The organism is Variovorax sp. W2I14, assembly GCF_050435205.1.
In the GTDB taxonomy this organism is placed as follows: domain Bacteria; phylum Pseudomonadota; class Gammaproteobacteria; order Burkholderiales; family Burkholderiaceae_C; genus Variovorax; species Variovorax paradoxus_C.
Genome location: NZ_JBNDJX010000001.1, coordinates 7,197,843 through 7,311,193, shown reverse-complemented (window position 1 = coordinate 7,311,193; position 113,351 = coordinate 7,197,843). Strand labels below are relative to the sequence as shown.

Here is a 113,351-nt window from a genome sequence, read left to right as displayed (position 1 = left end):
CCATTTCTGGCTGCCGCGCGCCATGGCCGCGCCCACGCCGGTGTCGGCCTACCTGCACTCGGCCACGATGGTGAAGCTGGGCGTGTTCCTCATGGCGCGCCTGTGGCCCGTGCTCTCGGGCACCGAACAGTGGTTCTGGCTGGTGGGCGGCGCGGGCGCGATCACGCTGCTGCTGGGCGGCTTCATCGCGATGTTCCAGCGCGACCTGAAGGCGCTCCTGGCCTACTCGACCATCTCGCACCTCGGGCTCATCACGCTGCTGCTGGGCCTCAACAGCCCGCTGGCGGCCGTGGCGGCGGTGTTCCACGTCATGAACCACGCGACCTTCAAGGCCTCGCTCTTCATGGCCGCCGGCATCATCGACCACGAGACCGGCACGCGCGACATCCGCAAGCTCAGCGGCCTGATGCGGCTCATGCCCATCACCGGCACGCTGGCCATCATCGCCAGCGCCTCGATGGCCGGCGTGCCGCTGCTCAACGGCTTTCTCTCGAAGGAAATGTTCTTCGCCGAGACGGTGTTCATCCAGTCCACGCCCTGGGTCGATTTCAGTCTGCCGGTCATCGCGACCATCGCTGGCATCTTCAGCGTGGCGTACTCGGCGCGCTTCGTGTTCGATGTGTTCTTCGGCCCGCCCTGCGGCGACGAAGTGCCCAAGCATCCGCACGAGCCGCCGCACTGGATGCGCGTGCCGGTCGAACTGCTGGTGCTGATCTGCCTCGTGGTGGGCGTCGCGCCGGCGTGGTCCGTCGGGCCGATGCTGGCGGCGGCCGCCACCCCGGTCGTCGGCGGCACGCTGCCTGAGTACAGCCTGGCCGTGTGGCACGGCTTCAACCTGCCGCTCGTGATGAGCTTCGTGGCCCTCGCGGGCGGCGCGGCGCTCTACCTGCTGCAGCGCCGCCGCCGTGCGGGCGGCGGCCTCGAACACACGCCGCTTTTGCACCGCTTCGACGGCCAGGTCATCTTCGAGCACCTGCTCGCGCTCCTGAGCGAAGCCGGCCGGCGCAGCCGCCGCGTCCTGGGCACGCGCCGCATGCAGACGCAGCTCCTGCTGCTGGTGGTCGTCGCAATCGCCGGCGCCTTCGCCGCGCTGATGCAGACACCCGCGGGCACCGGCACGCGCGAGCTGCTGCCGTTCTCGCCGATGTTCGCCATGACGTGGCTGATCGGCGGCGTCTGCGCGATCGCCGCGGCCTGGCAGGCCAAGTTCCACCGGCTCGCCGCGCTGATGCTGGCCGCGGGTGCGGGCCTGGTCTCGTGCGTGACCTACATCTGGTTCTCGGCGCCCGACCTCGCACTCACGCAGCTGGTGGTCGAGGCAGTGACCACAGTGCTGATTCTCCTGGGCCTGCGCTGGCTGCCGATGCGCAGCAAGGACGTCATTCAACCCGCGCGCGCCCGCCTTCGCCCCTGGGGCCGGCGCGGGCGCGACCTGCTGGTGGCCATCGTGGCCGGCGGCGGCATGGCGGCGCTGGCCTGGGCCATGATGACGCGCACCTTCCCGCAGAGCATCTCGCCCTTCTTCCTGGAACGCGCGCTCACCGAGGGCGGCGGCACCAACGTGGTCAACGTGATGCTGGTCGACTTCCGCGGCTTCGACACCTTCGGCGAGATAACGGTGCTCGGCGTGGTCGCGCTCACCGTGTATGCGCTGCTCAGGCGCTTCCGCCCGGCCATCGAGTCGATGGCGCTGCCGCCGCAGCAGCGCGCGCAGTCGGACGACGGCAGCAGCGATCTCTTGAACCCGCGCCGCGCCAAGGACACCGCCGTGGGCTACCTGATGGTGCCGGCCGTGCTGGTGCGCCTGTTGCTGCCGCTGTCGGTGCTGGTGTCGGTCTATTTCTTCATGCGCGGCCACAACGCGCCGGGCGGCGGCTTCGTCGCGGGGCTGGTGATGTCGGTGGCACTGGTGCTGCAGTTCATCGTCTCGGGCACCGAATGGGTCGAGGAGCACCTGCGCATCTACCCGCGCCGCTGGATCGCCATCGGCCTCCTGTTCGCGCTCGCCACCGGCAGCGGTGCGGTGTTCTTCGGCTATCCCTTCCTCACCACGCACACCGCGCATCTGCACCTGCCGGTGCTGGGGGACATCCACGTGCCCAGCGCCCTCTTCTTCGACATCGGCGTGTTCGCGCTGGTGCTCGGCGCCACCATGCTGATCCTCACCGCGCTGGCCCACCAGTCCATCCGCAGCCACCGCTGGGCCGACGAACAGGCCGAGAAGGAAGCGCAGGCCGAATCCGAGGCTGTGGAGGGAGCGCACTGATGGAAATCGTGCTCGCCATCGCCATCGGCGTGCTGACCGGCTCGGGCGTCTACCTGCTGCTGCGTCCGCGCACCTTCCAGGTGATCATGGGGCTCACGCTCATCTCGTACGCGGTCAACCTCTTCATCTTCAGCATGGGCCGGCTCAAGGTCGACAGCGAGCCGGTGCTGATACCCGGCTTCGCGGCCACGCTCGCCAACACCGCCGACCCGATGCCGCAGGCGCTGGTGCTCACCGCCATCGTCATCGGCTTCGCGATGACCGCGCTGTTCCTCGTGGTGCTGCTGGCTTCGCGCGGGCTGACGGGCACCGACCATGTGGACGGCGAAGAGCGCCAGGAACAGGAAGAGGCGCGCGAATGAGCGAACTCTTCCGCCTGCTCGACCAGCTGCTCGAATTCAGCATGCCGCACCTGGTGGCGGTGCCGATCCTGGTGCCGATGCTCACCGCCGCGCTGATGCTGCTGCTGGGCGAGAACCGGCGTCGCGCCAAGTCGTTCCTGAGCGTGGTCTCGGGCCTGGTGGGCCTTCTGGCCGCACTCGCGCTGCTGCGCTGGGTGAACGCGGCCGACACCGGCGGCGGGGCGGGCTCCATCGGCGTCTACCTGCCGGGCAACTGGCGCGCGCCCTTCGGCATCGTGCTGGTGGCCGACCGGCTCTCGACCATGATGGTGGCGCTCACCGGCGTGGTCGCCTTCGCCGCCTCCATTTACTCCACCTCGCGCTGGGACCGTGCGGGCGTGCACTTCCATCCGCTGCTGCAGCTGCAGCTCATGGGCCTGAACGGCGCCTTCCTCACGGGCGACCTGTTCAACCTTTTCGTGTTCTTCGAGGTGATGCTGGCCGCCTCCTACGGGCTGCTGCTGCACGGCTCGGGGCGGCTGCGGGTGCAGGCCGGGCTGCAGTACATCGCGATCAACCTGGCGGCTTCGTCGCTGTTCCTCATCGGCGCGTCGATGCTCTATGGCGCCACCGGCACGCTGAACATGGCCGACTTGGGGCTGCGCATCGCCCAGATCGCGCCGGCCGACCGCGGCCTGGTGCACGCGGCCGCGGCCATTCTCTTCACCGCCTTCTTCGCCAAGGCCGGCGCGTGGCCACTCAACTTCTGGCTGGTGCCGGCCTACAGCGCGGCGGTGTCGCCGGTGGGTGCGGTGTTCGCGCTGCTCACCAAGCTGGGCGTCTACACCGTGCTGCGCCTCTGGACCGTGCTCTTCGCGCCCGACACCGGCGACTCGGCGGCGTTCGGCCAGGTGGTGCTGATCGGCGCGGGCATCGCCACGCTCTTCGTCGCCGCCATCGGCATCGTCGGCACGCAACGCCTGTCGAACCTCGCGGGCTTCAGCGTGCTGATCTCGGCCGGCACGCTGCTCGCGGCGGTGGGCCTCGGCCAACCGGCGGTGTGGGCCGGCGCGCTGTTCTACCTCTTGAGCTCGACGCTCGCGGTGAGCGCCTTCTTCCTGCTCACCGACATGATCGAGCGCTGGCGCAACGCCGGCATGAGCGTGGCGCCGCACGAGGCCGCGGGCAACGCGCCGTTCCTTGCGGAAGACCTGCGCGCGCTCGACGACGTGAACCTCGACGACGACGCGCAGGCGCTCTACGGCCGCGCCATCCCGGCCGGCGTCGCCTTCCTCGGCCTGAGCTTCATGATCTGCACGCTGCTGCTCACCGGGCTGCCGCCGCTGTCGGGCTTTGTCGGCAAGTTCGCGATGCTCTCGGGGCTCATGGGCGGCAGCGCGGCGATCACCGTCGCGGGCTGGACCTTCCTCGTGCTGCTGATCGCCTCGGGCTTCCTCGCGCTGATCGCGCTCACGCGCACCGGCATCCGCCACTTCTGGACCCAGCCGCACGGGAACCTGCCCTCGTTGCCCGCCGTCGAGGTGCTGCCCGTGGCCGGCCTGATCGCCGCGTGCATCGCGCTCACCGTGTGGGCCGAGCCGGTCATGCGCCATGCGATGGCCACCGCCGAGGGCCTGCGCACGGCCGGCGCCTACCGCGCGGCGGTGATGAGCGCGCGGCAGGTGCCGAATCCGCCGAAGGCCGACGCGAAGGGCGCCACGCCATGAAACGCCTGATTCCTTCGCCGCCGCTGTCGTTCGCGCTCTTCATCGTCTGGCTGCTGCTCAACCAGTCGGTCGAGGCCAGCACGCTGGTGTCCGGCGTGCTGCTGGCCATCGCGGTGCCGCTGCTGACCAAGGGCCTCCGGCCCGCCACGGTGCGCATGCGCCGCCCCGGCGTGGCGCTGAAGCTCTGGCTGGTCGTACTCTACGACATGTCGCACTCGGTGTTCGCGGTGACGCGCGCGCTGCTCAGCCGGCGCAGCGAACAGATCCAGTCGAAGTTCGTCCTCATTCCGCTGGACATGCGCGACCCCAACGGTCTCGCGGTGCTCGCGATGATCATGTGCCTCACGCCCGGCACCGCCTGGGGCGAGGTCGCCTTCGACCGCAGCGTGCTGCTGATCCACGTGTTCGACCTGGAGGACGAAGCCGCCTTCATCGCGCAGATCAAGACCCGCTACGAACGCCCGCTGATGGAGATCTTCGAATCATGACGCCCATCCTCTTCTGGTCGCTCAAGTTCGCGCTGTTCCTGCTCGCGGTGGCGATGCTCTGCGCCCTCACCCGCCTCCTGATCGGCCCCTCCGCGCAAGACCGCGTGATGGCGCTGGACTGCCTCTACATCAACGGCATGCTGATGATGCTGGTGCTGGGCATCGTCTACGCGAGCGACGTGTACTTCGGGGCCGCCATGCTGATCGCGCTGTTCGGCTTCGTGGGCTCGACGGTGATGGCCAAGTTCCTGCTGCGCGGGGAGGTGATCGAATGACCGATCCAGTGCTGGGCCCGCTGCCGCTCTGGGCCGAAATCGTCACCGCGGTGTTCGTGGTGCTGGGCGCCGCATTCGCCGCCATCGGCTCCTTCGGCCTGGTGCGGCTGCCGACCTTCTTTCGCCGCATCCATGCGCCCACGCTGGGCGCCACCGGCGGCGTGTGGTCGATGACGGTCGCCACCATCGTCTACTTCTCGGTGCAGAGCCACGGCATCTTCCTGCACGCGGTGCTGATCGTGCTGTTCGTGGCGCTCACCACGCCGGTCACCACCATCTTCCTGATGCGCGCGGCGCTCTTCCGCGAGCGGCAAAAGAGCGGCGACGTGCCTCCTTCTGCGCAGTCGGACCAGGCGCCGATCCCCAAGCGGATGGCCGAGGAAGAGTAGAAGAAGGAAGGGCTGGCCGGCCTGCGGCCAACGCCGTCTCAAGCGGCCAAGCGTTCCTTGGCGCGTGCCACTTCCATCTCTCGCGGCAGCGGCACCGTGTTCTTCACCGCAAGGATCTCGGCCATCACGCTCACCGCGATCTCCGGCGGCGTCTTGCTGCCGATGTAGATGCCGATCGGGCCGCGCAGGCGCGCGAGCGACTTGTCGGTCTGGTCGAAGTGCTCGATCATGCGGTCGCGCCGCGCCTCGGCATTGCGTCGCGAGCCGATGGCGCCCACGTAGAACGCATCGCTCTGCAAGGCCTCGAGCAGCGCAAGGTCGTCGAGCTTCGGATCGTGCGTGAGCGCGACCACGCAGCTGCGGCGGTCTGGCCTGAAGGCCAGCACCGCGTCGTCGGGCATCTCGGTCGTGATCGTCACGCCCGGCAGCGACCACGCGGTGCGGTACTCGGCACGCGGGTCGCACAACGTGACCGCGAAGCCGCTGAACTTGGCCATCGTCGCGAGGTACTCGGCGAGCTGGCCGGCGCCGATGAGCAGCATGCGGTACTCGGGGCCGAAGGTGTTGGTGAGCTCGGTGTCGTCGACCTTGAGCTCGTCGGGTGCGGTGGCTTCGGTGAGCTTCACCGCGCCGGTCGCGAGCGTCACGGTGCGCTGCATGAGCCGGCCTTTTTCGAGTTGGGCCACGAGCGTGTCGAGCGCGGCGGCATCGGGGTCGTATTCGAGCAGCAGCTCCAGCGTGCCGCCGCAGGGCAGGCCGAAGCGGTGCGCCTCGTCGGCGGTGATGCCGTACTTCACCAGTGCGGGCGGCGTGCCCAAGGGCACGCTCTCGCCGTTGCCGTGCGCGCGGCTGTAGCGCGCGATCAGGTCGTCCTCGATGCAGCCGCCCGAGACCGAACCGACCACCGCGCCATCGTCCGCCAGCGCCATGATCGAGCCGACCGGCCGGGGCGACGAGCCCCAGGTGCGCACCACCGTGGTCAGCAGCGCGCGCTTGCCGGCCTGCCGCCAGTCGCGCAGCGTGCGAAGCACCATGACGTCGAGGTTTTCCATGGGCGCGTTCGTCTTCAGTTCGTCGTATCGCCTGGCGCGGCGGGAGCGTCCTTGTCGTCCTTCTTGCCGAGCCCCATCTTCTTCATGAGGCCGGACATCACGCCCGCCTTCTCGGCGGGCGCGTCGGCCGTGTCCGTGGCGACGGCAGGCGGCGGGCCGTAGCGGCTTTGCATTTCGGCCTCGAAGCGCTTGAAGAAATCGTCGGCGGTCGACTTGGCGGCGCCGTCGATCAGGCGCTGGCCCAGTTGGGCGATCTTGCCGCCGACCTGCGCCTGCACGGTGTAGTCGAGTTCGCAGCCGGCAGGCGCCAGGGCGGCCTCGGCGGGAACGCCGTCAGCGGGGGCGGCATCTGCGGCGACAGGCGCCTCGGCTGCACTGGCCACCGGCTTGAGCGTCACGCTAGAAGAACCCTTCGCAAACCCCGCCACGCCGCCCTGCCCTTCGAAGGTGAGCTTGTAGCCATCGGGCGCCACGATGTCCGACAGCACCACCTTGCCGCTGAACTTGGCCGACACGGGACCGATCTTCAGTGCGAGCCCCACGCTGTACTGGTTGTCGCCGGTGAGCTCGAACTTGTCGCAGCCGGGAATGCACTTCTTGAGCGTCTCCGGGTCGTTGAGCGCTTCCCAGGCCTGTTGTTGCGTGACGCCGAGGCGGCGGTTTCCGAGCATTTCCATGGTGGGTCTTCCTTGTTTTATTTGAGGGTCTAGCGACCGGACCGCATCAGCGCGGCAAGGCTGGCGGCGAGTTGTTCGAGGGCACTGAGATTGTGAACCGCGAGCATCGCGTCCGCGTGGCGGTGCAGCACGGTGGCCCCACGCGCCAGAGGGGCGTAGCCCTCGAAGCGCAGCAGCGGGTTGAGCCACAGCAGCCGGCGCGAATGGCGCTTGAGCCACAGCAATTCATTCTCCAGCACGGCGGGCTCGCCGGTGTCCAGACCGTCGCTGATCACCAGCACGAGCGTGCGGCGGCCGGTGAGGCGACGCGCATGCGCACGCCGGAGCTCGGCCAGCGAACTGCCCAGCCGCGTGCCGCCCGCGAAATCGTCGATGGCGAGGCTGGCCGCGCCAAGCATCGCATCGGTATCGGCGAGTCGGAACGCAGGCGTCAGGTCGGTCAACCGGGTGCCGAAGGCGAACACGTCGCGCCGCCCGGCCCTTCGCGTGGAAGCATGCAGAAACGCGAGCAGCAGGCGCGCGTAGCGCTCCATCGAGCCCGACACATCGACCAGCACCAGCAGCGGCAGGGGTTGCTCGCGCCGAGACAGTCGCGGCAGGCGCAGGATCTCGCCGCCGGTGCGCGCGGCCTCGTGCAGCACGCCGGGCCAGTGCATTCGCGCATGCTGCCGGCCGGCATCGCCCGCCGCGCGCAAACGCCGCGAAGGCAACGAGGGAATCGGCAGCGTCACGTCGCGCGCGAGCCGTTCGACCAAACGGTATTCGGAGGCGCCGAGCGCGTTGAAGTCCGCATGCTGCAGACGCTGGCGGTCGCTCGATGTCATGGCGGCATCGAACTCGATTTCCTTGTCGGGCTTGGCGGCCACGGCCGGCTTCGCGGGATCGCGCGGCGCCGTCAGCGCTTCGCGCACGCGCGGCCGGCGTTTGGAGGGTTCGGCCTTTCCCTCGGCGCTCGGCAGCATCTGGGCAAGCAGCTTGTTCGCCAACTCGGGATCGCGGAACCAGGCATCGAAGAGCTCGCGGAACACCATGCGGTCCTGCTCGCGGCTGACCATCACGGCTTCCATCGCGGCGCTCAGATCGAGCTTGTCTTCCACGCCGACCAAAGTAACCGCTTCGGCGGCGAGCGCGATGCGCATCGCATCGGTGCGCACGCCTGCGCGGCGCAACGCGCGGCCGAAGGCGGTGATGTTGCCGGCGAGCTTGCCGCTGCGGACGTCGCCGAGTTGCTGGATGCCGGCCATGCGCAACGGCCTCGGTCTGCGGCCGCGCTCAGCGCGCGACCGGCTCCTCGGGTTGCAGCAGATCGGACGCCAGCTCGCGCGTGAGCGCCGCCACGTCGTCGCGCTGCTTGAACAGGATGCCGGCGGTGTCGACCACCACCTCGGGATCGAGCTCGACGGTATCGAGCGCAATCAGCGCCCTCGCCCATTCGACGCTCTCGGCGATGCCGGGCGCGCGCTGGAAGGCGTTGATGAACGGCGCATCGCGCAACCGTGCGACGAAAGCGGCGACCTGCGCCGAAAGCTTCTCGCCGGCCTCGGGCACCTGGGCCCGCACGATCGCCAGTTCGCGCTCGCGCTCGGGGTAGTCAAGCCAGTGATAGAGACAGCGCCGCTTCACCGCATCGTTGAGCTCGCGCGTGCGGTTGCTCGTGAGGATGGTGACCGGCGGCACCACCGCGCGCACCGTGCCGAGTTCGGGAATGCTCACCTGGTATTCGCCCAGGTACTCGAGCAGGAAGGCCTCGAACGGCTCGTCGGCGCGGTCCACTTCGTCGATCAGCAGCACGGCACCGGGCGCCGGCGTCTGCAACGCCTGCAGCAGCGGGCGGCGGATCAGGTAGTGCGGCTGGTAGACCTCGGCTTCCACGTCACGCGCCGCACCGGTGGCCTCGGCCGCACGCATGTGCAGCAGCTGCGCCGCGTAGTTCCATTCGTAGAGCGCCTCGCGCTGCTCCAGCCCGTCGTAGCACTGCAGACGCAGCAGCTCGCGGCTCAATGCCTTCGACAGCGCCTTGGCCAGCTCGGTCTTGCCGACGCCGGGCTCGCCCTCGAGCAGCAGCGGACGCTGCAGCTTGAGCGCGAGGAACACGGCGGTCGCCAGGCGGCGGTCGGCGAAATAGCCGGCCTGCATCAAGCCTTCGGAGAGGGAGTCGATGGTCGGGAAGATCATGGCAAAGGGTAGCGGAAGACGCGAGCGCGTCGCGCCTTCCGGTGATCGGCTTGCTGCTTCAGCCGAGCGCCTTGGTGACGGCGCGTTGCGTGAGCACGCTGATCAGGTTCGCGCGATAAGCAGCCGAAGCGTGCAGGTCGCTGTTGAGACCGCTCGCATCGATCTTCACGGCCGCAGCGGCTGCCGCGGTGAAGCTCTTGTTGAGCGCATCCTCGAGCCCCGCATGGCGGAACACGCCGTTGCCCGCGCCGGTGATGGCCACGCGCACGCCGCTGTCGTACTGCGCGAGAAAGATGCCGACGAGCGGGAAGTGCGAGGCCTTCTGGCGCAGCTTCTCGTACACGGCGCGCTTCGGGACAGGGAAGCGGATTGCGGTGATCAGCTCGTCTTCTTCCAGCGCCGTGGTGAACAGGCCCTGGAAGAAATCGTCCGCCGCGATCTCGCGCTTCGAGGTGATGACCGTGGCGCCGGAGCCCAGCACCGCGCTCGGATAGCACGCCGCCGGGTCGTTGTTGGCCACCGAGCCGCCGATGGTGCCCATCGCGCGAACCTGCCGGTCGCCGATGCGCGAGGCCAGGTCGGCCAGCGCCGGGTAGGCGGCTTTCACGTCGGCGTTGTTCGCCACGTCGAGGTGACGCGACATCGCACCGATGGTGATGGTGCCGCCATCTTTCTTGATGCCGGTGAGTTCCTTGATGCCGCCCAGATCCACCAGCTGCTCGGGCGCGGAGAGCCTGAGCTTCATGGAGGCAAGGAGCGTCTGGCCGCCGGCGAGCGGCTTGGCGCCCGCGGCAATGAGTTTGGCCGCATCGGCCACGGTGGCTGGCCGTTCGAGTGTGAAGGCGTACATGGGGTGTGATTCCTTCTGTGTTGTTGTTCAGGGAGCGGGACGGCCTTGGGTGCTGGCGGCGAGCGAGGGCGCTTGCGCGTCCTGCGGCGTGCCGCCCTTCTGCATGGCTTCCCAGACGCGGCTGGAAGATGCAGGCATGTCGAAATCCTTGACGCCGAGCGGCGCCAGCGCATCGAGCACCGCGTTGATCACGGCCGGCGGCGAGCCGATGGCCCCCGCCTCGCCGCAGCCCTTGGTGCCCAGCGGGTTGTGCGTGCACGGGGTGCACACGGTGTCGAGCTTGAACTGCGGAAAGTCGCCGGCGCGCGGCATGGCGTAGTCCATGAAGCTGCCGGTGAGGAGCTGGCCGGTTTCGTTGTCGTAGACGCAGTTTTCCAGCAGCGCCTGGCCGATGCCCTGCACCAGCCCGCCGTGCACCTGGCCCTCCACGATCATCGGATTGATGATGGTGCCGAAGTCATCCACCGCGGTGAAGCGGTCGACCTTCACTTCGCCGGTCTGCTTGTCGATCTCGACCTCGCAGATGTAGGTGCCGCCCGGGAAGGTGAAGTTGGTCGGGTCGTAGAAGGCGGTTTCGTTCAGGCCGGGTTCGAGCTTGTCGAGTGGGTAGTTGTGCGGCACGTAGGCCGTGAGCGCCACCTGCCCGAAGGGGATCTTCTTGTCGGTGCCCTTGACGGTGAATTCGCCGTTGGCGAACTCGATGTCGGCATCGCTCGCCTCCATCAGGTGCGCGGCGATCTTCTTGGCCTTGGTCTCGATCTTGTCGAGCGCCTTCATGATGGCCGCGCCGCCCACCGAGATGGAGCGCGAACCGTAGGTGCCCATGCCGAAGGGCACGCGGCCGGTGTCGCCGTGCACCACGTCGACGTTCTCGACCGGAATGCCCAGCCGCGCCGCAACGACCTGCGCGAAGGTGGTCTCGTGGCCCTGGCCGTGGCTGTGCGAGCCGGTGAACACCGTCACGCTGCCGGTCGGATGCACGCGGATCTCGCCGCATTCGAACAAGCCGGCCCGCGCACCGAGCGCGCCTGCGATGTTCGACGGTGCGATGCCGCAGGCCTCGATGTAGCTGGAGTAGCCGATGCCGCGCAGCTTGCCCTTGGCCTCGGTCGCCGACTTGCGCTGTGCATAGCCTTCGACGTCTGCCAGCACCCGTGCCTTGTCCATGCACGCATGGAAGTCGCCGGTGTCGTACTGCAGCGCCACCGGCGTCTGGTACGGGAAGCTGGTGATGAAGTTGCGCTTGCGGATCTCGTCCTGGCCCAGGTTCATTTCCCAGGCGCAGCGCGACACCAGTCGCTCCAGCAGGTAGGTGGCCTCGGGCCGCCCCGCGCCGCGGTAGGCATCGACCGGCGCGGTGTTGGTGAACCACGCATCGACCTCGACGTAGATCTGCGGCGTCGTGTACTGGCCCGCGAGCAGCGTCGCGTAGAGGATGGTCGGTACCGCGGTCGAGAAGGTCGAGAGGTACGCGCCGAGGTTGGCGTCGGTGTGCACGCGCATGGCCAGGAACTTGCCGTCCTTGTCCATCGCCATCTCGGCGTGGCTCACATGGTCGCGGCCGTGCGCATCGGACAGGAAGCACTCCGAACGCTCCGCCGTCCACTTGATGTTGCGGTTGAGCTGCTTGGCCGCCCAGGTGAGGCACACGTCTTCGGCGTACAGGAAGATCTTGGAGCCGAAGCCACCGCCCACATCGGGCGCGATCACGCGCACCTTGTGCTCTGGCAGGCCCAGCACGAAGGCCGTCATCAGGAGGCGTTCGACGTGCGGATTCTGGTTCGACACATAGAGCGTGTAGTCGTCGGTGCCGCGGCTGTAGCTGCCGATGGCCACGCGCGGCTCGATCGGATTCGGAATGAGCCGGTTGTTGACGAGGTCGAGCTTGGTGATGTGCGCGGCGGTGGTGAACACGTTGTCGACCGCCGCCTTGTCGCCGAGCACCCACTTGTAGCACTGGTTGTCGGGCGCTTCGTCGTGCAGCGTGGTGCTGCCGGTCTTCTTCGCTGCGTCGGCCACGCTCACCAGCGCGGGCAGCACCTCGTAATCGACCACCACGGCTTCGGCCGCGTTCTTGGCCTGTTCGACCGTCTCGGCCACCACCATGGCCACATGGTCGCCCACGTAGCGCACCTTCTTGATCGCGAGGATCGGGTGCATCGGCTCCTTCATCGGGGTGCCGTCGGGGTTGTTGATGAGCCAGCCGCAGGGCAGCCCGCCCATCTTTCCCTCGATGTCCTTGCCGCTGAAGATGCCGACCACGCCGGGCATCTTCGAGGCCTCGGCGATGTCGATCGACTTGATGACCGCGTGGGCGTGCGGCGAGCGCACGAAGACCGCATGGCTCTGGTTGGCCAGCGTGATGTCGTCGGTGTAGTTGCCTGCGCCGGTCAGGAAGCGATAGTCTTCCTTGCGCCGCAGGGCCTCACCGATATGGGGCAGGTTCGAGAAGTCGGAAGCACCCATGATGTTGCTCCCTTCACGCCGTGGCGGTGGTCTTGACCGGAGTGCCCGAGGCCATCGCCTCGCCACCCATCTTCACGGCCTTCACGATGTTCTGGTAGCCCGTGCAGCGGCACAGGTTGCCGTCGAGCAACTCGCGAATTTCCGATTCGCTCGACTTGGGGTGGTGGGTGCACAGGTCGATGGCGCTCATGACCATGCCGGGGGTGCAGAAACCGCACTGCAGGCCATGGCATTCCTTGAAGGCCGCCTGCATGGGGTGCATGGTGCCGTCGGCTTCGGCGATGCCCTCGATGGTGGTGATGTCGGCGCCGGCCGCCTGGGCGACCAGCACGTTGCAAGACTTGATGGCCCGGCCGTTGACGTGGACCGTGCAGGCGCCGCACTGGGCGGTGTCGCAGCCGACGTGGGTTCCGGTGAGGTGAAGGTGCTCGCGGATCGCGTGCACAAGGAAGGTGTTTGGCGGTGCGTCGACCGTGACTGCGCGGCCGTTGACCTTGAAAGCTACCTGCATGTGGCTGTCTCCGTGAAAGGTGATGGCTGGTTCAGCGAAAGGCATCTTGGATGCCCACCTTTCGCACTATCCTAGGCAAAACCCTCGTCACTTGCGCAGTGCCCGCGAAATTCTCAAAATGAAACAGCTTGCCTCCCGGTGAGCCAGGAAAAGCGGGGCCACCCCCGCGAACCCACACGATGAATACCACGATCGTTTCGCCTCCCCCCGAGCGCTCCCTGGCCATTGCCCAAGCCCGGCGCGAGCTGCTCCACGGCGATGCGCCGCACGCCCGGAGCACGGTGCGCATCGATCCCTGGATCACCCGTTCATGGCAGCGCTGCATCGAGGCCGGACGCCGCCCGCAGCACCGGGTGAGCTTCGATCCGGTGAGCCGGTCGGCCAGCCGCGAAGCGACCGAGCGCAACCGGGCGCTGGTCACGGCAGCCCGTCCGGTGATCGAACGCCTCTCCCGCGCCATTGCCGACACCCGCTATTTCGCGATCCTGACCGACGCCGACGGCATCGTGATCGACGTGGGCGCGCTGCCCGACGGCACCGACACCGCCAGCCGCTATGCGCGGGACATCGGCCGGATCGGGGTCGATCTTTCGGAATGCGCGATCGGCACTTCGGCCATCAGCACCGCGCTGGCCGAGCAGGAATCGGTGTGGCTGCACCGCGGCGAGCACTTTTTCGACGACACCAGCGTCTACAGCTGCGCCGGCGCACCGCTCTTCGGGCCCCGGGGCGACTGCATCGGCATGCTCGACCTGAGCGGGGTCCAGACGGTGGAGCGGCCCGAACTGCGGCACCTGGCCACCCTCTCGGCGCGCAGCATCGAGAACATGCTGGTCATGCAGGACCCGTGCGAGCTGCTGCTGCACCTGGCCTGGCCCGGCCATCCGGGCAACGAAGCCACCGAGGGCCTGGTCTGCATCGACGCCAGCGGCAACGTCACCGGCGCCAATGCCGCCGCGCGGCAGATGCTGCACCAGCCCCTGGCACGCGGCCAGCACGCCCTGCATTTCAACGACCTGTTCGCGCTCCCGCTGCACATGATGTTCGATGCCGCCCGGCGCGGCGACGCGGCGCTCGAGGTGCCGCTGTGGTCGGGCCTGCGGGTGCAGGTGCGGCCCCAGCGCGGCGGCAGCGGCGCGGGCGGGACGGTGCCCGATGCGCGGCCAAGGCTGCGCGATGTGGAAACCGCATTGATCCGCAAGGCAGTGGCCGATGCGCGCGGCAATGTGGCGGAGGCTGCGCGCGCGCTGGGCATCAGCCGCGCGACGGTGTATCGCAAGCTCTGGCGCGGCCGGCCGGCCGGCGCGCCGGACTGAACGCCCGGCGTCCGGCTTTCGCTCAGGCCCCGACCGGCACCTTATCGAGAAAACCGGTCACCGACCGCAGCTTCCCCGCATCGATCTGCGCGAAGTCGGTGCCCTGAATCAAGTCTTCAGCCCCGCTCGGGCCGAGCGTCCACGAGAAGCGCAGGTTGTCGCCGTGCGCCTCGGCCTTGCCCAGCAGGTTGAAGCGAAAGCCCGGGTAGCGCTGATGCACCGCGCCGACCAGCGCGCTGATCTGCTCGCGGCCGCTGGCCTGGGCAATGGGGTCGACGTAGTGCGCATCGGCGGTCCAGCCGGCCTCGATCAGCGCGGCGCGGCGTCCAGCGTCGGCTTCGTTCCAGACGGCGATGTAGCGTTGGGCAATCGTGGTGGCGTCGTGTGCGGCGGTGTTCATGATGACCATTCCTTTTCGAGGGTTCGTTCGACCCGCAACATCGCGGGGTGAATGAATGGTCGCGTCGCACGCGTCAGGCGTCGATGACGTGGGAGGTCATGGAATGCGGCTGCCGTAGCGGATGCTCGCGAGCGCGCCGTCGCGGAACAGCAGCATCGTCTCGAACTGTCCCGAGCCGGGGCGATAGGTCCACTCCTCGGCCTGGTCGCAGCGGTTGTTGTTGACGATCACGGTCTGGCCGCCGGGCGAGGCCGACGACGGCGGATTCACGATCACCTCGGGCTTGTTGCCGTCGGGCCTGGCGCAGAAGTTTTCCTTGAACACCGGCTCGCCGCACTTCTGCAGGATGGTGAACTTGGAGTCGCCCCTCTGCGCGAAGTCGCGGTTGCAGTTCAGGGTCTGCGCCTCAGCCGGCACGACGGACGCGAGGGCCAGCCATGCGGCGGGAATCAGGAGGGATCGCTTCACATGAATTTCCTTTTTTCAGGGAAGCGATGGTAGTGAGATTTCCCCTTTGAAATCGCCCTAAATCGCGTCGAGCGGAAAGACCGGCCGACGTACCTTGCTGAACGGGAACAGGCTGTAATCCGAACTGGTGACACCGGGACTGTCGCACTCCACCAGCGCCGCGGAGAGCGGCTCGAACACCGGCCGGCAGTACATGCGCGACTTGAGAAGAAGAAAGCGTTCATTGCGCGGATCGAGCCCCGCGCATTCGAAAACGCCGATGTCCCACGGCTCCTGCGTGCGCTCGGTCACCACGATGCGCGCCGCGCCTATGTCGAACAGCACCGTGCGGCCCATGCTGCTGCGCTGGCCGGTGTAGGTCGGGCCGCTGATCACGTACTCGCCATTGCCGATGGTGCGCACGGTGCCGGTCAATCGCACGGGCGTCTTCTGAAGGCCGATGCCTTCGAGCGACACCTTGTTGCCGAGCGCGACCGTCACCTCGGCGCCCTCGCCCGCCGCGATCAGCTCCGCCACCGCCTCGGGGTCGCACAGCGGCCCGACGCCGATGCCATGCAGCCCTTGCGCGAGCGCTTCCTGCAGCACGTCCATCGTGTCGCAGCTTCCGCCCGACATGCAGTTGTCGCCGTGGTCGAGCAGCAGCACGGGGCGCGTGGCGCTCTCTGCGATCAGCTTGGCGCGCGCGACCGATTCGGCCAGCGGCTCGCTGCGGTAGATGAAGGCTTCGCGCTCTGCCCACATCTGCGCGGCGATGCGGTCGGCCGTGGCCTGTGCGCGTTCGGGCGACGTGGCATCGACCACCACCACGCTCATGCAGGGCGCCTCGATGTCCGACAGCGAGAAGCCCGCGAAGATCGAGACCGCGAGCGATTCCGAATTCTCGGCTTCCCGCGCCGCTTCGATGGCCCGCTGCATCGCGCCGGTGAACGAGGCGCTGCGCAGCGTGTGCGCCATCAGCGGCAGCGGATGCCAGCGCAGCGCGGGCTTGCTGCGGCCTTCGAGCAGGTCGAACAGCAGGCGCCCCGCATGCTCGCCGGTCTCGTACATGTCGATGTGCGGGTAGGTCTTGAAGCCGACGATCACGTCCGCATTGCCGACCATCGCGGGCGTCACGTTGGCATGCAGGTCGAGCGCCACGCCGATGGGCACGCCCGGCGCCGCGGCGCGCAGCCGCACCAGCAGGTCGCCCTCGCCATCGACGCTGTTCTCGGCCACCATCGCGCCGTGCAGGTCGAGCAGGATGGCATCGCAGCCCGGCGCCGCATCGACGATGCATTGCGTGAGCGTGGTGTAGGCGCCGGCGTCGACCGGCCCGCTCGGATTGGCCGAGGCCGACACCGGCGTGACCAGCGTCGCACCCGCCCGCTCGGCCAGTTCGATGAAGGCCGACATCGCGGTGCGCATGCCCTTGTTGTCCCTGTAGGCCGCGTCGCCGAAGGTCGGACCGTCGGGCCCGAACGCCGCGAGCGGCGTGGGCACCGGCGAGAAGGTGTTGGTCTCGTGGTTGAGACGTGCGATGAGGACTTTCATTGGGCAAACTTTCCGGCGCTTCCCAGCATCGTGATGTCGCCGAAGCTGGAGCCGTTGCGGTTGTCGGGACGGAATGCGACCTGGAAGCCATTCAGGTTCATGGCCGGCGAGTTCTCGATGGTGCGGCGCAGTGACTCGGTGGAGATCGGCCCTTTCACGCGCTGCAGCGATTCCGCAAAGGCCTTGGCCGTGACGTAGCCCTCCAGCCCCAGGTAGGAGCCCTCGCCTTCGCTGCCCGCGGCCTTTCGTGCGCGCTGGTATTCGTCGACGATGGGAAAGCGCGTTTTCCAGAACGGCGGCATCACCTGCGACAGCACGATGCCGCGGCTCTTGTCGCCCAGTTCCTTGTACAGAAGGAACGAGCTCGCCACCGAGTTCGTGTAGATCTGCGGATGGATGGGCGCGGCGACCAGCGAGCGGATGATGTTGATGGCCGGCGTGCCGGCCGCGATGACGTACACCGCCTGCGCCCCGCTCGCAATCACCTGCTGCGCGATGGCGGGATGGTCTTTTTCCTTCGGATCGAAGCGCAGCGACAGCAGCGCCGGCTGCTTGCTTTTCTCGAGCGCGGCCAATGCATCCTTCTCGATGCCCTTGCCGTACGCATCGTCGCTGGAGACGATCGCGATGCGGGTCAGGCCCACGGTCGTCAGGTGGTTCATCACGCGTGCGACCTCGTCGGCATACGACTCCCGCACGTGGTAGATCGGCACCTTCGGCCCGCGCAGCACGGCAGCACCGGTCAGCCCGCCGAAGATGAAGCTGTCGTACTTCGCCGCCACCGGCACCATGGCCGCACCGATGCCGGTGCCCATGGTTCCGAACAGGCAGACCACGCGATCGGTAGCGAGCAGCTTCTCGGCGTTGGCTGCCGCCTTCTCGGGGATGTAGGCGTCGTCGTAGGTGATCATCTTGACGGGCCGCCCGCCGATGCCGCCCGCCTTGTTCAACTGGTCGAAGAACAGCGTCTGGCCTTCCATGAACGCGAGGCTGTTCGGCGTGAACGGGCCGGTGAGCACCGCGGACTGGCCGACCAGGATCGGCTCTCCGGCCGCCAGGGCGGCCGTCGATGCCGCGACCATGCCCATCGCCATGAAACAGTGAAGGCCGATGCGGCGAAGCGCCGCCTTCATGCGACGACTCCGGCGCTCTGCAGCATCGCTTGCAGCAGCACGTTGCAGCCGGCTTCGAGGTGAGCAGGCTCGGCGTCTTCGATCTCGTTGTGGCTGATGCCATCGAGGCAGGGCACGAAGATCATCGCCGTGGGGCACACGCGGGCGAGGTACACGGCGTCGTGGCCAGCGCCGCTGATCACGTTCATCCAGCTGAGGCCCTGTGCCTCCGCGGCGTCGCGCACGGCAGACACGAGCTTGGGCGTGAAAGGCTGAGGCGGGAAGTACACGACCTGCGCAACCGTCGCCTCGACCTTGCCGGCGGCGGCGAGGCGCTGCACGGCTTCCTTCAGCGCCGCGTCCATGGCCGACAGCACCACGTCGTCCGCCGCGCGCAGGTCCACGCTGAGCTTGACGCGCCCCGGAATCACGTTGCGCGAATTCGGGTAGTTGTCGATCCAGCCGACCGTGCCGCGCGCATGCGGTGCGTGCGCGAGTGCGATGCGGTTCACCTCGATCACGAGTTCGGCGGCGACCAGCAGCGCATCCTTGCGCAGCTCCATCGGCGTGGGGCCGGCGTGCGCCTCCATGCCCTGCACCACCACGTCGTACCAGCGCTGGCCGAGCGCGCCCTCGACCACGCCGATCACGCGCGCGTTGGCTTCGAGCACCGGGCCTTGTTCGATGTGCGCCTCGAAATACGCGCCCACGGGCGATGCCGACGCCGAGGCGGGCACCGTGCCCGCGTAGCCGATCGCATCGAGTGCCTCCGCCACACTCACGCCTTCGGTGTCGCGCTGCGCGAGCGCGTGTTCCAGCGTGAAAGCATCGACGAACACGCCCGAGCCCATCATCACCGGAACAAAGCGAGAGCCTTCTTCATTGGTCCACACCGCCACTTCGAGCGGTGCTTCGGTGACGACCTTCGCATCGTTGAGCGCGCGGATCACTTCCAGCCCCGCGAGCACGCCGTAGTTGCCGTCGAACTTGCCGCCGGTCGGTTGTGTGTCGATGTGGCTGCCGGTGGTGACGGGCGGCAGTGCGTTGTTGCGGCCGGCACGGCGCGCAAAGATGTTGCCGATGGCGTCCACGCGCACTTCGCAACCCGCCTCGCGCGCCCAGCGCGTGAAGAGGTCGCGGCCTTGGCGGTCGAGGTCGGTCAGCGCGAGGCGGCACACGCCGCCCTTCTCGGTGGCACCGACCTGGGCGAGTTGCATCAGCGAGTCCCAGAGGCGCTGGCCGTCGATGCGGAGGGCGCGCACATCGGGTGCGGAAGAAAGTTCAGTGGTGGTGTTCATGGCTTTGCGAAAAAAATCTGAGGGGCGAAACGCTCATGCGAATTTGTGATTGGTCAGCAAGACAAGAGCCGTTCGGGCTGAGCCTGTCGAAGCCTTGCGCGGCGCTTCGACAAGCTCAGCGTGAACGGATAGCCGGCAAACGCGACTGCCCATCACGCAAGGCCGACGCCGAGGTAGCGGTCTTTCACGTCGTGGTCGGCCATGAAGGCGGCGTTGCCGGCTTCATGAACGATCACGCCCTGCTCCACGATGTAGTGGCGGTCCGCGAGCTGCACGCACACCTCCAGGTTCTGCTCGACCAGCAGGATGGCGACGCCCGCGGCCTTGATGGTTTTCAGCTGCGCGACGATTTCCTCCACGATCACCGGCGCGAGGCCTTCGACGGGCTCGTCCAGGATCAGGAGGCGCGGGTGGTTCATCAGCGCGCGGCCGATGGCCAGCATCTGCTGCTCGCCGCCCGAGAGCTGCCCGCCGCCGTTGCGGCGACGCTCCTTCAGGCGCGGGAAGATGCGGTAGATGTCGTCCAGCTGCCAGGGCGAATCGCGCCGCTGGCCGAGCAGCAGGTTCTCCTCGACCGTGAGCAGCTTGAAGATGCCGCGGTGCTCGGGCACGAGGCACACGCCGCGCGTGGCGATGCGATGCGGCGGCAGTCCGGCGATGTCCGCGCCCTGGAAGCGCACGCGGCCCTTCGTCGGCGTGACCGCACCGGCAATGCTCTTGAGCGTGGTCGACTTGCCCGCGCCGTTGCGGCCCAGCAGCGTGACGAGTTCAGCTTCGCCCACCGTCATCGACACGCCCTGCAGCACGTGGCTCTTGCCGTAGTGCGCGTGCAGGCCTTCGACTTCGAGGATGTTGGCGGCGCTCATGCCTTGCCCCCGGTGATCATGTTGCCGAGGTAGGCCGAGCGCACGCGCGCATCGGAACGGATGTCGCCCGGCAGCCCTTCGGCCAGCACGCGGCCCAGTTGCATCACGGTCACGGTGTCGGAGATGTCCATCACGATGTTCATGTTGTGTTCGATCAGCACCACCGTGTGCGCATCGCGCAGGCTGCGGATGAGGTGCTTCATCTCGTCGAGGTCGTCGATGCCCATGCCCGAGGTCGGTTCGTCGAGAAAGATCGCCTTGGGCTTCGCAGCAAGCGCCATGCCCACTTCGAGCCGGCGCTGCTGGCCGTGCGAGAGCACGCTCGCGGGCGTGTCGGCCAGCCGTTCGAGGCCGACGCGCGCGAGCACTTCGGCCACCGTCTCGGTGCAGGCGCGGTCGCCGACCGGCGCACGCCAGCAGTTCATGGCCTGGCGCGGTGCGATGCCCTGCGCCGCGACGCGCAGGTTCTCGCGCACCGAGAGGCTGGGGAACAGGCTCGTGACCTGGAACGAGCGCGCCATGCCGCGCTGCACGCGCTTGTGGTCGGGCTCGTGCGTCACGTCGTGGCCGTCGAACAGGATGCGCCCGCCCGTGGTGGTGCCGGTGCCGGTGAGCATGTGGAACAGCGTGGTCTTGCCCGCGCCGTTCGGGCCGATCACCGAGTGCACCGTGTTCGGCTTGATCTTCAGGTCCACGCCGCCGAGCGCGGCGAACTTGCCGTAGTGCTTGGTGACGCCGATGGCTTCGATGAGAACGGGTTGCGTCATGCTTTTTCTCCCTGCGCTTCAGTGGCGGCCGGGGCGGAAGGCGTCTTGCGGAACACGCGCCGCCACACGCTCTCGCCCAGGCCCCAGAGGCCGCGCTGCATGCCGATGCTCACGCCGATCAGCAAGAGCCCCAGCAGCAGCAGCCATCGCGGCCACAGCGTGGAGAGCCAGTCGGCCAGCAGCACATAGAAGGCCGAGCCCAGCACCGAGGCAAAGAGGTTGCCGGTGCCGCCGATCACAGTGATGACCAGGATCATCTCGCTCGTGTGGTACTCGGCGTTCGACAGCGGCGCGATGCCGGTCATCATCGCGTGCAGCCCGCCCGCGAGGCCCGTGACGGCGCCCGAGATCACGAAGGCCAGCAGCTTGAAGCGCTTGAGGTTGTAGCCCACCGCGGCGGCGCGGTCCTCGTTGTCGCGGATCGCGAGCAGCGTGCGGCCGAAGATCGAATCGGTCACGCGCAGCAGCAGTGCGAACGCGATGAGGAACATCACCGCGACGAAGGCGTAGTACTTCCAGGGCGTGTCCATGAACGCGGGGCGCGGCACGTCGAGCAGGCCGTTGTCGCCGCCCGTGAGGCCCGAAGCCGTGTACGCCACGAAATAGAACATCTGCGCAAAGGCCAGCGTGAGCATCACGAAGTAGGTGCCGCGCTGGCGGATGGCGACCCAGCCGACCACCGCCGCACCCAGCGCGCCCATGGCGATGGCGGCGAGCAGCGCGAGCGGCATCGGCAATTGCAGCCGCGTGAGCAGGATCGCAATGGTGTAGCTGCCGAGGCCGAAGAAGATGCCCTGCCCGAACGACAAGAGCCCCGTGTAGCCCAGCAGCAGGTTGCAGCCCAATGCGGCAAGCGCATAGATCAGCACCTCGCTCGCGAGCGAACCCGAGCGCATGAACAGCGGCAGCGCGAGCGTGACGATCAGCGCCAGCAGGAAAGTGATTTTTCTTGGCATACGTTGTTCACCCTCTGCGGCCGAGCAGGCCATGCGGGCGCAGCAGCAGCACTGCCCCCATCGCGATGTAGATCATCAGGCTCGCCCCCGGCGGCCAGATGGTGCTCATGAGGCTCTGCACGATGCCGATCAGCACGCCGCCGACGAGCGCGCCGCCGAAGCTGCCGAGCCCGCCGATCACCACCACCACGAAGGCGACGCCGAGCGCCTCGACGCCCATGAAAGGTTCGGCGCCGCGGATCGGCGCGGCCAGCACGCCGGCGAGCGCCGCCGTGGCCGCACCCAGTGCGAACACCAGGCTGAACACGCGGAACACGTTGATGCCGAGCAGCGAAACCATCTCGGTCGATTCACTGCCCGCGCGCACCGCACTGCCCAGGCGCGTGCCTTCGAGCACCCACCACAGGAGCACCGCGAGCACGGCGGTGAAGCCGATCACGAAGAGCCGGTACTTGGGATAGACGAAGTCGCCCCACATCACCACGCCCTGCAGCAGGTCGGGCGTCGCCACGCTGTTGCCGAGTGGCCCCCAGAACACGATGACGATCTCCTGCACCGCGAGCGCCAGGCCCACGGTCACGAGGATGTGGAACTCGTGCGGCTTGGCGTACACCCGGCGCAGCAGCAGCTTTTCAGCGAGCCAGCCGAGCGCGCCGACGAACAGCGGCACCAGCACCAGCGCGGCCCAGAAGTTGAGGCCCCACTGCATCACCTGGAAGCACAGGTAGGCGCCCAGCAGATAGAAGGCGCCGTGCGCGAAATTCACGAATCGCAGCAGGCCGAACACGATGGACAAGCCAACGGCCAGCAGGAAATACAGCATGCCGATGCCGATTCCGTTGATGGTCTGGAGGAGATAGACGGTCATGGAGATTCAGTGAATTGCGCGCATTCCGCACACCGTTCGCCCTGAGCCTGTCGAAGGGCTGGGCGCAGCGTGAAAGGCTTCGACAAGCTCAGCCCGAACGGCTGGTGGGCGTTGCGCTGACAGCGAAGGACGCACTTGAACTCAGGCCAGCTTGCAGCCGGTCTTGTCGATGGGAAGGAACGACTTGCCGGAGCTCACCACGTCCACGTAGTCGGCCGCATCCTTCATCTTCGACTTCGCCTTGCCCTTGAGCAGGTAGTAGTCCTTGATGACCTGGTGATCGGCCTTGCGGATTTCCTCGGTGCCCGTGAGGCCGTCGTACTTCATGCCTTCGAGCGCGGCGATCACGGCCTTCTGGTCGACCGTGCCGGCTTTCACGATGCCGTCGATCAGGATCTTGGTGCAGATGTACGAGCCCGCGAGGCTGTAGTTGGGCACGATCTTGAGCTTGTCGGCGGTGCGCTTGACCAGGTCCTTGTTGAGCGTGGTGTCGGCCGTGTGCCAGTACTGCGCGCCGAAGTAGACGCCGTCGCACAGGTCCGCACCGAGTTCATCGAACTGCTCGAGGCCCGAAGCCCAGGCCATGAGGATCGTCATGTTCTTGTGCATGCCGAAACTCACCGCCTGGCGCAGCGCGGCCGACGATTGCGCGCCGAAGTTCAGCAGCAGCAGCACATCGGGCTTGGCGGCCATCGCGTTGGTGAGGTAGCCGCTGAACTCCTTCTCGTTGAGCGAGTGGTAGCTGTTGCCCACGTGCTCGATGCCCTTCTCCTGGAAGATGTTCTTGGCCGCGCTCAAGAGGCCGTCGCCGAACACGTACTGCGGCGTGATGGTGTACCAGCGCTTGGCCTTCGGCATCGAGGCGATCAGCGGGCGCACCGTCTGCTCGATGGCGCCGAAGGTCGGCACCGACCAGCGGAACGTGGCGGGGTTGCAGTCCTTGCCGGTGATTTCGTCGGCACCCGCGGTGGTGATGAAGAGGCCGCCGGCCTTCTCGGCCTCCTTGCCCATGGCGAGCGCTTCGGACGACAGGATGCCGCCCGCGAAGAACTTGGCGCCCTGCTGCTGCGAGGCTTCCTGCACCTTGCGCACGGCGGTGGCGGGCTTGCCCTCGGTGTCGAGCACCGTGTAGGCCAGCGGGCGCTTCAGGACGCTGCCGTACTGTTCGATCGCCAGCTTCATGCCCAGGTCGGCGAACTTGCCGTTGGCCGCGAAGGCGCCCGACATCGGGACCGGGCAGCCAAAGCGGATGGCTTCCGCCGATTGCGCGAAGACCGAGCGGCTCGCCAGGAGCGAAGCCGGGGCGGCCGACAGGGCGGCCAGCTGAAGAAGGTGTCTGCGTTGCATGGAAGTTTCTCCGGTCGTGGTGTGAAGTAAGTGAAACGGGTGCCTGCGAATGCCGGCGAATTTAAGCGGATAAATAGGATTAATATGTTGGTAAAAACCCGCTAGCAATCACCGTGCCAAAATCCGGCGCACGTTCCACGGTCCAATACCTGCATACAGGCTGCCATCTACTTTTTCCACCGCTCTGACCGCATGAATTCGTCTCCATCCGATCGTGAAATGAACCCCAGGGCGCCGTTGCTGGCGCATGGAGCGTTTCAATGAAAGTGGGAGAGAACCGCCCGAAGCGGCAAAAGCTCTCGGACGTCATCGTCGAAGACGTCAAGCGATGGATCGTTGCCGAGCGCAAGCAGCCCGGCGACCGCCTGCCGAACGAGAAGGAACTGATCGAGCTCTTCGGCTATTCGAAGAGCACGGTGCGCGAGGCATTGAAGGCGCTGGAAGTGCGCGGCCTTATCTCGATCCGCACCGGCCCGGGCGGTGGGGCGTACCTGCAGCAGGTGTCGGTCGATCACGCGTCCGAGCCGCTGCGCAACTTCCTGCACTTCCATCACCTGGACGGGCATCACATCTACCAGTTGCGCAAGGTCCTCGAGCCCGAACTGGCCGTGAGCGTGGTCGGCCGGCTCACGCCCGAGCAGTTCGAACGGCTCGAAGACAACGTGCGCCTCTGCACCATCGAGCCGACCAACGAAGACGACCTGCGCATGCAGCGGGAGGCCGAACTGGCGTTCCACACCATGCTGGCCGAGGCCTGCCCCAACCCGGTGCTGTCCTTCATGTGCCGCTTCCTCAACGACCTGCTGCGCGACCTCGTGGTCTACAAGAAGGCGCTGGACCATCACCACTTCGGCGAAGCCAACGTCGATTACCACACGCAGTTGCTCGCGGCCTATCGCAAGGAGGATGCGGAGGAAGTGCGTCGGCTGATGGCCGAGCACATGGTCGATGCGGAGGTGCACATGCACGAGATGGAGGCGCACATCGGGGCCAAGCACTTGCTGCTGCCGAGCGGGCAGCGGTGACCGGCTGAGTCGAGGGGGCCGGTGGCCTTGTCCGCTCTCCCCTCGGAGAGAGGGTTAGGGTGAGGGCCGCCGGCCTTCGCGTCCGCGTGCCCGTTGCCATCGCCGATACCCTCACCCCAGCCCTCTCCCGCTAGCGGGAGAGGGAGCAAGTCCATCGTCCCTTACCTGTGCGCCTTCTCCAGGCACGCCTGAAACGCCAGTACCGCCCGTGACGGCTTCGGCGACCGCCGCAAGAGGCTCACGAACCGGCACGCATAGTTGAAGCGCGCCGGCAGCACCGCCTTCATGAGCCCGCGCTGCTCGAACACCTGCGCGTAGTGATCGGGCAAAAAACCCAGGAATCGCCCCGAAAGAATCAGCGTCGCGATCGCCTCCTGGTCGAACCCCGTCGCCTTGCGCGACAGCCTCGCGCGGTGGCTCAGTTCCATGTTCGGCGAGTGGTAGCCGAGCCCCGCAAAGTGATGCTCGCCCAGCTTCGACCATGTGAGCTTCGCGTGCGGGCTGTCGAACAGCGGATGGCCCTTGCCGCAATACAGCAGCATCGTCTCGTCGAACAGGTCCGCATACACGAGGCTCTTGGAGCTGCGGTGCGCCGGGATGATGCCGATCTGAAAATTGCCCTCCAGCACGCCCTGCTCGATCGCGTTGATCGAGCCCACGTGCACCGCGAGGTTCACTTCCGGCGCGATCTCGGTGAAGCGCGCGATGGCCTCGCCGATGCGCGCCTTCGGGTTGGTCGCGGTCTTGTCGAAGAGCGCCACCTCCAACTGCCCGCCCATGCGGTTGTGGATGTCGTCGATGCTGCCGCGGAAGGCGTCGACCGAGGCCAGCAGCCGCAGTGTCTCGTCGTACACCCGCTGACCCTCGGCCGTGAGCGCGAAGCCCGCCCGCCCGCGCCGGCAGAGCACGAGGCCGAGGCGCGTCTCCAGGTCCTTCACATGCCGGCTCACGGTGGAGGTTCCGATGTTCAGCTCCAGCTCGGCCGCCGCCATGCCGCCGCAATCGACCACGCTCTTGAACACCTTGAGCAAGCGCAGGTCCATGTCGCTGAGCTGCCCCAGAACCGCACGGTTTCGGGCGCTGGGGGCACTGTTTTGGGAGGCTTGTGGAGCCTTGGCCTTTACTTGCATGGATCGTCAAGTGAACATTGATATTGCGCCATTCTCCACACCGAAGGCTCTGCCAACAATCGGGCACATCCCATCACCCCCGGAGCCCGCCTGCGTGCGGGAAGCGCCATGACTCTCGCAACGCCCGCCATCGAACCGACGCCCACTGCGCGCACCGACGCCGCCTGGCTCGAAGCGCACTGGATGCCCTACACCGGTAACCGCAACTTCAAGGCCGATCCGCGGATCATCGTGGAGGCCAAGGGCGCCTACTTCACCGACAACGACGGCCGCAAGATCTTCGACGGCCTCTCGGGCCTGTGGTGCTCGGGCCTCGGCCACGGCCGCCCCGAGATCACCGAGGCGGTGAGCCGCCAGATCGCCAAGCTCGACTACTCGCCCGCCTTCCAGTTCGGCCATCCGCTCTCGTTCGAGCTGGCCAACAAGATCAAGGAACTCACGCCCGCGGGCCTGGACTACGTGTTCTTCACCGGCTCGGGCTCCGAGGCCGCAGACACCTCGCTGAAGATGGCGCGTGCCTACTGGCGGACCAAGGGCCAGGCGAGCAAGACGCGCCTGATCGGCCGCGAGAAGGGCTACCACGGCGTCAACTACGGCGGCATCTCGGTCGGCGGCATCGCGGCCAACCGCAAGCTCTTCGGCCAGGGCGTCGAGGCCGACCACCTGCCGCACACGCAGCTCGCATCGAATGCCTTCACGCGCGGCATGGCCGAGAACGGTGCCGAGCTGGCCGATCGCCTGCTCGACCTGATCGCGCTGCACGACGCGTCGAACATCGCGGCCGTCATCGTCGAGCCCTTCGCGGGCTCGGCCGGCGTGGTGATTCCGCCCAAGGGCTACCTGAAACGCCTGCGCGACATCTGCACCGCGAACAACATCCTGCTGATCTTCGACGAGGTCATCACCGGTTTCGGCCGCTGCGGCGCGCTCACCGGCGCGGAAGCCTTCGGCGTGACGCCCGACATCATGAACATCGCCAAGCAGGTGACCAACGGCGCGCAGCCGATGGGTGCGGTGGTCGCGAGCAAGGAGATCTACGACACCTTCATGGCGGCAGGCGGCGCCGACTACATGCTCGAATTCCCGCACGGCTACACCTACGGCGCGCACCCGGTGGCCTGCGCCGCGGGCATTGCCGCGCTCGACGTGCTGCAGAAGGAAGACATGATCGGCCGCGTGCAGACGCTGGCCCCGCACTTCGAGAACGCGGTGCACAGCCTCAAGGGCAGCAAGCACATCACGGACATCCGCAACTACGGCCTCGCCGCCGGCCTCACGATCGCCGCGCTGCCGGGCGAACCCGCCCGCCGCCCGTACGAGATCGCGATGAACTGCTGGAAGAAAGGCTTCTACGTTCGCTACGGCGGCGACACGATCCAGCTCGCGCCGCCGTTCATTTCGGAGAAGGCCGAGATCGACCGCATGGTCAATGCCCTGGCAGACGCGCTCGCCGAAACCAACTGATCAACCTCCACCCCTTAGCCCTGAGTCCTTTCCTCCCGTTCGCCCTGAGTCCGTTCCCCTCGTTCGCCTGAGCCCTTGCCCCCCCCCGTTCGCCCTGAGCTTGTCGAAGGGCTGTTCGACACGGGCGCAAGGCTTCGACAAGCTCAGCCCGAACGGGTGGTGTTCCAGCCCGAACGGGTGGTGAGTAATTCCATCCCTATCAAGACCCTGACCATGCAACACGACAAGAACGTCACCGCCACCATCGGCCATTTCATCGACGGCAAGCGCGTCGATGGCGGCACCCGCGTGCAGCCGGTGTTCGACCCGGCCACCGGGTTCTCGGACAAGAGCGTCGCGCTCGCCGACAAGCTCACGGTCGAGCAGGCCATCGCCTCGGCGCAGGCGGCCTTCCCGGCCTGGCGCAACACGCCGCCCCTGAAGCGCGCCCGCGTGATGAGCAAGCTCAAGACCCTGCTCGAAGCCAACGCCGACCGCATCGCCGCGCTGATCACCGCCGAGCACGGCAAGGTGCTGTCGGACGCGCACGGCGAGCTGCAGCGCGGCATCGAGAACGTCGAGTACGCGAGCTACGCGCCCGAACTCCTCAAGGGCGAGCACAGCAAGAACGTCGGCCCCGCCATCGACTCGTGGAGCGAGTTCCAGGCGATGGGCGTCACGGCCGGCATCACGCCGTTCAACTTCCCGGTGATGGTTCCGCTGTGGATGTGGCCGATGGCCGTGGCCTGCGGCAACACCTTCGTGCTGAAGCCTTCGGAGCGCACGCCCTCCTCCACGCTGCTGGTGGCCGAGCTCGCGCTCGAAGCAGGCCTGCCGCCCGGCGTGCTGAACGTGGTGAACGGCGACAAGGAAGCCGTCGACACGCTGCTGACCGATCCGCGCGTGAAGGCCGTGAGCTTCGTCGGCTCCACCGCCATCGCCGAATACATCTACACCACCGGCTGCGCGCACGGCAAGCGCGTGCAGGCGCTGGGCGGTGCGAAGAACTTCGCGGTCGTGATGCCCGACGCCGACATCGGCAACGCGGTGAGCGCGCTCATGGGTGCGGCCTATGGCTCGTGCGGCGAGCGCTGCATGGCGATTCCGCTGGTCGTCACTGTCGGCGACGACACCGGCGATGCCGTGGTCGCGAGCCTGAAGGCCGAGATCGCCAAGATGAAGGTCGGCCCCGGCAACGACAACGGCAACGACATGGGTCCGCTGGTCACCAAGCCGCACTTCGAGAAGGTCAAGGCCTTTGTCGATGCGGGCGTGGAAGCAGGCGCCAAGCTCGTGGTCGACGGCCGCGGCGTGAAGGTCGAAGGCCACGACGGCGGCTACTACCTCGGCCCCTGCCTCTTCGACGGCGTGAAGCCCGGCATGACGATCTACCAGGAAGAAATCTTCGGCCCGGTGCTCGGCGTGGTGCGCGTGAAGACGCTCGCCGAAGCCATGGCAATGATCGATGCACACGAATACGGCAACGGCACCTGCCTCTTCACGCGCGACGGCGAGGCCGCGCGCTGGTTCAGCGACAACATCCAGGTCGGCATGGTCGGCATCAACGTGCCGCTGCCGGTGCCCGTGGCGTATCACTCGTTCGGCGGCTGGAAGCGCTCCCTCTTCGGCGACCTGCATGCCTACGGCCCGGACGCCGTGCGTTTCTATACGAAGCGCAAGACCATCACGCAGCGCTGGCCCTCGGCCGGCGTGCGTGAAGGCGCGGTGTTCGCGTTTCCGTCGAGCCGCTGATGCGGCAGTCCCCGCGTGCCTGCCCAGGATGAGCGGGCATGCGGGTTCGTTCACACCTTCTCAAGCCTTGTCGGCTTTGCCCGCCGCGCTCGCGAACCTGCTGAGCATCCGGTCGACCAGCCAGGGCGCCCGGCTTCGGTCCTCGGCCTCTTCCTTGCGCCGGATCGCGTTGCGCACCACGATCGAACCCACATAGCGAATGGGCTCTGGAGGGAACTGGCCCAGGGGCCCTTGCGTGAGCGGGCTGCGCGTCCACGCGTTGTCCTGGTCGAGGACCAGCGACGAAAGGATCTGCCCGCCCATGTAGGTCGGCCCGACGCCGTTCCCTGAATAGCCGAAGCCGTAGTAGATGTGCGGCGCGCCATCGAGCTTGCCGAAGAATGGAAAGCCGGTCACCGAGCGGTCCGACGGGCCGTTCCAGCTCGCGGTGATCGGCGTCTCGCGCAGTGCGGGAAAGAATGAATGCAGAGCCTGCGTGAGCTCGGCTTCGTAAGGCGAGCGCTCGTCGAACACCTTGGCCATGCGGCCGCCCCATGCGAAGGTGTTGCCGCCCTTGCCCAGCATGATGCGGCCGTCGACCGTGCTGCGGTAGTAATAGACGAAGGTGCGCGAGTCGAGCACCGACACGCCATCGGCGAGGCCGATCTGCCGCAGCAACTCGGGGCACCGCTCGGTGATGATCATGTCGCTCGACACGATGGCGATGGTCCGCTCGAACTGCGGGAACTTGCTCGCCATCCATGCGTTCATCGCGAGCACCAGCTTCTTCGCGCGCACGCTGCCGGTGGGTGTGCGAACGACCACCGGATGGTCGGTGCTGAAGTCGAGCATCGGCGTGCGCTCGTGAATGCGGATGCCCATGGCCATCGCCACGCGCCGCAGCCCGCGCACCAGCTTGCCCGGATGCACGGTAGCGGCAATGGGCGAATACACGCCCGCCAGGTTGCGCGCGGAGCCTGAACGTTGCGCGACCTCTTCGGGCGGCAGCGTGCGGTAGGAATGAATACCGCGCGCCTCCAGCGCCCGCATCATCGGATCGAGCGTGCCGATCTGCGCCTGCGAGGTCGCGGTGTAGAGCGTGCCGTCCTTTCGCAATTCGGCATCGATGCCGTGCGCGGCGCAGAAGTCGGCGATGTGCTGCACTGCGGCCTCCGACGCTTTCACCAGCCGCACCGCTTCGTCTTCGCCGAACAGCCGCCGCAGCGTCAGGAACTTGGCCGACCAGGTGAGCAGGCAACCGCCGTTGCGGCCGCTCGCGCCGGCGCCGCAGAGGTCGCTTTCGATGATGACGATGTCCAGCGCAGGCGCCTGCAGCTTGGCCTGGATGGCGGTCCAGAGGCCGGTGAAGCCGCCACCGACGATGCAGACATCGGCGCTCTGTTCGCCTTGCAATGCAGGGGCCAGGTCGCCGTCGTTGAAGAGCGCCTGTTCGATCCAGAAGGGGCGCATCCGTGTGCCTTAAACAGTACGAGCCTGCCGGTGCTCGGCGGCGCTGATTTCGAGATGGCGCACGAAGTGCGCAAGATCGGGCATGTCGGCATCGGCCAGCTTGGCCGTGTCGTCCCATTGCCGCAGGCGCACCGCGTCCATCGCATAAGGCAGCGCCTCGAAGGCTTTCGCCTGCGCCTCATCAAAGACGCCGCCCTGCAGTTGCAGGCTTCGCTTCGAGTCGGGCGACAGCGCCTCCAGATAGCCTGGCACGCGCGCGCACAGGAAGCGCTTGGCATCCACGTGCAACCTGATCGGCTCCAGCGTCGCCGGCCCGAACAGCGCGCGCAGGAACGGCAGGCAGCGGTACTGGTGCAGGTCGTCGAGCCCCTGCTGCGTCGGCGTGCCGCCGAAGTCGTGCAGCAGATGGCCCAGGTCGTGCAGCAGCGAGGCCGCGATCAGCGCGCTGCCCGCGCCCTCCTGCTCGGCCAGGTGCGCCGACTGCAGGGCGTGCTCCAGTTGCGTGACGGGCTCGCCGTCGTACTGCGCATGGCCCTTCGTCTCGAAGAGGCCGACGATGTCGTCAAGGCTCAGGCTCATGATCTTGCGATTACCAGGGCAGCGAATAGGTCTTGGTGTTGGTGAAGCTCTTCATCGCCTCGAGCACGCCTTCCTTGTAGCCCAGGCCCGAGTCCTTGATGCCGCCGAAGGGCGTGAGCTCCAGCCGGTAGCCCGGCACTTCGCGCACGTTGACGCTGCCCACGTTCAGCTCGCGGATGAAGCGCGTGATGTAGTCGAGGCGATTGGTGCAGACCGCCGACGAGAGGCCGTAGGCCGTGCCGTTGGAAATACGGATCGCCTCGTCGATGTTCTTGAAGCGGATCACCGGCGACACGGGCCCGAAGGTCTCGTGCTTGGCGACGGTCATCTCCGGGTCCACGTGATCGAGCACCGTCGGCGAATAGAGCGCGCCGCGGCGCTCGTTGCCGTAGCGCAGCTTGGCACCCGCGGCAATCGCTTCGTTGACCACGGCCTCGAACTGCTTGGCCGCGGCTTCGTCGATGACGGTGCCCATGTCGGTGTCGGGGTCCATCGGGTCGCCGTACTTCAGCGCACGGGTCTTGGCGACCAGCAGCTCGACGAACTGATCGGCCACCGACTCGTGCACCAGCATTCGCTTGACTGCCGTGCAGCGCTGGCCCGAGTTCTTGTACGAGCCGTTGGCCGCGAGCGTGGCGGCTTCTTCCACGTCGGCGTCTTCCATCACGATGATCGGGTCGTTGCCGCCCAGCTCCAGGATCTGGCGCTTGTAGACGGCCTTGCCCGCGATGTACTTGCCGATGGGCACGCCGCCGGTGAAGGTGACGAGATCGACGTCGGCATTCGTGAGCAGCTCGTCGGCGATCTCCTTCGGGTCGCCGGTGAGCACCGACAGCATCTGCGGCGGCAGGCCCGCTTCGTACAGGATGTCGGCCAGCAGGAACGCCGTGAGCGGCGTCTTCTCGCTGGGCTTCAGCACGATGCGGTTGTTGGTGGCAATGGCCGGCGCCACCTTGTGAATCACCTGGTTCAGCGGATGATTGAACGGCGTGATGGCGGTGATGGCACCCAGCAGCGGCTCGCGCATCGTATAGACCTTGCGGCTCTTGCCGTGGTGCGTGAGGTCGCACGAGAACACCTGGCCGTCGTCCACCAGTGCCTGGTTGGCGGCGAACAGCAGCACGTCGGAGGCGCGGCCCACTTCGTACAACGAGTCCTTGCGGCACAGGCCCGATTCCATCGTGATCACGCGCGACATTTCATCGAGCCGCGAGGCGATGATCTCGCCCGCGCGCATCAGGATCTTGTAGCGCTCGTAGCGGGTGAGCGTGGGCTTGTAGTCGCGGGCGATGCGCAGGGCGTTGCGCACATCGTCCAGCGTGGCCTTGGGCACGGTGGCGATCACTTCGCCGGTGTAGGGATAGGTGACCTCGATCGTGCGGTCGCGGTGGACGCGTTCACCGGCGATGCGCAGGGCTTCGCGGTGGATGGTGCCTGGCTTCAGGATGGCTTGGCTCATGGTGTGCTCCGGGGACGTCTCTGTTCGGGTTACTGGGCGTGGTTCAGCGCAATGTCGAGCGCATCGAAGTTGCGCAGGCGCCGACTCGCAGCGATGCCCGTCACAGGGCGATTGCAGATGAGCGGCACGCGCTGCTCCGACACGCCGCCGTGCGAGCGCAGCGGCACTTCGAGCGCCGACAGGTCGTGGCGGCTCGCCGCGGTGCCGATGACGGTGTTGCGCTCGCTCACCACCACGATGTCGCCGATGCGGTCGGGCGGCAGCTCGAAGCGCTGCGCGGCGTCCTTGCGCGAGAGCACGAGTTCCATGCCCGGCACGCGCTGGATGCGGTCGATCCAGCCCGCCACGCGCGCCTCGTCGGGTGCGTACACGGTCGCGAACGAACCGAGGGCGCCGTGGTGCACCACGTACGGGTCGGTGATCGGCAGGATCACGCGGGCGACGCCGGCGCCGTACCACTCGTCCAGCACGTCCTGCAGATAGATGACGTTGGGCGAGCCGTCGGTGCCGTGCTTGTCGTTCATGCCGTGGTCGGCGGTGACCACGATGGTGGCGCCCAGCGCATCGAGCTGCGCGAGGTAGCCGTCCATCATGGCGTAGAAGGCATTGGCGGCGGGGCTGCCCGGCGCGGCCTTGTGCTGCACGTAGTCGGTGGTCGAGAGGTACATCAAGTCGGGGCGGCGCGATTCCATCAGCTTCACGCCCGCCGCGAACACGAACTCCGACAGCTCCGCGCTGTAGACCGAGGGCACCGGCATGCCGACCATGCCGAGCACGTTGTCGATGCCGTTTTCTTCCATCGTCACCTGGTCCGACTTTTCCGACGAGAAGCAGATGCCCTTCATCTTGTGGCCCAAGAGCTTGCGCAGCTTGTCCTTGGCCGTGACCACGGCGACCTTGGCGCCCGCATCGGCGAACGCGGCCAGCACGGTGCCGGCGCGCAGGTACTTGGGGTCGTTCATCATCACTTCCTGGCCTAGCTCGCGGTCGAAGAAGTAGTTGCCGCAGATGCCATGCACCGCCGGCGGCACGCCGGTCACGATCGACAGGTTGTTCGGGTTGGTGAACGAGGGCACCACGCAGTCGCCCAGCAGGTTGGCGCCCGACTTGATCATTCGATCGAAGTACGGCGCGACGCCGGCCGCGATGGCCGCATCGAGGTAGGCCGGCTCGCTGCCGTCCACGCACACGACCACAACGGGGCGTGCCATCCAGCGATAGCTTCGGGCATTGACTTCGAGTGTCTCCGGTGTCATTTCAGACTTCCTTCTGGGGTGGGTTGTTCGATGCCGAGGTCGCGCCGGAATCGGCGCGGCCGAAGGCCTTGTGCATGCGCGAGCGGCTGCCCGCGACGTGTTCGCGCAGCGCGCGCCCCGCCGTCTCGGGGTTGCCGCTGGCAATGGCCTCGACGATGTGGCTGTGCTCGTCGGCCGAGACCCGAAGGCCCCCGCCGCTGTCGAGCGCGCGCATTCTGAAAAGGTGCAGCTCCTTCACGAGGCGCTTGTAGGTCTCGGTGAGCTTCTTGCTGCCCGCGGTGTCCAGCAGGATCTCGTGGAACTGCAGGTTGAGCTGCGCGTATTGCTCCACGTCCTGTGCCTGGGCGGCAGAGCGCATAGCTTCCACCATGGCGCGCAGCCGCTCGATCGCGTCGGGCGCGATGGCCAGCGCCACGCGGCGGCCGATGATTTCTTCCAGCGCCTCACGCAGTTCGTAGATCTCGTCGGCTTCTTCGAAAGCGATTTCGCGCACGAAGACGCCGCGGTTCTTTTCGTTGCGCACGAGGCCGGCTTCCTCGAGGGCGCGCAGCGCCTCGCGGATCGGGCCGCGGCTGGTGTTGAAGCGCTGCGAGAGCTCGCTCTCGTTGATGCGGCTGCCCACGGGGAGCTCGCCGGTCATGATCAAACGCTCGATTTCCTCCTGCATCAGCATCGGCAGCGAGCTGGATTGGAGGAACGCGAGGGCGGCGGAGTGATTGCTGGTGACCATGGGGCGTATTTTCCCGAAGGATTGAAAACTGTCAACAATTTTTTATTGACAGTCATCAATCGTCAATCTACATTGCGTTCACCGGACGGCGCTCGCCCTCTTGCGCCAAGCCAGCCCTTCACCCTCTCAGTGACAGCCAGCCCTTCAGGAGAAACAGATGACGATGAAACAAAGCACGCGCCGTCTCACGGCCGCCCTGTGTGTTGCGGCGCTCGGCCTCATGGCCGGCGCGGCGTGGGCGCAGAAGACCCCGCTCCTGGTCTACACGGCGCTCGAGACCGACGCCATGAAGCTCTACAAGGACGCATTCGAAAAGGCCAACCCCGACATCGAAGTGAAGTGGGTGCGCGACTCCACCGGCATCGTCACCGCCAAGCTGCTCGCTGAAAAAGCCAATCCGCAGGCCGACGTGGTGGCCGGCCTGGCTGCCAGCAGCCTTGCGCTGCTGCAGCAGGAAGGCATGCTGCTTCCGTACGAACCCAAGGGCTTCAAGGACCTGAACCCCGCGTATTCCGATACCGCGCGCCCACCGGCCTGGGTCGGCATGGACGTATGGGCCGCGACCATCTGCTTCAACCGCGTCGAAGCGCAGAAGCTGGGCCTGCCCAAGCCCGAGAGCTGGAAGGACCTGGCCAAGCCGGTCTACAAGGGCACCATCTCGATGCCGCATCCGGCCTCCAGCGGCACTGGCTATCTCGACGTGTCGTCCTGGCTGCAGAACATGGGCGACGCGGAGGGCTGGAAGTACATGGACGCGCTGCACCAGAACATCGCCCAATACGTGCACTCGGGCTCCAAGCCCTGCAAACAGGCAGGCGCTGGCGAGTTCCCGATCGGCATCTCCTTCGAGTTCCGCGCGCACCAGGTCAAGAAGTCGGGCGCGCCGGTCGACCTGATCTTTCCGAAGGAGGGCCTCGGCTGGGACATCGAGGCCACCAGCCTCATGAAGACCAGCACGAAGCTGGAGCAAGGCAAGCGCTTCGCCGACTGGATGGCCAGCAAGGAAGCCAACCAGATCAGCGCGCGCTGGTGGGCCGTCGTCGCCTATCCGGGGGTGGTGTCGAAGCTCGAAGGCATTCCCGACAACTACGAAAAGCTGCTCGCCAAGAACGACATCAACTGGGCAGCGAAGAACCGTGAGCGCATCCTTGCGGAGTGGAGCAAACGTTACGAGGGCAAGGCCGAACCGAAATAAAGCTCGCCCCCAGGCTGCGCGCACTTCGTGTCGCTTCTCCAACCCCCTACCGGGGGCGACACCTGCGGCCCGGCGAAGCCGGTTCCGCGGTGTCCCACGAAGCAACCCGATACGTCAACGGCCTTTTTCAAATCCGCGACGCCGAGCCCTGTGGCGCGCCAACGACGAGTGCGAAAAATGGACATGACCGACACCCGATTCATCACCAGCCCCGTGTCCGCAGCCGCCCCCGCAGCGCTGGAGATCATTGGCGTTCGCAAGGACTTCGAGACCTTCAGCGCACTGCGCGACGTGCACCTGCGCGTGAACCCCGGCGAGATGCTGTGCTTTCTCGGCCCCTCGGGATGCGGCAAGACCACGCTGCTGCGCATCATCGCGGGCCTGGAGACGCAGACCGCCGGCCAGATCCTGCAGAACGGCACGGACGTCTCGTGGCTCTCGCCGGACAAGCGCGACTACGGCATCGTGTTCCAGTCGTATGCGCTCTTTCCCAACCTCTCGATTGCCGAGAACATCGGCTATGGCCTCGTCAACAGCCGCGCCAAGCGCGGCGAGATCAAGGCGCGTGTCGAAGAGTTGCTGAAGCTCGTCGGCCTGCCGACCTCCGGCAATAAATACCCAAGCCAACTCTCCGGCGGCCAGCAGCAGCGCGTGGCCCTCGCCCGCGCGCTTGCCACGCGCCCCGGCCTGCTGCTGCTCGACGAGCCACTGTCAGCGCTCGATGCGCTGGAGCGCATCCGCCTGCGCGGTGAAATCCGCCGGCTGCAAAAGCAGGTCGGCATCACCACCATCATGGTCACGCACGACCAGGAAGAAGCGCTCTCGATGGCCGACCGCATCGTGGTCATGAACCACGGCGTGATCGAGCAGGTCGGCACACCGATGGAGGTGTACGAACAGCCGGCCACGCCCTTCGTGGCGGACTTCGTGGGCAAGGTCAACGTGCTGCGCTCGGTGGCGCTGGGCAACCACCGCTTCCAGGTCGGCGACATGGAGCTCGAATGCGATGCCTGCGAGGGCGCCTTCGAACCCGGCGAGGCTGTCAACCTGTACCTCCGGCCGGAAGACCGCGCGGTCGAGCATTTGCGCGACGACACGCCCAACCGGTTGCGGGCCAAAGTGACGAAGGTCGAATTCCTCGGCGGCCTCTGCATCGCCGAGGTGACGGCCGATGCGCTGCATGGGCAGGTGCTGGGCCTGCACTTCTCGCTCAACCAGCTGCACGATCTGGACATCCGCGAAGGCAACACCATCGACATCGCGCTGCGCGCCAACCGCATCCGCGCTTTCTCGGCCGCACGCACGCCCAAGCCATGAACACGCTGGCCCACCCTTCCGCCGTGAAGGCTTCGTCGTTCGCCGCGCGGCCCACGATGCGCTGGAGCCGCGACGAAATCATCGCGCGCGCCATCCTGTTCGTGGTGATGGCGATGCTGTTCGTGTTTCTCATCGCGCCGCTCGCGACCATCCTCGCCCACGCGGTGCAGGACAAGGACGGCCGCTTCGTCGGCCTCGCCCACTTCATCACCTACTTCCAGACGCCCAGCCTGCTGCGCGCGGCCTGGAACTCGGTGTGGGTCTCGGCGGCTGTGGTGATGATCTCGGTGCCCATCGCCTTCGTCTTCGCCTACGCGCTCACGCGCAGCCGCATGCCGGCACCGCTGAAGGCGGTGTTCCGCCTCATCGCGCTGATTCCGCTGCTCGCGCCCTCGCTGCTGTCGGCGATCTCGTTCGTGCAGTGGTTCGGCAACCAGGGCGCGCTCAAGTTCCTCCTGGGCGGCATGTCGATCTACGGCGCGCCGGGGATCATCCTGGCCGAGGTCTACAACACCTTTCCGCATGCGCTGATGATCCTGGTCACCGCGCTGTCGCTCGCCGACGGCCGCTTGTACGAGGCGGCCACCGCGCTGCGCACGCGGCCGTTCCGCCAGTTCATGACGATCACGCTGCCCTCCTGCAAGTACGGCCTCATCAGCGCGGCCACGGTGGTCTTCACCTACGTGGTGAGCGACTTCGGCGCGCCCAAGGTGATCGGTGGCAACTTCAACGTGCTGTCGGTGGACGTGTTCAAGCAGGTGGTGGGGCAGCACAACTTCTCCATCGGCGCAGTGGTGGGCATGTTGCTGCTGCTGCCCTCGATCGTCTCGTTCGTCATCGACTACGTGGTGCGGCGCAAGCTGAAGGCGCAGCTCACCGCGCGCTCGGTGCCCTACAGCCCCAAGCGCCGCAAGGTGGCCGATGCAGTGCTCACGCTCTTCTGCACGGTGGTGTGCGGCCTCTTGCTGGCCACCATCGGCATGGCGATCTACACCTCGCTGATTTCGCTCTGGCCTTACGACCTGTCGTTCACGCTCAAGCACTACCACTTCGTGCTGGTCGAGAGCGACATGGCCGCGGCCTACGGCAACAGCCTGCTGGTGGCCATGGTCACCGCCGTGGCCGGCTCGCTCATCGTCTTCATCGGCGCCTACCTGATCGAGAAGACACGCAACCTGGGTCTGATGCGCAAGGGCATGCACCTGATGGCGGTGCTGTCGATGGCGGTGCCGGGCCTGGTGCTGGGCCTCGGCTACGTGATGTTCTTCAACCATCCGGCCAACCCGCTGAACTTTCTGTACCAGACGATGGCGATCCTCATCATCTCGATGGTGGTGCACTACTACACCTCGAGCCACCTCACGGCGGTGACGGCGCTCAAGCAGATCGACAACGAGTTCGAAGCCGTCTCGGCCTCGCTCAAGGTGCCGTTCTTCAAGACCTTCCTGCGGGTGACGGTGCCGGTGTGCCTGCCGGCCATCCTCGATATCGGGCGCTACTTCTTCGTGGTGTCGATGGCCAGCCTCTCGTGCGCCATCTTTCTCTACACGCCAGAGACCATCCTCGCCTCGGTCGCGATCATGCATCTGGACGACGCCGGCGACATCGGCCCGGCCTCGGCGCTCGCGAGCCTGATCGTGGTCACCTCGACGCTCGTGTGCATCGCCTATTCGCTGCTCACGCGCGTGCTGCTCGCGCGCACGCAGGCCTGGCGCAACCTCGCCCGCGGCTGAACACACAACGCCTCTCTCTCATTTCCTTTCCCCGCCTGGAGACACCATGAGTCAAGCCCCCCACCCTGCCTACCCGATCCTGCTCACCCCCGGCCCCCTGACCACCTCGGACCGCACGCGCCAGGCGATGCTGCGCGACTGGGGATCATGGGACGCCGACTTCAACCAGATCACCGCGCGCATCCGCAAGGAAGTGCTCAACATCGTGCACGGCACGGGCACGCACGAATGCGTTCCGCTACAGGGCAGCGGCACCTTCTCGGTGGAAGCGGCCATCGGCACCATCGTGCCGCGCAACGGGCATGTGCTGGTGCCGAGCAATGGCGCGTACTGCCAGCGCCTGGCGAAGATCTGCAAGGTGCTCGGCCGCAAGCTCGCCACCATCGACTACACCGAGGAAAAGCAGGTCTCGCCGGCCGACGTCGATCGCGCGCTCGCGGCCGACCCCAGCATCACCCACGTGGCCGTGGTGCATTGCGAAACCGGCGCCGGCGTGCTCAACCCGCTGCACGAGATCGCGCTGGTCGTTGCCAAGCACGGACGCGGCCTGATCATCGATGCGATGAGTTCCTTCGGCGCACTCGAGATCGATGCGCGCAAGACGCCTTTCGATGCGGTGGTCGCTGCATCGGGCAAGTGCCTCGAAGGCGTGCCGGGCATGGGCTTCGTCGTCATCAAGCGCAGCACGCTGGAGAAGTGCGAAGGCAACTGCCACTCGCTGAGCATGGACCTGTACGACCAGTGGGTGTACATGGAGAAGACCACGCAATGGCGCTTCACGCCGCCCACGCACGTGGTGGCCGCGCTGGACACCGCCATTGCGCAATACATCGAAGAAGGCGGCCTCGCCGCGCGCGGCGCGCGCTATGCACGCAACTGCAAGGGGCTTATCGACGGGCTGGCGGCACTCGGTTTCCGCAGCTTCCTGGACCCTGCGATCCAGGCGCCGATCATCATCACCTTCCACGCGCCCGACGATGCCAACTACGACTTCAAGACCTTCTACCAAGAGGTCAAGAAGCGCGGCTACATCCTCTACCCCGGCAAGCTGACGCAGGTGGAAACCTTCCGCGTCGGCTGCATGGGGCACTTCGGCGAGGCCGGCATTCCGGGCGCGGTGGCGGCGATTGCGGACACGCTCAAGGCGATGAACATTCGCCAGGTCACCGCGCCTGCGACGGCATGACCGAAACAACACCACGCCGCTACATCCTCACGCTGACCTGCCCGGACCGCACAGGCATCGTGGCGGCGGTGGGCAGCTTCATCGCCAGTCATGGCGGCCTGATCTCGCAGGCGGCCCAGCACGGCGATGCGCTGCACAACCGCTTCTACATGCGCGTGGAGATCCAGGCCGACACGCTGCCGTTCTACCTCGATGAGTTCCGCGACCGCTTCGCCCCGCTCGCAAAGCAGTTCGAGATGGAATGGGGCATCTCCGACAGCTCGGTGAAGAAGCGCATGGTGGTGCTGGTGAGCAAGCTGGACCACTGCCTGAACGACCTCCTGCACCGCTGGCGCAACAAGGACCTGCATTGCGAGATCCCGTGCGTGATCTCCAACCACAACGAGCTGCGCTCCTTCGTCGAGTGGCACGGCATTCCCTACTTCCACGTGCCGGTGACGCCCGAGACCAAGGAGCAGGCCTACGCCGAGGTGGAGCGGCTGTTCCGCGAATTCAGCGGCGACTTCATGGTGCTCGCGCGCTACATGCAGGTGCTGTCGGACGCGATGACCGAGCGCCTGCGCAACCGCATCATCAACATCCACCACAGCTTCCTTCCGGCCTTCGTCGGCGGCAAGCCGTACCACCAGGCCTTCGAGCGCGGCGTGAAGATGACCGGCGCCACCAGCCACTACGTGACCGCCGAGCTGGACGCCGGTCCGATCATCGAGCAGGGCGTGATCAACATCGATCACGGCAACTCGATCGAGGAAATGGTGCGCCTGGGCAAGGACATCGAGAAGAGTGTGTTGTCGCGCAGCGTGCGCCACCACCTGGAAGACCGGATCCTGGTCCACCGCAACAAGACGGTGGTCTTCAAGTAACCCTCACCTGACGAATCCCCTACACACCATGGCGACACCACTTCCCTCTCATGCGCAGGTCGTCATCGCGGGTGGCGGCATCGCCGGCTGCAGCGCGGCCTACCACCTCACCAAGCTCGGCTGCACCGACGTGATCGTGCTCGAGCAGGGGCAGCTCACCTGCGGCACGACCTGGCATGCCGCAGGGCTGGTCGGCCAGCTGCGCGCCAACCGCAGCATGACCCGGATGAGCCGCTACGGCATCGACCTGTACGCCTCGCTCGAAGCCGAGACGGGCCTGGCCACCGGCTGGAAGCAGTGCGGCAGCATCACGGTGGCGCGAACGCCCGAGCGCATGACGCTGCTCCAGCGCACCATTGCCACCGCGCGCAGCTTCGGCATCGAGGCGGAGTTCATCACGCCCGCCGAAGCGAAGGAACTGTGGCCGCTGATGCGCATCGACGATCTCGTGGGCGCCGTCTGGCTGCCCGGCGACGGCAAGGCCAATCCGACCGACCTCACGCAGTCGCTGGCCAAAGGCGCGCGCAACCGCGGCGCGAAGGTCTTCGAGGGCGTGCGGATCACCGGCACGATCATCGAGCACGGCCGCATCGTCGGCGTCGAGACCGACCGGGGCACGGTGCGCTGCGAGACCTTTCTCAACTGCGCGGGCCAGTGGGCGCGCGATCTGGGAAAGATGTCGGGCGTCAACATCCCGCTGCATTCGGCCGAGCATTTCTACCTGGTCACCAAGGAGATCGAAGGCGTGCACCGCGACCTGCCGGTGCTGCGCGACCCCGACGGCTACATCTACTACAAGGAAGAAGTCGGCGGCCTCGTGATGGGGGGCTTCGAGCCGGTGGCCAAGCCCTGGGGCATGGACGGCATTCCGCCGAAGTTCGAGTTCCAGCTGCTGCCGGACGACATGGACCAGTTCCAGATCCTGCTGGACGAAGCCGTGCACCGCACGCCCGCGCTGGAGACCACCGAGATCAAGCTCTTCCTCAACGGCCCCGAGAGCTTCACGCCGGACGGCAATTTCATCCTCGGCGAAGCGCCCGAAGTGCAGGGCTATTTCGTGGCCGCCGGCTTCAACTCTGCCGGCATCGCCAACGCGGGCGGCGCGGGCAAGCTCATCGCCGAATGGATCGTCGGCGGCGCCGCGCCGGCCGACCTGCTCGATGTCGACATCCGCCGCTTCGCGCCCTTCAACAGAAACAAGCGCTGGCTGAAGGACCGCACGGTGGAAGCACTCGGCCTGCACTACGCCATGCGCTGGCCGCGCCACGAGTTGGAGTCGGGCCGGCCGCTGCGCCGCTCGCCGCTGTACGACAAGCTCAAGGCCAAGGGCGCCGCCTTCGGCAGCAAGCTCGGCTGGGAACGTGCGAGCTGGTTCGCGCTGCCGGGCCAGAAGCCGGAAGCGCGCTACGGCTTCGGCCGCCCCGACTGGCTCGATGCCTGCATCGCCGAACAGATGGCCGTGCGGCAGGACGTCGTCGTCTTCGACCAGACCTCGTTCGGCAAGCTGATGGTGCAAGGGCGAGACGCCGAGCTGCTGCTGCAGCGCCTTTGCGCCAACAACGCGGCCGTGCGGCCCGGCCGCATGGTTTACACCGCGCTGCTCAACGAGCGCGGCGGCTTCGAGAGCGATCTCACGGTCATGCGGCTGGAAGCCGACTGCTTCCTCATCATCACCGGCTCCGCGCAACCTTATCGCGACATGGGCCACATCAAGCGTCACCTGCAACCCAACGAGCATGTGACGGTGACGGACGTGACCTCGGGCTACTGCACGCTCACCGTGACCGGCCCGAAGGCGCAGCAGCTGCTGTCGCGCGTGACGCCGCAGGACCTCGGCAAGGAAGCGTTTCCGCAATCGGCCGTGATCGAGATCGACGTCGGCCATGCGCGCGCACTCGCGGCCAAGGTCTCGTACGTCGGCGGCCCCGGATGGGAGCTGTACATCCCCACCGAGATGGCGGTGCATGTGTACGACACGCTGTTCGAAGCGGGCTCAGACCTCGGCCTTCGCGATGGCGGCTACTACACGATCGATGCCCTGCGCATCGAAGCCGGGCGCCGCGCCTTCGGCCTCGAACTGGGGCCGGACGAAAACCCGTTCGAGGCGGGGCTGGAGTTCGCGGTGCAGCTGGACAAGCCGGCCGCGTTCATCGGCCAGGCCGCGCTCGCGAAGATCGCGCCGGAGCGGCTTTCCAAGCGGCTCCTGATGTTCACGCTCGACGACGAACAGGCCTTCGCATGGGGCGGCGAGCCGATCCTTCGCAACGGCAAGGCCGTGGGCGAGTTGACCTCCACGGCCTGGAGCGCCGTGCTCGGGCGGATGGTGGTAATGGGCTATGTGCGCAGCGCCGAGCCGCTGACGCGGGACGAGGCGATGCAGGGTTCCTACGAAATCGACATCGCCGGTCATCGCTTCGCCGCCACGGCACAATCGCGGCCGCCTTACCCCTCGCTCGTGAAGGCCGCGCTCGAACAGCGCCGCCCATAGCGGGACGAGAACACGGACGGCTGGAGACAAGGTATCTCTTCGGGGTACACATGGCCGCACAGAACTTCCTGCATCTCTGGGACAGCAGCTTTCTCTACGTCACGCCGGCCATCGAGTCGGACCTGACGGCCCGCTCGTCGGTCACGCTGCTCGCCTCGGTCAGCGGGCATCCGTTCAGGCTGGAAGCCGCCGACGGTACGCGCGCGCTCTGCACGGCCGCGGTGGTTGCGGCGGGCGCGCAGCGGCGGCTGTATGTCGATGGCTGCGGGCTGCTCTCGCTCAACTTCGATCCGGGCTCCGGCGCCTACCGCACGCTGTCGCAATGGATCGGCGACCGGGGCATCGTGCCGGTCGATGCGCAATGCTTCGGCCGGCTGCGCGACAGCTTCGAGGCGGCGCAGTGCGGGGCGCTGGCCGAGCATCACTTGCAATCGCTCGGCATGCGGATGGTCGAGGCCATCACCGAGCGCCCCGGGCGCTGCGAGCTCTCGGGCGGACTCGATCCGCGCATCGACAGCGTGATGCGCGTCGCGCGATCACATGCGGGTCCGCTGTTGCTGCAGGACCTGTCCGAGGTGGCGTGCCTGTCGCCCGACCGCCTGACGCACCTGTTCCGCGAGCAGGCGGGCGTGTCGATCAAGAACTACCTGCTGTGGGCCAAGGTGCGCCGTTCGGTGCAGCAGTTCGCCAGCGGCCGTCCGCTGGCCGACATCGCGCTGGACGGCGGCTTCGCCAGCGCGGCCCACATGAGCCGCACCTTCCAGTGCTCCTTCGGCCTGCCGCCGTCGTTCCTTTCGCGCCAGGTGCGCGTGACGGCGGACGACCAGGCCGAGCGCGTCTGGGGCCTGTGAACACGGCGCGGCCGGGGCGGGCCGGGTCGATCGCATCGTCTCGTTTTCACCTAGAACCTTAGCGGCTGCATGAAAGTGGGCGCCGCTGTCCCTGTCTACGCTTCCCGGGTGACGGAAACGAAGAAGACAAGAGACAAGAGAGGTTCACCGTGCGCTCCCGCTTATCCACATCCGCCCGGCTCGGCCTCGGTGCCGCGGCCGTTCTGACGGCGCTCGGCGCCTGGCTTTTTCCAGGCGACACCGACAGCCACGCCGCCGCAACCAGCACGTCGGCCGACGCGGCAGCAGCGGCCGCTTCGCAGGCACCCACGAGCCGGGAAGGCGTCGTGCTCGCCCGGCGCGCCGCGGGCTACATCGCCTTCGCGCCCGGCGCGTCGCCCTATCTCACTTCGGCCGGTGCACGCGAACGCGGCCTCGACGTCGTGAAGCTGCGGCGCGACCTGGCCGGCACCGGCAAGGACGTGACCACGGAGGTGGACCGCATCGTCGCGCTCGCACGGTTCAGGGACCGCATGGACACCTTCGCCCGGGTGCTGCCGACGCTGAGCGACGAGGAACGGCGCGACGAGTCCTACGCGATCCTGGACCAGTTGCCCCAGCACGTCGCCAATGGCGAGATCCTGCCGGTGGAGGCCATCGCCTCCACCCGTGCGCTGATCCAGATCGGAGAGCCGGACCCCGAGATCCGGGACGCGCTCACGAAGCGACTGACCGAGTCGCTGCAATCGCACGCCCGGCAGATGCTGGGGCCGGAGCCCACCTCCGAGCCCCGCTACCAGAGCTACACGCAGGCCAGGAACCAGATGGCCAGCGAAGTGCAGGCCATCGTGCAAGACCCCGAAGAGCGGCAGCGCGTGATGGCGCAAAGAGAGTTCGAGATCAGAAGCCGCCACTACTGAAATCCTTCATCGCAAAAAAATCAGGAGCCACACAACATGAACCCGACAAGAGTTTTCTGGAGAGTCGCGGCCGCACTGGCCTTGTCGCTCTCGATGGGCGCGGCCGGCAGTGCGCCGTCTTCCCAGGAAGGCAGCGCGCAAGGCTCCCAGGCCGTATCTCCACAAAGAAGCCGAGCCGATGCACAGGCCTTCATCGACGAAGCCACGCGCAAGTACAACGCGGGCCTCACCAACAGTTCCAGGCCCGGGCAGACCATCGTTCCCGCCGCGGGACCCAACTGGGCAGCCGACCTGGACACCTGGGTCGAATACACCTTCCCCGCGAGCTCGGGCGCCTCGTGCATGAACGGCACGCCCTATCGCATGTACTACAAGGTCTCCTCCGATGCCGGCATGCGCGACAAGGTGCTGGTCGACTTCGAAGGCGGCGGCGCCTGCTGGGACTTCCAGTCGTGCCGCCCCGATGCCGAAACGGGCGCGGCCAACCCCGACGGGCTGCCCTCCGGCTACATCCAGGGCGACGGCATCGTCTCCAAGACCGCGCTGCTGCTCACCTCGCCGGTGCTGGAGGGCAACACCTTCCTCGTCGAGGCGGCCGCACGCCTTCTGTTCGGGCGAGGCTCGGGCAAGCTGGACGACGGCTGGTGGGGGCGCCTCTGGCAGACGACCACGGCACCCGAAACGCAGAAGTGGACCAAGGTGGTGTTCCCGTATTGCACGGGCGATGTTTCCGCCGGCGCCAGCTTCAGGTCGTTCAACGATCCGGCCGCGCCGGACGATGCGACGAAGACCAAGTACGTCAACTTCAACGGCCTCAACAACGTGCGCGCGGCCATGAAGTTTCTGCAGGACAACAAGTTCACCCAGAGCCTTTCGGACAGGGGCTACCTGCAGCAACTGCTGGTCTACGGCGGCAGCGCGGGCGGCTACTCGGCGCAGTTCAACTATCCGATGATCCGGCAGGCGCTCGCGGGAGAGAAGACGCGCGTCGCGCTGCTCAACGACTCGGGTCCGCTGCTGACGGCACCGGTCTACGGCTCCGGTGAAATCATCTCGCCAGCCGACCTGGAAAAGACGCCCGCCGCCAAGTTCTGGCAACTGGCTTCCCACACCTGGGGCTTCTTCCAGCAGCCGCTGGCCGCCGACCTGCGCGTGCCCGGCCACCCCGAATACGCCGAGCAGGCCAGCGGCGTGATCGCGCGGTGGGAGAAGACGACGGGCAAGAAGGTCAACATCACCAAGGCCGCCGGCGGCGACACCGGCAGCTTCAGCACGGTGCTGTCCAACCGCTACCCCAACGACCGTTTCGGCCTCACGAGCTTCCAGCAGGACCAGGTGATCTCGCGCTTCTTCTTCATCGGGGCGCAGAACGCCGAGGTCGCGGGCCTGGAAGGCTCGGCGCTGCGCGATGCCAAGCTCAAGCTCTTTCAGAAGGAGATGGACCTGGTGCGCGGCAACCTCGGCCCACTGCCCAACTTCGGCTACTACATGCCGTGGTCGCGGTACCTGGTGATCGGCAGCCACGTCACGACGGCGCTGACCTTCGCGGGCACCGAGACCTCGCGCGCCGCGAACATGCGGGACGACGGCGGGCGCATCCAGCCGGCGTTCGATGGCGACGTGGGGCACTTCCTGAACAACCTGCTGAGCACCAACAGCCTGGAGGCGGAGCCCGTGCTGAAGGAAGTCGGCCCCGAGAAAGCCGAGCCGCTGAACCTGGCGGGCGTGGCGGGCTGGCTGCTGTCGCTGTTCAACGTCTTCGGTTGATCGGCGCGAGGCCGGGCGCGCGAAGCGGCGTCAAAGACTGCAGGTGCGAAAGCCGAAGAAGCCGTCGTCGCGCTCCGGCAGCGCAAAGCTCCGGCGGCGCGGCGAACGAAGCCGCGCACGCGTGGCGAACGATGCGCCCCGCAGCACGCGCGCACGGCCGAACGCGGCCACCGGATCGAACTCGCCGCCCGCGCTCCACGGGTCGGCCCGGAAGCCGGGCCATGGCTGCAGCGTGCCCGCGGTCCACTCGTGCACATCGGCCCAGCGAAAGCCGCGCCGCGCGGCCGTGTGCGCCGCAATCTCCCATTCGACCTCGGTCGCGATGCGGCGCCCCGCCCAGCGCGCCCAGGCGTCGGCTTCCCACCAGCTCAGGTGCACCGCGCTGTGGTGCCCCGCCGCGCGCACGGTCACGCCGAAGCGGTGCTGCAGCACCGAGCCGCCGGTGCCGTTGCGCGCCACGCCGATCTGCTCGACATGGCGCGGCCCGCGGCGCCCCTCGACCTGTGCGGCCAGCCAACGCCAGCCTTCGGGGTGCCACAGCTCCTCGCGGTCGTAGCCGCCGTCGTCGACGAATTCGATGTACTGGTTCCAGGTGACGGGCTGCGCATCGATCTCGAACTCGGGCACGTCGATGCGGTGCACCGCGCGTTCCTGCGCAAAGGCGAAGCCGCTCTCGGGCAGGCCCAGTTCCCAGCGCGTGGCGGGCACCAGGAGCGGCTCGCGCGTGACGGCGATCGGCACCTGCTCGATGCCCAGCGGCAGCCCGAGCGTCTGTGCCATCACCACGAACTGCTCGCCGCGCAGGTCTTCGTGGAACAGCGCGAGGCGGTAGAAGTACAGGCCCGCATCGGTCTCGGCCGCGTGCTCGAGCAGCTCGAGCGTGCTCTCCAGGGTTTCGAGCAGGTAGGCCTTGGTCTGGCCGAGGTAAGGCAGGTCGGCCGACCAGCGGCGGCCGGGCGAACTGTGCGCCGGGTTCCACCAGTCGTCGGCACTCGGTTCGATGGCCGCGAGGCGCGTGGGCCGCACCGGGCAGTCGATGCCGAAGGCGCGCTGCGTGTTGCGGCCGATCCACCATTCGGCGAACCAGCCGATATGCCCGGCCAGCCAGACCGGAGGCACCACGCCCTCTTCTTCGGGCACGGGCGGCACGGCGAGGGCTTCGGAGCCCAGCGCCTCTTCGTACAGGGTGAGCAGGTGGAGCGTGTGGTTGCGCGCGTCGATCAGGGCCAGCGAGAGCAGGTCGCGGCCAGCGCTGCGAATCTCGGGAGCGTCGATCGACCACGATGCCGCCCCGGCGGCAGACGGGGTGTGTCGCGGTGTCTGGGCCATGGCGCCATTATGAACAGCCGACGACCCTGGGTACGCCCTCAAAGAACTTTCCGGCTACACCGATAGAATTCGCACCGCCTCACGCACCCGACCCGCTGGCACACAAGGCCAGCGCGTCGGGTGCCGTCGTATCTGGAGGCTCCCAATACAAAAATGGAGATGTAATGCAAGGCTTGCTCAAGCTGTCCCGGGCCATCGATTGGCTCAATGCCCAGGTGGGCAAATATGCGATATGGCTGATCCTGGCCGCTACCGCGATCAGTGCCATCAACGCCATCGTGCGCAAGGTGTTCAATACCAGCTCCAACGCTTTCCTCGAAGTGCAGTGGTACCTGTTTGCCTGGTCGTTTCTCATAGCCGCCGGCTACACGCTGCTGCACCGGGAACACGTGCGCATCGACGTGGTCAACAGCCGCCTGAGCAAACGCAAGCAGGTGTGGATCGACATCATCGGTTTCACCTGCTTCCTGACGCCGCTGTGCATTACGGTGCTCTATCTGTCGACGCCGGTGGTCTTGCAGATGTACAACTCGGGCGAAATGTCGGGCAACTCAGGCGGCCTGATCCGCTGGCCCGTGTGGGCTGCGCTTCCGGTGGGCTTTGGCTTGCTGCTGCTGCAAGGCTGGTCGGAGCTCATCAAGCGCATTGCGTTCCTGCGCGGCGAAGGCCCGGACCCCATGGGCCGCCTGACCGACAAGACAGCCGAAGCCGAACTGATCGAGGCCTTGCGCCTTCAGGCCGAGATGGACGCCGCCAAGGCCGCCGCCGCGACGGGCAACGCCCCGAAGCCGCAACACTGAACGGCCGACGAGACATAAAACCATGGAATTCATCGTTGCCAATTTCGCCCCGATCATGTTCGCGGGCCTGATCTGTTTTCTGCTGCTGGGTTTTCCCGTTGCGTTCAGCCTCGGGGCCTGTGGCCTCTTCTTCGGTTTCGTCGGCATCGAGCTCGGCGTGTTCCAGTCGTCGGTGATGGCGTGGCTGCCGCAGCGGCTGATCGGGATCATGGCCAACGACACGCTCTTGGCCGTGCCCTTCTTCACGCTCATGGGGCTCATCCTCGAGCGAAGCGGCATGGCCGAGGACCTGCTCGACACGGTCGGCCAAGTCTTCGGCCCGATGCGCGGCGGCCTCGCGCTGGCGGTGATCTTCGTCGGCGCGCTGTTGGCGGCGACCACCGGCGTGGTGGCGGCATCGGTCATCTCGATGGGCCTGATCTCGCTGCCGATCATGCTGCGCTACGGCTACGACCGGCGCCTGTCCAGCGGCGTCATCGCCGCCTCGGGCACGCTCGCGCAGATCATCCCGCCCTCGCTGGTGCTGATCATCATGGCCGACCAGCTCGGCAAGAGCGTCGGCGACATGTACAAGGGCGCCTTCCTGCCCGGTTTCATGCTGATGGGCCTGTACGTGCTGTACGTCGTATTTCTCGCGATCTTCAAGCCCACGCACGTACCCGCGCTGCCGCCCGAGGCACGCACCTTCCGCGAACCCAACGGCGGCGGCGGCTATGCCTCGCTGGTGGGCATCACCGCGCTGTCGGCGGTAGTGGCCGTGATCCTCGCGCGCAACATGGAAGCGGTGCACACCTGGTTCCAGGGCCATGAAGTGACCTCGGTGGCGACCGACGAAAAGGTCGTGGTCGCCATGTGCGGCGGCGTGTTCGTGGCGCTGGTGATCGCACTGATCAACAAGGGCCTGAAGCTCAATCTCCTGTCGCGCCTTGCCGAGCGGGTCACCTTCGTGCTGATTCCGCCGCTGCTGCTGATCTTCCTGGTGCTGGGCACCATCTTCCTGGGCGTGGCCACCCCGACCGAAGGCGGTGCAATGGGTGCCATGGGCGCGCTCATCATGGCCTGGGTCCGCCGTCGCATGAGCTTCTCGCTGCTCAAGCAGGCGCTGGGCTCGACCACGCGGCTCTCCAGCTTCGTGATGTTCATCCTGATCGGCGCCACGGTGTTCAGCCTGGTGTTCCAGGCCGCGGACGGCCCGATCTGGGTGGAGCATCTGCTGACGTCGCTGCCCGGCGGACCGGTGGGCTTTTTGATCGCGGTGAACGTGCTGGTCTTCTTCCTGGCGTTCTTCCTCGATTACTTCGAGCTGTCGTTCATCGTGGTGCCGCTCCTGGCACCGGTGGCGCACAAGATGGGCATCGACCTCATCTGGTTCGGCGTGCTGCTGGCGGTGAACATGCAGACCTCGTTCATGCACCCGCCCTTCGGCTTCGCGCTGTTCTTCCTGCGCTCGGTCGCGCCCGAGAAGCAGTACGTGGACCGCGTGACGCAGAAGGTCATGGAGCCGGTCACGACGATGCAGATCTACAAGGGCGCGATCCCGTTCGTGCTGATCCAGCTCACCATGGTGGGCATCCTGATCGCGTTCCCGCAGATCGTGACGGGCAGCCTCGACAAGGAGGTGAAGGTCAACATGGAGGACATCGGTGCGCAGATGCGCGACAGCCTGAAGTCCGACGAAGGCGCAACGCCGACCGACCCCTATGGCGGCCCCGAAGAGGCCGCGCCGGGCACCGAGCCGAAGACCGAGCCGGGCGCGCCGGGTGCCGCTGCGCCAGCAGCGCCGGAACCGTCGGTGGAAAGCACCGAGAGCGATCCGATGAAGGCCATGCAGGACGCCCTCAAGGCGCAGAACCCCAAGCCCTGAGCGACAAACACCGCCTCCTCCCCGGGAGGCGCACCATGAAAAAAAGGCCGGCCCGCGCAAGCGGACCGGCCTTTTTGCTGCACGCCGCCGGCAAGCCGGCGGCGGTGCATCGCATCAGATCTTGACCGAGTTCATGTACTGGTTGAACGGGTACTCCGAGAAGCGGTTCCACAGGATCTGGTCGCGCTGGAAGGCGCGCATGTCCTGGTGAATCTTCTTGAAGTCGGCCGACTTGGCTTCGTGCTCGGCGAACACTTCCATCGAGGCCTTGAAGCCTGCGTCCATCACGGCCTTGGGGAACGGCTTGAGCTGCGTCTTGGCGGCCACGAGGCGCTTGATCGCGAGCGGGTTGAAGGCGTCGTACTTGGCGATCATGTCGCGCGCGGCAACCTTGGTGGCCGCATCCAGGATGGCCTTGTTCTCGTCCGACAGCTTGGCGTAAGCCTTGTTGTTGATGAAGAACTCCAGGTCGGCACCGCCTTCCCACCAGCCGGGGTAGTAATAGTACGGGGCGACCTTGTTGAAGCCCAGCTTCTCGTCGTCGTAGGGGCCGACGAACTCGGCGGCGTCCAGCGTGCCCTTTTCGAGCGCCTGGTAGATATCGCCCGCGGGCATGTTCTGCGACACCACGCCCAGCTTGGCCATCGCCTCGCCGAACACACCGCCGCCCATGCGCATCTTCAGGCCCTTCAGATCCTCGACGGTCTTGATTTCCTTGCGGTACCAGCCGCCCATCTGCGTGCCGGTGTTGCCGGCGCTGGCGGTGCGGAAGTTGTACTGCGCGAAGAAGGCGTCCAGGAGCTTGCGGCCGTTGCCGTACTCTTTCCACGAATCGGTCTGGCGTGCTGTGAGGCCGAAGGGCACGGCGCAGCTGAACGCGAAGATCGGGTCCTTGCCGGTGAAGTAGTAGGCGGCGGTTTGCGCCATTTCGAGCGTGTCGCCCTGCAGCGCGTCGACCACGCCGAATGCGGGCATCAGCTCACCGGCGGGATGGACCGAGATTTCGAACTTGCCGCCCGACAGTGCCTTGACTGTTTTCGAGAGCATTTCGGCACTGCCGAAAATGGTGTCGAGCGAACGGGGAAAGCTGGACGCGAGACGCCAGCGAATCGCAGATTGCGCGTGAACGGCCGGCGCAATGCCGGCGGCCAAAACGCCGGCGATGCCCGCGTTTTTGATGAGGGAACGACGATCCATTGAATGCACTCCGAGTTCTTGGGAAAAACGAAACGCGGCTTGTGACCGCGTTGGGGACTTTTGTATAAGTCTTCTTGATTGTAAAAACCGGCTTACAGGCGTCCGGCGGGGGTTTACCCTGCGACGGTGCCGAAGCGTTGCACGATCGAGGCCGCAATGCCCGTTGCATCGAGCCCGATCGATGCGAGCAGCTTGGCCGGATCGCCATGTTCGATGAAGCGGTCGGGCAGGCCCAGTTGCAGCACCGGTTTCTGTACGTTGGCAGCCTGCAACGCCTCGAGCACCGCACTGCCCGCGCCGCCCATCGTGGCGCCCTCTTCGAGCGTGACGATGGCATCGTGCGTGCCCGCCACCTGCAGCAGCAGTTCGACGTCGAGCGGCTTGGCCCAGCGCATGTTGACCACCGTGGCATCGAGCGATTCGGCCGCGGTGAGCGCCGGATACAGCAGCGAGCCGAACGCGAGGATCGCGATGCGCTTGCCCTCGCGGCGCACTTCGCCCTTGCCGAGCGGCAGCGCGTCGAGCGTGAGGTGCGGCGCAATGCCGGCACCCGCGCCGCGCGGATAGCGCACCGCCACCGGGTGGTTCTGCTCGTAGGCGCTCGTGAGCAACTGGCGCAACTCGCGTTCGTCCGCGGGGCAGGCGATGCTCATGTTGGGAATGCAGCGCAGGAACGGAATGTCGTAGGCGCCCGCGTGCGTCGCACCATCGGCACCGACAAGGCCCGCGCGGTCGAGCGCGAACACCACAGGCAGGTTCTGGATAGCGACGTCGTGGATCAGCTGGTCGTACGCGCGCTGCAGGAAGGTCGAGTAGATCGCGACCACCGGCTTCAGGCCTTCGCAGGCGAGACCGGCCGCGAAGGTGACCGCGTGCTGCTCGGCGATGCCGACGTCGTAGTAACGATCGGGAAAGCGCTGCTCGAACTCCACAAGCCCCGAGCCTTCGCGCATCGCGGGCGTGATGCCCACGAGCCGGCCGTCGTGCGCGGCCGTGTCGCACAGCCACTGGCCGAACACCTGCGTGAAGGTCTGCTTGGCCACCGCGGTCGATTTGACGAGGCCCACTTGCGGATCGAACTTGCCGGGCCCGTGGTAGGCCACCGGATCGGCCTCGGCCAGCTTGTAACCCTGCCCTTTCTTCGTGACCACATGCAGGAACTGCGGGCCGCTCAGGTGCTTCAGGTTCTCGAGCGTGGGCACCAGCGAATCGAGGTCGTGGCCGTCGATCGGGCCGACGTAGTTGAAGCCGAACTGCTCGAACAGCGTGGCCGGCACCACCATGCCCTTGGCATGCTGCTCGAAGCGCTTGGCGAGTTCGAACAGCGGCGGTGCGGCGCGCAGAACGCTCTTGCCGACGTTCTTGGCGGCGGCGTAGAAATTGCCGCTCATCAGCTGCGCGAGGTAGCGGTTGAGTGCGCCCACGGGCGGGCTGATCGACATGTCGTTGTCGTTCAGGATCACCAGCAGCTTGCAGTCGCACACGCCCGCGTTGTTGAGCGCCTCGAAGGCCATGCCGGCCGTCAATGCGCCGTCGCCGATGATCGCCACGGTGTAGCGGTCTTCGCCCTTCTGCTTGGCCGCCATCGCCATGCCGAGCGCGGCCGAGATGCTGGTGGACGAGTGCGCGGTGCCGAAGGTGTCGTACTCGCTCTCGCTCCGCTGCGGAAAGCCAGAGATGCCGCCGATTTGCCTCAGCGTGGGCATGCGCTCGCGCCGGCCGGTGAGGATCTTGTGCGGATAGGTCTGGTGGCCCACGTCCCACACGAGCCGGTCGTGCGGCGTGTTGAACACGTGGTGCAGCGCGACCGTGAGCTCGACCGTGCCGAGGTTGGAACTCAGGTGGCCGCCGGTGCGCGAGACGTTGTCGAGCACGCAGGCGCGCACCTCGTCGGACAGCTGCCGCAGCTGTGCGCGGTCGTACTGGCGGATCGGCGAAGGGTCGTGGAGAGTGGGAAGCAACGGAGCCATGTGGGATTTGTTCTTTTCTCAGCGGTCGCGGTCGACCACCATGTGTGCGAGAGCGCGCAGCGCGGCGGTGTCGGCCAGGCCGCTGTTGGCCAGGGCGGCGAGCGCATCGGCCAGCAGTTGGCGGGCCTGCGTACGCGCGCCGTCGAGGCCGAGCAGCGACACGTAGGTGGGCTTGTCGGCGGCGGCGTCCTTGCCGGCCGTCTTGCCCAGGGTTTGGGAATCGGCGGTGACGTCGAGGATGTCGTCCACCACCTGGAATGCGAGGCCGATGGCTGCGCCGTAGTCGCGCAGCGCCGCCAGCGCAGCGGCACTCACGTTGCCGCATGCAGCGCCCATCTCGACGCTGCCCTGCAGCAACGCGCCGGTCTTCAGGCGATGCATTTCGCGTAGCTGGGTTTCGTTGAGTGCGATGCCGACGCTGGCGAGATCGATCGCCTGCCCGCCCGCCATGCCCTGGCTGCCGGCGGCGCGCGCGAGCAGGCGGCACAGCGTGGCCTGCGTGGCCGCGGGAATCTCGTCGCCCTCGGGCGTCAGCAGTTCGAAGGCCAGGGCCTGCAGCGCGTCGCCCGCGAGCAGCGCATCGGCTTCGCCGAACTTCACATGCACCGTGGGCTTGCCACGGCGCAGCACGTCGTTGTCCATGCAGGGCAGGTCGTCGTGCACCAGCGAATAGGCGTGGATCAGCTCGGCGGCGCAGGCCGCACGCAGCGCCGCGGCTTCATTGCCGCCGACCGCCTCGCTGGCCGCGAGCACCAGGAGCGGCCGCAGCCGCTTGCCGCCGTCGAGCACCGCGTAGCGCATCGCATCGCCCAGCAGTACTGGCGCCTCGACGCCGACCCAGCGCGACAGCGCCGCCTCGACACGGGCCAGGTGCGGTTCGCTCCAGCCGGCGAGCCGGGCGGCGGTCCAGTCGGTCATGGTGGCCGCGCTCATTCGGCCGTCCAGACCTTGAGGCTGCCCGCGTCGAGCACCTTGATCTGGTCTTCGACCGCCTGCAGCTTGTCGCGGCAGAAAGCGAGCAATGCGGCGCCGCGCTGGTAGCTGCCCAGGAGCTGGTCGAGCGGCAACTGGCCCGATTCGAGTTCTGCAACCAGTTGTTCCAGTTCCTGAAGCCCGGCTTCGTAACTGACGGGCAACGGCCCCGTATCGGGCGTGGCCGCCGGGCTGGAAGAGGAAGGAGAAGGCACCTTGGGCATGCAACGGAACGTGGGTGAAACGGGGCATTTTAGGACGGGGGGCAAAACGGGGCCCCCCGGGTACAATGCGAACTCTTCTTGTTGGCAAACCAACACACTTCTCGGGCCGTCGCACCTTCTGACGGCGCCTTCCGTTATTTCCTTTTTTTCTCCCTGTGGGGAGCTTGGTCAGGTCCTCCATGTCTGATTTAAGTCTTCAACTGCAGCAGGCCGCGAGCCAACTTCCAGTTTCCGCGTATTTCGACGAGGCCCTGTACGCCCGCGAAATGCAAAACCTTTTCTCGCGAGGGCCCCGCTATGTCGGCCATCGCCTCGCCGTGCCCGAAATGGGCAACTTCCACACCCTGCCGCAGGAACACCAGGGCCGCGCGCTGGTCCACACGCCCAAGGGCGTGGAGCTGATCTCCAACGTGTGCCGCCACCGCCAGGCGCTGATCCTGCAGGGCCGCGGCCAGTTGGACAACCAGGCCGGCGGCAACATCGTCTGCCCGCTGCACCGCTGGACCTACGCCGCGAGCGATGCGCGCACCACCGGCACGCTGATCGGCGCCCCGCATTTCGACCAGGACCCGTGCCTCAACCTGCACAACTATCCCCTCACCGAGTGGAACGGCCTCCTGTTCGAGAAGAATTCGGACGGCACCGGCCGCGACGTGGCCGCCGACATGCGCGGCCTGGGCCCGCAGGCCGACCTCGACTTCTCGGGCTACGCGCTCGACCGCGTCGAACTGCACGAGTGCAACTACAACTGGAAGACCTTCATCGAGGTCTACCTCGAGGACTACCACGTCGGCCCGTTTCATCCGGGCCTCGGCAGCTTCGTCACCTGCGACGACCTGCGCTGGGAGTTCAATCACAACTATTCGGTGCAGACCGTCGGCGTGGCCAACCGCCTCGGCCGCGCGGGCAGCCCGGTCTACCAGAAGTGGCAGGAGCAGCTGCTCAAGTACCGCGACGGCAAGCCGCCGAAGTACGGCGCGATCTGGCTCACCTACTACCCGCACGTGATGGTCGAGTGGTATCCGCATGTGCTCACCGTCTCGACGCTGCACCCTGTAAGCCCGACCAAGACGCTCAACATGGTCGAGTTCTTCTACCCCGAGGAAATCGTCGCCTTCGAGCGCGAGTTCGTCGAGGCCCAGCAGGCCGCCTACATGGAAACCTGCGTGGAAGACGACGAGATTGCCGAGCGCATGGACGCCGGCCGCCGCGCGCTGATGCTGCGCGGCGACAACGAGACCGGCCCGTACCAGAGCCCGATGGAAGACGGCATGCAGCAGTTCCACGAGTGGTACAAGGCCGCGATGCAGAAGAGCACCTGAGTCGATGACTGCCGCATCGACGGGTGTTCTGGGAACACCGCGGAACCGGCTTTGCCGGGCCGCTGGTGTTGCCCCCTGTGAGGGGGTTGGAGAAGCGACACGAAGTGCGCGAAGCCTGGGGGAGAGTCAATAGTGCAAGCGCTCTGGATGGTGCTCGGCGCCTTTTTGTTCGCGACGATGAGCGTCGTGGTGAAGGTCGCTTCGCAATGGTTCAACAGCGGCGAGATGGTGCTGGGCCGCGGCCTCATCGGCATCGTTTTCCTCTGGCTCCTGTCGCGCAAGATGCGCGTGTCGCTCGCCACCAAATACCCCGGCATGCACGCCTGGCGCAGCACGATCGGCGTGATCTCGCTGGGCGCGTGGTTCTACGCCATCGCGCACATGCCGCTGGCCACCGCCGTCACGCTCAACTACATGAGCAGCGTGTGGGTCGCGGCCTTCCTGATTGGCGGCGCGCTGCTCGCGTGGGTGCCGGTGCCCGGGCGCGACGGCCGCGTGGCCAAGCCGCCGCTGCAGGGCGCGCTCGCGATGACGGTGCTCGCGGGCTTCATCGGCGTGGTGCTCATGCTCAAGCCCACGGTCAGCGGCAACGAAGGCTTCGCGGGCATGCTGGGCCTCTTGTCGGGCCTGACAGCCGCCTTCGCCTACATGCAGGTGGTGGCGCTCTCGCGCATCGGCGAGCCCGAACTGCGCACGGTGTTCTATTTCGCGGTCGGCTCGGCCGTGGCCGGCGCCTTCGCCACAGCGGCCACGGGTTTTTCGGGCGGCAGCTCGTGGACCTGGGAACACGCGTTGTGGCTTCTGCCCATCGGCCTGCTCGCCGCCCTCGGGCAGCTCTGCATGACCCGTGCCTACGCCACGGCCAAGACGGAAGCCGGCACCCTCGTGGTGGCCAACCTGCAGTACTCGGGCATCATCTTCGCGGCGTTCTATGGCGTGGTGGTGTTCGATGACCGCATCGATGCCGCCGGCTGGGGCGGCATGGCGCTCATCATCGCGAGCGGCATCGCGGCCACGGTGCTGCGCCAACGGGCGGTGCCCAAGGCGCCGGCCGAAGAACACTGAAGACAACCTCTCCGAAGGAGACCACGACCATGTACACCACCCTCGTCAGCGTCGAACAACTCCAGCAACTGCAGGCCAGCGACGCACCGCTCATGGTGTTCGACTGCAGCTTCGACCTCATGAAGCCCGAGGCCGGCCCGCAGCTCTACGCCGCGGCCCATATTCCGGGCGCGCAGTACGCCAACCTCGATACCGACCTCAGCGCCAAGCACGGCCTGCCCGGCGCGCACGGCGACGTGGTCGTCGCGCAGGAAGACGGCGTGCCCGCCTCGGGCGGGCGCCATCCGCTGCCCAGCCGCGAAAAGTTCGCGGCGTGGCTTTCCAGCGTCGGCTTCTCCAACGACATGCAGGCCGTGGTGTACGACCGCAACGGCGCCAACTACTGCGGGCGCCTGTGGTGGATGCTCAAGTGGATGGGCCACAACGCGGTGGCCGTGCTCGACGGCGGCCTGCAGGCCTGGCAGGCCGCGGGGGGCGAAGTCACCGACCGCGAGGAGCCCGCGCGCTTCCAGTCGAATTTCGTACAGGGCGAGCCGTTGGCGAAGCTTGTGACTACCGACACCGTGTTGCGTCGGCTCGGCCAAGCTGACCAGCAGCTGATCGACGCACGGGCCGGTGCACGATATCGCGGCGAGGTGGAACCTCTGGACCCGATTGCCGGTCACATCCCCGGGGCCCTCAACCGGCCCTTCGCCGAGAACCTCGGCCCCGACGGCAAGTTCAAGCCGGCATCGCAATTGCGTGCCGAGTTCGAAGCGCTGCTCGCGGGACGCGATGCGGCGACAGTCGTCCACCAATGCGGCAGCGGCGTGAGTGCGGTGCCCAACCTGCTTGCGATGCAGATCGCCGGGCTCGGGACGACCGCGCTCTATGCCGGCAGCTGGAGCGAATGGAGCAACACGCCGGGGCTGCCGACCCGGCAAGGCGCAGAACCATGAAACACCACATCCGACTCCGACGCATCTCCGGTCTCGCACTCCCCTCCTTATTCGCCGCAGCCCTGTTCGCTGCGGCCCCGTTCGTTTCCGCGCAAGCCCAGCAGCAGCACGCCCATGTGCACGGCCAGATGAAGCTGGACGTGGCCATCGACGGCCCCACGGTGGTGATCGACATGGAATCGCCGCTCGACAACATCGTCGGCTTCGAACGCGCTCCGAAGACCGATGCCGAGAAAGCCACCGTCGAAGCCGCCGTCGCCCAGTTGCGCGCGGCCGACAAGCTTTTCACCATCGACCCCGCCGCCAACTGCAAGCTCGGCCCGGTCGATCTGCGCTCCGGCGCGCTGGGCCTCGGCAACCCCGATCCGAACGAGCCTCCGGGCCATGCCGACCTGGACGCCACCTTCTCCTTCAACTGCACCAACGCGGCCGCCGCGAAGTTCATCGACCTGAACCTGTTCAGCGTGTTCAAGGGCCTGCGCCAGATCGATTCGCAGATCGCTTCGGCACAAGGCCAGTTCAAGCGCCAGCTCAAGCGCCCCGCGGGTGCGCAGGCGGCCCAGCCCGCTCGCCTGAGCTGGGGCAAGTAGCACTGTGAGCACCGCTTCGCAGGCCGACTCGACGCCCCTGCGCGTCGTGCTCGCGGCCGAATCGCTGCGCTTTACATGGCCCGGCGTGAAGGCGCCCTGCATCGACATCGAGGCCTTCCGCATCACGGCCGGCGAATCGGTGTTTTTGCACGGCCCGAGCGGCTGCGGCAAGAGCACGCTGCTGTCGCTGCTGGCCGGCGTGCTGGTGGCCGACGAAGGCCGCGTGAGTTTGCTGGGCCACGACTGGTCGCAGCTCTCCAGCGCCGCGCGCGACCGCTGCCGCGTGGCCCATGTCGGCTACATCTTCCAGCAGTTCAACCTGCTGCCCTACCTGAGCGTGCTCGACAACGTCCTGCTGCCCTGCCGCTTTTCGGCGCGGCGCGAAGCGCAGGCCGCGCGCCGCGGCAGTTCGCACGGTTCACGCGAAGAGGCGGAGCACCTGCTCGACCAGATGGGCCTGGACAGCAACCTCTGGAAGCGCCAGGCGCTTCAGCTCTCGGTGGGCCAGCAGCAGCGCGTGGCCGCGGCGCGTGCGCTCATCGGCCAACCCGAAGTGGTGATTGCCGACGAGCCGACTTCCGCGCTCGACGAAGACCGGCGCGAGGCTTTTCTCGACGTGCTGCTGACCGCCTGTGTCGAGAACCACAGCGCCCTCGTCTTCGTGAGCCATGACCAGCGCATTGCACAGCGCTTCGCGCGGCATGTGCTGCTGCCCGAGATCAATCGCGCGGCTTCGACGGCGATGGCGGTGGACGCATGAAGGCGCTCTTCTCCATCGCATGGCGCAGCGCCTGGAACCGGCGCTTCACGCTCGCGCTCACCGTGTTCTCGATCGCGCTCTCGACCTTCCTGCTGCTCGGCGTCGAGCGCATCCGCACCGAGCTGCGCGAGAACTTCGCCTCGTCCGTCTCGGGCACCGATCTCATCGTCGGCGCGCGCACGGGCTCCACGCAGCTGCTGCTGTACTCGGTGTTCCGCATCGGCGCGGCCACCAACAACATCTCGTGGAAGAGCGTGCAGGCGCTGGCCGCGCACCAGGGCGTCGACTGGGTCGTGCCGCTGTCGCTGGGCGATTCGCACCGCGGCTTCGCGGTGCTGGCGACGTCGCCCGAGTACTTCGCGCGCTTTCGCTATGGCGACAAGCAATTGCTGAAGCTGCGCGAGGGCAAGCCCTTCAGCGAACTCTTCGATGCGGTGGTCGGTGCCGAAGTGGCCGACAAGCTCGGCTACCACGTGGGCCAGAAGATCACGCTCGCGCACGGCAGCGGCGAACTCAACGTGGCCGAGCACGCCGACAAGCCCTTCACCGTGGTCGGCGTGCTCGCACGCACCGGCACGCCGGTGGACCGCACGGTGCACATCGGCCTCGAAGCGATGGAGGCCATCCACCTCGAATGGGTGGGCGGCGCGCCGATGCCCGGCGTGAAGATTCCTGCCGAGCAGGTGCGCAAGTTCGACCTCACGCCCAAGAACGTGACGGCAGCGCTCGTGGGCCTGAAGAACCGCGCCGCGGTGTTCGGCGTGCAGCGCTGGATTTCGACCTACAACGGCGAACCGCTGATGGCCATCCTCCCCGGCGTCGCGCTCGATGAACTGTGGAGCGTGATCGGCATCGGCGAGAACGCGCTCTTGCTGATGTCGGCGTTGGTCGCGCTGGTGAGCCTCGCGGGCTTGGTCTCGGTGGTGATGGCGGGCCTGAACGAACGGCGGCGCGAGCTGGCCGTGCTGCGCGCCGTGGGCGCCGGGCTGCGCCATGTGCTGGCGCTGCTCGCGCTCGAAGGCGCCATGGTCACCGTGCTCGGCGTGGCCTTCGGCGTGGTGATGGCGGTGCTCGGCATCGCCCTGTTGTCGCCGTGGCTGCAGTCGCAGTTCGGGCTGACACTGAGCCTCTCGGAACCTACACTCAACGAGTGGCTGCTGATGGCGAGCCTGCTGGTCGCAGGCTGGCTGGCAAGCCTGCTCCCTGGCATTCGCGCCTACCGACTCTCACTGGCGGACGGCCTCTCACCGAGGATTTGAACCATGCGCATCGCAAAGAAGACTTCCACGATCACGGCTTTCAATCGGCTTTCATTGCTGCTGGCCGGCGCCGGCCTCGCAGCGATGGCATGGGCCGCCGAGCCCGCGCCCAAGGACACCACCGCATCGAACCCGCTCGGCGGCAAGGCCGCTGCACCCGCCGTTGCCAAGGGCACGCCGGGCCAGCCGCGGCAGATCACCTGGGAAGAACTGGTGCCCAAGGACTGGGACCCGGCCAAGGAGTTCAAGGGCATGGACCTGAGTGCGCTCGACGACGGCGACCCGCGCGCCAACGAGCTGCTCATGAAGATGCAGGAGGTGTCGAACAACGCACCGACCAACCCCGCGATGAACGGCACCGAAATCAAGATTCCCGGCTTCATCGTGCCGCTCGAAGAGGCCAAGGGCGAGGTCACGGAGTTCCTGCTCGTGCCCTACTTCGGCGCCTGCATCCACACGCCGCCGCCGCCGGCCAACCAGATCCTGCACGTCATTCCGCAGAAGGGCGCCAAGTTCCGCGCGATGGACACCGTGTGGGTCACCGGCAAGCTGCAGACCCAGCGCAACGATTCGATGATGGGCGTGAGCGGCTACCACGTGAGCGCGAGCAGCGTCACCAAGTACTCGGGCAGCGCCAAGTAAGACAAACGCCCGCGCGACCCTGAGGCCGCCCCCTGTGGGCGATGCCCCACAGAGGCAGCAGCGCGCGGACGACACAGACGGTTGCATCACCGGCGCACAGTCGGTCATCGCAGACCGTCAGGGACCGTTGAGAGAGTCAGGCGTGACGTCGGCGCCTTGATGGAACTCAGATGAACATCCAACGTCCCCCCCTCCCTCGCCTGCTCGCGGTCTCGCTGTGCGTCGGCGCCCTCGTCCTCGCAGGTTGCGACAAGTCCGCACCACCGACGGCATCGAACGCACCGGCCAACGCAGCAGACCCCGCCATCTCGATGCCCGCGCCGTCGGTGCCGCAAGCACCCGCTGCGCCGGTGCCTGCCGCCTACACGCCGCCATCGGCCGAGCAGCTCTACCAGCTGGTTGCACCCATCGCGCTCTATCCCGACAAGCTCGTCGCGCAGATCCTCGCGGGCGCCACCTACCCCGAGCAGATCACCGCCGCGCACGACTGGCTCGGGCAGAACCAGTCGCTCAAGGCCGGCCCGCTCGCCGATGCGGCCAACCAGCAGCCTTGGGACCCGAGCGTGAAATCGCTCACCGCCTTCAGGCCCGTGCTCGACCAGCTCGCCGGCAACATCACCTGGACTGAATCGCTCGGCAAGGCTTATTACAACGACCCGGCCGACGTGATGAACGCGATCCAGGTCATGCGGCAGCGCGCATCGAAAGCGGGCCGCCTGAAGAACAACGACAAGCTGCGGGTGGCAAGCGCCCAGGCGCCGCGCGACTACGTGCCGGCACCGGACATGCAGGCCGCGTACGGCGGACCCGCCGTGATCGAGGCGCCGCAGCAACTGATCACCATCGAACCCGTGCAGCCCGACGTCGTGTACGTGCCGCGCTACGACCCGCAGGTGATCTACGGCGAGCCCTTGCCCGTGTATCCCGGCTATGCGTACGCGCCGCCGCCGCCCGTGGAGGTTGTGCCGGGCTACAGCCGCGGCCAGGTTGCCGCGGCCGGCGCGCTGGCGTTCGGCACCGGCGTGATCGTGGGCGCTGCACTGGAACGCCACGGCTGGGGCTGGAACTCATGGAACGTGAACTGGGGCGCACCGCGCGATCGCAGATACGACCGCGATCGCGACCGTGACCGCGTGGTGCAGCCGGCCTTCGCACGGCCTGCGGTGGTCTACAACAACAGCACCTACATCTCGCGCTCGACCACGGTGGTGAACAACAACGTGCGCAACGTCTACAACAACAACGATCGCAGCGACCGCAACGGCGGATCACGCGGCATGCCGCCCGGCGCGCCGCCGCCCAACTTTGCGCAGCAGCAGCAACAACAAGCGCAGTTCGCGCAGATGCAGCAACAGCAGCAACAACAACAGGCACGTCAGCAGCAGGCCGCGGCGCAACAGCAGCAGGTGCAGCAACAGCAAGCACAGCAACGCGCGCAGCAGCAGGCTCAACAGCAACAAGCGCAGCAGTTGCAGGCTCAGCAAGCACAGCAGCAACAGCAGGCGCGACAGGCACAGCAGGCCCAGCTTCAGCAACGCGCGCAACAGCAGCAGCAGGACCAGGCGCGCCGCCAGCAAGCGCAGCAGGCGCAACAACAGGCACAGCAGCAAGCGCGCGCCGCCAACCAGCAGCAGCAGCAGCAGCAGCAGCAGGCCCGGCTCCAACAGCAACAACAGCAGGAGCAGTTGCGGCGCCAGCAAATGGAGCAACAACAGCAGGCACGCACCGCGAGCCAGCAGGCCCAGCAACAGCAGCAGCGCGCGTTGCAGGACCGGCAGCGCCAGCAGCAGCAACAACAGCAATCCCAACAGGCGCAGCAAGCCCAGCAGGATCAGTCACGGCGCCAGCAGATGCAGGCGCAGCAGCAAGCGCAGGCTCAAGCCCGCGCGGCCCAGCAGCAACAGGCTCAACAACAGCAGATTCAGCGGCAGCAGGCGCAGCAACAACAGCAACGCCAGCAGCAAGCCCAGAACGAGGCCCGTCAGCAGCAGGAGCAGATGCGCCGCCAGCAACAGCAGCAGCAACAACAGCAAGCCCAGGCCGCTCGCGCGCAACAGCAACAGGCGATGCAGCAGCGCCAGCAACAGATGCAGCAACAGCAACAGCAGCAGCAAGCCCGCCAAGCGCAACAGGCCCAGATGCGCCAGCAACAACAGCAGCAACAGGCCCAGCAGCACGCCGCTGCGGCAGCCGCCGCGGCCGCGGCTCGCCGACCGCCACCGAATCGCCCCGGCGAGCCCCCGAAGCAGCAGCCCTGAGGCCGGCCTTCCCGTCGCCTCTTGCTACTGCTTGCCGATCTCGGTCAGCAGACGCGTGACGAGGTAGATGCGCGGCACGATCGAATCGACCTCGATGTACTCGTCGCGCGCGTGGTAGCCAAAGCCCGCGAGGCCGAAGCTCTCGACCACCGTCGCCTTGCCCGAACGGCCGGCAAAGCCCGCGTCGGTGCCGCCACCGGTCATCGGCGTAAGCGCGAGGTCGCGGTCGATTTCCTTGTAGATCGCCTGCGCCTTCTCGGCCAATGCGCGGCCCTTCGCGCCCGCCACGAACGCCGGACGGCCGACCTCGACCCTCACCGTGGTCTCGGTGTCGGGAATCAGCTTGCCGCTCGCGATCTTCGCCTGCAGCACTTCGTTGAGTTTCTTCTCCGCACCCGGCTGCGTGATGCGGATGTCGCCCAGCGCCTGCGCCTTCTCGGTGATCTGGTTGATCGGGCCGGTGGCGCGCGCCACGGTCCAGTTGAGCGTCACGCCCGGGATGTCTTTTGCGAGGTCCTTGGTCTGCAGCATCTGGTACGAGAGCTCGTACAGCGCGTTGCGGCCCAGCTCGGGCGCGGCGCCCGCATGCGCCGCGCGGCCCTTCACTTCCATCGTCGCCTGCGCGATGCCGGCCGCGCCGAGCAGCAGCGACTCGCCCTTGGCGACCGACTTGGCGGCCGTCGGCTCGAACGACAGCACCGTGTCGTGCAGGTCGGCCGTGGTGGCGATGAGTTCGCCCGAACCCACCGAGCCCACTTCTTCATCGGGATTCACCAGCACGGTGAGCGTGTCGTAGTCGCGCCAGCCCGCATCGGCCAGGATCTTCAGCGAGCCCAGCATCACCGCGATGCCGCCCTTGTCGTCGGCGATGCCCGGGCCGTAGATGCGGTTGCCGTCCACCTTGTAGGGCTGGCTGCCGAGGATGCCCGCCGCATACACCGTGTCCATGTGGCCCTGCAGCATGATCTTGCGCTTGCCCGTGCCCTTGAGCGTGCCGATGACGATGTCGGCGCCCGCGCCGGCCTCGGCTTTGCGGCGCTCGGTCTTGAAGCCCGCGGCCTTCAGGCGGCCCTCGATCACGTCGGCCATCTTGAGCAGGCCATCGACGTTGAGGCTGCCCGATTCGATCTGCACCATCTCCTTCAGGTTGTCGATGACGGCGGGCTGCGCCTTCTCGGCGGCGGCGAGCAGCTTGGCATCGGGCGCGGCCTGCACGGCGATGGCGGCCAGTGCGAGACCGGAGGCCAGCGCGATGGAACGCAGGGCGAAGAAGGACGAAGAGCGCATGGACATGAGGGTTCCCGTTTTGCTGAAGTGAATGGCGGGCGACAGCATAGCGGCGGCATGGGAGAAGGCTGCGCAAATCGGCGACAGCGCGGCGACTTGACGGGCGGCGCCGGCGTGCCAACGCGACGCGCTGCACCGGCTGCTCGCCGCATCGCTCGGGCTGCTTCACGGCCGCATCGAAGGCGAATGCGATGCGCTGATGACCTAGCTGGTGCGCTGCCCCGCCCCTGCCTCTCAGCGAGGGTTTCGGAACTGCCGTCGACATTGCTCGCTCCTTGCGTGCGTCAGAATCCGGCGAGGAGCAGGCGCTCCGCGACAGCGCCCTCTTCACCTCGGCACACCGAAGCAGCATGCGTTTCGGACCCTGATACACAGGAAGGAAGAATGACGATGCCCAAGCATTCGATTTTCACGATGGCCTTTGCGAAGGTCTATCCGATGTACGTTCAAAAGGCGGAACGCAAGGGCCGCACGAAGGAAGAAGTCGACCAGATCATTTGCTGGCTGACGGGCTATGACGAAGCGGGACTGCGCCGGCAGATCGAACGGCAAAACGATTTCCAGACTTTCTTTGCCGAGGCGCCGGCCCTTCACCCGAACAGCTCGCTCATCAAGGGCGTCGTCTGCGGCGTTCGCGTGGAAGACGTCGACGATCCGCTCATGCAGAAGATCCGCTACCTGGACAAGCTGATCGACGAGCTCGCCAAAGGAAAGGCGATGGAAAAAATTCTGCGGGTGCAGTTGTGAAGATCCGAACCGGAAGCAGACGCTCTTAAAGTCGGGAACCGTTGTGCGCCAGGTCAGCGACAGCTTCGGATTTTTCGTCGCGGTGCTGTTCGTCGAAATCTTGCCTCGCTTCTCGGAAGCGATCCGCGTTCTCCACGATCCAGGTCCACAGCGGGACCATGCGAACGAGCAGCTCCATGCCCGTGTCGGACAGCTCGTACTCGACTCTGGGGGGCACCTCTTCAAAATCATGACGGAGCACTAAGCCGTCACGCTCGAGCTGTCGCAAGGTGCGCGTCAACATGCGTTGAGTGACCCCGTGCATGCGCCTTCCGATCTCTGCGTGGCGCAGTCTTCCATACACGCCGAGCGTGTGGACGACACCGAGTGACCAACGGCTTCCGGCATGTGCAAGCACCTCTCGCCGCACTCCGTCATCGTCGTCTCTCAGGCCGTCACACACGGTCTGCGAATACTGAAGTATTTCGTCTCGATTCAATTCTTTAGCTCGCGGTATCACGCGTGTGCCTTCTTTCATACATGCCCATGCATCGATAGACTGCCGCGACGCATTCTCCAGTGGGCTACACCATGAACCAAACGGATCCTAACGCTACATCTCAGAAAATTCTCGTGCTCGGTGCCGGTGAACTCGGCCTGCCTGTACTGCGCAATCTCGCGCGCCGGGCGAAAGATCTGGATGGCGCAAAGATCAGCGTGTTGCTGCGCGCAAGTGCGGTCGAGTCCAGTGAAGCAGGCAAGCGACAGGACATCGCGGAGATCCGAGATCTGGGGATCGAGATCGTCTTGGGCGATCTTGTGAAAAGCGCCATCGATGAGCTCGCCGTGATGTTCGCGCGATACGACACGGTGATCGGTTGCGCGGGCTATGCAGCCGGGATCGACACGCCAATGAAGTTGGTGCGGGCCGCATTGCAGGCGCGAATCCCGAGGTACTTTCCATGGCAGTTCGGGGTCGATTTCGACGTCATCGGCCGGGGCAGTCCGCAGGACATCTTCGACGCACAGCTGGACGTGCGCGAACTGCTGCGCAGCCAACGGCAGACGGAGTGGGTCATCATCTCGACCGGCATGTTCATGAGCTATCTTTTCGAGCCGGACTTCGGTGTCGTCGACCTGCAAAATGACGCAGTCCACGCCCTCGGCAGCCTCGACACCGCCGTGACGCTGACGACGCCCGATGACATTGGCGCGTTGACTGCCGCGATCGTGTTCGCCAAGCCCCGCATCCGCAACGAGATCGTTTATCTCGCCGGCGACACCGTGACTTACGGGGAGGTCGCCGACAAGCTGCAAGCGGCCCTTGGCCGCCCCTTCACCCGGTCGGAGTGGAGCGAGCAATATTTGCTGGATGAGCTGGCGCGCGATCCGCACAACATGATGCGCAAGTACCGTGCGGTTTTTGCTCAAGGTCGGGGTGTTGCATGGGAAAAGAGCGGGACGTTCAATCAACGCCGCGCCATTGCGGTTACCGACGTGGCGTCATGGATCGACGCGAACCTTCTTTCGGGCCGCAGCGAGTGATCGTGGGTCCGCCACTCTGAGCAAGCCGCATCGACGACAGCTTCCTCGCTGGCATCGCGGCGCTGGGCCTTGGCTTGCTCCCTTGGTCGCCGCGTGCAGGGGTCGCAACCAGCCGGGTTTCGACCGACGGGTCAACAGCGAGAAGACGCGCGACCCCGCGGCTTGGGCCTGGCAACGGGCGTCGCTCGTTCGGCCAATGCCGCGCCGGCCTCATGGTCCGCCATGTTGCGGATCACGTCCATGAATGCCAGCACGGCCGTGCCGGGGGGCTCGCCCTGCAGCGTGATCAGGCCGAAGTCGGGCATGCGGTTGGGGAGCTCGGCCGCGATGCGCGTCAGCAGCCCGCGCCGTACATATTTGTCCACCAGCGCGGCGGGCTGCAGCGACAGCATGGTCGTGCTCTGCATCAGCTCTAGCGCGAACAGAAACGACGGCGTCTCGACGATGCCCGAGGTGAGCGACAGGCCTGTGCTGCGGAAGATGTCATCCGACACCTTGCGCAGCGCCGTGGAGGCCGGATACAGAATCCACGGCCAACTCGACAGTTCCCTCAGTCCAGGAGTGTTCGGTCCACGCAGCGGATGGTGCACGCCTGCGGTGATCTGCAACCTTTCACCGGTCAGGTTTTCGTAATGGAACTGGTCGCGCTGAGACTCGTCGGTGAAGCGGCCGATCATCACGTCGATCTTGCGCTCGGCGAGCCACACGATCAGCTGATCGCTGCTCTGTTCCAGCACCTTCACCACCAGCAGCGGCCGCAGGCGCTGCAGCTCGGCCACGGCGGCAATCAGCAGATGCGCCGCCGCACCCGAGATGGCGCCGATCGACAGATGGCCGTGCCCTCCCTGTTTCAGATTGCTGAACTCGTCCACGAACTTGCGATGGCCGTCAAGTGCCGAATGCGCGTAACGCAAGGTGAAGAGTCCCAGCTCATTCGGTTGCATGTCGCGCGGCAGGCGATCGAACAGGCGCGCTTCCAGCATCTCCTCGATGTCCATCAACACCTTGGTGGCCGCCGGCTGCGTGATGTACATCTGCTCGGCAGTCAGGCGCAAATTGCGCGTCTTGCCCAGGATGTCGAGGAACTGCAGGTGCCGGAAACGCAGACGCGAGACTTGCGCCAGCATCAGGGGTTTGTCAGAGGTCTTGCCTGAACTCATCAGCATTTGGAATGGATGCTAGCGAAAAAGTAAGTGGACCGGCAGGGGGCCGTCACCTAGCCTTCGCGCCCTGAAGTGCCGCCGCATCGCTGAACGCACGCCTGCTGCAGGGCGCGCGGCTGTGACAGCCGCGCGCCTCACGGGATCGCGCCATGGATCGCCGCCGCACTCGCCGTGATGGGGGTGCTGGTGTTCGGCGATGTCCATCGAGGTCCCGAACGCCGTCCCGCCCGGGAGTGATTCCTTTCAACCCAAGGAGACAAGCATGCATCTGACCATCGAACGTCGATCCGCGAGAGGGCGCACAGGCGCCTGCCGCAGAGCCAGCCAACGAGAACTCTCCGGTCGTCGGAATCATTAGGAGGATCGGGACCATGTTCAGCAGACTCGACTTCAAGCGTCTTTTGATTGCGCTGCCCACCGGACTTGTGATCGCGAACGCCGCCCTGGCAGCTGAGCGGCCTGCGAATCCTGCCGATTGGCCGGCGCTGAAGGATGTGTACAAGAACTACTTCCTGATCGGCAGCACCAATCTCGACGCGCGCAACTTCGGCTCCGACGTGGTGCCGGGTGAAAACTCGGTCGCCGCCATGACCCTGAAACACTTCAATGCGGTGACGCCCAGCAACGCGATGAAGCCCGATTTCTGGAACGGGGGGATGAGCAATCCAAGCCCCAATTTCCTTACCAACCTGACCTCGGGCATCAACGCGGACATCAGCGCGGCCAACGCGCGCGGCGTCAAGGTCACCGGGCACGTGCTGCTCTGGCACAACCAGTCGGCCCAATGGCCCGCCCCCAACGTCCTGACTCCGAGTGGCGGATGGGAAACGCCGTGGGACTACGCAACGGCGAAGACGGGCCTGGAGTATTACGTTCGGACCGTGGCCGGCCACTTCGATCGGGAACCCTTCAAGGCCTACGCCTGGGACGTCGTCAACGAAGCGTTCAAGGACAACCCCGACAACCCCGCCGACTGGAGGAACGCCCTGCGAACCGGTTACAGCCCCGAGGAGCGGCCGGCCCGATGGGCCCAAGCCTATGCCAAGGGCGGGAAAAGCTGGGACTACATGTACGACGCTTTCTATTACGCGCGCCAGAACACGACGGCCATCCTGAACTACAACGACTTCAACGACAACGAGCGCGCCTCGAAGGCGACGGCGATCGCCGCGATGGTCAAGGAATTCAATGAACGGTACGCGGCCGAATCGGCCGCAGGCAAAGGGCGGGTACTTCTGGACGCCAAGGGGAAGCCCAGGCCGCTGATCGACGTCATCGGCACGCAGGGGCACTGGGACATGAGGCTCAACCTGGACGCCTTCGAGAGGACCCTCAAGACCTATCTCGAAACCGGGGCGAACGTCGATCTGACCGAGCTGGATCTCGCGCCGGCCCTGGGCCTGGACAAAGGCCTGCGGATCCAGAATGGCCCTGAGATGGATGCCCTGTTCATGGAACAGGGCGTCCAGTACGCGAAACTTTTCAGCCTGCTCAAGGAGTACGCCGCCGGCCCGGGAGGTCGGCACCCTGAGTACAAGGGAGGCGTGCACCGGGTCACCTGGTGGGGAATGACGGACCCGGGCTATCACACCAATGGGTATCCGTGGTCTGGAGTCGGCCGACCGAAGGAGGCGTACTGGGCCACGACGAACCCGGAGCAGTACCTCATCGATGCGGGCTTGCCGCCGAACGGCGTCACCGCGACTTTCAGCTATGGCGGCGAATCCTTCAAAGCCCGGACCTGGGGCGGCAAGAACGCTCAGGCAATGCTCGACATCAACGTGCCGGTCGACACGAAGAACGTCGTTTTCACCGCTGCCAACGTTTCCCTGCCCTCGGGGTTTGCCGTTGAGAACATGAAGTTCAACCCGCCCGACTGCGCTGTGGTTCCCGGCAAACCCTGCCATGTCACGGTGACCGCGAGGGGGCCCGCACCGGCCACTGCGTCTGCGGAGAACACGGCAACCTTCGTCCTGTCCTTTGGAAAGATGACCGTCGGGTGGATGGATGCCGCCAACGCCTTGGCGGCACCCTTGTCCTATGCGGAAGTTCGCTTCAGCGACGGCGTGACCCCCTTCAAGCAATACAAGACCTCCTATGGGAGCGACGGCATGGCGAGAGCGTCCGGCGTCACGGAAACGAAGGCGGTGCCGAAACATGGTCGCGACACGCTCATCCTGTCATCGCAGGACCCGGTCGCCAACCCCTTCGGACTGCGGTTGCACAAGCATGCGGCAACGGAAAAAGCCTGGCGGCTCGTCACGAGAATTGAACCCGGAAGGACCTACATGGTCGTGTCCGGCGAGTCGGAATTCAACGGACAGACGCAGGCCGCCGCGTTGACCAACCGAAGCAAGCCCGCGACGACGGCCTCGCCGGAATCGCTGTCGCGCACGCCCGTCATCGTCCGGGGCGACATCCTGGTGCCATTGGCCAATTTGAATGGGCCCGCGAGCGAGCCCGCCCTGGCGCAGGACAACCTCAAGTTCGTCTTCGAAGAAGCGAAGAGTCCTGCCGCAGGGCCTTACGCCGCTCAGGAAGGGCACACGATGCAGAGCTTCATCCATGGCACCAATGCCTACCCGCATGTCATGTTCAGAGGCAATGGCGCGAATGGCACTGTCGTGGCGGGTCGGCATTCGCTGATCACGCGGCAGACGAACGGCCAGGAGGGTTCGCAGATCGCGGAGAGAGCGCTGGACCAGGCGGTCTGGTTCAACACGCCCATCGACCCGAAGACCGGCGAGATGAAGATGTTCCTGTACACCGAGAGGGACGGTGTCAAACAACACTATGTTCTGAAGGAAGTGGGCGATGGCGAGACGCCGAACAGGGACGCCGGGAACGCCATCAGCCAGCGGCAGGCGTCCGTTGGCGGGTTCGTCGCCATGCAGGCGGAGAGTCCCAAGGAGGGGACGAGTGTCAAGCTCTACGCCTACGACATCGAGCCCTACGCGTCGAACAATGAGCCGCCGACGACGACACCGCCGACGACCGAGCCCCCTGCGCCGGTGATGCCGATCGCCTTCCCATTCAGCAGACGCGGCGGATCGCTTGATGTGGGCGACCTCGCCCTGGCGCTGGCCGGCCTCGCGGCGCTTGCGCTCGCCCGACGCCGCCGGTCCTGAAGTGGTGAAGCCGGCGCCGAGGTCAGGCCTCGGCGCCGTCTCGGGCCCGCCGCAAGCGCGGCCACGCACCCTGCCAGAGGCAGAGCGCCAGTGCGCACAGCGCGCCGTACAGGTGCGCCTCGACCATCACCTCGCCGCCGATCAGCGCACGCTGCGCATCCGAAGGCGGATGGAACATCTGCCAGCCGATGCGTGCGATGACGGCCACAAGGACGATCCAGGCCACGCGATCGCCGCGCCAGGCGCGTGGCGCCAGCACCCAGATGAACAGCCCGTAGAGCACGCCCGAGAGGCCCGCGTAGTTCGTGGCCTCGGGCGATGCAGCCACCAGCAAAATCCCCACGCCGATGGCCAGCACGACGATCGCGGTGGCCCAGGCACACCAGTTGCGGGTGCCTGCCGCGAGCGCGGCGCACAGCGCCAGCCCGCCGGCGTTCATCAGGCAGTGCGCCCAGCCCAGATGCACCGCATGCGCCGAAAGCAGGCGCCAGTACTGTCCACCGAGCACGGCCGCGCGTTCGTAGCGCAGCGCTTCGTACACCGGCTCACCGCCCGCCTGCAAGGCCAGCACGAGGCAGGCGAGTGCGACGGGAACGAGCCAATTGGCGAAGGACCGCAGTGGAAGAGGTTGCACGGGGCGCGGCCCATTCAGGGATTCGGGCAATTAGCCGTGAGGCAGGATGAAGGTACTCGGCGAATGCCTTGTTGTGGCGGAATTGTGCCGTTGGCTTGCTCCGGCTGCCAGCGACTGCAACGCTGCAAAGCAGCCGCCCGGTGATCCTCTCCACGACTTGCCCGCCATGCGCGGAAGGCGAGAAGCTCATCCACCGAGTCTGCCCGATCACACCGTCTGCCAAAACCTGGAGCTACGAGCGTTCTCGACCCATGCTGGTACGAAATTGCTCCGCGCTATCCGGCGACCTGGGCACACCGACGGAGGGGCGGTTCTGGCCGAACTCCGACCTGGCCGCACGTGAACGTTCGAGTCCTGACTTTTTACTTCTTCGCCAGGAAGGCTGCCACCAGCGCGTTTGCGTGCCCATGGCCGATTTGATGCTCCGTCTTGAGCCGGTTCACGAGTTCCATGTGTTTGAGAGGGCCTGCATCCTGAAGAACATTCATCCAGTGGGCAATTGGCTTCGCGTAGGTCTTTTCGATCGAAGGAAAGTACGAGGCAGGGCCTTTGACTTTGGTCGTTTCTGTCATTGACATCCCGTTGGTGAGGGGGCTGGTGGGGCAAGGCGAGCAACGGCATTGAAGAATGGCAGGCCAGGCGTTCGACGTCGAATGCTACTTCCGCTCCTGACCGACCGTAGCCTGTCGCACTTTCATCATGAATGGGTCCGAAGCGACTATACATTTCGCTCCGAGGCGGTCACTCGGGAATCTATAGATGCTATAGATGCGGGCTCAACCAGACCCATGCCGCTACGCCCATCGCCAGCCACACGGCTACGACTAGGAGCGCGCCGGCCCGGCTGCTTGGCTTCGAGCCCTTCGTTTGCATCCACTCTTCTGCTTGACTGCGACATTCCGCAAGGACTTCAGGCGGCAGCAGCCTGATGGTCAACCAGATGAGGGCGGGAAGCAGCATCACATCATCGACGTAACCCAGCACAGGAATGAAGTCTGGAATCAGGTCGATGGGGCTTAGCGCATAGGCCACCACGAATACGCCCAACGCTTTCGCATACCAAGGCGTTCGGGGATTTTTACCCGCAAACCAGAGCGCCACGCCGTCGCGTTTGATTCGCCTGGCCCAACTCTTCAAGTTATCACTGATGCTCATCAATGCAGAACGCGAACTTGAACTCTGCCAAGGAACCGTCCATCGGCCGAGCAGCCGAAGCGAGTTCAAATTCATCAGCCTGGTCGCCTTGGATCTGCGCCGCCAATCGCGGCGCGGGGCACTTGAATATCGGCATCACAGCTCCGTGTAACGGCTTGAGGTCATCGTGCGTCTACGCCATCGCGGCAGTGTAGCGACCAGGCCGCTCCTGGCGAACAGCGGCTCTGCGATAGCGATATCAGCCCTTGACGTCCGAGTCCCCCCTCTCCATCAACACATCGACCTCACATTACAGGCAACAAAGCCCCCGTCATCAATCGCAGGTTCTGCACCGCCGCACCTGCGGCCCCTTTGCCCAGGTTGTCCAGAACCGCGCTCAAGACGATCTGCCCCGTGCGTTCATTCCACGCGACACCCAGGCTCATGTCGTTCGATCCGTTGTGCACTTGCGGATCGAGTTCCGTCATCGGTGCGGCAGAAGACATCGGCATCACACGCACATGCGCCGCATCGCGATACCGCTCCATGAGGCACTCATGGATGCGCGCGCCAGACACGCCGGCAGCAAGCATCCGCGCGTGCAGTCCGATGGTGAGCACGATGCCCTGCCGATAACTGCCATAGGCCGGCACGAAGATGGGCCGCTCCGTCAAGCCGGCATACGTCTCGATCTCCGGCACGTGCTTGTGCTCGAGTGCAAGGCCGTAGACCTTCAGTGAATGCGCCCCCGCACCCACGCCAGCTTCGTACGCTTCCACCCCCGCCCTGCCCTGGCCCGAATAGCCCGAGACGGCGTGAATGACCAGCGGATAGTCGGCGGGCAACAGCCCCGCATCCGTCAGCGGCCGCAGCAAGGCAACCGCGGCTGTCGGATAGCAGCCCGGATTCGTGACCCGCAGTGCAGACGCGATGCGCTCGCCCTGTTGCGCATCGAGCTCCGGCAGGCCGTAGACCCAGCCGGGGCTGGTGCGGTGCGCCGAGCTGGCGTCAATGACGCGCACCGAAGGGTTCTCGATCATCGACACCGCATCGCGCGCCGCGGCATCGGGCAGGCAGAGGATGGCGATGTCGCTCTCGTTGAGGGCGGCCCGGCGGGCGGCCGCGTCCTTGCGCAGGTTGGCCGGCAATGTGCGGATGCGAAATTCCCCGCCGCGCAGGCGGTTCTGCAGGTCGAGGCCGGTGGTGCCTTGATCGCCGTCGATGAAGATGTTGAAGTCCATGGAGCGCGATGGTAGGGACGCGGCTTCGATGGCTCCAGCTAAATATCTTCAATGCAGGATTAAGAAAAGTTAAATTAGCGCGATGCGAGAACTCAGCCTTGACCACCTGCGCACCCTCGTCGCCATCGCCGACCTCGGCTCACTGGCAAATGCCGCGCGCGCCCTTCATCTGGCGGCGCCCACCGTCACCGTTCAGATCGCGGAACTGGAGTCGCGCCTGGGTGGCCAGTTGCTCGTTCGCGGGAGAGGGCCCGCGCAAGCGACCGCCCTGGGCGAGCGGTTCATCGCACGTGCCCGCAGGCTGCTCGCGGACGCCGACGACGCAGTGGAAGACGTTCGACGCCAGCTCGCCGGTCAAACAGGCCGCGTGCGCGTAGGTGCCTCGACGGGCACCATTGCGCACCTGCTGCCGCCCGCGCTCAAGCGTCTCGCCCAGCACCATCCCGGCATCGACGTGAACGTGCAGGTACTGACCTCCAACGACAGCATGGCCCGGCTCGCCGCGGGCAGCCTGGACCTGGCGGTCGTGGCGCTGCCGCAGGCGCCTGTGCGCGGCGTTCATGTCACGCCGCTGCGGCGCGAGTCCGTCGTCGCCTTCTTGCCGGCAGACTGGAAGGCGCCCAGGCGGCTCACGCCGCAGTGGCTGGCCGAGCGGCCGCTGATCATGAACGACGCCTCCACACGTCTCTATCGGCTGACCGCGGAATGGTTTTCCGCGGCTGGCGTGCATTGCCGCCCGCGCATCGAGCTCAACTACAACGATGCGATCAGGACACTGGTCGCGGCCGGCTACGGGGCCGCCCTGCTGCCGGAGGAATCGCACGGCGACGACAAAGAGCCCGCGCGCGACCCTCGCATTGCCATTCGTCCACTCAGCCCGGCGCTTTGGCGACAGCTGGGCCTTGCGGTCAGTGATCGAGGTGCGAGCGGGCCGACGCGTTTCGTGCTGGAGGCGTTGCAGCCTGAGAAGCACGCTTCGGCTGCTTGAGTCGGCGATGCACTGCGCGAGAAAAATGCGGCGTGGAAGAAACTCGTCTCGCTAGTCGCTGCGGCCGAGCCGCAAGGAAGGCAGCAGGCACAGTGCCGCGCAGGTCGCGCCTGCACCGACGAGAAAAGCCGCCGTGATGCCGAACCACTGGATCGCAAAACCGACCACAGGCCCGGTCACGCCCATCGCGATATCTGCGAAGGCGATGAAGTTGCCCACCGCACGGCCGCGCTGTTCAGGCGGAACGGATCGGGTCGCGAGCACCCCCATCGCGGGGAACACGAGGGAGAAGCCGAGCCCCGTCAGCGTCGCGCCCAGCACGGCCATGCCCGGTGCGGGAGCGCACCAGATGAGCAGTTGGCCGATGGCCTCGAAGATCAAAGAGCCCACTGCAACCCGCGTCGCGCCGAAGCGGTCCGGCAGGCCCGAGCCGACCAGGCGCACAAGCACGTAGGCGGCGCCGAAACCGAGCAGCGCCGTGCCGGCTCGCGGCCAGCCATGTGCGGCGTAGTCGAGCGTCAGGAAGGCCGCCATCGCGGCATAGGGAACAGTCGCCAGTGCGAGCACGAGGCCGGGTCGCCAGATGAGGCCGAGCACGCGATGGAACGGCACGCGCTGCCCGCCGGCGCCGGGCACAGCCGGAAGGCGCAGGGCGATGACCCAGGCGAGCATCGGGGTCAGCAATGCCGCGGCGCCGACGCCTACGAAGCCGAATGCCGACTGCACGGCCAACCCCAGCGGCGCACCAAGCCCGAGCGCGGCGTAGATGGCGATGCCTGTCCAGGACATGACCTTGCCGGTGCGAGGCGCACCCACGCGCGCGATGCCCCAGCTCATCAAGCCGGTGAGGAAAAGGCTTTCACCCAGGCCCGCCACCAGCCGGCCTAGAAGCAGCACGGCGAGTTTCGCAGCGGGGTCGATGGGCAGCACGCTCGACAGGCCGTAGGCCAGGCCCGAGCAGGCAGTGAGCGGAAGCCCGAGAAGCACAGCAGCGCGGGGGCCGCGCTGGTCGCAGAGCGTGCCCGCCCGATGGCGGGTCAAGAGCGTGGCCAGCGACTGAACGCCGATGGCCCAGCCCACGGTGGCGGCACCGAACCCGAGCTGGTCGCGCACCTCGAGGGCGAGGGCCGCCAGAGGAGCGCTGATTGCGAGGAATCCGAGGAAGACCGCGAGCACCACGGGAGCAAGCCCCGTCAATGCAGAAAGGGTCCCGATTGGGCGAACGGATGCAGGGGAAAAAATTGATGTCATGTCATGCCAAGGCGCGTCTTTATGGATCGAGATATTCCCTACTGGGATCCTCTCGACAAAGGACGCGTTGGATGACGGTAACGCTTACGACAGTGCCGCGAAGGCGCTGCGGCGGCGACTATAACTTCGTCGCTTCGACGCGGTCAATCCCCTTTTGCAGCACCGGTCGTCCGCTCCGCGGATGTTCTCAGTCCACGTTCGACGACGGTTACTCGTGCCCCAAGCGCTTCGAAGCGATGAACCAGGTAGTCCTTCGCCGCATCGCTGACGTTGTCGACCAGCAGCGGCAAAGGCAGTTGATGCTTGAGCTTCAGCAGGCTTGCGCCGGCCAGGTGCTTGTAGTCCGAATGGGTCTTGAGCGCGGTCAGCACCTGCAGGGGCTGAGGGCCCAGGTCCGCGAGATGCACCGTGTAGAAAAGGATCTTCGACGGAACATCGTCCGAGGGAACTGGCGCATCGATCTCGATGCGCTCCATCAGCATTCGAAGATTCGGGAACAGCGGCTGCGGCGACCAGCTGCCGCTCCCGTGATAGTCCCAGAGCACCGGTACTTCGGGCTGGCTGATGTCGCCGATCAACGGATCGCCATTCGCGTTTTGCAGGACCACCCAGTGCGGCTGCCATTCGCCGGTCTGCACGGCGTCGCGCCATACCAGATGCTCCGGCGTGCTCGCCTCCTGATCCAGGATGAAACGGTAGCCCTCCATCTCCGCCAGGAGGCCGGGCACATCGACGGCGCCCGCGCCGGTGAGCTCGCCACGCCAACCCTCGCGCCAATCCGCCTCGTCCAGCACGAGCGACTGGGTCCCCATGCGGCGGCACCAGGCGAACCAATCCTGCATCGGTGGAGGCAACGGCGGCAGAGCGAACTGGGCCGCCAACGAGGTCTGGACGACGGCCCGGCTGGGCCAGTTTTCACGGGTCAGTGCCATTGGATGTTCGAGCAATTCTTCAGTTTGCTTCCGCTGTCTGTGCGCCGCGTCAGCCCTTGCCGCCGCGCCCCGCCTTCTTCGCCACCGCCTTGCGCGCCGGCTTCAGCACAGGCGCCTCGCGCGCCGACTTCATGTGCCCGCTCTCCCCCGAGGTCACGCCGACGATCTTCGCGAGCTGCCGGCTCACGCTCACGTACGCATGGCCGATGCTGCTGTCGTAGTACAGCGAATCGCCGCGCGCCAGGTGGACGACTTCACCCGTGTCGAAGTGCACCTCGATCTCGCCCGACAGCACATAGGCGAACTCTTCGCCCGGATGCCGCGCGAAATCTTCAGGGCCATTGACGCTGCGCGCATGCACCGTGCCGACGACGGGGCTCATCTGCTTGCCGGCCGCCGTGGTGCCGAGGAACTCGTAGGCGAACGAGAGTCCGCGGTAGACCACGCCCTTGCCCGCGCGCGTGACCACCGGCCCGTCGAACTGCGCGGGCTTGACGCCAGCACCCGCGAACATCGCGTTCATGTCCATCTCGAGCGCGCGGCCCAGCGCGGCGAAGTTCTCGTAGCCTAGCGCGAGCTGGCCGCGCTCGGCGCGCGAGATGGTGGTGATCGACACGCCCGAGCGCTCGGCCAGCTGCGCCAGCGTCCAGCCGAAGCGCTTGCGCGCGGTGCGCAGGCGGTGGCCGAAAGTGGTGCGGTCCAGCGTGGGCGCCTCGTCCTTTGGCTTCGTCCCCGGCTTGGTCCCTGTGTGTGGATTCACGCTTGGCTTTCTCTTTGTGGTGCATGGCGATTCTGCCAGCGGGTCCGCACGCCATCCATGCCAACCCGGATGACTCGGGCGCGGAAGTTGCGTATACGCAAATTGCATTGACGCAAATTTCACCGATGAGGTGCACCATGGTTTCCCCTTGGTGCGCCGCAAATAATTTGCGTATCCGCAAATTTCTTTCTACACTTTTCGGCAATGACCTCAACGACAACAGCGCCCATGGTGGCCGACTACCTCGTGATCGGCGGCGGCATCGCCGGGGCTTCGGTGGCCCACTGGCTCGCCCCGCATGCCCGCGTGATCCTGCTCGAACGCGAAGCCCAGCCGGGCTACCACTCCACCGGCCGCTCGGCCGCACTCTTCATGGAAAGCTACGGCACGCCGCAGGTGCGCGCCCTCACCATGGCCAGCCGCGCCTTTCTCCAACACCCGCCCGAAGGCTTCTCCGAGCACCCGCTGCTCACGCCACGCGGCGCGCTGATGGTCGGCGGCACGGCACAGTTCGCGGAGCTCGACGCCCACTGGGATGTGCTGCGCGCGATGGACACCGGCGCCAGCCGCCTGAGCAGCGAAGAAGCCCTCGCGATGGTGCCCGCCCTCCGGCCCGACCAGGTGGCCGGCGCGGTGTTCGAACCCGATGCGGCCGACATGGACGTGCACGCCATCCACCAGGGCTACCTGCGCGGCATGCGCAAGGCCGGCGGCAAGCTGGTGTGCGATGCGGACGTGACGGCCATCGAACGCATCGGCGATGTGTGGCGCGTAACGGCGGGCGGCAACGTCTACGAAGCGCAGGTGGTGCTCAACGCCGCGGGCGCATGGGTCGACACCGTCGCCAAGCTCGCGGGCGTGCAGCCCATCGGCATCGAGCCGCGGCGGCGCTCGGCCTTCATCTTCGCGCCGCCCGAGGGCCAGAGCGTCGCGCACTGGCCCATGGTCTTCAATGCCGACGAGGGCTGGTACATCAAGCCCGACGCCGGCATGCTGCTCGGCTCGCCGGCCAACGCCGACCCGGTCGATCCGCAGGACGTGCAGCCCGAAGAGCTCGACATCGCTATCGCGATCCATCGCATCGAAGAGGCGACCACCCTCGCCATTCGCCGCCCCACACGCACCTGGGCGGGCCTGCGCTCCTTCGTGGCCGATGGCGACCTCGTCGGCGGCTTCGACCCCGATGCGCCCGGCTTCTTCTGGGTCGCGGCGCAGGGCGGCTACGGCATTCAGACGTCGGCGGCGATGGGCGAAGCCTGCGCGGCGCTGGCACGCGGGCTGCCGCTGCCCGAGCGCATCGCGGGCTTCGGGCTCACGGCCGAGATGCTCGGGCCGCAGCGGCTGCGCACTGTCGCCACCGCCTGACAAGAACACCCACAACAACCACAGAGACCATCCCCATGCGTGTCTTCAGCGCCTCCCTCGCCACCGAAACCAACACCTTCGGCCCGATGCCCACCGGCCTCGCCTCGTTCAAGGACCGCGGCCACTTCCCCGCCGGCAAGCACCCCGGTGCGATGACGCTGTTCTCGGGTCCGCTGTGGGCCGCACGCATGCGCGGCGCGGACAAGGGCTGGCAGCTCTTCGAAGGCATGGTGGCCGGCGCGCAACCCAGCGGCACGACCACGCGCCACGCGTATGAAACGCTGCGCGACGAATTGCTCGACGACCTGCGCGCGGTGCTCCCGGTGGACATGGTGCTGCTCGGCCTGCACGGCGCGATGGTGGCCGACGGCTACGACGACTGCGAAGGCGACCTGCTGGCGCGCGTGCGGGAGATCGTCGGACCGAAGGTGGTGATCGGTGCCGAGCTCGACCCGCACAACCATCTCACGCCCGAGATGATCGCCAACTCCGATGTGATGATCTCGTTCAAGGAGTACCCGCACACCGACGTGCTGGAGCGCGGGCTCGAGTTGGTGGACATCTGCGCCGCGATGGTCGAAGGCAAGGTGAAGCCGGTGGCCGCGGTGGTCGACTGCGACATGATCGTCACGGTCCACACCTCGCGGGAACCTGCCCTCGGCTTCGTCAAGCGCATGCAATCGCTCGAAGGCAAGGACGGGGTGCTGTCGGTCTCGCTCACGCACGGCTTCTCGTGGGGCGACGTGCCGGAGATGGGCACCAAGGTGCTGGTCTACACCGATGGCGACCAGGCCAAGGCCGACGCGCTCGCGCGCCAGCTTGCGGATGAGGTGATCGCGATGCGCGACGGCCTCACCGTGAATTACCCGAGCATCGATGCCTCGCTCGACCAGGCGCTGGCCTTCGACGGCGGCCCCGTGGTGCTGTCCGATGGCGCCGACAACCCCGGCGGCGGCGCGGCGAGCGATTCCACCTTCATCCTGCGCCGCATGGTCGAGCGCGGCATCACCAACGCGGCGCTCGGCCCGATGTGGGACCCGATCGCGGTGCGCATCGCCTTCGATGCGGGCGTGGGCGCGAAGCTGGCGATGCGCATCGGCGGCAAGATCAGCCCGCTCTCGGGCGATCCGCTGGACCTCGAATGCACCGTGAAGGCGCTCAAGCACGACCTGGTGATGACGGGCCTTGCCGGCACGCCCACTTTCATGGGCGACAGCGCGCTCATCGAAGCCAACGGCATCGAGATCGTGCTGATCACGCTGCGCAACCAGGCGATGGGCACCGACCTGTTCACGCAACTGGGCTGCGACCTGGCCGCGAAAAAAATCATCGTCGTGAAGTCGTCGCAGCACTTCTACGCGTCGTACTCGAAGGTCGCGAAGCACGTGATCTACGCGGGCGCACCGGGCGCCGTGACGTTGGATCTCAACACCCTGCCCTACAAGAAAGCGCGCCTGCCCAAGTGGCCTATCGGCGTCGCGGCCTGATTTCTTTTCTCTTCCTTCTTTCGCCCCACCGGAGTACCGACGATGAAACGACGAACGCTTGCCGCCTCTGCCGCCTTTGTTGCCCTGGCGCTTTCCGCCGCGTGCCTCCCGGCGCTCGCCCAGACGCCTGCGCCCAAGACGCTCAAGGTGGTGGCGCATGCGGACCTGAAGATCCTCGACCCGACCTTCACCACCGCCTACATCTCGCGCAACTTCGGCTACATGGTCTACGACACCCTGTTCGCGCAGGACTCGACCGGCAAGCCGCAGCCGCAGATGGTCGAGAAGTACACGGCCTCGAAAGACGGCAAGCAGTGGAGCTTCACGCTGCGCCCGGGCCTGAAGTTCTCCGACGGCAGCGCCGTCACCTCGGCCGACGCGGTCGCCTCTCTGCAGCGCTGGGCCGCGCGCGACAGCCTGGGCCGTGCGATGACCGCGAGCGGCGCGGAGTGGAAGCAGGTCGATGCGCGCAACTTCACGCTCACCCTCACCGAGCCCTTCGGCATGGTGCTCGATGCGCTGGCCAAGCCCTCGGGCTTTCCGCCGGTGGTGCTGCCGGAGCGCCTGGCCAAGATGCCGGCCACCGCGCCGCTCACCGAAGTGCTGGGCTCGGGGCCCTTCATCTTCAAGCGCGACGAATGGGTGCCGGGCAACAAGGCGGTGTTCGTCCGCAATCCCAATTACGTGGCGCGCAGCGAACCGCCGAACGGCCTCGCGGGCAGCAAGAAGAGCAACTTCGAGCGGGTCGAGTGGCTGTACTTGCCCGACTCGAACAGCGCCATCGCGGCCCTGAAGCGCGGCGAGGTCGACCTGGTCGAGCAGCTGCAGCCCGACTACATCGCACCACTGCGCACCGACTCGAGCGTGAAGATCGGCTCGGGTGGCGCCTACCAGGGCTTTCTGGTGATGAACCAGCTGCATCCGCCCTTCAACAATCCGAAGGTGCGCCAGGCCTTGCTGCAGGCAGTGAACCAGGAGCGCTTCGTCGCGGCCATGGGCTATCCGCTCGACATGCGCATGGCCTACTGCCCCACTTTCTTCATCTGCGGCAGCCCGAACGAAACCTCGGCCGGCGCCGAGCCCTACCGCAAGGCCGACGTCGCCAAGGCCAAGAAGATGCTGGCCGACGCGGGCTACAAGGGCGAGAAGGTGGTGCTGCTGGTGCCCAGCGACGTGCCCTACCTCAACGCCGAGGCGCTGATGGCCGCGCAGACCATGAAGAGCATCGGCATCAACGTCGATGCGCAAAACCTGGACTGGGCCTCCATCGGCGCACGCCGCGCCAAGCGCGATGCGCCCGAGGCCGGCGGCTGGAACATGTACGTGACGGTGGCCGGCGAGTTCGACGCCAACTCGCCCATCAGCAACGCCTACCTGGGCGCGGCCTGCGGCAACACGCTGCCCGGCTGGCCCTGCGACAAGCAACTGGACGAACTGCGCACCGCCTGGCTGAAAGAGACCGTGCCCGCCAAGCGCAAGGAACTGCTCGACGCCTTCCAGGCCCGCGCCTACGAGGCCGTGCCGTACATCAACGCGGGCCAGTATTCGGCCGCCTTCGCCGCGCGCGCCAACCTCAAGGGGCTGGACAAGCTCTGGGCCGGCATGCCGATGTTCTGGGCGCTCGACCGCTGACGACTACGCACGACGCGCACTGCCATGGGCTACATCGTTCGACGCTTTCTCTCGACGCTTCCCGTCATGGCGGTGGTGGCCGTGGTGGTGTTCCTGCTGATCCACCTGTCGCCGGGCGACCCGGCCGCGCTCATCGCGGGCGACCTCGCGAGCGTGGAAGACATCGAGAAGCTGCGGGCCGCGCTCGGGCTGAACCTGCCGCTGTGGCAGCAGTTCGCAGTGTGGCTCGGCAAGCTCTTCACCGGCGACCTGGGCACCTCGATCTTCACGCAGGTGCCGGTGTCGCAGCTGCTCGGCCAGCGGCTGGAGCCGACGGTGTCGATCGCGGCGCTCACCATGCTCATCACGCTGGTGGTCGCGGTGCCGCTGGGCACGCTCGCGGCCTACCGCGCGGGAAGCTGGGTCGACCGGCTGGTGATGGTGTTCGCGGTGCTCGCGTTCTCGGTGCCGGTGTTTCTCGTGGGCTATCTGCTGATCTACGCGTTCGCGATCCAGCTGCCGTGGTTTCCGGTGCAGGGCTATGTGCGTTTTGCCGAAGGGCCGGGCGAATGGCTGCGCTCGCTGGTGCTGCCGTGCGTGAACCTCGCGCTGGTGTACATCGCGCTCGTGACCCGCATGACGCGCGCCACGGTGCTCGAGGTGCTGCATGAGGACTACATTCGCACGGCGCGCGCCAAGGGCCTGGGCGTGCTGCCGGTGCTGGGGCATGCGCTGCGCAATGCGGCCATTCCCATCGCCACGACCATCGGCGTCGGCATCGCATTGCTGATCGGCGGCGTGGTGGTCACCGAGACGGTGTTCGCCATTCCGGGCGTGGGGCGCCTCGTGATCGATTCGGTGCAGCGCCATGATTACCCGGTGATCCAGAGCGTGCTGCTGCTGTCGGCGGGTGTGTACGTGCTGATCAACCTGCTGATCGACTTGAGCTACCGGCTCTTCGATCCGCGCATCCAGTACTGAGCCCCGACCATGTCCATCGCCTCTCCCTTGATGAAGCACGAACCCGGTCAAGCTGATAGAGCCGTTCACGCTGAGCTTGTCGAAGCGCCGCGCAAGGCTTCGACAAGCTCAGCCCGAACGGATCCCGCACAGGCCGACGAAGCGCCCTTCGTCCCGCCGCGCTGGCGCTGGGTGCGCAAGCACCCGACGCTGATCATCGGCGCGCTGCTGCTGATCGCGGTGGCCGCGCTCTCCATCGCCGCGCCGTGGATCGCCACGCACGACCCGCAGGACATCGACCCGCTCGCGCGCATGCAGCCACCGGGTGCCGAGCACTGGTTCGGCACCGACGCGCTGGGCCGCGACGTGTTCAGCCGCGCGGTGTGGGGCGGGCAGGTGTCGATGATCGTCGGCGCCTCTGTCGCGGTGCTGGCGACGGTGTTCGGCGTGCTGATCGGCCTGTTCGCGGGCTTCGTGCGCTGGGCCGACGGGCCGGTGATGCGGGTGATGGACGGGCTCATGGCCATCCCCGGCATCCTGCTCGCGATCGCGCTCATGGCGGTGACGCGCGCGAGCCTCACGACGGTGATCGTCGCCATCACCGTGCCCGAGATTCCGCGCGTGGTGCGACTGGTGCGCTCGCTGGCGCTCACCTTGCGCGAGCAGTTGTACGTGGAGGCCGCGCATGCGGTGGGCACGCGGCTGCCGGTGATCCTCTTTCGCCACGTGCTGCCCAACATGGTGGCGCCGCTGATCGTGCAGTCGACCTTCGTCGCGGCCGCCGCGGTGCTGACCGAAGCCGCCCTCTCCTTCCTCGGGGTGGGCGTGCCCGCCCAGACACCGAGCTGGGGCAACATGATGGCCGAGGGCCGCAACTTCGTGGCGGTGGCGTTCCACATCATCCTCTACCCGGGGCTGCTGCTGGCGGCGACGGTGCTGGCGATCAACCTCTTGGGCGACGGCTTGCGCGATGCGCTCGATCCGCGTCTTGCGCGGCAACTGTGAGCACGCCATGAAGACACCCATGTCCCACGTGGCACTCGCCCCCGGCGAGCCCCTGCTCGAAGTCGACAACCTGCGCACGCACTTCCACACGTTGAACGGCGTGGTGCGCTCCGTCGACGGCGTTTCGTACACCGTGCGCGCGGGCCGCACGCTCGGCGTGGTCGGCGAATCGGGCTGCGGCAAGAGCGTGACCGCGCTCTCGATCCTGCGGCTCGTGCCCACGCCGCCCGGCCGCCACATGGGCGCCGTGCGCCTGCGCGGCACCGACCTCATGCAGTTGAGCGAACGCGAGATGCGGCAGATCCGCGGCAACCGCATCTCGATGATCTTCCAGGAGCCGATGACCTCGCTGAACCCGGTGCTCACCGTCGGACGGCAGATCGCCGAGACGGTGCAGTTGCACCAGAAGGCCAGCCGCGCCGAGGCGCTGCAGCGCGCGGTCGAGATGCTGCGTGTGGTGCAGATCCCCGAGCCCGAGCGGCGCGTGAACGAGTACCCGCACCAGCTTTCGGGCGGCATGCGGCAGCGCGTGATGATCGCGCTGGCGCTGGCCTGCAACCCCGAGGTGCTGATCGCGGACGAGCCGACCACGGCCCTCGACGTAACGATCCAGGCACAGATTCTCGACCTCATCCGCCGGCTGCAGAAGGAACTGGGCATGGGCGTGGTGATGATCACGCACGACCTGGGCGTGGTGGCCGAGAGCTGCGACCGCGTGGTGGTGATGTACGCGGGCAAGAAGGTCGAGGAAGCCGATGTGATCGATCTCTTCGACCGGCCGCTGCACCCTTACACGCGCGCGCTGATGGCCTCGATGCCCGCGATGAACACAGCGAGCGCGCGGCTCACGGAGATTCCAGGCCTGGTGCCGGCCGCGCATGAACTGGGGCGCGGCTGTGCGTTTGCTGCGCGCTGCAGCCATGCGCGCGAGCGCTGCCGCGTCGAGACGCCGCAGCTCACGCAGCAAGGTGGCGACCATGTGGTGGCCTGCTTTGCCGTCGAAGAACAATGGGCCGATGCAGAGGTGACCGCATGACGACGACCGCAGCCCCGCTGCTCCAGGTGCGCAACCTGCGCAAGCACTACATCTCGCCCAAGCGCTGGCTCCGGCCCGCGAAGCCGGCGATCCAGGCGGTCGATGGGGTTTCGTTCTCCGTTGCGCGCGGCGAAACGCTGTCGCTGGTCGGCGAGTCGGGCTGCGGCAAGACGACGACCGCGAAATCGGTGATGCGGCTGGTCGAACCGACCTCGGGTTCGGTGGCGCTCGACGGCGAGGAGCTGCTGACGCTCTCGCCCAACGAGATGCGGCTGCGCCGCCGACAACTGCAGATCATTTTTCAGGACCCGTATGCCTCGCTGAACCCGCGCCTGACGGCCGGCGACATCGTGGCCGAGCCGCTGCGCAACTTCGGCATGGGCGCAGCGGCGGAGCGGCGCGAGCGCGTGCAGTGGCTGTTCTCGCGCGTGGGCTTGCGGCCTGAAGCCGCGAAGAAATTTCCGCATGAGTTCTCGGGCGGACAACGGCAGCGGCTGGGCATCGCGCGCGCACTGGCGCTGAACCCGAAGCTCATCGTCTGCGACGAGCCGGTCTCCGCGCTCGACGTTTCGGTGCAGGCGCAGGTGGTCAATCTGCTGATGGATCTGCAGGCGGAGTTCGGCATCGCATACCTCTTCGTCGCGCACGACCTCGCGGTGGTGCGGCACATCAGCCACCGCGTGGCCGTGATGTACCTCGGGCACATCGTGGAGATCGCGGACCGCGACACGCTGTTCTCCGCGCCGCTGCATCCATACACCGAGATCCTGCTGTCGGCCGTGCCTGTGCCGAATCCGCGCACGCCCGCGCGCCGCATGCTGCTGCAGGGCGATCCGCCGAGCCCCGCGAACCCGCCTTCGGGCTGCCGCTTTCACACGCGCTGCCCGATGGCGCAGGCCGTGTGCAAGGAGAAGGTGCCGGCGCTGACCGAACGCCCTTCGTCTTCCAACGGTGGCGCCAGCACGCACCTGGTCGCCTGCCATTTCCGCTGAAGAAAGAGCCTCACCGATGACCGACAAGACACCCCATTACGACCTGCTGATCCGCGGCGGCACAGTCATCGACGGCACCAAGGCGCCGCGCTTCGACGCCGACGTCGGCATCGTCGACGGCCGCATCGCCGCCATCGGCAAGCTCGCGGGGCACACGGCGGGCCGGACCCTCGACGCCACGGGCCGCATCGTCGCGCCGGGCTTCATCGACTCGCACACGCACGACGACCAGGCCGTGCTCTCGCAGGCACAGATGCCCTTCAAGGTGTCGCAGGGCGTGACCACGGTGGTGGCGGGCAACTGCGGCATCAGCGCCGCGCCGCTGCGCGTGGACATGGACCTGCCGATGCCGCTGAGCCTGCTCGACACGCCGGCCGAGGGCCGCTTCACCACCTTCGCCGCGTACCTCGATGCGCTGCGCGCCACGCCGTCATCGGTGAACGTGGCCGCGATGGTGGGCCACTCGACATTGCGCGCGGTGGTGATGTCCGATCTCGACCGCCCCGCGAACGACACAGAGATCGCCGCGATGCAGGCGCTGGTCGAAGAAGCGATGCAGGCAGGCGCCATCGGCCTCTCGACCGGCACCTTCTACCCGCCAGCCGTGAAGGCGACCACCGAGGAAATCATCGAGGTCGGCCGTCCGCTCACGTCGCGCAAGGCGCTCTATGTGACGCACATGCGCGACGAGAGCGACCGCGTGATGGAGTCGCTCGAAGAGACTTTCCACATCGGCCGCGCGCTCGACATTCCGGTGGTGGTGTCGCACCACAAGGTACAGAACGCGCAGAACTTCGGCAAGACGAAAGTGACGCTGCCCTTCATCAAGGAAGCGATGCAGCACCAGTGCATCGGCCTCGACTGCTACCCGTACACCGCAGGCTCCACCATGATCCGCACCGACCGCGGAATGATGGACGGCCGCGTGCTCATTGCCTCGAGCGTGCCGCACCCTGAATGCGCGGGCCGCGACCTGAAGGACATCGCGGCGGAATGGGGCGTGTCTGGCGAAGAGGCCGCTCAACGCCTGCAACCGGGCAGCGCGATCTATTTCATGATGGACGAAGACGATGTGCAGCGCATCCTCGCCTTCGACGACACCATGATCGGCTCGGATGGCATTCCGCTCGGCGAGAAGCCGCATCCGCGCCTCTGGGGTACCTTCCCGCGCGTGCTCGGGCACTACAGCCGCGATGTCGGGCTGTTCCCGCTGGAGACTGCGGTGTGGAAGATGACCGGGCTCACAGCGCGCAACTTCGGTCTGCATGAGCGCGGAACGCTCAAGCCGGGCCACCATGCCGACGTGGTGATCTTCAACGCGGCCACGGTGCGCGACACCGCGAACTACGAAACACCGACGCAGCCGGCCGAAGGCATCGATGCGGTGATCGTGAATGGCGCGGTGACCTGGCAGCACGGCGTGCACAGCGGTGCACGCAATGGGCAGGTGATCGTGCGGCGCGAGGCGGCCTGACGAGGATCAGTCCGGCGCGTTCATCACCCGGTCGAACTCTTCGTCAGCCGGCACGTTGTCGGCATCAAGTTCGCTGGCATCGGTGAGATCGATACCGGTTTCTTCCGAGAGGTCATCCGTGATGTCGCTGTCGGTTTCCTCGAAATCGTCGGCTGGCGTGTTGTCGTCATCGTCCTCGGATGGCGAGGCGGAACGCGCGGTGGCGTCGACGTGATTCATGTTCGGCTCCTCGGCAGATGAATGCTGTACGGCCCCCTATGGTGCGCCTGTTTGGGCCGTTGCGGTTCATTCGGGCGGCAGCGTCGGTGTCGGAAAGTTTCCCGCCCTGCCCGCTGCCCCTGCAAGCCGCGCCGTCAGTCCTTGTGAACGTGCCCGTGCTCCCCGTGTCCCGGGTCATCGTGGCCATGGTCATGCCCGTGCTCGCCGTGCGCGAGCCGACTCACCAGCGTGACCAGCACAATGCCCGCCACCAGCCACAGCACCTGCGCCGCGGTCTGGCGGGCGGGCAAGCGTTTTTGCAGCTGGGGAATCAGGTCGGCCAGCGCTACATAAACAAAGCTGCTGCCGGCCAGCACCAGGAAGTACGGCAGCCAGCCGTGCAATTGGTCGACCAGCCACCAGCCGGCAATGCCGCCGAGCATGGTCATGGTGCCCGCAAGCGACACCTTGACGAGTGCCGCGCGCTGGTTGGCCGAGCTCTGGCGCAGCACGACGAGGTCGCCGATGTGGTGCGGCACCTCGTGCGCGAGCACGGCGATGGCGGCCACGAGACCGAGGCGCATGTCGGCGATGAACGCCGAGGCGATCAGGATGCCGTCGCCGAAGCAGTGCACGCTGTCGCCGGTGAGCACGGCCCAGCTGCCGCCGCCCTTGGGGGTGTGGTTGTGTACATGGCCGTGATGGTCGTGTGCGTGATCGTGACCGTGGTCATGGCCCTTGTGCGCATCCGGCGTCTCCCCATGGTGATGCTCATGCCCGTGATGCCACAGCTCGGCCTTGTCGAGCAGGAAGAAGAACACGAGGCCGAACAGGAGCACCGCGAAGAGCAGCGCCGGTTCAATGCGGCTTTCGAAGGCCTCGGGCAACAGGTGCATGAAGGCGGTGGCGAGCAGCGCGCCGGCCGCCAGGCTCAAAAGATGCTGCGGGTTCACGCCACCCGAGCCGCTGCGTACGCCCACGCGCAGCAGCAAGGCTGCCAGCCAGACGCTTCCGATGCCGGCGACCAGGGTCGCGGCGATGATGACTATCAAATTCATAGCTGCTTGCGCAAGAGGAGCGGTCGGCAGGACCGCATACCGTTCATAAAAAGGAAAAGGCCGTCACACAGGACGGCCTTCGGCGGAGAGTGGCTACAAGGCGCCGTCTTCAGGCGACGCCATTGGCTTTGAACCAGGCTGTGGCGCGTTGCCAGCCGTCGTCCGCCGCGCTCTTTACATAGCTGGGGCGGTAGTCGGCATGGAACGCGTGGCCTGCTTCGGGATACACGACGAAGCTGGATGCCTTGGCCGCCGGAGTCCCATTGGCCAGAGCAGCTTTCATCTTATCAACCGTGTCAAGAGGGATGCCCTGGTCTTTTCCGCCGTAGAGGCCGAGCACCGGCGCCTGCAGGCTGGCGGCGATGTCGATGGGGTGCTTGGGCGTCAAATCGCTCGCCTGGCCGACCAGCCGGCCGTACCACGCCACGCCCGCCTTGACCTTGCCGGTGGCCGCATACAGCCACACGATGCGCCCGCCCCAGCAGAAGCCGGTGATGCCGGCCTTGCTGGTGTCGCCGCCGTTGGCCTTGGCATAGGCGAGCGCGCCGTCGAGGTCGGCGATGACCTGCGCGTCGGGCACCTTGCTGACGATGTCGGCCTGCAGCTTCGGGATGTCGGTATAGCCGCGCGGATCGCCCTGGCGCGCATAGAGCTCGGGCGCGATGGCCAGGTAGCCCAGCTTGGCGAAGCGGCGGCAGGTGTCGGCGATGTATTCGTGCACGCCGAAGATTTCCTGGATCACCAGGACGACCGGCAGGCCGGTCTTGCCGGCCGGGGCGGCGGCATAGGCCGGCACCTCGAAGCCGTTGACGGTGTACTTGATCGGGCCGGCCGTGAGGCCTTCGGCCGAGGTGCTGATGGCGGTCTGCGCCATCACCGGCATCACGGCGGCTGCGTAGCCGACACCGATGGCGGCCTTCAGTGCGGTGCGGCGCGTGGCGCCCTGCTCGGTGCTGTCGCCGGGGCGAAGCGAATCGAAGTCGGAACGGCTGTCGTCGAGTTGGGACATTGGACGGGCTCCAGTTGATCGTCGGACAAGGGGCGCTGCGCGAAAAAACGCACGCCGCAATGTAGGCGAAATCGACCGGGCGCCTCTATGCCCGGGAATTCAGTGGGGTTGGCCCTGCGGGCCGTAGGCCCGCAGGGCCAGCGCGGCCGCCAGCACCTCTGCCGGATCGACAAGGCTCAGCCCGGCCACTGCGGCCGAACCCTGCAGGCCCAGCGGCACCTCGGTGCAGCCCATGATGATGCTGACGGGCCCGTGCCGCTCGGCCAGCCGCAGCGCGACTTCGGAGAAGCACTGCTCGGCCAGCGGCATGTTGCCGGCTTTCACGCCGTCAAAGATGCCGCGCATGATGGTCTGGCGCTCCTCGGCCAGCGGCACGTGGCAGCCGAGGCCGGCTTCCGCCAGTGCCTGTTCGTAGAGACGCACGCGGTAGGTGCCCTCGGTGGCCATCAGCGCCACCTCGGTCGCGCCCTGTGCGGCCAGTTGCTGCGCGGTCTCGCGCGCCATGTGCAGCAGCTCGACCTGCGGAAAGCGCTCCTGCAGGTTGCCGTGCCAGGCATGCGCGGTGTTGCAGGCGATGGCCACGGCCCGGCTGCCGAGCGCGGCCAGCCGGCCCAGCGCCTGCAGCATCGGTTCGAGCGGCTGGTGCGCGCCGCTCGCGTCCGAAGCCAGCGCGCCGGTGCGGTCGGGCACCGGCACCTGCGCGAGCCAGTGTTCGGGAAAGGACTGGTCGCGCACCGGCTCGCCGCGTGCGCGCATCTGCTGCGCACAGGCCTGCACGAAGAGCCGGACGAAGTCGGCGCCCGCCGCAGGGCCCATGCCCCCGAGGATGCCGACGACCTGCGTTGCTGCAACCATGTCTTTTCTCTTGATGCGACCGGATCAGGTCGCGGGTTTGTCGCTGAAGGCTTTCAGGTTTTCCTTCAGCTGATCGCTCATCGGCAGGTTCAGCGGCACGTTCTTCGGCGGAATCGGCTGCATGAACCATTTCGTGTAGAGCTTCTCGAACTCGCCGCTCTTCATCATGCCGATGAAGGTGTCGTCCACCAGCTTCTTGAAGGCCGGGTCGTCCTTGGGCAGCATGCAGGCGTAGGGCTCGACCTGCAGCGACTCGCCCACCACTTCGTAGTCGGCCGGGTTCTTGGAGTTGGCGATCAGGCCAAACAGCAGGATGTCGTCCATCGCGAAGGCGACGGCGCGGTCGCTCTCGACCAGGAGGAACGCATCGGCGTGGTCCTTGCCGAGCACGATGTCCATTCCGAGGTTCTTCTCGGTGTTGTACTTGCGCATGACCAGCGCGTTGGTCGTGCCGGTGGTGCTGGCCACGGTCTTCTTGGCGAGGTCGGCGTAGTCCTTGATCTTCGAAGACTTCTTCGTCAGCAGGCGCGTGCCCGTGTAGAAGTGATTGACCGCGAAGGCCACGTCCTTGCCGCGCGCGGAGTTGTTGGTGGTCGAGCCGCACTCCAGGTCGACCGTGCCGTTGGTGATCAGCGGAATGCGGTTCTGCGAAGTGACCGCCATCAGCGAGACCTGCAGGTTGGGCTTGTTCAGCTTCTTCTTCACCGCTTCGACCACGGCGTTGGAGAGCTCCACCGAGAACCCGATCGGCTTGTTGGGGCCGTCCAGGTAGCTGAAGGGCACCGACGATTCGCGGTAGGCGAGCGTGATCTTGCCGGACTCGGCGATCTTGGCGAGCGTGTCGGCGGCTTGCGCGCCGGTGGCGGTGAAGAGCACCGCGGCAGCCATGGATGCCATCAAGACGGAGAGTTTCATTCGAGCCTTCATTCGGTTGGATTGAACAGAAGCGCAGTGTAAGAAGGAGTGACACATCGCGACAATTCCAAATAACCCCGGGGTCATGCCCAAAGGTTATGGGCGGGGGTTCTTTTGGCATTTCCGGGCCGCGCGGGGCGCCCCTAAAGTCGCAGGCAATCTCTTCTTTGTCTTCACTCCCCGGAAAGTTTTTTCATGCATGTGTGTGTGCTCGGTGCCGGCATCGTGGGCCTGGCCACCGCCTGGCAGCTCGAACGCCGGGGCCACCAGGTCACGGTGATCGACCGCGCAGCGCCCGGTGCCGGCGCGAGCGGCGGCAATGGCGCGCAGCTGAGCTATTCGTATGTGCAGCCGCTGGCCGATCCGTCGATCTGGAAGCAGTTGCCCAAGCTGCTGCTCTCGCCCACCTCCCCGCTCAAGCTGCGGCCGCAGCTCGATCCGCTGCAATGGCGCTGGGGCATGGAATTTCTCGCGGCCTGCAATGCAGAGACCTCGCGCGACACCACGGCCAAGCTGCTGGCGCTGGCCGCATCCAGCCGCGCCGAGTTCGAGGCGATGCAGGCCGAAATCGCACCCGACTGCGACTTCTCGGCCACCGGCAAGCTGGTGCTGTACGCGAGTTCGGCGTCGCTCGAAGGCGCGCGTGCGCAGCTCGAACTGCAGCGCACCATGGGCAGCGAGCAGCGCATCGTCACGCCCGACGAGTGCATCGCCATCGAGCCCGCGCTCGCAAGCTACCGCGGCCAGATGTCCGGCGCGGTCTACACGCCGAGCGAGTGCGCGGCCGATTGCCTGAAGGTGTGCGCGGAACTGATGCGCGTGCTCAGTGCGCGCGGCGTGCGCTTTCTGCTCGGCACCGACGTGCATGGCTTCGCACGCAACGGTCATCGGATCGCGGCAGTGAACACCAGCCAGGACGACATCGAGGCCGACGCCTTCGTGATGGCGCTGGGGTCGGCCTCGCACAAGCTCGGCCGGGCGCTCGGCGCCTACCTGCCGGTGTATCCGCTCAAGGGCTACAGCATCACGGTGGAGGTCGATCCTTCGCCCGGCGCGGCGCCGACCGTGAACGTGACCGACAGCGCCCGCAAGGTGGTGTTCGCGCGCATCGGCTCGCGCCTGCGCGTGGCGGGCATGGCCGAGCTGGTGGGACACAACGCGAGCATTCCGGCAACGCGCATCGAGACGCTGGCGGCCGCCACGCGCGCCCTCTTTCCGCATGCGAGCCGGCTCGAGGAACTGCATCCGTGGACCGGCATGCGGCCCGCCACGCCGAAGGGCCTTCCGATCATTGGGCGACTGGAGAGCGCACCGTCGAACATGCTCTTCAACACCGGCCATGGCGCACTGGGTTTCACGCTGGCCTTCGGCTCCGCACTGAAGATCGGCCAGGCCCTGCAGGCCTGAGCGCGGCCGCCCGCGACCTCAGCTGGTGGAAACCAGCTTGAGCCCGATCACGCCGGCCAGGATGAGCGCGATGCACAGCAGCCGCATCGGCGCAGCCGAGTCGCCCAGCACCACCATGCCCACGATCGCGGTGCCGGCCGCGCCGATGCCGGTCCACACCGCGTAGCCCGTGCCCATCGGCAGCGTGCGCATCGAGAGCGCCAGGAGCACCACGCTCGACAGGCCGGCGCCCACGGTGAACAGCGCGGGCACCAGCCGTGTGAAGCCTTCAGATGACTTCATCGCGAAGGCGAAGACGATTTCCAGAAGCCCGGCGATGCCGAGCAGTGTCCAGGCCATGGCGCTTCAGGCCGCAGCCGCCGCAGCAACCGTGGCGGCGGGCGTCGAGCGGAAGGTGACACCGAAGCGGTTGAAGGCGTTCATCAGGCTGATCGCGTAGGTGAGATCGGCCAGCTCCTTGTCGCCGAATTCGGCGGTGGCGGCTTCGTAGTCGGCGTCGGGAACGCCGGTCTCGGCGACGCGCGTCACGGTTTCCGCCCAGGCGAGCGCGGCGCGCTCACGGGCACTGAACACCGCGCCCGCGTCGTGCCACACCGGCACCAGCACCAGCTTGTCGACCGCGAGGCCGGACTTCAGCAGGTCGCGCGAATGCATGTCGATGCAGTAGGCGCAGCCGTTGATCTGCGACACCCGCAGATAGACGAGATCGACCAGTTGCTTGGGCAGGCCGCTTTTCTGGACGGCGACATACACCCCGCCGAAGGCCTTGTAGACGTCGGGCGAAACCTTGGCGTAGTCCATGCGATTGCTCATGAGGAGTCCTTGTGTGTTTGCTGATTGAGAAGGACTCTATGGTCGAATATCTTGGTCCAGTTAAGAAGAGCCAAGAATGGCATCCGGTTCTAGACCATGATTCCCCGCATCACATCAAGGCCAGGATGCGCTTTCCCAGCTTCTCGGCCGTCGCCCGGGAATCGATGTTCGTGAAGTTGACGAGCAATGCCGAGGCGCCCTTGCCGATCTGCTGCCATTCCGACAGCGCCTCCGCGAAGAGGCCGTCTTCCCGCATGCGCAGCATGAGCTTGCGGTCCGACTGGCGGCCCGTCAGCCGCAGGATCAAGTGCATGCCGCCGGGCAGCGCGTCGATCTTCACGTGCTTTCCCAGTACCTTCTCCAGTCCCACCTTGGTGGCCTCGCGGCGCTCGGCGTAGAGCTTGCGCATGCGCTGGATGTGGCGCGCGAAGTGGCCCTCCTTGATGAAGGCCGTGACGATGGACTGCGTGAGTTCGGGGCTGCCACCCGCAAAGGTCTGGATGATCTGCTCGAAGCGCTCGACCTGCGCCTGCGGCACCACGATATACGCCAGCCGGAGGCTCGGAAAGAGCACCTTGCTGAAGGTGCCCGCATAGAGCACTCGCCCGTCGCGGTCCAGGCTCTTGAGCGCAGGCAGCGGGCGGCTTGCGTAGCGGTACTCGCCGTCGTAGTCGTCCTCGACGATCCAGGCATTGTTCCGCCCCGCCCAGTCCAGCAGTGCGAGGCGCCGCTGCAGGGACAGGGATACGCCCAGCGGACTCTGGTGCGCCGGCGTGACCACGGCCATGCGCGCACGCGGCGCCGACCGGACGCCTTCGGCAACGACCATGCCGTCCGCATCGACCGGCACCGGAACGGTCGCGATGTGCATCTGCGCGAGCAATTCGCGCGTGGGCGGATAGCCGGGGTCTTCGAGCCAGACGCGGTCGCCCGCCTTGAGCAGCGCAAGGCCGATCAGCTCGATGGAGTGGCGGTATCCCGAGGTCACGAACACCTGCGACGCCGCGCAGTGGATGCCGCGCGACACCTGCAGGTAGGCAGCGATTTCCGCGCGCAGCGCGGGCTGGCCGTAGACGGAAGGATGCGTCATGTCCGACGGCTGCATGGCCCGCGCGCACCGCGCACCGAGGCGTGCCCATATCTTTCGGGGAAATTCATCCAGCGCGGGCAGACCCATCTGAAACGGAAGGATCGAATACGGACGAAAGCCGATCGAGGAAGTCCCGTTGTCGATCACGGGCGACGGCATGGCCACCGGCGTTCGCGGCTTGAGGCCCGGCGTGACGATGGTGCCCGCCTGGCCGCGGGCCTGGATGTAACCCTCGGCGGTCAGCAGGGAATAGGCCGTGTCAATGGTGCCCCTGGCCAGGCCCAGCTCCTTGGTCAGTGCGCGCGCCGAGGGAATCCGGTCGCCCGGCTTGAGCAGGCCGCCGGCGATGGCGCTGCGGAACCGCTCGTAGATCTGCCGGTAGTAAGGCTCGGCCGCGCTGGGGTCCAGGGGCGAGAGGTTGCTGGTCTTCCCGGCGGTCATGAAGGGTCTTCTTTCTCAGCCCGTTCGGATGAACGCGCCGTGGTGGTGACGGCAAATTATGGTTCAGTGCCAATCTTGATTCATGGCTCTATGACATAGGCCATGCGCTTCCTAGACTTCCGCTTTCACAAGAATCTGAAGTGGTCACTATGAAGATCCTGCACATCGTCTGCAGCCCCCGCGGGGAAGCCTCCGAGAGCTACCGGCTCTCCCGAAAAATCGTCGCGCGCCTGATGGGTCGCGAGCCGACTGCAACGGTGAAGAACCGGGTGATCGGGGGCAACGCCCTGTCCCACATCGACGCAAACTACGCGCTCGGCCAGCACTCGGCCACGGCGGAGATCACGCAAGGCGGCTCCGTGGCCCGGTCCGACGAACTGATCCGGGAACTGGAAGATTCGGATGCCGTGGTCATCGGCACGCCGATGCACAACCTGGGCGTGCCCTCGGCGTTGAAGGCGTGGATCGATCACGTCGTGCGGGCGCGCCGCACCTTCGACACGGGACCGGGCGGCAAGGCGGGTTTGCTCCGGGACCGGCCGGTATTCATCGCCATCGCTTCGGGTGGCAGTTTTTCCGGAGAGTACGCGCGGCAGCCGGATTTTTTGACGCCGTACCTGACGGTCACCCTGGCCCAGATCGGCTTGAAGGACCTGCATTTCTTCTCGGTGCAGGGAACGGGCCTGGGGCCACAGATTCTTGAGAAATCGAGGACGGGCGCCGACGAAGCTCTGCAGGCGTATTTCCCGCTGCGAGGCTAGAGCGTTTCCTGGATCGCCTGCTGCATGCAGCGCGTGATGCCGCGCACCGCTACCGAATCGGGCCGGCCGGTGAAACGCAGCGCGCGCACAGGCACCGGGATGTGCGGCTCGAGCGTGAGCACATCGACCTTTTCGCGGTCCGCCGAGCGCGCGGTGCAGCCGTCGACCAGCGCCACGCCGAGGCCGTGGTGCGCCATGGCCAGCGCCGCGTGGTAGGTCTGCACCGTCACCACCGCCTGCTGGAAGCCGACGCCGGCCTGCCGGCAGGCTTGGCTGAGACTCGTGCCGACGGGGTCGCGGCTGTCCAGGCCGATCACCGGCCGGTCGACCAGGTCGTGGAGCGCCACCGAGCCGTTGCGCACCAGCGCGCGCGGGAGCATGCCCTTGGGCGCGATGCAGACCATGCGGCTGTCGGCCAGCGTCTCCTGCGTGAGCGATGGGTGCACCACGGGGCTGAAGGCGAAGCCCACGTCGGCCTCCTGCAGCAGCAGCGCCGACATGATCTGCGGCGAATGCAATGACTCGACGGTGATCGCATAGCCCGGATGCTTTTCGCGGAACGCCTTGAGCGCGCGCGGCAATATCTCGTAGCTCAGCGCCAGCACGCTCAGGATGCGCAGCTCGCCCGTGTCGCTGCCGGCCTTGAGGTTGGAGGCCAGCCGCTGCACTTCGTCGAGCTGCGCGAACAGGCGCTCGATGTGCGGGTACAGGGTGAGCGCCTCGGTGGTCGGCGAGAGCCGGCCCTTGGCGCGCTGGAACAGCGGAAAGCCCAGCTGCAGCTCGGCGTGCTGCAAGGTGCGGCTCACCGCGGGCTGCGTGATGTTGATGAGCCGCGCCGCCGCGCTCACGCTGCCCGTGAGCATGATCGCGTTGAAGACCTCGATGTGACGCAGCCGCATGAAGGCTTGAGCGAATCAGTTGCCGCCGGTCTTGCCGCGCGAAATGTCCATCACCATCCGAGTGGCGAGATACAGGCGCGGCTCGATGGAATCGATCAGCACATATTCAGCATCGGCCGAGTGCGCGCCGAAGCCCTGCAGGCCGAAGCGCTCGACAACCGGTGCCTTGGTCTTGAGCGAGGCGAAGGCGGCATCGGTGCCTCCGCCGGCTGCCTTGTCGTCCGCGCCCAGCGGGCGGCCGAGTTCGTCCTTGTAGATGGCCTGCGCATGCTTGGCGAACGCGATCGAGGCGGGCGTGGCCTCCAGCGGCGGACGGCGGCGTTCGAACTTGAGCTCCACCTTGGCCTCGGGAATCAACTGCTTCTTCACGCGCTCGTTGACCTGTTGCTCGATGCGGTCGTAGTCGGCGACCTTGAGCACGCGCACGTCGGCGCCCGCGGTGGCGGCGGCCGGAATCACGTTGCGGTTGCTGCCCGATTTCGAGATGGTCCAGTTCATCTTCAGGCCCGTGGCCGGGTCGGAGAGGTCGCGCATCTGCAGGATCTGGTGCGAGAGTTCGTAGAGCGCGTTCACGCCCAGTTCGGGCGCGGAGCCCGCATGCGAAGCCTTGCCGGTGACGTTCAGCGTGACCGAGGCGATGCCCGCGGTCGCGAGCGAGAGCTTGTCGTCCTTGATGGAGGCGCCTTCGAAGGACATCACCGCATCGTGCTCGCCGCCGAGGCGCGTGAGGAGCGCGCGCGAGCCGGGCGAGCTGATTTCCTCGTCGCCGTTGATCAGCACGGTGAGCGTGCCGTACTCCTTGAACTTCAGCGCCTGCAGCATGGCCACCGTGTGCGTGATGACGGCCACGCCCTGCTTGTCGTCGGAGATGCCCAGGCCATAGGCCTTGTCGCCATCGATGCGGAACTGCTGCTTGTTGAGCATGCCCACTGTGTAGACCGTGTCCATGTGCGCGATGAGCATGATCTTCTTCGTGCCCGTGCCCTTGAAGGTGGCGCGCACGACGCGGCCGATTTTCTCGGGCGTGTCTTCCATGCGGTAGGCCTCGGCGCTCGGATCGATCAGCTCGACCTCGCCGCCCAGTGCCTTGAACTTCGCGGCGATGAGGTCCGAGATTTTTTCCAGGCCTTCGAGGTCGCGGCTGCCCGACTCGATGGAGACCAGTTCCTTGAGCGTGTCGAGCAGCGCGGGCTTTTCTTTCGCGGCGAGCGAAGCGATGCGGGCATCGGGAGCGGCGAAGGCGGTGCCGAGGAAGGCGGCGCAGACGGCGGCGAGCAGGAATTTGCGGGGCTGGATTTTCATGGGTGCGGTTCTTCTTTGGGTCAGTGGGCTTTGTCCCAGTTGGGACCGATGCCTATCTCGGCCAGCAGCGGCACCTTGAGCGCCGCCACGCCGGCCATCAAGCGCGGGATTTCGGTGCGCACCCATTCGACTTCGGCCTCGGGCACTTCGAACACCAGTTCGTCGTGCACTTGCATGATCATCTTGGTGGCGCGCTTCTCTTCGTCAAGCACGTTCTGTACCTTGACCATGCTCAGCTTGATGAGGTCGGCGGCCGTGCCCTGCATCGGCGCGTTGATGGCCGCGCGCTCGGCGCCGCCGCGGCGCGGGCCGTTGGGCGAATTGATCTCGGGCAGGTACAGGCGCCGGCCGAACACGGTCTCGACGTAGCCCTGTTCCTTGGCGAGCGCCTTGGTTTCGTCCATGTACGCCTTCACGCCCGGGTAGCGCGCGAAGTAGCGCTCGATGTAGGAGGCCGCGGCCTTGGTCTCGATGCCCAGGTTCTTCGCGAGGCCGAAGCTGCTCATGCCGTAGATGAGCCCGAAGTTGATGACCTTCGCATAGCGGCGCTGCTCGCTCGACACCTGGTCGGGCGTGGAGCCGAACACTTCGGCGGCGGTCGCGCGGTGCACGTCGATGCCTTCGGTGAAGGCGCGCAGCAGCGACTCGTCGCCGCTGATGTGAGCCATGATGCGCAGCTCGATCTGCGAGTAGTCAGCGCTGGCGATCACGCTGCCCGCCGGTGCCACGAAAGCCTCGCGCACGCGGCGGCCTTCGGGCGTGCGGATCGGGATGTTCTGCAGGTTCGGGTCGTTGCTGCTCAGGCGCCCCGTCACTGCGACGGCTTGCGCGTAGTGCGTGTGCACGCGGCCGGTGCGCGGGTTGGCGAGCTGGCCGAGCTTGTCGGTGTAGGTGCCCTTGAGCTTGGAGAGGCCGCGGTGCTCCAGGATCTTGGCGGGGAGCGGGTAGTCCTCGGCCAGTTTCTCCAGCACTTCCTCATCGGTGCTGGGCGCGCCGCTCGGTGTTTTCTTGACCACCGGCAGGCCCAGCTTGGTGAAGAAGATTTCGCCGATCTGCTTGGGCGAACCAAGGTTGAAGGGCTGGCCCGCGATCTCGTAGGCCTCCTGCTCCAGCGCCATGATGCGCGTACCCAGTTCGTGGCTCTGCGCGGCGAGCGTGGCGCTGTCGATCATCACGCCGTTGCGCTCGACGCGGTAGAGCGCCTCGCTCGAATCCATCTCGAGCTGGTAGACGAAGCGCAGCTTCTCGTTGGCTTCGAGCTGGGGCCACAGCGTGCGGTGCACGTCCAGGGTCTGGTCGCTGTCTTCGCACGAGTATTCGGCGGCCTTGGCGATGTCGACCTGGCTGAAGGAAATCTGGTGCGCGCCCTTGCCGCACAGGTCTTCGTAGGAGATGCCGCTGCGGCCCAGGTGGCGCTCGGCCAGGGACGCGAGGCCGTGCGGCTTGTGCACTTCGAGCACGTAGCTCTGCAGCATGGTGTCGTGCGCGTAGCCCTCGACCTCGATGCCGTGGTTGGCGAACACATGGCGGTCGTACTTGATGTGCTGGCCGAGTTTTTTCTTCTCGGGGTTCTCGAGCCAGGGCTTGAGCTTGGCGAGCACCTCGTCGATGGGCAACTGCGCAGGCGCGTCGGGGTAGTTGTGCGTGAGCGGGATGTAGGCCGCTTCGCCCGGCTCGACGCTGAAGCTCACGCCGACGATCTGCGCGACCATTTCGTCGAGCGATGTGGTCTCGGTGTCGATGGCTGCGAGCTCTGCGGCTTCGAGCTTCGCGAGCCAGGCATCGAACTGTTCCCAGGTAGTGATGGTGTCGTACTTGAGGTTGCTCGCGGGGGCGGCGGCCTCGAGCGCGCTCAGGTCCGAAGGCTCGTCGAACAGTCCGCCCTGGTCGGTGCTGGCCTTGGCGGCCTTCTTCTTGATGTTTTCCTCGATCAGCTCGGGCGGAACTTCCTGCGCTTCGAGCGTCTTCACGAGGCTCTTGAAGCCGAACTTCTCGTAGAAGGGCTTGAGCTCGGCGGTCTGCGGTGCGCCGACGGGCAGGCCTTTGAGGGACGGCAGGCCGACGACGTGGCCGTCGAGGTCGCAGTCGGTGCGGATGGTGACGAGCTTGCGGCTCAGGGGCAGCTTGTCGAGCGCCCTGCGCAGGTTTTCACCGGCGGCGCCCTTCACTTCGGCGGCGCGTTCGACCAGCGCATCGAGCGAGCCGTATTCGAGCAGCCATTTGGCAGCGGTCTTGGGGCCGACCTTCTCGACACCGGGCACGTTGTCGACCGAGTCGCCCACGAGCGTCTGGTAGTCGACCATGAGGTTCGGCGGCACGCCGAACTCGGCCGTGACGCCCGCCACGTCGCGCTTCTTGCCGTTCATCGTGTCGATGATGGTGATGTGCTCGTCGACCAGCTGGCTCAGGTCCTTGTCGCCGCTGGAGACGATCACCTCGATGCCCTGCGCGGCGGCGATCTTGGCGAGCGTGCCGATCACGTCGTCGGCCTCCACGTCGGGCACCGTGAGCACGGGCCAGCCCAGGAGCTTCACCACTTCATGGATGGGGTCGATCTGGCTGCGCAGGTCGTCGGGCATCGGCGAGCGGTTGGCCTTGTACTCGGGATACCAGTCGTCGCGGAAGGTCTTGCCGGGTGCATCGAAGATGCAGGCCGCGTAGTCGGCGCGCACCTCGCGGCGCAGCGCGGTCATCATGTTGATCATTCCCCGGATGGCGCCGGTGGCCGGGCTCTTCGGGTCGCCGGGCACGGCGCGCAGGTCGGGCATGGCGTGGAAGGCTCGGTACAGGTAGCTCGAGCCATCGACGAGCAGCAGCGTTTTCTTGTCGGTCATCGGGCCATTTTGCCGTGCCCGGACCGGCGTACAGAACCACGGCGCCATGCGCTCGGCACCGACACCCTTGGCGCAGGTGCGCGCCTACAATGAAGGCATGCCTAGCTCCACACTCCTGATTGCCCGCCGCATCCTGCTGGCGCTGGCCTTTGCAGCCCCCTTCGCCGCCGCGCAGGCGCAGTCCGCGCCCGCTGCCACCCCGGCACCTGCGGAGCCGCTACAAAATCAGGAGCAGGCCGACGGCCGCCGCAACCAGAAGATCGAGCACATCCACACGGAAGACAGCGGCGCCTCGGTCGATGAAGTCCGCTACGGTGGCCGCACGCAGAGCATCAACGTCAAGCCGAAGTCGAACATGCCGGGCTACGAAGTGCTGCCCAACGACGGCGGCACCGCCCGGGGTTCGAGCGACGCCGAATTCCGGCAGCAGCGGCGCCCGCGTCTGGAACGTGATGAAGTTCTGACCGTGCCCTCGTCGTTCCAGTCCCCCGCATTCCCGGCTCGTCGCTGAGCACCCCCATGGCAGTTTTTACCGAAGTCGAGTTCGGCGAGGCAGACGCGCTCGTCCAGCGCCTGGGCATGGGCGCGCTGCGCGACCTGCGCGGCATCGAGGGCGGCATCGAGAACACCAACTACTTCGCGACCACCGAGTCCGGCGAGTTCGTGCTCACGCTGTTCGAGCGCCTCAGCGCCGAGCAGTTGCCCTACTACCTTTGCCTCATGAAGCACCTGGCAGCCCGCGGCCTTCCGGTGCCGGAACCCGTGGCCGATCCGGCCGTGGAAGCCCCCAAGGGCCACGCGCTGACGGTTCCCGCCAATGCGCCCTGCGAGCTGCTGCACATCGTGGCGGGCAAGCCGGCGGCGCTGGTGCAGCGCCTGTCGGGCCACAGCGAACTCGCCCCGACCGCTGCGCACTGCGCCGAACTGGGCGAGATGCTGGCGCGCATGCACATCGCCGCGCGCGACTTCCCGCGCATCCAGCCGAACCTGCGCGGCCTCGCGTGGTGGAACGAGACCGTTCCGGTGGTGCTGCCCTACATCGACGAATCGCAGGCCGCGCTCCTGCGCGCCGAGCTCGCCTATCAGAACCACATCGCCGAATCGTCGGCCTACGCGGCGCTGCCACGCGGGCCGGTGCATGCCGACATGTTCCGCGACAACGTGATGTTCGCGACCGATGTCGAGCCCGGTTCGGCACCTCGCCTGACCGGCGTGTTCGACTTCTACTTCGCCGGCACCGACACTTGGCTCTTCGACCTCTCGGTGTGCCTGAACGACTGGGCCATCGACCTCGCCACCGGCGTGCACGACGCCGCACGTGCCGACGCCCTGCTCTCCGCCTACGAGACCGTGCGCCCGCTGAACGCCTCCGAGCGCGCCCTGCTGCCCGCGATGCTGCGCGCCGCGGCGCTGCGCTTCTGGATCTCGCGCCTGTGGGACTTTCATCTGCCGCGCGAGGCCAGCATGCTCAAGCCCCACGACCCCACGCACTTCGAGCGCGTGCTGCGCTGGCGCGCCAACCACCCGCATGCCATGGCGCAGGCTCTCGAGCCGCTCATGGCCGCATGATCCGGACCCCATGAAACTCAACCTCGTGCCGGCGCGAACCGGCGCCGCCTGGGTCCGCTCCGGACTCAAGACCTTCTGGCAGCAGCCGCTCGCCTTCATCTCGCTGTTCTTCCTGTTCATGGCGGCGATCTCGATGGTGTCGGTGCTGCCCATCATCGGCAGCGTGATCGCGCCGGTGCTGCTGCCCTTCATGACGCTCGGCCTGATGGTGGCGACCTCGGTGGCGCACGAGAACAGCAACCCCGACGCACTCATCCGTGCGACCCGCCCCGGCGATCTGCAGCGCCCCACGGGCTCCGCGATGTTCGTCGCGGTGTTCGGCGCCATGCGCACCGAATGGCGCTCGCTCGTGGTGCTGGGCGCGATCTCCGCGGTGTATTTCGTGTTCGCGGTGATGGTCACCGCGCTGGTCGACGGCGGGCAGCTCATGCGCGCCTACCTGCTCGACGACGCGATCACGCCCGAGGTGATGGCCAGCAGTGATTTCCAGCTGGCCCGCGTGCTCCTGATGTGCCTGAACCTGCCGCTGTCGCTGGCCATGTGGCACGCGCCGGCGCTGGTGCACTGGCACCGTGTGGAGCCGGTCAAGAGCATCTTCTTCAGCATCGTTGCGCTGTTTCGCAACTTCGGCGCCTATGCGCTCTTCGTGCTCTCATGGTTCGGCGTGTTCCTCCTGGCCGGCATCGCGATGGGCCTGGTGGCTACCGTGCTGGTGGGCGTCGGCGCGCTGGGCGCCGGCGGCGCGGCCGTGGCGGTCGGCAACATCCTGATGATCGGCACGGCGCTGGTGCTGGCGGCCATGTCGCTCAGCTCGACCTGGTTCACCTTTCGCGACAGCTTCGATCCGAACTGACCGTCGCCGGTCAGTCGTTCGCAGCCTTGTCCTTGCGCAGGCTCGCGAACAGCGACCACGCCATGCCTGCGAGCAACAGCAGGCCGACACCCAGAGCACCCCAGAGCCACCACTTGCGCGACGGATCGTTCGGCACCGCCTCGGGAACGGGCGCGAGCGCGGCGGCAGCGACTGCTGCTTCCACTGCAGCCACGGGCAGCGTGACCGAAGCATCGTCCGCCACAACCGGTTTGTCCGCGACGTAGCCCGGGATCAGCGTCGACAACGCAAGCGGTGCCCCCGGCACCGAACCTTGAACCGCGCCCTTGTCGGACGCCGCGCTCCACGCCAGCGAGAACGGCGCGCCGCCTTGCGCAAGAAACACCAGTGTGCGCGGCGTGGCGCCCACCGCAATCGTCGGCGGCGTTGCGCCGAGCACGCTCACCGGACCTGAAGTGCGCAGCCTGAGGCGCGAATACACCGCGCCGTCGAGCGCCAGCACCGGAGAACGCGCTTCACCGCCGGCCTGCGCGAGCCTGTACACGACCGTGTCGAGCAGCGGCGCCTCGCCCGGGCCGGTGGGCAACGGGGTCGTTCGACGCTGCTGGTGCCGCAACGCGTAGAGCGGGTTGCGCGGCACGAACTGCTGCTGCGGCGTCGCCGAAGCCGGTGCGGCATCGACCAGACCCGACACGCCGACCTGCGCGAGCGTGTTGATGTCGGCCAGGTCGATGCGCAGGCTCTGCACGGGCAGGCCACGCGGCAGCAGGTAGTCGCAGTAGTCCTCGGCGCAGCGCTCGGGCTTCAGCGCGCCGGACCATTCGATCGGCGCCGCCGGCTCGACCTCCTGCACGCTGTCGATTTCCACCTTGGCGAGCGGTGCGCCTTGTTGCGGATCGCTCCAGCGCAGGCGCAGGAAGCGCGTGCGCAAATTGCCCAGCTCGACCGCCATCCGCTCGATGGTCTGGCCGCCGTGAGCCAGACGCACCAATTGCTCCTCGCCGCCCACCGGACGCCATTGCCGCAGGTCCTCGCTGGCCTCCAGCCGGAAGGCGAACAGGCCACGCGCATCGGGCGCGATCTCGAAGCGCGCCTGCAGCAGGCTGCCCTTGACCTGGCTCACGTCGATGAGCCACTGCGTCGCGTCGTTTGGCTTGGCGGTGGCCTTGTTGTCCAGCGCCAGCGAGCCGTCGGGTCGCACGGTGAACGCAAGCGCGGTGTCGCCCGGTGCGGCACTGCCGGGCAACGCGAAGATCGGCACCGCCTGCGAGGCCGTTCGCGGCGCTGACGCTTCATTGCGCAACCAGGCATAAGGCACCGCGTGCCCGGCGGCGTTGTGGACCCGAAGGTCGCCGAGGTCGCCATAGGCGGCACGGCCGTAGATGGCGAGCGGCAGCGCGAGCCGGTGGTACGGCCCGGTGCCATGCAGCGCGATGGAGGCGGAAGTGACCGGCTGCGCCTGTGCAACGCCTGCCGAAGCCGCGGCCATCAGCGCGGCGAAGACGATACGAATCGAACGATCGCTCATACAGCACCTCCTTCGGCCGGTGCCGTCTTCGGCTCCGGCTCTTCCTTCTTGGGCGGCACCGGCGCGAAGTACCCCACCAGCAACAGCAAGGCCCCGACGGCGATGAACGACACGATGCGGAACAGCCCGCCGCGGTCCGCCAGTTCGACGAAGAACAGCTTCAGCACCACGACGCCGAGCAGCGCGGCACCCGCGATCCACAGCGTGCGCACCCGGCGCCCGTGGCCGAGCACCATCGCGACCACGCCACAGATCGCCCAGGTGATCGACAGCGCCGCCTGCGTGAGCCACGAGGCGTAGAGCGCGTCGAAGCGCCATTCCACGCCCGCGTAGTGATGGCAGGTGCGCAGCACCATGCCGGTCAGCAACGCAAGGCCGGTGAAGCCGACCGCGCCCTTGGCGACCATCGGCTGCACACGCGCAAACGAGGCGGGCGGCAGCGCGCGCCACCAGAGCACCAGCGCGAACAGCACGAGCCATTGCGCGAGTTCGAGCGGGTTGAGCAGCGGCACATACGGCAGCGGCGCCGCATCCCCGGGGCTCACCGCGTTGGTGACCCAGACCCATGCGAACAGGTACACCGCCACCGGCGTTGCGGCGAGTTCCAGGTAGGCGCTGCGGTATTCGCTGAGCGGCCAGCGCTGCAGCAACACGCGCGAGCGCAGCGCCCACAGCACCAGCGCCGGCACGAGGGCCCAGCCCAGCAGTTGCCAGCTCGACCACTCGGCACCGACGCGGCCGAGCTGCCACTGGCATTCGCGCGCCGCGAGCAGCAGGAAAAGCCAGAAGCCCGCGACGTGGAACGGCGTCAGCACCGAGGCGTCGAGCCAGCGCTTCTGCGCGCGCAGCAGGCGCAGGTGCCACGCGAGCGCCAGCGGCCACGCGATCCAGCCGAGCGCGCTCGACGGCACATAGAACAGCGTCAACCCGCCCGCGATGCCGTAGGCGGCGATCAGGCCGAAGCCGGGCAGCGTGGCCAGGGTCGCCCGGCCGAGTTGCGACCAGTCGCGCCGGTGCGCCACGAGCGCCGACAGCACGGACGTCACGAGAACCACCGCCATCGCGACCGCGGGCACGTGGCTCGCCAGCGCGTGGAGGTTCAGCACCCGGACGCTCTCGTCCAGCGCGCCGAACAGCCACCAGAACAGGCCCCAGACCACCGGCGTCCACAGCACCGCGGGAAGGGCACACCAGGCGTTGACCCAGCGCTTGCGCGCCACGCCAGCGGGCTCGCCCGCGCGCGGCCGCGCTTCGTCGCGCAACCAGTCGCCGGCCAGGAGCGCCGCAAGGCCCATCACCACCGGCGTCCAGAAACCAAGGTGACCGAAGGCGGGACGCAGCACGCGCATGTCGCCCCCCATCTCCGCCAGCATGACGAAGAGAATCGCCGAGACCGCATGCAGCACGCCCGCGAACGCCGCGAGCGGCAGGTGCGCCATGCGCAGCGCCACCCACAGCACGACGGTGGCGGTCAGCGGCCACAGCAGCGCGGCCTGGGCAAGGCTGATCTGGAACAGCATCGCCAGGTGAAGCAAGCCCACGCCCGCGATCACACCCACCACATTGCCGATCGACCACACGGGCTGCACGCCGCGCGCCAGTGCCGCACGGTGCGCCTGCAGCATTGACCAGGCTGCGCTGCCGAGCACGCTGAGGGCGATCAGGCAGGCGGCCGCGGCGCCCTGCCAGCCGCTTTCGAGCGCCTGCCCGGCGTCGAGGCCATCGCCCGTGCGGTGCAGCGTGGCGATGAAGCCCGCCACCGCCAGCGCCTGCATGCCGAAGCTCACGTAGGTGAGCGGCAGCAGCGCGAAACGCACGGCAACCGCGAAGGTGACCGATGCGAGCACGGCCGTCGCGGCCGCGGCCCACGGCGGTGTGAACCACTGCCACAAGAGCAGCGTGAGCGCGGCCATGCCGAGCCACGGCAAGGCGCCGCCGACGATGGCTTCGAGGCTGTCGCCTTCATCGAGCCTGGCGCGGCGGTGCATGGCCCACATCGCGAAGGCGCTCGCCGCCACCAGCAGCGGCCCGATCACCGAGCCCTGCAGCAGCGGATGCCCCGCCGCCCCGTCGAGCTGCGTGGCTTCGAGCAGCTTCCACACCGCGCCGGCGAACACCAGGAACGAGAAGGCCCGCGCATAGACACGCCCCTGCCGCGCGCCGAGCCAGTACATGCCGGCCGCTTCGACCGCCCACGCCGCACCGGTCCACTGCCCTTCGAGGCCGAGCGGAATGGCGAGCGTGCCGAAGATCACGCCGACGATGGCGTACGCCTCCGCCAGCAGCGCGAGACCCTTGGGCTGCGTGGCGAACACCAGCCGGCCCATCACGAGATAGAACGCCGCGAGCGCCATCGCCGAGAACGCGGCGCCGTATTCCAACGGACGCATCAGCAGGTACTGCATGCCGAAGGCGACCATCGGCGTGCCGAACACCAGCGAGCTGTCGACCCGGCCGGCGCGGCGCAGCGTGTCGAGCGCGCGCGTTGCGAGCGGCTGCGCGGGCTGCACCGGTGCATCGAACAGCGTGCGGCGCGCGAAGAACAAACCGATGGCGGTGAACAGCAGGAAGAACACGATGAGGAACGGCTGCACGATGCCGTACTGGTCGTCCGTGTAGTACTTGTGCGCCCAGCCGGCCGCGAGCGTGAAGGTGCCCACGAAGCCGATCAGGTTGAGCACGCGCCAGGCCTTGAACCACGCGATCAGCACGATGCCCACGTCGAGCACCAGCAGGTAGGTGAAGAGGCCCACCGGCTGGTTGGAGCCGGTCGATGCCAGCACCGGCGCCGCGAAGCCTTCGAGCGCGGCGACGATGGCGAGCAAGGGCGCGTTCTGCAGCACCGCCAATGCAGCACTCAGCACCGCCACGCCGAACAGGAACGCGAAGCCCACGCTGGCCGGCAGCAGGCCGCTGAGCTTCATGGCTGCGAGCGTCGTGAGATAGAAGACGCCGATGCCCGCGCCCTGCAATATCAGCGCATAGCCCGCGCGCTTGTGGCGCAGCAGCCAGCCCAGCACCAGGAGGCCCGCGCCCACCAGGGCGACTGCGGCGTAGCGCAGCTCGATCGGCACCGTGACGCGTTCGGCCGTGTAGCGCAGCAGGAAAGCGAGGCCGAGGAACAGGATCAGCACGCCGAGCTTCACCAGCATGTTGCCGCCGAAGATCAGGTTGGCGATCGGTGCGGGCAGGCGGTCGCGCAGCGGGACCGGTGGCGGCGGCGGCGGCGGTGGTGGACGGCGAACCAGCGGCGGCACGGCGACCTGCGGCGTGGGTGTGGCGACGGGCTCAGGTGCGCGTGGCGCGGCGGGTTTTTCTGCGGCAGGAGCGACGGGTGCTGCGGGCGGGACCGGCGCTTCTGCAACAGGCTTCTCGGCAACGACGACGGGCCGCGGGACCTGCATGGTGGCGATGCGGGGCCGCGTCATCTCGGCAGCTTGTGCCGCCGCAGGTTGAGCCAGCGGCAGCGAAGGCGACTCCGCAGCCGGCGTGCTGGCCATGGATGTGGCGAGGTCGCCGATTGGCGCGGCTGCCGTCGGGACGATGGCTACATCACTCGCGCCCTGCGCGAGCCGGCGTTCGAGCTGGCTGACGCGCTCCTCGAGTTCTGTCACCCGCTGCTGCAGCTTCAGCACGCCGCCTGCGGGTGCGGTCGCGGCCGGCGTGCCGGCGACGCGGCCATCAGGCAAGCCGACCTCAGCTTCGGTGCGCTGCGGCTCGCCCTTTTTCTTCTTGCCGAACAGCTTGGCGAACGCCAATGCGCCAACGAGCGCAAGAACCAGCGCCACGGGCACCGATTCGAACAGCGCCCCAATGAACAGGCCGGCCATCATGCCTATGAACCACATCCCCGACTCCCCTTGTTTTGGCGAGTCCGGAGTGTACGGCTGATCCCGGAAAAACCGGGCTGACGCCCGCCCGGCCTATGCTGTCAGCTATAGGTTTGGTAGCAGCCTCAGACCGGCGTGAGCTTGGCCACCGACAGCGCCAGCCACTTCACGCCGTGGCGCGTGAACTTGACCTGCGCACGCGCGTCGTCGCCTGTGCCTTCGAGGGCCAGCACGGTGCCCTCGCCGAACTTGTTGTGGAACACCTGCATGCCCGAGCGCAGGCCATGCGACGGTGCGGTCTTCTGCGGTGGCACCGGCGGGCTGGCGAAGGTGTCCTTGCTGCCGCCGTAGCCACCACCTCCATATCCGCTGCTTCCACCGCTGTAGCCGCCACTGCCGCCGCGCGTGCTCCCGTAGCCGCCGCCGTAGCCAAAGGCCGACGGCGTGAAGCCCTGGTTCTTGGGCGTGAGCCACTTGAGCGCCCCTTCGGGCAGCTCATCGAAGAAGCGGCTCTTGACGTTGTAGCGGGTCTGCCCGTGCAGCATGCGCGTCTGCGAATGGCTCAGGTACAGGCGCTTGCGGGCGCGCGTGATCGCCACGTACATCAGGCGGCGCTCTTCCTCGAGGCTCTCGAAGTCGCTCATCGAGTTCTCGTGCGGGAACAGGCCTTCTTCCATGCCGGTGATGAACACACAGTCGAACTCCAGGCCCTTGGCGGCGTGCACCGTCATGAGCTGCACCGCGTCCTGGCCGGCCTGCGCCTGGTTGTCGCCCGATTCGAGCGCGGCGTGCGTGAGGAACGCGGCCAGCGGGCTCAGCGTTTCGCCGGTCTCGGCGTCGGGTGCGAGCGGCTCGTCGAGCACCGGGCGGGTCGGGTCGATCCCCTGGCTCGCGGGCGACTGGCGCAATTCGTCGACCGGCAGCGCCACCGCATCGCGGCCGAAGCCTTCCTGCGTGACGAAGCTTTCGGCCGCGTTGACCAGTTCGTCCAAGTTCTCGAGGCGGTCCGCGCCTTCGCGGTCGGCCTTGTAGTGCTCGACGAGGCCGCTGTGGTCGAGCACCAACTCGATGATCTCGCGCAGGCTCACGCCCTGGGTCTGCTCCCGCAGCACGTCGATCTTGGCGACGAAGCCGGTGAGGTTCGCGCCCGCCTTGCCGCCGACCACGCTGACCGCGTCGTGCAGCGAACGCCCGGCCGCGCGGGCCGCGTCCTGCAGGGTTTCGAGCGTGCGCGCGCCAATGCCACGCGGCGGAAAGTTGACGACGCGCAGGAAGCTGGTGTCGTCGTCCTTGTTCTCCAGGAGGCGCAGGTAGGCCAGCGCGTGCTTGATTTCGGCGCGCTCGAAGAAGCGGAGGCCCCCATACACGCGGTACGGCACCGAGGCATTGAAGAGCGCCGTTTCAATCACCCGGCTCTGCGCATTGCTGCGGTAGAGCACCGCCATCTCTTTCCGGTCGAAGCCGTCGCGCACGAGCTGGCGCATTTCCTCGACCATCCACTGCGCTTCGGCGAGATCGGTGGGCGACTCGTACACGCGCACCGGTTCGCCCGGGCCCTGGTCGGTGCGCAGGTTCTTGCCCAAGCGCTTCTTGTTGTGGCTGATGAGCTCGTTGGCCGAGTCGAGGATGTTGCTGTAGCTGCGGTAGTTCTGCTCCAGCTTGATCTGGTGCTGCACGTCGAACTCGCGCACGAAGTCGGCCATGTTGCCCACGCGCGCGCCGCGAAAGGCGTAGATGCTCTGGTCGTCGTCGCCCACCGCGATCACGCTGTTGTTGGGGTTCGGCGTGAACTGCCCGCCGACCGTGTTGCCCGAGAGCATCTTGATCCACGCGTATTGCAGGCGGTTGGTGTCCTGGAACTCGTCGATCAGGATGTGACGAAAGCGCCGCTGGTAGTGCTCGCGCACAGGGTCGTTGTCGCGCAGCAGTTCGTAGCTGCGCAGCATGAGCTCGCCGAAGTCGACCACGCCTTCGCGCTGGCACTGCTCTTCGTAGAGCTGGTAGAGCTCGACCTTCTTGCGGTCGTCGTCGCTGCGGATCTCCACGTCCTTCGGACGCAGGCCGTCTTCCTTGGCACCGGCGATGAACCACTGGGTCTGCTTGGCGGGGAAGCGCTCGTCATCGACGTTGAACTGCTTCATCAGGCGCTTGATGGCCGAGAGCTGGTCTTGCGTGTCGAGGATCTGGAAGGTTGACGGCAGGTTGGCCAGCTTCCAGTGCGCGCGCAGGAGGCGGTTGCACAGGCCATGGAAGGTGCCGATCCACATGCCGCGCACGTTGACCGGCAGGATTGCCGTCAGCCGCGTCATCATTTCCTTGGCGGCCTTGTTGGTGAAGGTCACGGCGAGGATGCCGCCGGCGGAGACCTGACCGGTCTGGAGCAGCCAGGCGATGCGGGTGGTGAGCACCCGGGTCTTGCCGGAGCCGGCGCCCGCGAGGATGAGCGCATTGCCCTGGGGCAGAGTGACCGCAGCGCGCTGCTCCGGGTTCAGGTTCTGCAGCAGTGGCAGTTCCGAGGGGTTGGCATCAGCCGCAGGATCGTTAAACAACATCCACCGATTGTAGAAACCACCGCGTATGCGGGTTATACGAAGAACTGGAAGACCTGCCTCCGGGACCCCGCGTAAAATCAATCACCGGGCCCAAGATTCTTGCGCCCGGTTTTTTGTGGGCGTTTCCTTTTCGAGAAGCACCGCAAAAGCCGGCCGGACCAAGCGCTCATTCGTTTTTTTCAACGATTCCTTTCAGGAGCCTGGTCATGCAGATTTTCGATTACGACAACATCCTTTTGCTCCCCCGCAAGTGCCGCGTGGAGAGCCGTTCGGAGTGCGACG

99 protein-coding genes (2 of these 99 cut by a window edge) are annotated in these 113,351 nt (G+C 66.8%); 47 read left to right on the top strand and 52 right to left on the bottom strand.

From position 1 onward, the window contains the following. The 6 genes in view from QF040_RS33965 to mnhG are tightly spaced (each overlapping or abutting the next) and all read left to right on the top strand, a layout consistent with a single transcriptional unit that may run on beyond the window. On the top strand, positions 1-2,266 hold the 3' portion of the coding sequence (locus QF040_RS33965; protein WP_429614554.1) for a monovalent cation/H+ antiporter subunit A. Its footprint begins 677 nt before the window's first position; only the last 2,266 of its 2,943 coding nucleotides appear in the window; its start codon lies off the left edge, out of view; its stop codon occupies positions 2,264-2,266. Next, positions 2,266-2,628, top strand: a complete 363-nt coding sequence (locus QF040_RS33960; RefSeq protein ID WP_013540215.1) for a Na+/H+ antiporter subunit C — start codon at positions 2,266-2,268, stop codon at positions 2,626-2,628. Before QF040_RS33965 ends, QF040_RS33960 begins: the two co-directional genes overlap by 1 nt. After that, entirely contained in the window at positions 2,625-4,334 is a 1,710-nt protein-coding gene (locus QF040_RS33955) for a monovalent cation/H+ antiporter subunit D (protein ID WP_429614553.1), read from the top strand. The genes QF040_RS33960 and QF040_RS33955 overlap by 4 nt, the downstream gene beginning before the upstream one ends. After that, positions 4,331-4,822 carry a Na+/H+ antiporter subunit E gene (locus QF040_RS33950; RefSeq protein WP_307599242.1) on the top strand — a complete coding sequence of 164 codons (492 nt, stop codon included), beginning with the start codon at positions 4,331-4,333 and terminating at the stop codon, positions 4,820-4,822. Before QF040_RS33955 ends, QF040_RS33950 begins: the two co-directional genes overlap by 4 nt. Further along, positions 4,819-5,097 (top strand): K+/H+ antiporter subunit F, encoded by a 279-nt coding sequence (locus tag QF040_RS33945; RefSeq protein WP_013540212.1) that lies wholly within the window; start codon positions 4,819-4,821, stop codon positions 5,095-5,097. Before QF040_RS33950 ends, QF040_RS33945 begins: the two co-directional genes overlap by 4 nt. Next, positions 5,094-5,486: a monovalent cation/H(+) antiporter subunit G gene (gene mnhG / locus QF040_RS33940; protein ID WP_013540211.1), complete on the top strand. Its 393-nt coding sequence runs from the start codon at positions 5,094-5,096 to the stop codon at positions 5,484-5,486. The genes QF040_RS33945 and mnhG overlap by 4 nt, the downstream gene beginning before the upstream one ends. A gap of 38 nt (positions 5,487-5,524) precedes the next feature. On the opposite strand, the gene QF040_RS33935 is transcribed toward mnhG, so the two are convergent. Genes QF040_RS33935 through QF040_RS33905 form a run of 7 tightly spaced genes read right to left on the bottom strand, consistent with a single transcriptional unit; the run spans position 5,525 to position 13,217 of the window. Beyond that, entirely contained in the window at positions 5,525-6,538 is a 1,014-nt protein-coding gene (locus tag QF040_RS33935; protein ID WP_429614552.1) for an XdhC family protein, read from the bottom strand. 14 nt (positions 6,539-6,552) lie between these two features. Beyond that, positions 6,553-7,215, bottom strand: a complete 663-nt coding sequence (locus QF040_RS33930) for a CoxG family protein (protein ID WP_429614551.1) — start codon at positions 7,213-7,215, stop codon at positions 6,553-6,555. Positions 7,216-7,244: 29 nt separating this feature from the next. Continuing rightward, entirely contained in the window at positions 7,245-8,459 is a 1,215-nt protein-coding gene (locus tag QF040_RS33925; protein WP_429614550.1) for a vWA domain-containing protein, read from the bottom strand. A 28-nt stretch (positions 8,460-8,487) separates the two neighbouring features. Beyond that, positions 8,488-9,390, bottom strand: coding sequence for an AAA family ATPase (locus QF040_RS33920; RefSeq protein ID WP_429614549.1), 903 nt, complete (start codon positions 9,388-9,390; stop codon positions 8,488-8,490). Positions 9,391-9,448: 58 nt separating this feature from the next. Further along, positions 9,449-10,240 carry an FAD binding domain-containing protein gene (locus QF040_RS33915; protein ID WP_429614548.1) on the bottom strand — a complete coding sequence of 264 codons (792 nt, stop codon included), beginning with the start codon at positions 10,238-10,240 and terminating at the stop codon, positions 9,449-9,451. A 27-nt stretch (positions 10,241-10,267) separates the two neighbouring features. After that, a complete protein-coding gene (locus QF040_RS33910) occupies positions 10,268-12,706 on the bottom strand; it encodes a xanthine dehydrogenase family protein molybdopterin-binding subunit (protein ID WP_306877814.1) in 2,439 nt (812 codons plus the stop codon). A 13-nt stretch (positions 12,707-12,719) separates the two neighbouring features. After that, positions 12,720-13,217: a (2Fe-2S)-binding protein gene (locus QF040_RS33905; protein WP_013540204.1), complete on the bottom strand. Its 498-nt coding sequence runs from the start codon at positions 13,215-13,217 to the stop codon at positions 12,720-12,722. A gap of 179 nt (positions 13,218-13,396) precedes the next feature. Here QF040_RS33905 and QF040_RS33900 point away from each other — a divergent pair, with 179 nt between their 5' ends. Then, positions 13,397-14,533, top strand: coding sequence for a helix-turn-helix domain-containing protein (locus QF040_RS33900; protein WP_307684825.1), 1,137 nt, complete (start codon positions 13,397-13,399; stop codon positions 14,531-14,533). Positions 14,534-14,555: 22 nt separating this feature from the next. Here QF040_RS33900 and QF040_RS33895 read toward each other — a convergent pair whose 3' ends face one another. The 10 genes from QF040_RS33895 to QF040_RS33850 form a co-directional block, all read right to left on the bottom strand. Then, on the bottom strand, positions 14,556-14,933 hold the full coding sequence (locus tag QF040_RS33895; protein ID WP_429614547.1) for a nuclear transport factor 2 family protein: 378 nt from the start codon (positions 14,931-14,933) through the stop codon (positions 14,556-14,558). 96 nt (positions 14,934-15,029) lie between these two features. Next, on the bottom strand, positions 15,030-15,401 hold the full coding sequence (locus tag QF040_RS33890; protein WP_307599252.1) for a DUF2845 domain-containing protein: 372 nt from the start codon (positions 15,399-15,401) through the stop codon (positions 15,030-15,032). Positions 15,402-15,458: 57 nt separating this feature from the next. After that, a complete protein-coding gene (locus tag QF040_RS33885; RefSeq protein ID WP_429614546.1) occupies positions 15,459-16,931 on the bottom strand; it encodes a M81 family metallopeptidase in 1,473 nt (490 codons plus the stop codon). Continuing rightward, the gene (locus QF040_RS33880) at positions 16,928-18,064 is read right to left on the bottom strand and encodes an ABC transporter substrate-binding protein (protein WP_429614545.1); all 1,137 of its coding nucleotides are present in this window, start codon (positions 18,062-18,064) and stop codon (positions 16,928-16,930) included. Before QF040_RS33880 ends, QF040_RS33885 begins: the two co-directional genes overlap by 4 nt. After that, complete coding sequence (locus tag QF040_RS33875; RefSeq protein ID WP_429614544.1) at positions 18,061-19,341, bottom strand: Zn-dependent hydrolase; 1,281 nt, start codon at positions 19,339-19,341, stop codon at positions 18,061-18,063. The genes QF040_RS33880 and QF040_RS33875 overlap by 4 nt, the downstream gene beginning before the upstream one ends. Positions 19,342-19,493: 152 nt before the next feature. Next, complete coding sequence (locus QF040_RS33870; protein ID WP_307643207.1) at positions 19,494-20,207, bottom strand: ABC transporter ATP-binding protein; 714 nt, start codon at positions 20,205-20,207, stop codon at positions 19,494-19,496. Further along, the gene (locus QF040_RS33865) at positions 20,204-20,974 is read right to left on the bottom strand and encodes an ABC transporter ATP-binding protein (protein ID WP_307684820.1); all 771 of its coding nucleotides are present in this window, start codon (positions 20,972-20,974) and stop codon (positions 20,204-20,206) included. The genes QF040_RS33870 and QF040_RS33865 overlap by 4 nt, the downstream gene beginning before the upstream one ends. Beyond that, positions 20,971-21,930: a branched-chain amino acid ABC transporter permease gene (locus QF040_RS33860; protein ID WP_307643209.1), complete on the bottom strand. Its 960-nt coding sequence runs from the start codon at positions 21,928-21,930 to the stop codon at positions 20,971-20,973. The genes QF040_RS33865 and QF040_RS33860 overlap by 4 nt, the downstream gene beginning before the upstream one ends. Before the next feature lie 7 nt (positions 21,931-21,937). Further along, positions 21,938-22,798 (bottom strand): branched-chain amino acid ABC transporter permease, encoded by an 861-nt coding sequence (locus tag QF040_RS33855; RefSeq protein WP_307509327.1) that lies wholly within the window; start codon positions 22,796-22,798, stop codon positions 21,938-21,940. Between the two features lie 141 nt (positions 22,799-22,939). Beyond that, on the bottom strand, positions 22,940-24,145 hold the full coding sequence (locus QF040_RS33850) for an ABC transporter substrate-binding protein (protein ID WP_013540194.1): 1,206 nt from the start codon (positions 24,143-24,145) through the stop codon (positions 22,940-22,942). A 260-nt stretch (positions 24,146-24,405) separates the two neighbouring features. On the opposite strand from QF040_RS33850, the gene QF040_RS33845 reads away from it, so the two are divergent. Next, complete coding sequence (locus QF040_RS33845; protein ID WP_429614543.1) at positions 24,406-25,170, top strand: FadR/GntR family transcriptional regulator; 765 nt, start codon at positions 24,406-24,408, stop codon at positions 25,168-25,170. Positions 25,171-25,331: 161 nt separating this feature from the next. On the opposite strand, the gene QF040_RS33840 is transcribed toward QF040_RS33845, so the two are convergent. Next, the gene (locus tag QF040_RS33840; RefSeq protein ID WP_429614542.1) at positions 25,332-26,300 is read right to left on the bottom strand and encodes a LysR family transcriptional regulator; all 969 of its coding nucleotides are present in this window, start codon (positions 26,298-26,300) and stop codon (positions 25,332-25,334) included. 108 nt (positions 26,301-26,408) lie between these two features. Between QF040_RS33840 and QF040_RS33835 the strand changes: the two genes are divergently transcribed. Together QF040_RS33835 and QF040_RS33830 are read left to right on the top strand one after the other, a co-directional pair. Then, complete coding sequence (locus QF040_RS33835; RefSeq protein ID WP_307599260.1) at positions 26,409-27,764, top strand: aspartate aminotransferase family protein; 1,356 nt, start codon at positions 26,409-26,411, stop codon at positions 27,762-27,764. 213 nt (positions 27,765-27,977) lie between these two features. Next, entirely contained in the window at positions 27,978-29,495 is a 1,518-nt protein-coding gene (locus QF040_RS33830; RefSeq protein WP_429614541.1) for a CoA-acylating methylmalonate-semialdehyde dehydrogenase, read from the top strand. 60 nt (positions 29,496-29,555) lie between these two features. On the opposite strand, the gene QF040_RS33825 is transcribed toward QF040_RS33830, so the two are convergent. Genes QF040_RS33825 through QF040_RS33805 form a run of 5 tightly spaced genes read right to left on the bottom strand, consistent with a single transcriptional unit; the run spans position 29,556 to position 34,968 of the window. Continuing rightward, positions 29,556-30,944 (bottom strand): FAD-dependent oxidoreductase, encoded by a 1,389-nt coding sequence (locus QF040_RS33825; protein WP_429614540.1) that lies wholly within the window; start codon positions 30,942-30,944, stop codon positions 29,556-29,558. 9 nt (positions 30,945-30,953) lie between these two features. Further along, positions 30,954-31,523 (bottom strand): phosphonate degradation HD-domain oxygenase, encoded by a 570-nt coding sequence (locus QF040_RS33820; RefSeq protein ID WP_429614539.1) that lies wholly within the window; start codon positions 31,521-31,523, stop codon positions 30,954-30,956. A 10-nt stretch (positions 31,524-31,533) separates the two neighbouring features. Continuing rightward, entirely contained in the window at positions 31,534-32,982 is a 1,449-nt protein-coding gene (phnY, locus tag QF040_RS33815) for a phosphonoacetaldehyde dehydrogenase (protein WP_013540187.1), read from the bottom strand. Between the two features lie 29 nt (positions 32,983-33,011). Further along, positions 33,012-34,238, bottom strand: a complete 1,227-nt coding sequence (gene phnA / locus QF040_RS33810) for a phosphonoacetate hydrolase (protein ID WP_429614538.1) — start codon at positions 34,236-34,238, stop codon at positions 33,012-33,014. Position 34,239: 1 nt separating this feature from the next. Beyond that, a complete protein-coding gene (locus QF040_RS33805; RefSeq protein ID WP_429614537.1) occupies positions 34,240-34,968 on the bottom strand; it encodes a phosphonate utilization associated transcriptional regulator in 729 nt (242 codons plus the stop codon). A 157-nt stretch (positions 34,969-35,125) separates the two neighbouring features. Here QF040_RS33805 and QF040_RS33800 point away from each other — a divergent pair, with 157 nt between their 5' ends. From QF040_RS33800 to QF040_RS33760, 9 genes are all read left to right on the top strand, one after another. Next, positions 35,126-36,163, top strand: coding sequence for a putative 2-aminoethylphosphonate ABC transporter substrate-binding protein (locus QF040_RS33800; RefSeq protein WP_429614536.1), 1,038 nt, complete (start codon positions 35,126-35,128; stop codon positions 36,161-36,163). Between the two features lie 177 nt (positions 36,164-36,340). After that, positions 36,341-37,480 (top strand): putative 2-aminoethylphosphonate ABC transporter ATP-binding protein, encoded by a 1,140-nt coding sequence (locus tag QF040_RS33795; RefSeq protein ID WP_429614535.1) that lies wholly within the window; start codon positions 36,341-36,343, stop codon positions 37,478-37,480. Then, positions 37,477-39,213, top strand: coding sequence for a putative 2-aminoethylphosphonate ABC transporter permease subunit (locus QF040_RS33790; protein ID WP_429614534.1), 1,737 nt, complete (start codon positions 37,477-37,479; stop codon positions 39,211-39,213). The genes QF040_RS33795 and QF040_RS33790 overlap by 4 nt, the downstream gene beginning before the upstream one ends. A gap of 46 nt (positions 39,214-39,259) precedes the next feature. Continuing rightward, the gene (locus QF040_RS33785; protein WP_429614533.1) at positions 39,260-40,399 is read left to right on the top strand and encodes a 2-aminoethylphosphonate--pyruvate transaminase; all 1,140 of its coding nucleotides are present in this window, start codon (positions 39,260-39,262) and stop codon (positions 40,397-40,399) included. Beyond that, positions 40,396-41,262, top strand: a complete 867-nt coding sequence (gene purU, locus QF040_RS33780; protein WP_429614532.1) for a formyltetrahydrofolate deformylase — start codon at positions 40,396-40,398, stop codon at positions 41,260-41,262. The genes QF040_RS33785 and purU overlap by 4 nt, the downstream gene beginning before the upstream one ends. A 28-nt stretch (positions 41,263-41,290) precedes the next feature. After that, positions 41,291-43,750, top strand: coding sequence for a GcvT family protein (locus QF040_RS33775; protein ID WP_429614531.1), 2,460 nt, complete (start codon positions 41,291-41,293; stop codon positions 43,748-43,750). A gap of 50 nt (positions 43,751-43,800) precedes the next feature. Further along, a complete protein-coding gene (locus QF040_RS33770; RefSeq protein ID WP_429614530.1) occupies positions 43,801-44,601 on the top strand; it encodes a helix-turn-helix domain-containing protein in 801 nt (266 codons plus the stop codon). Between the two features lie 149 nt (positions 44,602-44,750). Next, positions 44,751-45,500: a hypothetical protein gene (locus tag QF040_RS33765; RefSeq protein ID WP_429614529.1), complete on the top strand. Its 750-nt coding sequence runs from the start codon at positions 44,751-44,753 to the stop codon at positions 45,498-45,500. A gap of 36 nt (positions 45,501-45,536) precedes the next feature. After that, positions 45,537-47,267: a hypothetical protein gene (locus tag QF040_RS33760; protein WP_429614528.1), complete on the top strand. Its 1,731-nt coding sequence runs from the start codon at positions 45,537-45,539 to the stop codon at positions 47,265-47,267. Between the two features lie 30 nt (positions 47,268-47,297). On the opposite strand, the gene QF040_RS33755 is transcribed toward QF040_RS33760, so the two are convergent. Then, on the bottom strand, positions 47,298-48,596 hold the full coding sequence (locus QF040_RS33755) for an SUMF1/EgtB/PvdO family nonheme iron enzyme (RefSeq protein WP_429614527.1): 1,299 nt from the start codon (positions 48,594-48,596) through the stop codon (positions 47,298-47,300). A 164-nt stretch (positions 48,597-48,760) separates the two neighbouring features. Between QF040_RS33755 and QF040_RS33750 the strand changes: the two genes are divergently transcribed. Together QF040_RS33750 and QF040_RS33745 are read left to right on the top strand one after the other, a co-directional pair. Next, positions 48,761-49,396 carry a TRAP transporter small permease subunit gene (locus QF040_RS33750; protein WP_429614526.1) on the top strand — a complete coding sequence of 212 codons (636 nt, stop codon included), beginning with the start codon at positions 48,761-48,763 and terminating at the stop codon, positions 49,394-49,396. Positions 49,397-49,418: 22 nt separating this feature from the next. Then, positions 49,419-51,260 carry a TRAP transporter large permease gene (locus tag QF040_RS33745; RefSeq protein ID WP_429614525.1) on the top strand — a complete coding sequence of 614 codons (1,842 nt, stop codon included), beginning with the start codon at positions 49,419-49,421 and terminating at the stop codon, positions 51,258-51,260. A 114-nt stretch (positions 51,261-51,374) separates the two neighbouring features. On the opposite strand, the gene QF040_RS33740 is transcribed toward QF040_RS33745, so the two are convergent. From QF040_RS33740 to xseB, 4 genes are all read right to left on the bottom strand, one after another. Next, positions 51,375-52,457, bottom strand: coding sequence for a TRAP transporter substrate-binding protein (locus QF040_RS33740; RefSeq protein ID WP_306877843.1), 1,083 nt, complete (start codon positions 52,455-52,457; stop codon positions 51,375-51,377). Positions 52,458-52,570: 113 nt separating this feature from the next. Beyond that, positions 52,571-54,427 carry a 1-deoxy-D-xylulose-5-phosphate synthase gene (gene dxs, locus QF040_RS33735; protein ID WP_429614524.1) on the bottom strand — a complete coding sequence of 619 codons (1,857 nt, stop codon included), beginning with the start codon at positions 54,425-54,427 and terminating at the stop codon, positions 52,571-52,573. An 18-nt stretch (positions 54,428-54,445) separates the two neighbouring features. Continuing rightward, positions 54,446-55,360, bottom strand: coding sequence for a polyprenyl synthetase family protein (locus tag QF040_RS33730; RefSeq protein ID WP_429614523.1), 915 nt, complete (start codon positions 55,358-55,360; stop codon positions 54,446-54,448). Then, complete coding sequence (xseB, locus tag QF040_RS33725) at positions 55,357-55,623, bottom strand: exodeoxyribonuclease VII small subunit (RefSeq protein WP_013540173.1); 267 nt, start codon at positions 55,621-55,623, stop codon at positions 55,357-55,359. Before xseB ends, QF040_RS33730 begins: the two co-directional genes overlap by 4 nt. A 179-nt stretch (positions 55,624-55,802) precedes the next feature. On the opposite strand from xseB, the gene QF040_RS33720 reads away from it, so the two are divergent. The 8 genes from QF040_RS33720 to QF040_RS33685 all read left to right on the top strand — a co-directional run bounded on the left by QF040_RS33720 (position 55,803) and on the right by QF040_RS33685 (position 64,457). Continuing rightward, positions 55,803-56,945, top strand: coding sequence for an aromatic ring-hydroxylating oxygenase subunit alpha (locus QF040_RS33720; protein ID WP_429614522.1), 1,143 nt, complete (start codon positions 55,803-55,805; stop codon positions 56,943-56,945). Between the two features lie 147 nt (positions 56,946-57,092). Further along, positions 57,093-58,010 carry a DMT family transporter gene (locus QF040_RS33715; RefSeq protein ID WP_429614731.1) on the top strand — a complete coding sequence of 306 codons (918 nt, stop codon included), beginning with the start codon at positions 57,093-57,095 and terminating at the stop codon, positions 58,008-58,010. 29 nt (positions 58,011-58,039) lie between these two features. After that, a complete protein-coding gene (locus QF040_RS33710) occupies positions 58,040-58,948 on the top strand; it encodes a sulfurtransferase (RefSeq protein WP_429614521.1) in 909 nt (302 codons plus the stop codon). Then, a complete protein-coding gene (locus QF040_RS33705; protein ID WP_429614520.1) occupies positions 58,945-59,538 on the top strand; it encodes a DUF2796 domain-containing protein in 594 nt (197 codons plus the stop codon). Before QF040_RS33710 ends, QF040_RS33705 begins: the two co-directional genes overlap by 4 nt. A gap of 4 nt (positions 59,539-59,542) precedes the next feature. Beyond that, positions 59,543-60,298, top strand: coding sequence for an ABC transporter ATP-binding protein (locus QF040_RS33700; protein ID WP_429614519.1), 756 nt, complete (start codon positions 59,543-59,545; stop codon positions 60,296-60,298). Beyond that, the gene (locus QF040_RS33695; RefSeq protein WP_429614518.1) at positions 60,295-61,557 is read left to right on the top strand and encodes an ABC transporter permease; all 1,263 of its coding nucleotides are present in this window, start codon (positions 60,295-60,297) and stop codon (positions 61,555-61,557) included. The genes QF040_RS33700 and QF040_RS33695 overlap by 4 nt, the downstream gene beginning before the upstream one ends. Before the next feature lie 3 nt (positions 61,558-61,560). After that, complete coding sequence (locus QF040_RS33690) at positions 61,561-62,199, top strand: DUF3299 domain-containing protein (RefSeq protein WP_429614517.1); 639 nt, start codon at positions 61,561-61,563, stop codon at positions 62,197-62,199. A gap of 170 nt (positions 62,200-62,369) precedes the next feature. Beyond that, on the top strand, positions 62,370-64,457 hold the full coding sequence (locus QF040_RS33685; protein ID WP_429614516.1) for a DUF3300 domain-containing protein: 2,088 nt from the start codon (positions 62,370-62,372) through the stop codon (positions 64,455-64,457). A 24-nt stretch (positions 64,458-64,481) separates the two neighbouring features. Here QF040_RS33685 and QF040_RS33680 read toward each other — a convergent pair whose 3' ends face one another. Beyond that, entirely contained in the window at positions 64,482-65,750 is a 1,269-nt protein-coding gene (locus QF040_RS33680) for a glutamate carboxypeptidase (RefSeq protein WP_429614515.1), read from the bottom strand. Positions 65,751-66,134: 384 nt separating this feature from the next. Between QF040_RS33680 and QF040_RS33675 the strand changes: the two genes are divergently transcribed. After that, positions 66,135-66,491: a DUF2200 domain-containing protein gene (locus tag QF040_RS33675; protein ID WP_429614730.1), complete on the top strand. Its 357-nt coding sequence runs from the start codon at positions 66,135-66,137 to the stop codon at positions 66,489-66,491. Between the two features lie 25 nt (positions 66,492-66,516). On the opposite strand, the gene QF040_RS33670 is transcribed toward QF040_RS33675, so the two are convergent. Next, positions 66,517-66,969: a winged helix-turn-helix transcriptional regulator gene (locus QF040_RS33670; protein WP_429614729.1), complete on the bottom strand. Its 453-nt coding sequence runs from the start codon at positions 66,967-66,969 to the stop codon at positions 66,517-66,519. Positions 66,970-67,061: 92 nt separating this feature from the next. Here QF040_RS33670 and QF040_RS33665 point away from each other — a divergent pair, with 92 nt between their 5' ends. Then, positions 67,062-68,015: an aromatic alcohol reductase gene (locus tag QF040_RS33665; protein ID WP_429614514.1), complete on the top strand. Its 954-nt coding sequence runs from the start codon at positions 67,062-67,064 to the stop codon at positions 68,013-68,015. Positions 68,016-68,146: 131 nt separating this feature from the next. Here QF040_RS33665 and QF040_RS33660 read toward each other — a convergent pair whose 3' ends face one another. Continuing rightward, positions 68,147-69,142 (bottom strand): LysR substrate-binding domain-containing protein, encoded by a 996-nt coding sequence (locus QF040_RS33660; protein ID WP_429614513.1) that lies wholly within the window; start codon positions 69,140-69,142, stop codon positions 68,147-68,149. 407 nt (positions 69,143-69,549) lie between these two features. Here QF040_RS33660 and QF040_RS33655 point away from each other — a divergent pair, with 407 nt between their 5' ends. Beyond that, positions 69,550-72,306, top strand: a complete 2,757-nt coding sequence (locus QF040_RS33655) for an endo-1,4-beta-xylanase (RefSeq protein ID WP_429614512.1) — start codon at positions 69,550-69,552, stop codon at positions 72,304-72,306. A gap of 22 nt (positions 72,307-72,328) precedes the next feature. On the opposite strand, the gene rrtA is transcribed toward QF040_RS33655, so the two are convergent. The 4 genes from rrtA to argC form a co-directional block, all read right to left on the bottom strand. After that, a complete protein-coding gene (gene rrtA / locus QF040_RS33650) occupies positions 72,329-72,940 on the bottom strand; it encodes a rhombosortase (RefSeq protein WP_429614511.1) in 612 nt (203 codons plus the stop codon). A gap of 362 nt (positions 72,941-73,302) precedes the next feature. Then, complete coding sequence (locus tag QF040_RS33645) at positions 73,303-73,512, bottom strand: DUF4287 domain-containing protein (RefSeq protein WP_206176075.1); 210 nt, start codon at positions 73,510-73,512, stop codon at positions 73,303-73,305. A gap of 190 nt (positions 73,513-73,702) precedes the next feature. Beyond that, entirely contained in the window at positions 73,703-74,095 is a 393-nt protein-coding gene (locus QF040_RS33640) for a YkvA family protein (protein WP_307512775.1), read from the bottom strand. Between the two features lie 284 nt (positions 74,096-74,379). After that, the gene (gene argC, locus QF040_RS33635) at positions 74,380-75,315 is read right to left on the bottom strand and encodes an N-acetyl-gamma-glutamyl-phosphate reductase (protein ID WP_429614510.1); all 936 of its coding nucleotides are present in this window, start codon (positions 75,313-75,315) and stop codon (positions 74,380-74,382) included. 82 nt (positions 75,316-75,397) lie between these two features. Between argC and QF040_RS33630 the strand changes: the two genes are divergently transcribed. Then, positions 75,398-76,303 carry a LysR family transcriptional regulator gene (locus tag QF040_RS33630; protein ID WP_429614509.1) on the top strand — a complete coding sequence of 302 codons (906 nt, stop codon included), beginning with the start codon at positions 75,398-75,400 and terminating at the stop codon, positions 76,301-76,303. Positions 76,304-76,354: 51 nt separating this feature from the next. Here the strand turns inward: QF040_RS33630 and QF040_RS33625 are convergent, their stop codons facing one another. The 3 genes from QF040_RS33625 to QF040_RS33615 all read right to left on the bottom strand — a co-directional run bounded on the left by QF040_RS33625 (position 76,355) and on the right by QF040_RS33615 (position 79,246). Continuing rightward, entirely contained in the window at positions 76,355-77,500 is a 1,146-nt protein-coding gene (locus tag QF040_RS33625) for an MFS transporter (RefSeq protein ID WP_429614508.1), read from the bottom strand. Between the two features lie 197 nt (positions 77,501-77,697). Then, positions 77,698-78,486, bottom strand: a complete 789-nt coding sequence (locus tag QF040_RS33620) for a hypothetical protein (protein ID WP_429614507.1) — start codon at positions 78,484-78,486, stop codon at positions 77,698-77,700. Positions 78,487-78,535: 49 nt separating this feature from the next. Then, on the bottom strand, positions 78,536-79,246 hold the full coding sequence (locus QF040_RS33615; protein ID WP_429614506.1) for a helix-turn-helix domain-containing protein: 711 nt from the start codon (positions 79,244-79,246) through the stop codon (positions 78,536-78,538). Positions 79,247-79,450: 204 nt separating this feature from the next. Here QF040_RS33615 and QF040_RS33610 point away from each other — a divergent pair, with 204 nt between their 5' ends. The 8 genes from QF040_RS33610 to QF040_RS33575 are packed head-to-tail and all read left to right on the top strand — an operon-like array spanning position 79,451 to position 89,176. Beyond that, positions 79,451-80,611, top strand: a complete 1,161-nt coding sequence (locus QF040_RS33610) for an NAD(P)/FAD-dependent oxidoreductase (RefSeq protein ID WP_429614505.1) — start codon at positions 79,451-79,453, stop codon at positions 80,609-80,611. A 35-nt stretch (positions 80,612-80,646) separates the two neighbouring features. Beyond that, positions 80,647-82,098 (top strand): M81 family metallopeptidase, encoded by a 1,452-nt coding sequence (locus tag QF040_RS33605; protein WP_429614504.1) that lies wholly within the window; start codon positions 80,647-80,649, stop codon positions 82,096-82,098. A gap of 42 nt (positions 82,099-82,140) precedes the next feature. Beyond that, a complete protein-coding gene (locus QF040_RS33600) occupies positions 82,141-83,730 on the top strand; it encodes an ABC transporter substrate-binding protein (protein WP_429614503.1) in 1,590 nt (529 codons plus the stop codon). A 24-nt stretch (positions 83,731-83,754) separates the two neighbouring features. After that, complete coding sequence (locus QF040_RS33595) at positions 83,755-84,690, top strand: ABC transporter permease (protein ID WP_013540151.1); 936 nt, start codon at positions 83,755-83,757, stop codon at positions 84,688-84,690. 9 nt (positions 84,691-84,699) lie between these two features. Then, complete coding sequence (locus QF040_RS33590; RefSeq protein ID WP_429614502.1) at positions 84,700-85,674, top strand: ABC transporter permease; 975 nt, start codon at positions 84,700-84,702, stop codon at positions 85,672-85,674. Positions 85,675-85,681: 7 nt separating this feature from the next. Continuing rightward, positions 85,682-86,710: an ABC transporter ATP-binding protein gene (locus tag QF040_RS33585; RefSeq protein ID WP_429614501.1), complete on the top strand. Its 1,029-nt coding sequence runs from the start codon at positions 85,682-85,684 to the stop codon at positions 86,708-86,710. Then, entirely contained in the window at positions 86,707-87,702 is a 996-nt protein-coding gene (locus tag QF040_RS33580) for an ABC transporter ATP-binding protein (RefSeq protein WP_429614500.1), read from the top strand. The genes QF040_RS33585 and QF040_RS33580 overlap by 4 nt, the downstream gene beginning before the upstream one ends. A 16-nt stretch (positions 87,703-87,718) precedes the next feature. Continuing rightward, complete coding sequence (locus QF040_RS33575; RefSeq protein ID WP_429614499.1) at positions 87,719-89,176, top strand: N-acyl-D-amino-acid deacylase family protein; 1,458 nt, start codon at positions 87,719-87,721, stop codon at positions 89,174-89,176. Between the two features lie 6 nt (positions 89,177-89,182). Here QF040_RS33575 and QF040_RS33570 read toward each other — a convergent pair whose 3' ends face one another. The 5 genes from QF040_RS33570 to QF040_RS33550 form a co-directional block, all read right to left on the bottom strand. Continuing rightward, positions 89,183-89,395: a hypothetical protein gene (locus QF040_RS33570; RefSeq protein ID WP_013540146.1), complete on the bottom strand. Its 213-nt coding sequence runs from the start codon at positions 89,393-89,395 to the stop codon at positions 89,183-89,185. Positions 89,396-89,529: 134 nt separating this feature from the next. Then, a complete protein-coding gene (locus QF040_RS33565; RefSeq protein WP_429614498.1) occupies positions 89,530-90,432 on the bottom strand; it encodes a ZIP family metal transporter in 903 nt (300 codons plus the stop codon). A gap of 109 nt (positions 90,433-90,541) precedes the next feature. Then, positions 90,542-91,441, bottom strand: coding sequence for a dienelactone hydrolase family protein (locus QF040_RS33560; RefSeq protein ID WP_429614497.1), 900 nt, complete (start codon positions 91,439-91,441; stop codon positions 90,542-90,544). A 99-nt stretch (positions 91,442-91,540) separates the two neighbouring features. Then, positions 91,541-92,296 carry an aspartate/glutamate racemase family protein gene (locus QF040_RS33555; protein ID WP_429614496.1) on the bottom strand — a complete coding sequence of 252 codons (756 nt, stop codon included), beginning with the start codon at positions 92,294-92,296 and terminating at the stop codon, positions 91,541-91,543. Positions 92,297-92,320: 24 nt separating this feature from the next. Then, positions 92,321-93,211, bottom strand: coding sequence for a transporter substrate-binding domain-containing protein (locus tag QF040_RS33550; protein WP_307509421.1), 891 nt, complete (start codon positions 93,209-93,211; stop codon positions 92,321-92,323). A gap of 195 nt (positions 93,212-93,406) precedes the next feature. On the opposite strand from QF040_RS33550, the gene QF040_RS33545 reads away from it, so the two are divergent. Continuing rightward, complete coding sequence (locus QF040_RS33545; RefSeq protein WP_429614495.1) at positions 93,407-94,618, top strand: D-amino acid dehydrogenase; 1,212 nt, start codon at positions 93,407-93,409, stop codon at positions 94,616-94,618. A gap of 18 nt (positions 94,619-94,636) precedes the next feature. Here QF040_RS33545 and sugE read toward each other — a convergent pair whose 3' ends face one another. The 3 genes from sugE to QF040_RS33530 all read right to left on the bottom strand — a co-directional run bounded on the left by sugE (position 94,637) and on the right by QF040_RS33530 (position 96,962). Then, the gene (gene sugE / locus QF040_RS33540; protein WP_429614494.1) at positions 94,637-94,957 is read right to left on the bottom strand and encodes a quaternary ammonium compound efflux SMR transporter SugE; all 321 of its coding nucleotides are present in this window, start codon (positions 94,955-94,957) and stop codon (positions 94,637-94,639) included. Positions 94,958-94,963: 6 nt separating this feature from the next. Continuing rightward, positions 94,964-95,431 carry a carboxymuconolactone decarboxylase family protein gene (locus QF040_RS33535; protein ID WP_429614493.1) on the bottom strand — a complete coding sequence of 156 codons (468 nt, stop codon included), beginning with the start codon at positions 95,429-95,431 and terminating at the stop codon, positions 94,964-94,966. Positions 95,432-95,540: 109 nt separating this feature from the next. Further along, positions 95,541-96,962: a PLP-dependent aminotransferase family protein gene (locus QF040_RS33530; RefSeq protein ID WP_429614492.1), complete on the bottom strand. Its 1,422-nt coding sequence runs from the start codon at positions 96,960-96,962 to the stop codon at positions 95,541-95,543. Positions 96,963-97,111: 149 nt separating this feature from the next. On the opposite strand from QF040_RS33530, the gene QF040_RS33525 reads away from it, so the two are divergent. Then, positions 97,112-97,723 (top strand): FMN-dependent NADH-azoreductase, encoded by a 612-nt coding sequence (locus QF040_RS33525; protein WP_429614491.1) that lies wholly within the window; start codon positions 97,112-97,114, stop codon positions 97,721-97,723. On the opposite strand, the gene QF040_RS33520 is transcribed toward QF040_RS33525, so the two are convergent. The 3 genes from QF040_RS33520 to polA are packed head-to-tail and all read right to left on the bottom strand — an operon-like array spanning position 97,720 to position 102,758. After that, positions 97,720-98,622 carry a LysR family transcriptional regulator gene (locus tag QF040_RS33520; protein WP_306877892.1) on the bottom strand — a complete coding sequence of 301 codons (903 nt, stop codon included), beginning with the start codon at positions 98,620-98,622 and terminating at the stop codon, positions 97,720-97,722. The genes QF040_RS33525 and QF040_RS33520 overlap by 4 nt on opposite strands. A 15-nt stretch (positions 98,623-98,637) precedes the next feature. Beyond that, entirely contained in the window at positions 98,638-99,924 is a 1,287-nt protein-coding gene (locus QF040_RS33515) for a M20/M25/M40 family metallo-hydrolase (RefSeq protein ID WP_429614490.1), read from the bottom strand. 20 nt (positions 99,925-99,944) lie between these two features. Continuing rightward, a complete protein-coding gene (polA, locus tag QF040_RS33510) occupies positions 99,945-102,758 on the bottom strand; it encodes a DNA polymerase I (RefSeq protein WP_429614489.1) in 2,814 nt (937 codons plus the stop codon). Positions 102,759-102,855: 97 nt separating this feature from the next. Between polA and QF040_RS33505 the strand changes: the two genes are divergently transcribed. From QF040_RS33505 to QF040_RS33495, 3 genes are read left to right on the top strand one after another with little or no spacing between them, the layout of a single operon-like run. After that, positions 102,856-103,269 carry a hypothetical protein gene (locus QF040_RS33505; protein WP_429614488.1) on the top strand — a complete coding sequence of 138 codons (414 nt, stop codon included), beginning with the start codon at positions 102,856-102,858 and terminating at the stop codon, positions 103,267-103,269. Between the two features lie 8 nt (positions 103,270-103,277). Beyond that, the gene (locus QF040_RS33500) at positions 103,278-104,327 is read left to right on the top strand and encodes a homoserine kinase (protein ID WP_429614487.1); all 1,050 of its coding nucleotides are present in this window, start codon (positions 103,278-103,280) and stop codon (positions 104,325-104,327) included. A 10-nt stretch (positions 104,328-104,337) separates the two neighbouring features. Further along, a complete protein-coding gene (locus tag QF040_RS33495; RefSeq protein ID WP_429614486.1) occupies positions 104,338-105,180 on the top strand; it encodes a BPSS1780 family membrane protein in 843 nt (280 codons plus the stop codon). Between the two features lie 10 nt (positions 105,181-105,190). Here the strand turns inward: QF040_RS33495 and QF040_RS33490 are convergent, their stop codons facing one another. The 3 genes from QF040_RS33490 to QF040_RS33480 all read right to left on the bottom strand — a co-directional run bounded on the left by QF040_RS33490 (position 105,191) and on the right by QF040_RS33480 (position 113,069). Continuing rightward, positions 105,191-106,687, bottom strand: coding sequence for a DUF3999 domain-containing protein (locus QF040_RS33490; RefSeq protein WP_429614485.1), 1,497 nt, complete (start codon positions 106,685-106,687; stop codon positions 105,191-105,193). Beyond that, positions 106,684-110,535 carry a DUF2339 domain-containing protein gene (locus QF040_RS33485; protein WP_429614484.1) on the bottom strand — a complete coding sequence of 1,284 codons (3,852 nt, stop codon included), beginning with the start codon at positions 110,533-110,535 and terminating at the stop codon, positions 106,684-106,686. The genes QF040_RS33490 and QF040_RS33485 overlap by 4 nt, the downstream gene beginning before the upstream one ends. A gap of 107 nt (positions 110,536-110,642) precedes the next feature. Next, on the bottom strand, positions 110,643-113,069 hold the full coding sequence (locus QF040_RS33480) for a UvrD-helicase domain-containing protein (RefSeq protein WP_429614483.1): 2,427 nt from the start codon (positions 113,067-113,069) through the stop codon (positions 110,643-110,645). Positions 113,070-113,275: 206 nt separating this feature from the next. On the opposite strand from QF040_RS33480, the gene QF040_RS33475 reads away from it, so the two are divergent. Then, positions 113,276-113,351, top strand: partial view of a GMP reductase gene (locus QF040_RS33475; RefSeq protein WP_429614482.1) — the beginning only. 902 nt of this gene lie beyond the right edge of the window; 76 of the gene's 978 nt are visible here — the first part of the coding sequence; the start codon lies at positions 113,276-113,278; its stop codon lies beyond the right edge, outside the window.

Bases quoted from the DNA above. Each gene is read 5' to 3' on its own strand.
- QF040_RS33960 (WP_013540215.1), top strand. From the start codon at position 2,266: ATGGAAATCGTGCTCGCCATCGCCATCGGCGTGCTGACCGGCTCGGGC.
- QF040_RS33955 (WP_429614553.1), top strand. From the start codon at position 2,625: ATGAGCGAACTCTTCCGCCTGCTCGACCAGCTGCTCGAATTCAGCATG.
- QF040_RS33950 (WP_307599242.1), top strand. From the start codon at position 4,331: ATGAAACGCCTGATTCCTTCGCCGCCGCTGTCGTTCGCGCTCTTCATC.
- QF040_RS33945 (WP_013540212.1), top strand. From the start codon at position 4,819: ATGACGCCCATCCTCTTCTGGTCGCTCAAGTTCGCGCTGTTCCTGCTC.
- mnhG (WP_013540211.1), top strand. From the start codon at position 5,094: ATGACCGATCCAGTGCTGGGCCCGCTGCCGCTCTGGGCCGAAATCGTC.
- QF040_RS33935 (WP_429614552.1), bottom strand. From the start codon at position 6,538: ATGGAAAACCTCGACGTCATGGTGCTTCGCACGCTGCGCGACTGGCGG.
- QF040_RS33930 (WP_429614551.1), bottom strand. From the start codon at position 7,215: ATGGAAATGCTCGGAAACCGCCGCCTCGGCGTCACGCAACAACAGGCC.
- QF040_RS33925 (WP_429614550.1), bottom strand. From the start codon at position 8,459: ATGGCCGGCATCCAGCAACTCGGCGACGTCCGCAGCGGCAAGCTCGCC.
- QF040_RS33920 (WP_429614549.1), bottom strand. From the start codon at position 9,390: ATGATCTTCCCGACCATCGACTCCCTCTCCGAAGGCTTGATGCAGGCC.
- QF040_RS33915 (WP_429614548.1), bottom strand. From the start codon at position 10,240: ATGTACGCCTTCACACTCGAACGGCCAGCCACCGTGGCCGATGCGGCC.
- QF040_RS33910 (WP_306877814.1), bottom strand. From the start codon at position 12,706: ATGGGTGCTTCCGACTTCTCGAACCTGCCCCATATCGGTGAGGCCCTG.
- QF040_RS33905 (WP_013540204.1), bottom strand. From the start codon at position 13,217: ATGCAGGTAGCTTTCAAGGTCAACGGCCGCGCAGTCACGGTCGACGCA.
- QF040_RS33900 (WP_307684825.1), top strand. From the start codon at position 13,397: ATGAATACCACGATCGTTTCGCCTCCCCCCGAGCGCTCCCTGGCCATT.
- QF040_RS33895 (WP_429614547.1), bottom strand. From the start codon at position 14,933: ATGAACACCGCCGCACACGACGCCACCACGATTGCCCAACGCTACATC.
- QF040_RS33885 (WP_429614546.1), bottom strand. From the start codon at position 16,931: ATGAAAGTCCTCATCGCACGTCTCAACCACGAGACCAACACCTTCTCG.
- QF040_RS33880 (WP_429614545.1), bottom strand. From the start codon at position 18,064: ATGAAGGCGGCGCTTCGCCGCATCGGCCTTCACTGTTTCATGGCGATG.
- QF040_RS33875 (WP_429614544.1), bottom strand. From the start codon at position 19,341: ATGAACACCACCACTGAACTTTCTTCCGCACCCGATGTGCGCGCCCTC.
- QF040_RS33870 (WP_307643207.1), bottom strand. From the start codon at position 20,207: ATGAGCGCCGCCAACATCCTCGAAGTCGAAGGCCTGCACGCGCACTAC.
- QF040_RS33865 (WP_307684820.1), bottom strand. From the start codon at position 20,974: ATGACGCAACCCGTTCTCATCGAAGCCATCGGCGTCACCAAGCACTAC.
- QF040_RS33860 (WP_307643209.1), bottom strand. From the start codon at position 21,930: ATGCCAAGAAAAATCACTTTCCTGCTGGCGCTGATCGTCACGCTCGCG.
- QF040_RS33855 (WP_307509327.1), bottom strand. From the start codon at position 22,798: ATGACCGTCTATCTCCTCCAGACCATCAACGGAATCGGCATCGGCATG.
- QF040_RS33850 (WP_013540194.1), bottom strand. From the start codon at position 24,145: ATGCAACGCAGACACCTTCTTCAGCTGGCCGCCCTGTCGGCCGCCCCG.
- QF040_RS33845 (WP_429614543.1), top strand. From the start codon at position 24,406: ATGAAAGTGGGAGAGAACCGCCCGAAGCGGCAAAAGCTCTCGGACGTC.
- QF040_RS33840 (WP_429614542.1), bottom strand. From the start codon at position 26,300: ATGCAAGTAAAGGCCAAGGCTCCACAAGCCTCCCAAAACAGTGCCCCC.
- QF040_RS33835 (WP_307599260.1), top strand. From the start codon at position 26,409: ATGACTCTCGCAACGCCCGCCATCGAACCGACGCCCACTGCGCGCACC.
- QF040_RS33830 (WP_429614541.1), top strand. From the start codon at position 27,978: ATGCAACACGACAAGAACGTCACCGCCACCATCGGCCATTTCATCGAC.
- QF040_RS33825 (WP_429614540.1), bottom strand. From the start codon at position 30,944: ATGCGCCCCTTCTGGATCGAACAGGCGCTCTTCAACGACGGCGACCTG.
- QF040_RS33820 (WP_429614539.1), bottom strand. From the start codon at position 31,523: ATGAGCCTGAGCCTTGACGACATCGTCGGCCTCTTCGAGACGAAGGGC.
- phnY (WP_013540187.1), bottom strand. From the start codon at position 32,982: ATGAGCCAAGCCATCCTGAAGCCAGGCACCATCCACCGCGAAGCCCTG.
- phnA (WP_429614538.1), bottom strand. From the start codon at position 34,238: ATGACACCGGAGACACTCGAAGTCAATGCCCGAAGCTATCGCTGGATG.
- QF040_RS33805 (WP_429614537.1), bottom strand. From the start codon at position 34,968: ATGGTCACCAGCAATCACTCCGCCGCCCTCGCGTTCCTCCAATCCAGC.
- QF040_RS33800 (WP_429614536.1), top strand. From the start codon at position 35,126: ATGACGATGAAACAAAGCACGCGCCGTCTCACGGCCGCCCTGTGTGTT.
- QF040_RS33795 (WP_429614535.1), top strand. From the start codon at position 36,341: ATGGACATGACCGACACCCGATTCATCACCAGCCCCGTGTCCGCAGCC.
- QF040_RS33790 (WP_429614534.1), top strand. From the start codon at position 37,477: ATGAACACGCTGGCCCACCCTTCCGCCGTGAAGGCTTCGTCGTTCGCC.
- QF040_RS33785 (WP_429614533.1), top strand. From the start codon at position 39,260: ATGAGTCAAGCCCCCCACCCTGCCTACCCGATCCTGCTCACCCCCGGC.
- purU (WP_429614532.1), top strand. From the start codon at position 40,396: ATGACCGAAACAACACCACGCCGCTACATCCTCACGCTGACCTGCCCG.
- QF040_RS33775 (WP_429614531.1), top strand. From the start codon at position 41,291: ATGGCGACACCACTTCCCTCTCATGCGCAGGTCGTCATCGCGGGTGGC.
- QF040_RS33770 (WP_429614530.1), top strand. From the start codon at position 43,801: ATGGCCGCACAGAACTTCCTGCATCTCTGGGACAGCAGCTTTCTCTAC.
- QF040_RS33760 (WP_429614528.1), top strand. From the start codon at position 45,537: ATGAACCCGACAAGAGTTTTCTGGAGAGTCGCGGCCGCACTGGCCTTG.
- QF040_RS33755 (WP_429614527.1), bottom strand. From the start codon at position 48,596: ATGGCCCAGACACCGCGACACACCCCGTCTGCCGCCGGGGCGGCATCG.
- QF040_RS33750 (WP_429614526.1), top strand. From the start codon at position 48,761: ATGCAAGGCTTGCTCAAGCTGTCCCGGGCCATCGATTGGCTCAATGCC.
- QF040_RS33745 (WP_429614525.1), top strand. From the start codon at position 49,419: ATGGAATTCATCGTTGCCAATTTCGCCCCGATCATGTTCGCGGGCCTG.
- QF040_RS33740 (WP_306877843.1), bottom strand. From the start codon at position 52,457: ATGGATCGTCGTTCCCTCATCAAAAACGCGGGCATCGCCGGCGTTTTG.
- dxs (WP_429614524.1), bottom strand. From the start codon at position 54,427: ATGGCTCCGTTGCTTCCCACTCTCCACGACCCTTCGCCGATCCGCCAG.
- QF040_RS33730 (WP_429614523.1), bottom strand. From the start codon at position 55,360: ATGAGCGCGGCCACCATGACCGACTGGACCGCCGCCCGGCTCGCCGGC.
- xseB (WP_013540173.1), bottom strand. From the start codon at position 55,623: ATGCCCAAGGTGCCTTCTCCTTCCTCTTCCAGCCCGGCGGCCACGCCC.
- QF040_RS33720 (WP_429614522.1), top strand. From the start codon at position 55,803: ATGTCTGATTTAAGTCTTCAACTGCAGCAGGCCGCGAGCCAACTTCCA.
- QF040_RS33715 (WP_429614731.1), top strand. From the start codon at position 57,093: ATGGTGCTCGGCGCCTTTTTGTTCGCGACGATGAGCGTCGTGGTGAAG.
- QF040_RS33710 (WP_429614521.1), top strand. From the start codon at position 58,040: ATGTACACCACCCTCGTCAGCGTCGAACAACTCCAGCAACTGCAGGCC.
- QF040_RS33705 (WP_429614520.1), top strand. From the start codon at position 58,945: ATGAAACACCACATCCGACTCCGACGCATCTCCGGTCTCGCACTCCCC.
- QF040_RS33695 (WP_429614518.1), top strand. From the start codon at position 60,295: ATGAAGGCGCTCTTCTCCATCGCATGGCGCAGCGCCTGGAACCGGCGC.
- QF040_RS33690 (WP_429614517.1), top strand. From the start codon at position 61,561: ATGCGCATCGCAAAGAAGACTTCCACGATCACGGCTTTCAATCGGCTT.
- QF040_RS33685 (WP_429614516.1), top strand. From the start codon at position 62,370: ATGAACATCCAACGTCCCCCCCTCCCTCGCCTGCTCGCGGTCTCGCTG.
- QF040_RS33680 (WP_429614515.1), bottom strand. From the start codon at position 65,750: ATGTCCATGCGCTCTTCGTCCTTCTTCGCCCTGCGTTCCATCGCGCTG.
- QF040_RS33675 (WP_429614730.1), top strand. From the start codon at position 66,135: ATGCCCAAGCATTCGATTTTCACGATGGCCTTTGCGAAGGTCTATCCG.
- QF040_RS33665 (WP_429614514.1), top strand. From the start codon at position 67,062: ATGAACCAAACGGATCCTAACGCTACATCTCAGAAAATTCTCGTGCTC.
- QF040_RS33660 (WP_429614513.1), bottom strand. From the start codon at position 69,142: ATGCTGGCGCAAGTCTCGCGTCTGCGTTTCCGGCACCTGCAGTTCCTC.
- QF040_RS33655 (WP_429614512.1), top strand. From the start codon at position 69,550: ATGTTCAGCAGACTCGACTTCAAGCGTCTTTTGATTGCGCTGCCCACC.
- QF040_RS33645 (WP_206176075.1), bottom strand. From the start codon at position 73,512: ATGACAGAAACGACCAAAGTCAAAGGCCCTGCCTCGTACTTTCCTTCG.
- QF040_RS33640 (WP_307512775.1), bottom strand. From the start codon at position 74,095: ATGAGCATCAGTGATAACTTGAAGAGTTGGGCCAGGCGAATCAAACGC.
- argC (WP_429614510.1), bottom strand. From the start codon at position 75,315: ATGGACTTCAACATCTTCATCGACGGCGATCAAGGCACCACCGGCCTC.
- QF040_RS33630 (WP_429614509.1), top strand. From the start codon at position 75,398: ATGCGAGAACTCAGCCTTGACCACCTGCGCACCCTCGTCGCCATCGCC.
- QF040_RS33620 (WP_429614507.1), bottom strand. From the start codon at position 78,486: ATGGCACTGACCCGTGAAAACTGGCCCAGCCGGGCCGTCGTCCAGACC.
- QF040_RS33610 (WP_429614505.1), top strand. From the start codon at position 79,451: ATGACCTCAACGACAACAGCGCCCATGGTGGCCGACTACCTCGTGATC.
- QF040_RS33605 (WP_429614504.1), top strand. From the start codon at position 80,647: ATGCGTGTCTTCAGCGCCTCCCTCGCCACCGAAACCAACACCTTCGGC.
- QF040_RS33600 (WP_429614503.1), top strand. From the start codon at position 82,141: ATGAAACGACGAACGCTTGCCGCCTCTGCCGCCTTTGTTGCCCTGGCG.
- QF040_RS33595 (WP_013540151.1), top strand. From the start codon at position 83,755: ATGGGCTACATCGTTCGACGCTTTCTCTCGACGCTTCCCGTCATGGCG.
- QF040_RS33590 (WP_429614502.1), top strand. From the start codon at position 84,700: ATGTCCATCGCCTCTCCCTTGATGAAGCACGAACCCGGTCAAGCTGAT.
- QF040_RS33585 (WP_429614501.1), top strand. From the start codon at position 85,682: ATGAAGACACCCATGTCCCACGTGGCACTCGCCCCCGGCGAGCCCCTG.
- QF040_RS33580 (WP_429614500.1), top strand. From the start codon at position 86,707: ATGACGACGACCGCAGCCCCGCTGCTCCAGGTGCGCAACCTGCGCAAG.
- QF040_RS33575 (WP_429614499.1), top strand. From the start codon at position 87,719: ATGACCGACAAGACACCCCATTACGACCTGCTGATCCGCGGCGGCACA.
- QF040_RS33570 (WP_013540146.1), bottom strand. From the start codon at position 89,395: ATGAATCACGTCGACGCCACCGCGCGTTCCGCCTCGCCATCCGAGGAC.
- QF040_RS33565 (WP_429614498.1), bottom strand. From the start codon at position 90,432: ATGAATTTGATAGTCATCATCGCCGCGACCCTGGTCGCCGGCATCGGA.
- QF040_RS33560 (WP_429614497.1), bottom strand. From the start codon at position 91,441: ATGTCCCAACTCGACGACAGCCGTTCCGACTTCGATTCGCTTCGCCCC.
- QF040_RS33555 (WP_429614496.1), bottom strand. From the start codon at position 92,296: ATGGTTGCAGCAACGCAGGTCGTCGGCATCCTCGGGGGCATGGGCCCT.
- QF040_RS33550 (WP_307509421.1), bottom strand. From the start codon at position 93,211: ATGAAACTCTCCGTCTTGATGGCATCCATGGCTGCCGCGGTGCTCTTC.
- QF040_RS33545 (WP_429614495.1), top strand. From the start codon at position 93,407: ATGCATGTGTGTGTGCTCGGTGCCGGCATCGTGGGCCTGGCCACCGCC.
- sugE (WP_429614494.1), bottom strand. From the start codon at position 94,957: ATGGCCTGGACACTGCTCGGCATCGCCGGGCTTCTGGAAATCGTCTTC.
- QF040_RS33535 (WP_429614493.1), bottom strand. From the start codon at position 95,431: ATGAGCAATCGCATGGACTACGCCAAGGTTTCGCCCGACGTCTACAAG.
- QF040_RS33530 (WP_429614492.1), bottom strand. From the start codon at position 96,962: ATGACCGCCGGGAAGACCAGCAACCTCTCGCCCCTGGACCCCAGCGCG.
- QF040_RS33525 (WP_429614491.1), top strand. From the start codon at position 97,112: ATGAAGATCCTGCACATCGTCTGCAGCCCCCGCGGGGAAGCCTCCGAG.
- QF040_RS33520 (WP_306877892.1), bottom strand. From the start codon at position 98,622: ATGCGGCTGCGTCACATCGAGGTCTTCAACGCGATCATGCTCACGGGC.
- QF040_RS33515 (WP_429614490.1), bottom strand. From the start codon at position 99,924: ATGAAAATCCAGCCCCGCAAATTCCTGCTCGCCGCCGTCTGCGCCGCC.
- polA (WP_429614489.1), bottom strand. From the start codon at position 102,758: ATGACCGACAAGAAAACGCTGCTGCTCGTCGATGGCTCGAGCTACCTG.
- QF040_RS33505 (WP_429614488.1), top strand. From the start codon at position 102,856: ATGCCTAGCTCCACACTCCTGATTGCCCGCCGCATCCTGCTGGCGCTG.
- QF040_RS33500 (WP_429614487.1), top strand. From the start codon at position 103,278: ATGGCAGTTTTTACCGAAGTCGAGTTCGGCGAGGCAGACGCGCTCGTC.
- QF040_RS33495 (WP_429614486.1), top strand. From the start codon at position 104,338: ATGAAACTCAACCTCGTGCCGGCGCGAACCGGCGCCGCCTGGGTCCGC.
- QF040_RS33490 (WP_429614485.1), bottom strand. From the start codon at position 106,687: ATGAGCGATCGTTCGATTCGTATCGTCTTCGCCGCGCTGATGGCCGCG.
- QF040_RS33485 (WP_429614484.1), bottom strand. From the start codon at position 110,535: ATGTGGTTCATAGGCATGATGGCCGGCCTGTTCATTGGGGCGCTGTTC.
- QF040_RS33480 (WP_429614483.1), bottom strand. From the start codon at position 113,069: ATGTTGTTTAACGATCCTGCGGCTGATGCCAACCCCTCGGAACTGCCA.